Genomic DNA, 112,819 nt, shown 5'->3' on the forward strand with positions numbered 1-112,819 from the left:
GGGAGCCCGGGTTGTCAGGGCGGTGGCGGTGAACCGCCCTGACACGTTCACAAGTGTGGTAGCGACAGAGAAGCAAGGAACGTGAGGTGAACGGAATGACCACAACAGCCGTATGTTCCCCTCACCCCAGCCCTCTCCCCAAAGAGGAGAGGGAGTTAGTACTTAGCGTCCCGCCTTCAGCTTCTGATAATACTCTTCATAAATCCGGCTCGCGTCGCCGACGTCGTTCTGCCATTCGCCTTTATTGATAGTTTCCGCGTCAGGGTAGAGCGATTTATCGTTCGCGACGTCCGGGCTTAACAGCTTACGCGCCGCCAGGTTTGGCGTCGGATAACCGATGGTTTCCGCAACCTGTTTTGCCACGTCCGGGCGCAGCAGGAAGTTAATCAGCTTCAGCGCACCCTCTTTGTTTTTAGCGTTTGCCGGAATCGACAGGCTGTCCATCCAGAAGATCCCGCCCTCTTTAGGCCAGACGACTTCAAGCGGCGTACCGGCCTGACGCGCGACCCAGGCGGAGCCGTTCCACACCATGCCCAGATTCACTTCCCCTTCCATGTACGGGTTGGCCGGGTTATCCGAGTTAAACGCCGCCACGTTTGGCATCAGCTTTTTCAGCTCGTTATAGGCAGCTTCAATCTCTTTCGGATCGGTGGTGTTGCCGGAATACCCCAGCTTGCGCAGCGCCATCTGGAACACTTCACGTGCGTCGTCGGTCAGCAGCAGGCTGCCTTTGTACTCCGGCTTCCACAGGTCGGCCCAGCTGGTGACGGTTTTCGGATCGATGGCGTCACTATTGACGCCGATGGCCGTCGCGCCCCAGATGTACGGAATGGAGTAATCGTTGTTCGGATCGAACGGCTTGTTGAGCATCTGCGGATCGAGGTTTGAAAAATTGGTCAGCTTCGTTTTATCGATCTTTTGGATCATTCCCTCTTTGCGCATTTTGTCGACAAAGTAGGTCGACGGCACCACCAGATCGTAGGCCCCGTCTTTGTAGGTCTTGAGCTTGGCGTACATGGTTTCATTCGATTCATAGGTCGAATAAATCACCTTGATGCCGGTCTCTTTGGTGAACTGCTCCAGCAGGCCTGGCGGCACGTACTCGGTCCAGTTGTAGAAGTAGAGCGTTTTGCTGTCATCAGCGTGCGCGGCACCCATCGTGAGCGCCAGCGCCGCAGCGGCGAACATCTTTTTCATTTCATTGTCCCCTGAGATTTTGTTTTATCACGAGCAATAACCTGGCTGGCAATCACCAGAACCAGCGAAAGCAGCAGCAGAATGGTTGCCAGCGCGTTCACCTCTGGCGACACGCCGACTTTAACCATCGAATAGATCTTCAACGGCAGAATTTCATAGCTCGGCCCGGTGACGAACGACGACACGACCACATCGTCCATCGACAGGGTAAAGCTCAGCAGCCACCCGGCCGCGACGGCGGGCATCGCCAGCGGCAGGATGATTTTGCGCAGAATGGTTAACTCGCTGGCACCCAAATCTTTCGCCGCCTCCAGCATCCGCACGTCAAAGCCCTTCAGACGGGAGTAGACGGTGACGACCACAAACGGCAGGCAGAAGGTGATGTGCGAGAACAGCAGCGACCAGAAGCCCAGCTGAACGCCCAGCAGCATAAACAGCACCAGCAGCGAAATCGCCATTACGATGTCCGGCGACATCATCACCACAAACAGCATGCCGCTGACGAAGGGTTTACCGCGAAAACGATAGCGGTAAAGCGCCACGGCGGTGAGCGAGCCGATCAGCGTGGCGAAGGTGGCGGAGAATATCGCCATCGTCAGCGAGTGCTGTGCGGCCTGAAGCAGGCTGTCGTTGTTCATCAGCAGGCTATACCATTTGGTGGTAAAGCCCTGCCAGCTGATCCCGAAGCGCGAGCTGTTAAACGAGTTCACGATCAAAATGATAATCGGGATATAGAGATACGCGTAGATGGCGGTCATAAAACCGCCGCGAAGCAGTCGACCGATCATTCGAGTTCCACCCTTTTATTCAGCAAACGCGACGCGCGCCAGTAGACCAGCAGCATCAGCCCCATCACCACCGTCAGGGTAATGCTGGTCGCCGAGCCAAACGGCCAGTCGCGGATATTCAGGAACTGGCTCTTGATGACGTTACCAATCAGCAGGTTCTTCGCTCCGCCCATCAGGTCAGACACGTAGAACAGCCCCATCGCGGGCAGCATCACCAGCAGACAGCCCGCCACAATGCCCGGCATGGTCAGCGGAATAATAATGCGGATAAAGGTTTGCAGCTTGCTGGCGCCCAGATCGCGCGCGGCTTCCAGCACGGGTTTGTCGAGCTTCTCAATGCTGGAGTAGAGCGGCATGACCATAAACGGCAGCAGGATATACACCAGGCCGATAATCACCGCGCCCGGCGTAAACATGATGCGTATCGGCGTGTCGATGATGCCCAGCCACAGCAGAAACTCGTTCAGATAGCCCTTAGTGCTGAGGAAAATCTTAAGCCCGTAGATACGGATTAACGAGTTGGTCCAGAAGGGAACTATCAGCAAAAACAGCAGCAGAGGGCGCACCTTCTGCGGCAGACGCGCCAGAAACCACGCAAACGGGTAGCCCAGCACCAGGCAGGCAACGGTGGCGATCAGCGCCATATTGAGCGAGTGCAGCAGCACGTCAAAATAGAGCGGATCGAGCAGGCGCGAGTAGTTTTCCAGCGTAAAGACCAGCTTGACGAAATTCGTGTCGTCGCGGGTCAAAAAGCTGGTAACGATGATCATCAGGTTGGGTAAAAAGACAAACAACACAAGCCAACCGACGATCGTGGCAATCACCACATTCTGGAATTTACTTGTGTTCTTCATCAGCCAGCACAACCTCCCAGCTTTCTACCCAGTTGATAACCATTTTCTGATCGAGGGAGTGGTCAAAGTCCGGGTCGTCCTCGTTAAAGAACTCGCTGACCATCACCATCTTGCCGTTTTCGAGCTCCACGACCGACTCCAGGGTCATCCCCTTGTAGTTTCGCTCGCGGATATAGCCGATAAGCCCTTCGGCGTCGGTCTGATCGTGAACCTCATCGACGCGCAGATCTTCCGGGCGCAGCAGAACGTTAAGCTTTTGCCCCGGCTGAACCGGGAAAGTGACGGTGAGATTGCACTCGTGGCCTTCAACGCTGGCGCGAACGCGCCGATCGTCCAGAGGCTCAATCACCGTGGCATCGAAGATATTGATTTCACCAATGAAGCTCGCCACAAACAGGTTTTTCGGCTCTTCGTAGATCTCGCGCGGGGTGCCGTCCTGCTCGATTTTGCCGTCGCGCATCACCACGATACGGTCGGACATGGTGAGCGCCTCTTCCTGATCGTGGGTCACGAACACGAAGGTGATGCCTAGCTTGCGCTGGAGCGCCTTCAGCTCGTTTTGCATCTGCTTGCGCAGCTTGTAGTCCAGCGCGGACAGGGACTCATCCAGCAGGAGCAGACGCGGTTTATTCACTACTGCACGGGCGATAGCCACGCGCTGCTGCTGGCCGCCGGAAAGCTGATGCGGCTTGCGCTGGGCGAACTCTTCCAGCTGCACCATCTTCAGGGCGTCGGTCACGCGGGGAGGAATGTCGCTGGCCGGGGTTTTTTGCATCCGCAGGCCAAACGCCACGTTCTCGAACACGGTCATGTGCGGGAAGAGGGCGTAACTTTGAAAGACGGTATTGACGTGTCGGTCTTCGGCGGGAACCTGAGTGATGTCATGGTTCTCAAGATGGATGTGGCCGTTATCGACGTTTTCCAGCCCGGCGATAAGGCGCAGTACGGTTGTCTTGCCGCAGCCGGAAGGGCCAAGCAGCGTCAGAAACTCACCGTCGTTGATAGTCAGGTTGAGGTCGGAAATCACCTCTTTGCCATCAAAGCTTTTACGAATTCGTTCCAGTTGCACCAGCGGCATAAGGGAACGGGGTTGTGTATTCAATTTTTGCGCTGTCCCGTATAGACGCTTCGACGGGCTTATCGAAGCGGGGTTTGTGTGTAACCACCTTGGTGACTCTTAAAGAGGGCGGCCATTCTACGGCAATCCCCGGCAATCGCCAATCCTTGTCACTGATTCATAAGCTACATTTATAGACGCTGTGCAACATAAACGTAAAATATTCTCGTTTGCGGGATAAAAGTGACCTGACGCAATATTTGCGTTTTGATGCTTATTGATAATGTTGTCACAAAAAGTGAGGGTGGCTGCATGGATAAATTACTTGAGCGTTTTTTACAGTACGTATCGCTGGATACCCAATCTAAAGCGGGTGTTCGACAGGTGCCGAGCACCGAAGGCCAGTGGAAGTTATTAAACCTGCTGAAATCACAACTGGAAGAGTTGGGGCTGGTTAACGTCACGCTGAGCGAGAAAGGCACTGTGATGGGAACGCTGCCTGCCAACGTCGAGGGTGATATTCCGGCGATTGGCTTTATCTCCCATGTTGATACCTCACCGGATTTTAGCGGCAAGCACGTCAACCCGCAGATTGTCGAAAACTACCGCGGCGGTGATATTGCGCTGGGCATCGGCGACGAGGTGCTGTCGCCGGTTATGTTCCCGGTGCTGCATCAGCTGCTGGGCCAGACGCTGATCACCACCGACGGCAAAACCCTGCTGGGCGCGGACGATAAGGCCGGCATCGCAGAAATCATGACCGCGCTGGCGGTGCTGAAAGGCAAAAACGTGCCGCACGGTGATATCCGCGTGGCGTTTACCCCGGACGAAGAGGTGGGCAAAGGGGCGAAACATTTTGACGTCGAGGCGTTTGACGCGAAGTGGGCCTACACCGTAGACGGCGGTGGCGTGGGCGAGCTGGAGTTTGAAAACTTCAACGCCGCGTCGGTCACCATCAAAATTGTCGGTAACAACGTCCATCCCGGTTCGGCGAAAGGGGTGATGGTCAACGCGCTGTCGCTGGCGTCGCGCATTCACGCGGAAGTGCCGGCAGACGAAAGCCCGGAACAGACCGAAGGCTACGAAGGTTTCTACCATCTCACCAGCATTAAAGGCACGGTGGATAGCGCGCAGATGCACTACATCGTCCGCGATTTCGACCGCAAAACCTTTGAGGCGCGCAAGCGTAAGATGATGGAGATCGCCAAGAAGGTGGGCAAGGGTTTGCACCCGGACTGCTATATCGAGCTGATTATTGAAGACAGCTACTACAACATGCGCGACAAGGTGATGGAGCATCCGCATATTCTGGACATTGCCCAGCAGGCGATGCGCGACTGCGATATCGAGCCTCAGCTGAAACCGATTCGCGGCGGCACCGACGGTTCGCAGCTCTCCTTTATGGGGCTGCCGTGCCCGAACCTGTTTACCGGCGGCTATAACTACCACGGCAAGCACGAGTTCGTGACCCTCGAAGGGATGGAGAAAGCGGTGAGCGTGATCGTGCGGATAGCGGAGTTAACGGCGAAACGTTAAAAGATTGCCCGGTGGCGCTGCGCTTACCGGGCCTACGATCGGAACGTAGGCCGGGTAAGGCGTAGCCGCCACCCGGCCACAGACGCTACTCAGTCCTCAAAGAACCAATACCCGCTGTTCACTAGCGCGGCGAGCATGGCGAGGAATGACGGGTCTTCCAGCGCATCACCGAATAGCTTTGCGGTTAAGGTAATATGACCCGCAATCGCATCCAGCGCCGGGCGATGCGGAGAATCGAGCTTCTCGCCGTTCACAAACACATCTTCACCGATGCGCAGCACGCGCAGCCCGCCCAGACGCACCAGCTTATCGCCCTGTTGCAGCGCATCATAAATCTCGTCGGCCTGATACGGCGGCTCCGGTGGCGCAACATCCAGCTCGTGGCGTGACTGGCTGACAAACTCACCGAACCACTGTTTGAAATGCTCCGGTTCGTTGATCAGATCCAGCATCATTCCGCGCAGCTTATCCAGCTCCTGCGGCAGAATATCGGCCGGGTGCTCGCGCGCCGGAACGTCCGGATCGCTGTAGCGGTGGCTGCCCAGCTCGCGCTGAAGAACATAGTCCGCAAAACCGCTGATCATCTCGCGGCCGCTTGGCGCGCGGAAACCGACCGAGTAGTTCAGGGAGTTTTCCAGCGAATAGCCCTCGTGCGGGAATCCCGGCGGGATATAGAGGATGTCGCCCGGCTCCAGCTCCTCGTCGATGATCCCTTCAAACGGATCGACCTGGAGCAGGTCAGGGTGCGGGCAGTGCTGTTTCATTGGCACTTTCTCGCCCACGCGCCAGCGGCGGCGACCGGTACCCTGAATGATGAACACGTCATACTGATCCAGGTGCGGGCCAACGCCGCCGCCCGGCACGGAGAAGGAGATCATCAGATCGTCCATGCGCCAGTCTGGCAGGGCGCGGAACGGGCGCATTAAGGCTGCGGTCGGTTCATGCCAGTGGTTGACCGCCTGTACCAGTAAAGACCAGTTGTTTTCACCGAGGTGATCGTAGCTTTCGAAGGGGCCGTGGCTGACCTGCCATTTGCCGTCCTGATGACTGACCAGACGGCTGTCGACTTCGCTTTCCATGGCCAGGCCGGCCAGTTCGTCAGGGGAGATAGGGTCGACAAAATTCGCAATCCCGCGCTTGAGAACGACCGGGCGTTTCTGCCAGTAGCGTTCAATAAAGTCGGGCCAGTTAAGTGTTAAGTGGTATTCCATATTTTTTTATTCCGCAGGCTCTTACTGAAACGGATTATAACGGAACCAGCAGAGCCTGGGTGCGAGATCCTCGCATTTTTCACATAACGGCTTAACTATCGCTCGATATCAGCTGCTGGCGGGCAAAAATGACTTCCATACGCGCGCCGCCCAGTAAACTCTCGCCGGTTTCGATCTTGCCGTCGTACTGATCGACAATCTCCAGCGCCACGGATAGCCCCACGCCCTGACCCGGACGCAGCGTGTCGACGCGCTGGCCGCGATCGAACACCACGTCGCGTTTGTTGTGCGGAATGCCCGGGCCGTCGTCTTCAACGATGATATGCAGCTCGTTTTCCGTCTGTCGCGCGGAGACTTCAACAAACTCCAGGCAGTATTTGCAGGCGTTGTCGAGGAGGTTGCCCATCACCTCCATAAAGTCGTTTTTTTCGCCAACGAAGCTGATTTCCGGCGAAATATCGAGGCTGATATTGACCCCTTTACGCTGGTAAACCTTATTCAGCGCGGAGGTCAGATTGTCCAGCAGGGGCGCAACCGGATGCAGCTCGCGGCTGAGCAGGGCGCTGCCGGAACGCATACTGGCGCGGTGCAGATAATAGCCAATCTGCTGCGAAATACGGCTGATCTGCTCCAGCATCACCGGCTCGGCGTCGTCGACGCTTAGCTTCGAGCTGCGCATCGAGCGCAGGGTGCTTTGCATCACCGCCAGCGGCGTTTTCAGGCTGTGGGTCAAATCGGTGAGGGTGGTGCGGTATTTATCGTAACGCTCGCGTTCGCTTTTCAGCAGGCGGTTGAGGTTACGCACCAGGCTCGTCAGCTCGCGGGTGGTTTCCGGGTTGAGCTTCTCGCGGTGGTGCTCCTCCAGCTCGCGCACCTCTTTCGCCAGCGACTCGATAGGGCGCAGGCTCCACCAGGCGGCTACCCACAGCAGCGGGATCACCAGCAGCAGGTTGGCGGCCAGAACGTAAACGAACCAGCTCCAGACCATATAGGAGCGTTTAAGCTCAACCGGAATGGTGTCGATCACCACGATGGTGAGCTGCGGCATTTGCGCCGTGGCGGGGTAAAGGTTGATGGCAACGGAGTGCGTCATCTCCGTTTCGTCGTCATCGGCGCGGATCTCATCGAGCTTCTGCTGCAACGAGCGATCGTTGCGGATCAGGGTGCTGGAGGCGTTCAGATCGGCCTCTATCTCGTGAAAACCGTTAGTCTTGAGCCATTCAGGTCGGATGCTTTTAACCAGCCAGGGCACGTCGCGCTGTGCCCAGAGCAGGTGGCCTTTTTCATCGTAAATCAGCGCCATCGTCGGGCTTTGCTGATTCAGATTTTCCGGCATATCCACGCTGATGCGGTTATTTTCCCACTTCGCGAGGGTGTAAAAGAGGTTACTTTCCCCGCGCAGCAGGCGGAACGTGGTCTTATCAAAACTGACGCTATAGCCGACCAGCGCCACCATCCCGTAAGAGAGGGACAGCACCAGCACCACGGCGGCCGTTGCCAGCAGAAAACGAACCCGCAGAGAGAGGGGGAGAATATGACGCAGTAATCTCTTCATTTAGCGTAATTCGAACAGATAACCCTGACCACGCACGGTGGTGATCACATCCTGCGGATACTGCGCCTGGATTTTTTTACGCAAACGCCCCATCAGCACGTCAATGGTATGGCTCTCGCGCAGTTCGGCGTCCGGGTAAAGCTGGAGCATTAAGGAATCTTTGCTCACCACTTTGCCGCTGTTGCGGATCAGCGTTTCCATAATGGTGTATTCAAACGCGGTCAGCTTGATCACTTCATCGTTAATGGAAAATTCACGGCGGGAGAGATCGACCTGGAACGGAGGAATCGAGATCACCTGCGAGGCTAAACCGCTGTTGCGGCGCAGCAGGGCCTGCATTCGCGCGGCGACTTCTTCGATGTGAAACGGCTTGGTGACGTAGTCATCGGCGCCCGCGCTAAGCACTTCGACCTTGTCCTGCCACCCTTCACGGGCGGTAAGCACCAGCACCGGGAGAGAGACATCGTGGCTACGCCAGCGGCGGATCAGCGACAGGCCGTCCTCATCGGGCAACCCTAAATCGACGATGGCGATATCCGGCAGGTGTTCATTGAGATAATAATCGGCTTCTTTTGCATCTTCGGCATCGTCCACCTGATGGCCCATCTCCTGAAGCTGTACTTTCAGGTGATGTCGTAGCAATGCGTTATCCTCAACAACCAATACGCGCATCATCTTTTCTCCCAGAAATAATTGTATGAATAGTTTAACGCCGATTATGTTGCCGTGGGGATAAACATTTAGTAAACCGGGGAAAAGCAGCCCCCTTTCCGGGCGGAAAGGGGGAAGGGAGATTACTTCAGCTCGTCGACCATGGTGGTGGCACGACCGATGTAGTTGGCAGGGGTCATCGCTTTCAGACGCGTTTTTTCGTCTTCCGGCAGCGCAAGGCCGTCGATGAACTGCTTCATGCCTTCGGCGTCTACGCGTTTGCCGCGGGTCAGCTCTTTCAGCTTCTCGTACGGCTTCTCGATGCCGTAACGGCGCATTACCGTCTGAATCGGCTCGGCCAGCACTTCCCAGTTGTGATCCAGCTCGTCCAGCAGTCGGTCGCCGTTCAGCTCCAGCTTGCTTACGCCCTTCAGGGTGGACTGATAGGCGATCAGCGCGTAGCCGATACCCACGCCGAGGTTACGCAGCACTGTGGAGTCGGTCAGGTCACGCTGCCAGCGGGACACGGGCAGTTTGCTCGCCATGTGTTGCAGCATCGCGTTCGCCAGGCCCAGGTTGCCTTCGGAGTTTTCGAAGTCAATCGGGTTCACCTTGTGCGGCATGGTGGAGGAGCCAATTTCACCGGCGATGGTTTTCTGCTTGAAGTGGTTCAGCGCGATATAGCCCCACACGTCGCGATCGAAGTCGATCAGGATGGTGTTGAAGCGCGCGATGCAGTCAAACAGCTCGGCGATGTAGTCGTGCGGCTCGATCTGGGTGGTGTACGGGTTCCACTGAATGCCCAGAGAGGTCACAAACTCTTCGCTGAACTGGTGCCAGTCCACTTCCGGGTAGGCGGCGATGTGGGCGTTATAGTTACCGACCGCGCCGTTGATTTTCCCGAGGATCTCAACCTGCTCAAGCTGGCGGAACTGGCGCTCCATGCGGTACGCCACGTTCGCCATCTCTTTGCCCATGGTGGATGGGGTCGCTGGCTGGCCGTGGGTACGGGAGAGCAGAGGCACATCGCGGTACTCGTGCGCCAGCGCTTTCACCGCGTCGATGATTTTACGCCAGTAAGGCAGCACCACGTCTTTGCGCGCGGCAGAGAGCATCAGCGCGTGGGACAGGTTGTTAATATCTTCCGACGTACAGGCGAAGTGAATGAACTCTGAAACCGCGTGCAGGGCAGGCACCGCAGCCACTTTCTCTTTCAGGAAGTACTCAACCGCCTTCACGTCGTGGTTGGTGGTGCGCTCGATGGTTTTGATACGCGCCGCGTCTTCTACGTTGAAGTCAGCAACGATTTTATCAAGGTAATCGTTTGCCTGGGCGTCAAAAGCAGGAACTTCCTTGATTGCTGCCTGAGTGGCCAGCTTTTGCAGCCAGCGGACTTCAACCTGTACACGAAACTTCAGCAAACCGTATTCGCTGAAGATCTCGCGCAGCGCGCTGACTTTGTCGCCGTAGCGTCCGTCGACGGGGGAAACGGCGGTCAGTGAGGATAATTCCATAATTCGCAACTCCGGGAGGTTAACAATGAGCAAGAATTTGTTTTGCCTGAGTCGTCAGGCGATTACGAGAAAACATTAGTTGCAGGCGGCCACCGCCAACCTGATGCCACAGCACGGCGGCACGAATGCCGGCCAGCAGGGAAGCGCGAACCTTCGCCTGTACCTGTGGGCTTTGCAGAACGGCAGGAGAACCGGTTACCTGAATACGGGGCCCCAGAGGGCTGATGACGTCAACATAAATGCCCGCCATCGCGCTCAGAAGGGTTTCCGATTGCAGATCGAAATGGTCGAGCTGGCGCTGTAAACCGGCGATGCGATCGCCCAGCGTGTCCATCGCGCCTTTGGCACCGCTCAGCTTGCGCTCCAGCACCATCAGGCTCAGCGTGTAGCGCGTCAGCTCTGCATTCAAACCCTGACGGTTGCTGGCGTTGAGCACGCCGAGCAGGGTCTCAAGACCGAGGCGAAGATTGGTTTCGCTGCCACCGAATACGCCCAGCGTAGAGCCGGGGTTCAGATCGATAACGCTGTTCAGCGAAACGTGCAGGGCGTCAGCGTCGCAATGACCCTGATGCGCGAGCTGCTGCACCAGACGGGCAGACTGGCAAATTCCCGCCAGCGCCAGGGTGATGTCGTAATAATTCTTCGCCACACGTTCTCCTTTATGTGTGCAATCGGTTTAAACAGCAGGCAGCGGCAGGCGCTGTTCAATAATGCCGCCACCAAGACAGATTTCACCGTTGTAAAACACGGCAGACTGACCCGGCGTAACGGCAGCGACTGGCTCGTCGAAACGCACTTCAATGCGCTCGTCGTCAATCGCCGTAATGGTGCAGGGAATATCGGTCTGGCGATAGCGCGTTTTCACGGTGCAGCGCAGGGTGCCCGTGACCGGCTCGCGATCGACCCAGTGCAGCTGCTGGGCGATAAGCCCGACGGACATCAGACGCGGATGGTCGTGACCCTGAGCCACAACCAGAATGTTGTTCTCAACGTCTTTGTCGACCACGTACCACGGATCTTCGCTGCCTTCTTTTGTACCGCCAATGCCCAGCCCTTTACGCTGGCCGAGGGTGTGGTACATCAGGCCCTGATGCTGGCCGATTTCGTCGCCGTCGACGGTGACAATTTTACCCGGCTGGGCAGGGAGGTAGCGACCGAGGAACTCGCGGAACTTGCGCTCGCCGATAAAACAGATACCGGTGGAGTCTTTTTTCTTTGCGGTGATCAGATCAAGCTCTTCGGCGATTTTACGCACTTCTGGTTTCTCCAGCTCGCCGACCGGGAACAGGCTTTGGGCAATCTGCTCGTGGCTCAGCGTATACAGGAAGTAGCTCTGATCTTTGTTGCTGTCCAGACCGCGCAGCAGCTGGCTTTTGCCATTTACGTCTGCGCGACGCACGTAGTGACCGGTCGCAATAAAGTCTGCGCCCAAATCTTCAGCGGCGAATTCAAGGAAGGCTTTAAATTTGATCTCTTTGTTACACAGAATATCCGGGTTCGGGGTGCGGCCCGCTTTGTACTCTTCGAGGAAGAGTTCGAACACGTTGTCCCAGTATTCTGCGGCAAAGTTTACGGTGTGCAGTTCGATGCCGAGCTTATCGCACACGGCCTGCGCATCGGCGAGATCCGCGGCGGCCGTACAGTATTCCTCGCCATCGTCTTCTTCCCAGTTCTTCATGAACAGGCCCTCCACCTTATAGCCCTGCTGTTGCAACAGGTAGGCGGAAACGGAGGAATCGACACCGCCGGACATGCCGACGATCACTTTTTTCTGGCTGTTATCTGACATGGAATACTCACGACATTGAACTTCAAGGCGGCGTATTCTATCACGCGCCCCCACCGTTGACACCCTCTGTAAACGGCCAGTTAAATTCCCCGACGATCTCAAGCGGCAGCCGCTGCCCGCTCAGGTAACAGCGAATGCTCTCGGCAACCAGCGGCGAGCGCAGGTTCGGCGCGTTGAGGATCTCCTCAGCGCTGACCCACAGGCAGCGGTCGATATCGTCATCGTGCGGCTCGGTGGCGCACGTTTCGTTAAGCTCGATGGCAAACAGAAAGCGCAAAAACGGCGTGCGGTCCGGGGCAATCCACTGGTGCATACGCACAAGATGCTGCGGCTTGGCGTGAATACCGGTCTCTTCCCACAGCTCGCGCTTTGCGGCCTGAACCAGGGTTTCATCCGCTTCGAGATGCCCGGCAGGCTGATTCCACAGCGCTTTGCCGTTGATGGTCTCTTCTACTACCAGGAATTTACCCGCTGCGTGAACCACGCAGGCGACCGTCACATGAGGTTTAAACATCGTTTCTCCTTAAAGGGGGACGTCCCGCCATTCACCGTTTGCCAGCGTATCCAGCGTATAGTCGCCCATCGCGTAGCGGATCAGGCGCAGAGTCGGGTAACCCACGTGAGCCGTCATGCGGCGCACCTGGCGGTTACGGCCCTCATACAGGGTGATTTTGAGCCAGCTTGTGGGAATGGATTTCCGCTCGCGGATCGGCGGATTACGCGGCCAGAGCCACTCAGGCTCGCTGACGCGCTCAACGCCTGCGGGCAGCGTCGGGCCGTCATTCAGCGTCACGCCCGCGCGCAGCTGCGCGAGCTTTTCGTCGTCCGGCTCACCTTCAACCTGCACGAAATAAATTTTTCCGGTGCGTTTGCCCGGCTGGGTCAGACGCGCCTGAAGCGCACCGTCGTTGGTTAAGACCAGCAGCCCTTCGCTATCCCGGTCCAGACGGCCTGCGGCGTAGACTCCCTGTACGGGAATAAAATCTTTCAGCGTGCTGCGCCCGGCTTCGTCGGTGAACTGCGGCAACACATCGTAGGGTTTATTGAACAAAATGACCCGCTTCGGCTGGTTTCCTTGCGGTCTTCTGGTGGCTTGTCGTGAGCTGAATCGCTCAACCTGGTGATTTCTAAAAGAAGTTTTCTTCATGGTGTTTTCAGACTTTATCAATTGCCGCATTATAGCCTAATAACGAAGACCTTTCATGGCGCGGGACATTCAGGTACTATCGAAAGGCTCATTACAATTTATTAACATAAGATCAGTAACAACCAGAAGCGCTCGAAGGAGAGGTTAATGGAAAGCAAAGTAGTTGTTCCGGCGGAAGGTAAAAAGATCACCCTGCAAAACGGCAAAATTAACGTTCCAAACAATCCGGTTATCCCGTTCATCGAAGGCGACGGTATCGGTGTAGACGTTACTCCTGCAATGCTGAAAGTGGTTGATGCCGCTGTTGAGAAAGCCTACAAAGGCGAGCGTAAAATTTCCTGGATGGAAATTTACACCGGTGAAAAATCAACTCAAGTTTATGGCCAGGACGTCTGGCTGCCAGCAGAAACGCTGGACCTGATCCGCGACTACCGCGTTGCTATCAAAGGCCCACTGACCACCCCGGTCGGCGGCGGTATTCGTTCCCTGAACGTTGCGCTGCGTCAGGAGCTGGATCTGTACGTGTGTCTGCGTCCGGTACGTTACTACCAGGGCACCCCAAGCCCGGTTAAGCACCCTGAACTGACCGACATGGTCATCTTCCGCGAAAACTCAGAAGACATCTACGCAGGTATCGAATGGAAAGCGGACTCTGCTGATGCAGAAAAAGTGATCAAATTCCTGCGCGAAGAGATGGGCGTGAAGAAAATTCGCTTCCCTGAACATTGCGGTATCGGCATTAAACCTTGCTCCGAAGAAGGGACCAAGCGTCTGGTGCGTGCCGCCATTGAATACGCTATCACCAACGATCGCGACTCTGTGACCCTGGTTCACAAAGGCAACATCATGAAGTTCACCGAAGGCGCGTTCAAAGACTGGGGCTACCAGCTGGCGACCGAAGAGTTCGGCGGCGAGCTGATTGACGGCGGCCCGTGGCAGAAGATCAAGAACCCAAATACCGGCAAAGAGATCATTATCAAAGATGTGATCGCCGATGCGTTCCTGCAACAGATCCTGCTGCGTCCAGCGGAATACGACGTGATCGCCTGTATGAACCTGAACGGCGACTACATTTCTGATGCGCTGGCAGCACAGGTTGGCGGTATCGGCATCGCGCCGGGCGCAAACATCGGTGACGAATGCGCGCTGTTCGAAGCGACCCACGGTACTGCTCCGAAATACGCTGGCCAGGACAAAGTCAACCCAGGCTCTATCATCCTGTCCGCAGAAATGATGCTGCGCCACATGGAATGGTTCGAAGCCGCAGACCTGATCGTTAAGGGCATGGAAGGCGCGATTAACGCCAAAACCGTGACTTACGATTTCGAACGTCTGATGGAAGGCGCTAAGCTGCTGAAATGCTCAGAGTTTGGCGACGCGATTATCGCGAACATGTAATCCACTCGCTGGGTTATACAAGAACGGGAGCCGAAGGGTTCCCGTTTTTTATTGTGCTGTCAGAAGCCGCCATTACCCCTTACTATGCACACTACAATCAGCACATCCCAACCGGAGACATGACCATGAACCACGACATTCCGCTGAAATACTATGACATCGTTGACGAGTACGCCTCGGAAACCGCCGCCCCGGTGAGCGACGCAGAGCGCGATCCGCTGGCGCACTATTTCCAGCTGCTGCTGGAGCGCTTATCGAATAACGAAGAGATCAGCGAAGAGGCGCAGCAGGAGATGGCGGTTGAGGCCGGGATTAAGGCGCAGCGCATCGATGACGTTGCCAACTTCCTGAACCAGTGGGGCAATGAATAACGCCGTTTGAAGGACGAACTCATGCAAGACGCTGAACTCGACGCGCTCTACCAGGTAACCAGTGCGGAAACCCTTGCGCTGTGGCGTGAGGAGGAGGGCACGGGTCGCCCGGTGAAGGGCTATTACGATACCCGTAAACTGGCGCTGGCGACGGGATTTCAGCCGCCGGTTTCAGAAGAGATTGCCGGGCTGTTCAGCGAGCTTCAGTCCCTTACCGCCGGGGACGAGCGGGTGGATCTTCAGCCTCTTAACGGTTTTCACTTCACGTTTGTCCCGCTGACGCTGCCGATGTTTGGTGAAAACCAGCCGCTTCCGGCGAAAACGCGTCAGCTTCTCGACGCGTGGTCATCCTTTGAAAACCAGTCCGTCAGGATAGAAGGGCTCAGGCTGGTGGCGCTTGCGGGTCAGCTGCTGCTTGCCGGCATTCCGTTACCGCCCGCAAGCGCGCTGCGCCAGGCGTTTTGCGATGCGATGCTGAAAACCGGCTGGAAGGATGAACTGCTGCTGCGCCACGCCAATACGCCGCTGCCTGCACCGTTCTGGCATACGACGCTGCTGCGCTATCAGGCCGAGCGCTTGCCGGACTCTCTGCGAACGTATTTCCAGGAACGCCAGGCGCAGCGCTACGGAGAGGTTTCAGGAACGCTCAAACTGGTTCGTATCAACTACAACTGGACGCAGTGCTCGCCCGTTGATGCATTACCGCTTGAGTATTAATGCCAGCTCGTCGCGGCTCAGGGATTTGTAGAAATACCATCCCTGAATCAGCGCGTCGGGATAGCGTTCAGAGATAAAAGCGTACTGCGTTTCTGTTTCCACCCCTTCAAAGACCAGCGTTTTATTCAGCTTTAACAGCGCGTCGCAGAAAATCACAAAAATCGCCTGCTTATAGCTTTCGCTAATTCCGTCCACCAGCGACTTGTCGACCTTAATTTCGTCATAGTCCAGATTCGCCAGCCGGGCGATATTCGAATTTTGCACGCCAAAATCATCGATAGATATTTTCACACCGATCGACTTTAAGGCGTTACAAAACTCACCGAGCGTGCCTTCGTGCGCGACGGCTTTTTCCGAGAGTTCGATTTTTATCAGCGATAGCGGAATATTATTAAGCAGGCATTCACGGCGTAGCCGCTGGCAGAAACGGCCGTCCTCAATCTCCGTTCGCCCGACGTTTAGGGATATTAACAGCTGATGTTCTACGGCGAGGGGGGCGATTTCGGCCAGGGATTTTTTAAGCATATTGCTGTAATAAAGATCGTACAGCCCGACCTTCTCGATTAAGGGGATAAACAGCTCCGGTGAAACGTCCGCATCGTTCTGATCCTGCCAGCGGGAAAGCACCTCTACCCCCACGATTTTTTTATCACAGGCGCGAATAACTGGCTGGTAATGCACGCCGATGGTATTGGCTTTTACCGCTTTTACCAGCGTTCTCTCAAGCGACAGGCGGTCTTCATACAGCCGGATGACAAAAAGCGTGAGGGCTGTCCAGATAAAATAGAGAACGATGCCGAGCAGGATAAAGATCGCCGGCGAGAGCGACGCCAGGCCCGCGTCGTTGTGCTTGACGATTACGCATAAATCCCACCGCGTGCTGCACTGGGTCATGGTTATGGTAAACAGCCTGGAGTGTATCCAGCTCTGCTTTTCATTTTGCGAATTGGCGGTAAAAAAGGTTCTGCCGAAATCTTTTGTCGTCGAGCGTAAGGTATAGCTGGCGGTCACCGGGGTAAATTTGTCGTAGGCATAGCGGGAGGTGAAGATAATAAGATTGTTATAAATAGCCGCATTGCCGATGAAAAAATCTTTTTGCGAAAACTGGGCAAGGAGAAAGCCGCTGGGGGTTTCGTGTAATGTGGCGGGGAGGGGAACGGGGTCGATTATATTTCCCCAGTTTGCGGTACACGCTATTTTGCCATTTTCAATAAAGCCCACATCACCGAACCAGGGGCTTTCAAGCTTTATTCGTCGGTAGCGATCCAGACTGGGCTTGTCGCACCCCCGCGTGGTAATGCTTTTAAGCGTTTCCGCGACGCTTTGGGTAAGCCCTTCGGAGTAGTTCAGCAGCGTATTGGCGATTTCACGCTGTTTGCTATTCTGCTGCCCGACGATAATGGCGTTGACGGTATAAAAGGAGAGAAGAACCAGCAGGGTTGAAAGGACAAAAACCGCAATGTTCTTTTTCATTTTACAGCATCCCGTCTGCTCCCTGATTTTCACAAATATTAACACAGGTTATTGAAGTCACAAGCCTGTCGCCTTGTGCTTTTCAGTTCGCGCAAATAGCGTAGCTAAGGTTCTTCTGAGTGAGCGGGCGGTGCGCCGCGGCGGGGAAGCAGAAGCAAAAAAAAAGCCCACTTTAACGTGGGCAAGTAATACTGGAAGCAATGTGAGCAATGTCGTACTGAATACCTGAGTGTTTTGCTCAACTATTCAGTGTTGAGAAAGATAATCTTTCTCAACAAAAGATGCAACCCTATGTTTCGTGTGGAACGTCACTTTTTTTGCGGCTCAGAAAGTGTGCAAACGACCAGCGTGATACCCGTCACAAATTTCCTTTCTGAAATCCTGTGCTATCCTTTTCTGTGTCGTTGATTTAATGACAAAAACCATACAGAGAGGAAAGTTATGGGAATTCTATCCTGGATTATCTTTGGGCTGATTGCGGGGATCCTGGCGAAGTGGATTATGCCGGGTAAAGATGGCGGTGGTTTTATCGTAACCGTAATCCTGGGGATCATTGGTGCGGTCGTGGGCGGCTGGATCAGCACCCTCTTCGGTTTCGGTAAAGTCGATGGCTTCAACTTTGGCAGCTTCGCCGTGGCGGTGATTGGTGCGCTGGTTGTTCTGTTTGTCTACAGAAAAATCAAAAGCTAACGCTGAAACGCGATGAAAGATAAAAAAGGCTGCCTGCGGGCGGCCTTTTTACTGCGCGTTACCACCAGCCGAGCTGCGTTCCGGCGACGGCGACAACGGCCACGATCAGCATAATGATGGTTGTTTTTCTCATTTATGCCCCCGGCGCGGCGTAACCGCCCACAAAAAACCAGGCTAAAAACACCACTGCCGTTATAAAAATAACGACCGGAAAGACTATTCCAATTCTCATGCCATCCCCTGTCTCGGTTGAAATTCCGCCGTAGAGTGTACGGGCTTAATCAATGGTGAGAAAGCCCGTTTTGTTTTTTCTCTTTTTATCCTGATACATCGCCTCGTCTGCGGCGCGCAGCGCGCTGTCCGCATCGGTGTTCTCGGGGTCAACCTCCACCACGCCAAGACTGGCGCCCGGATAAAAGATACGCACGTTCCCGAGCCAGTATTCGCCGGCTATGGTGGCGCTGATACGGGTTTTAATCAGGTTCATCTGCTCGCTTTCGTGTTCACCTTTGCTCAGGCAGGCAACTAAAAACTCGTCGCCCCCCAGCCGCCCGATAATATCGTCCTGGCTCTGTTCGTGCGTGAGCCTTTTGCCTACTTCGATAAGGAACCGATCGCCCGCGTCATGGCCGTAGCGGTCGTTAATGAGCTTAAAGTCGTCCAGATCGATAAAGGCGATAATGGCGTTGCGCTTGAGATGCCGCGCGAGGGAAAACAGCGTCGTCAGGTTCTCGAAGATCGCCCGGCGATTCGGCAGGCCGGTCAGGGCATCGGTATAGGAGTGGGCGATAAGCGCGGCGTTGGCCTCGCGAAGCTGCGCCAGCAGCGACTCTTTCTGGATGTACTGGGCAATCAGCCCGGCAAACAGCTTCAGCACCTGCTCGCCGCGCTCGCTGAGCTGCTTTTTCGCGGTGCTGGTGGCGCAGAGCGTGCCGTACAGCGAGCCGTCGGCGAGGTGGATCGGAATGCTCATGTAGGTGGTTATGCCCAGCGCTTTCGCCGCCTCGCAGTCAGCCCAGCGCTCTGCGACCTCGTTGCTAAAAAAGGTGTCGCTATCAATCGCCCGTTTGCACAGCGTTTCCCCCCATGGAACGCTGAGTCCTTCCGGGATCTGCATCTGCTTGCTGTTGCGGGCGTACAGGATGTGCTGCAACCGGGCGTTGATATCCACTTTCGTCAGATAGGTCGACTCCATGTCGGTGACGATCTCCAGCATTTCAAGGAGCTGACGTACCAGGCTTTCAAGGGATTGCTCGGTGGCGAGAGTTTCTGAAACGCGGGCGAGAATGATATCGGACATGACGTAGGTTAACTCCAGTACAAACGCCGTCTGCATCTGTACTTATGCTGAAAATGTAGGCTGCGGGCATAGTAAAACACGAATATACATCATTTTATATATCCCGAAGAGGGGGAAGCGCAGGCGGGGCGGGCAAAAAAAAGCCCCGCCGTTGAGAGCGGGGCAAAACATCTTGATTACGGAATGATGTTCTCTGGTCATATCGAGAACCTGCACACTATAAAACCGAAAAGTGCAGCTTTAATGGAGAAATCATGGAGAAAGCGCCGCCGGAGGATTAGGCTTAGGCGTGTTAACTTTCAGAAGGAGTGAAAATGAAATACCTGTTGCTGGCCTTGGCCTTACCCCTTGCGGCCTGTTCCGCGTCAAAAACCAGCGTGCCGGATGCGCCAACACCCCCGCAGATCGGCATGGCTAACCCGGCGTCGGTCTATTGTCTGCAAAAAGGGGGAGAGCAGGTTCCGGTCCAGACCCCGCAGGGCGTGCGCACCGACTGCAAACTGCCGGGTGGCGAGGTGATTGACGAATGGAATCTCTACCGTCGCGATCGTCCGCAACCTTCCAGATGACAGCAAAACGCTGACTGCGATATACTTCTCTTTAGGAATATTCTTAACCACCAGTATTCACGCGAGAGAAGTATGTTTCAGCTAAAACCGGGCAGCCTGGCGATGATCGTTGGCGCACGTACCCCTGCGGGCCGCCGCAATATCGGAAAATCCGTTGAACTCTTTGGCCTGTGCCAGCCAGGGCTGCGTTTTGTGAACCCGGTTAACGGCGTGATGACGCAGCTTCCCGCTACCGCCGACCGCGCCCTGTGGCTGGTCACCGGCGATGTCTTTGCCTTCGATAATCAGCACGGTTTTGCCTTTGTTCGCCCTGAGCATCTGATGCCGCTCCAGCCGGACGCTGCCCCGCAAAGACTGGACGAACTGGCAATTAGCTAACCGTAAGATGGCGCAGCCAGTCGGCTAATACCCGCGCGTGATTTTGCTGCGTATCCTTTGCGCCGTAGAGCAGGGTGAGGGTCTCTTTTTTTGCCAGTGCGGCAAGACGCTGGCCTTCCTCCCTGTGCTGCGCAAGCTCTTCCCTGTACGCCTCGCTGAAGGCGGCAAAATCGATGGTTTCGCCGTGATACGCCTTGCGCAGCTCGCTAGAAGGGGTAAGCGCTTTACACCACTCGTCGAAGGCGAGATCGGTTTTTTTGACCCCGCGCGGCCACAGCCGGTCGACCAGAACCCGATAACCGTCTTCTGAGCTTGCCTGCTCGTACACGCGTTTGCATTGAATCATTATCGCTCTCCGTGATGTTCGTCCTGCACACTATAGCACTCCACTTTTGCCCACCCAATTTAAGGTATTGTGATAACAGCAAAAGATCGGTAGTCTGAGGCTCCTTATGTAATGTGATAATTCTTCGGCATAAGGACCTCCCATGGAACTCTCCCCGGTTAAAACCACGCTGCGCATTGCTTTAGTAGGCGATTACAATCCTGACGTTATTGCACATCAGGCGATCCCGTTAGCCATTGATGACGCCGCCGCCGTCCTTGAACTGACCGCCGATTATGACTGGCTCGCCACGACCGAGCTAACCAGCCCGGAAGATCTGGTGGGTTATGATGCCATCTGGCTGGTTCCGGCAAGTCCCTATAAAAATACCGAGGCGGCGTTTATCGCGGCGCGTTACGCGCGTGAAAACAGCGTGCCGTTTCTTGGCACCTGCGGCGGGTTCCAGCACGCGCTGATTGAGTACGCGCGCAACGTGCTGGGCTGGGCCGATGCCGCACACGCGGAAACCGACACCGAAGGCAGAATGGTGATTGCGCCATTAACCTGTTCGCTGGTGGAAAAAACCGATGCCATTGAGCTTCGCCATAACACCCTCATTGCGAAAGCATACGGCAGAGATGAAATCGTTGAGGGATATCACTGCAACTACGGCGTGTCGGCTGAGTTCGCGCAGGCGCTTGAAAGCGGCGATATGCGCGTAACGGGCTGGGACGAGCAGGGCGAGATTCGCGCGGCAGAGCTGATCATCCATCCTTTCTTTGTGATCACGCTGTTCCAGCACGAACGCGCGGCGCTGGACGGCCGTCCGGTGGTGCTGGCGCAGGCGATGCTTCGCGCGGCGCGCGGATAAAAAAAGGCAGACCGAAAGGTCTGCCTTTTTGCTTAGCGGGTCGCGATCTCCCGGTCGCGTCCGGCAAGCACGCCGCACACGGCCATCACCACCGACGCCAGCGCGCAGGCCATCAGCGGAATGCGCCAGTCCCCCGCCGAATCGTGAATTTTGCCCATCAGCGGCGGGCCGCAGGCTGCCAGCAGATAACCAATCGACTGCGCCATACCCGACAGCGCCGCCGCCTGATGCGCAGAGCTGGCGCGCAGGCCGATAAAGGTCAGGCCTAAAATCATGGTCGCCCCGGAGCCAAAGCCGAAAATCAGCGTCCACAGCACCGCCAGATCCGGCGCAAACCAGTATCCCGCCGCGCTGACGGCGCACATCAGCGCCACGCATCCGGCGATCCCGCGCTGATCTTTCAGCCGATGCAGAACCAGCGGCACCGCCAGCCCTGGAATGGCGGTGGCAAGCTGCAACAGACCGTGCATCGATCCGGCTTCGGCCTCGCTGTAGCCGTGGCTGAGTAAAATGGCGGGCAGCCAGCCGATTATCACGTAGTAAATCAGCGAGTTGATGCCGAGGAATAAAGTCACCTGCCACGCCAGCGCGGAACGCCAGATGGCGCGGTTGTGCAGCGCGCCGGCCCCCGTCACGGTGGCGACCGGAGCCTGCCGCCACTGGGGGAGCCACAGCAGCAGCGCCACCAGCGGAAACACCATCAGCATCAGCAGCGCGCCGTGCCAGCCCGCGCCTGCGGCAAGGGGAACAATCAGGGCCGAGCCCAGCGCCGCCGACGCGCCCATCGTCAGCGAGTAGGCACCGGTCATTCTGGCGACCTGCCCGGAAAAATCACGCTTGATCAGCCCCGGCAGCAGCACGTTGCCGAGCGCAATACCGCAGCCAATCACCGCCGTGCCGATAAACAGCAGCGGCGCCGAGGGCAGGGAGCGCACCCCAATGCCGACGCAGATCAGCAGCAGGGCGATAAACAGGCTGCGCTCGATACCCATGCGACGCGCCACGCCAGCCGCCAGCGGGGAAATCAGCGCAAAGGCCAGCAGCGGCAGGGTGGTTAGCAGCCCCGTTTGCGCGGTGCTTAAACCATAGTCCTGGCGAATGGTGTCGAGCAGCGGTGCCGCACCGGTAAAGGTGACGCGAAGCGTGGTGGCAATCATCAGGATGCCTGCAATCAGCAGCGCGCCCTGTTTCCCTGAGGGACGAAGTGCAGTAGTCATTGTTTTCTCGAACGTTAAAGCGAGCGCACACGATACCGATTTTCACGCCTGTTGAAATCAAGCTAAAATGACAGTTTATCGCTCATATCGGACAACTTAATGATTGGTCTGGGACTTGAAGGCTACGACCCCGACAGCCAGCACGACGCGGCGGTGGCGTTCCGCATCCGCGTGGTGGCAGAAGAACAGCACATTCCCGTGCACCAGCACCGCAAAGGGCAGCTGATCCTCGCGCTGGGCGGGGCCATTACCTGCGAAGTGGAAAATGCGATGCTGATGGTGCCGCCGCAGTACGCGGTGTGGATACCCGGCGGGCTGCCTCACAGCAACAAGGCCACGCCCAGCGCCCAGCTCTGCTTTTTGTTTATTGAACCCGGCGCGCTTGGCCTGCCGGAACGCTGCTGCACCCTGAAAATATCCCCGCTGGTGCGCGAGCTGATCCTGACCCTTGCCGCGAAAACGGCGCAGGAGCGCCAGCTGCCCGCCACCGCGCGGCTGATCGACGTGCTGTTTGACGAACTGCTGCTGCAACCGCAGGAGCACCTGCAACTGCCGGTCTCCGCGCATCCTAAAATCCGTCTGATGAGTGAAAAAATGGCCGAGGAGCCCGCCGGGTGGCAAACCCTCGGGCAGTGGGCGCACCACTTCGCCATGAGCGAGCGCAACCTGGCGCGGCTGGTGGTCAAAGAGACCGGACTGAGCTTTCGGCGCTGGCGGCACCAGTTGCAGCTTATCGTGGCGCTACAGCTGCTGATCCGCGGGCAATCGGTGCAGCAGGTGGCGCAGTCGCTGGGCTATGACTCCACCACCGCGTTTATCACGATGTTCAGAAAGGGGCTAGGGCAGACCCCCGCCCGCTATGTGGCGAATCTGGCTACGACTTCCCGATAAACAGCGACACCAGCCCGGCGGCGATCAGCGGGCCCACCGGCACGCCGCGGAACAGCGCCACGCCCAGCACCGTGCCCACCAGCAGCCCGGCGACCAGCGACGGCTGGCTGCTCATCAGCGTTACGCCTCGCCCGCCGAGCCACGAGACAAAAATACCGACGCCAATGGCTACCAGCGATTTCCAGTTCACAAAAGAGTGCAGAAGCGTTGAGGCGGGCAGCGTGCCGCTGGCGATCGGGGCCATCACGCCGATGGTCAGAATAATGATCCCGACGGTCAGCCCCTGTTTTTCGATCCACGGGAAGAAGGTGTTTAACGGGGTCACGCGCACGATGATCAGCACCAGAATGGAGATCGCCACCGTGGTGTTGTGGCTGATAAAACCGAGCGCGGCCAGAGCCAGAAGTATCATAAGAGTGGGGTCGAACATGACGGGATCCTTGCCAAAAAATAGTAAGCCCGCTTACTTTACGCGCAAACGCGAAAGCAAACAGGCTTTAATCAAAAATAACGCTATTTTTTGGGCACTTGCCTCAGATCAGGCGGTTAGCTGAGCCACCAGCGGGCTGCCGTCGCGCACGAACACAGGGATGGTATCCAGCGCCGCCTGCACCGAAATACGCTCGCCGCCCTTATAGCGTTCACCGTTCAGCGCAACCCAGCTGTCTCCGGCCGGGAGCCACACTTCGCGCTCGCGCTGCCCGGCGTGCATCACCGGGGCCACCAGCAGATCTTCACCAAACAGATACTGATCTTCCGTCTGCCAGCTTTGCGGCTCCTGCGGGTAGTGCCAGAACAGCGGACGCATCAGCGGATCGCCGTGCTGGTGGGCATTTTCATAAAGCGCATCTATGTACGGGCGCAGGGTTTCGCGCACCGACAGCCAGCGCTGCATGATGGCAAAGTTCTCCTCGCCGTAGCTCCACAGCTCGTTCGGGGAGCCGCTGTTGCACTGCGGAATACCGTCGCGATAGCGTTCCGGCGGCTGGATCTGCGGCTCACGGTAGCCGTGCATACGCAGCACCGGGGTAAAGACCGCCCACTGGAACCAGCGGATCAGCAGCTCGTGGAACGCCGGATCGTTCACGTTTCCGCCCTGGAAGCCGCCAATATCGGTGGTCCACCACGGGATCCCCGCCATGCCCATATTCAGCCCGGCGGCAAGCTGGTTGCGAAACGCGTGGAACGAGGAGTGAACGTCCCCCGACCAGGCCAGCACGCCGTAGCGCTGGCTGCCCGCCCAGGCGCAGCGCACCAGGTTCACGATGTCGGTTTCACCGTTGGCCTGCAACCCGTCGTAAAAGCCCTGGGCGAAATCACGCGGATAGCGGTTGCCCACCTCCAGCACCGGCCCGGCGTAATAGCGATAGTTGTCAAAATCGTAGGCGCGATATTCCGGCTCCGCTTCGTCGAGCCAGAACAGCGTAATGCCCAGATCGTAATAATTTTTCTTCACCGTATCCCAGACAAACTCCCGCGCCTGCGGGTGCGTAGCGTCGAAGAAGGTGGTATTGCCCATAAAGTCGAGGTTCACCTGCACGCCGCGCTCGCTGCTCACCAGCCAGCCTTTGGCCTTCATCAGCGGATAGAGCGGGCTGCGCGCCTCGACGGTCGGCCAGACGGACACCATCAGCGCGATGCCCATTTCGCGCAGCTCGTCGACCATCGCTTTCGGATCCGGCCAGTCGATCGGATCAAAGCACCAGGTCCCCTGATTGGGCCAGTGGAAGAAGTCGATCACCATCACCGACAGCGGCAGACTGCGGCGGCGATATTCCCGCGCCACGTCGAGCACCTCCTGCTGGGTGCGGTAGCGCAGCTTGCACTGCCACAGGCCGCTGATAAACGCCGGGGCCTGGGGCGGCGTGCCGGTGGCCTTGACGTACTGACGGGTGATATCGGCCACGCTGTCGCCTGCGGTGATCCAGTAGTCCATCTCGCCCGTGACCCGCGCGCGCCATTCGGTCTGATTTTTGGCAAAGCTCGCTTCGCCAATCGCCGGGTTGTTCCACAGCAGGCCATAGCCCAGGCTCGACTGCATAAAGGGCACGCTGGCCTGAGAGTTACGCTGCGCCAGCTCCAGCGTACAGCCCTTCAGATCCAGCCACGGCTGTTGATACTGGCCCATGCCGTAAATGCGCTCGTCCGGACGCGATTCAAAGCGCACCGTCAGCTGATATTTGCCGCCCGCCAGCGGCTTAAATTCGCGCCCGTCGAGCTTAAGGGCGCTGACGTATTTGTCCTGACTCTTTTCGCTGGCCCCGATCCCCACCGTGGAGCGCTGACGCCACATCTCTTCCAGCAGCAGCTCGCCGCGCTGGTTGTAGAAGGCGAGCTGGCCCTTGAGGTTCAGCGTGGCGGTGATGTTGCCGTTACGCAGGGTCAGGCTTTCGGCCTCCGCCGCGATCGCGGGCGAGCAGGCGGGCGCGGGCAGCAGCGCATGGGGCTCGTCGGTGAAGCCCGGCGCGCAGGTCGCCCTGACGCGGAGGCTGTTTTCCCCCCAGGGTTCGATACGCAGGATCTGACGTTCGAAACGCCACTCGATGCTGTCGGCATGTTGGATCAGCTCACTCATGAATAACGCGTCCTTTTAAGCAGTGTGTTTGGCGAGTTGGATAGATTTCATCGTGCTGTCGTCAAGCTTGTACCAGCGCAGCGTGGCAAAGGCGCAGAGCGACAGGATGCCGGGAATAATGGTGAAGAGGGCGATAATGCAGTACATCGCCGTGGTGGTCTGTTCCGAGGCGTTTGCCACGTAGCCGCTAAAGCCGAGCGTCCAGCCGACGATGGCGCCGCTGATGGCCATTCCCAGCTTAAGCACCGCCAGGAAGGTCGAGAAAATTACCCCGTCCATGCGCTTGCCCTGCTTCCATTCGCCGTAGTCGGCGACGTCCGCCATCATCACCCACATCAGGGTGGTGGTGGCCTGGTAGAGGGTGGAGACGATAAAGGTCATCGGCACCAGAATGAGCACCGATTTCGGGGCAAAGAACAGCGCGATGCTGAGCACGCCGGCCAGCACGGAGCAGTAGCCAAACATCTGCACTTTGCTGTAGTTCTGGGTCAGGCGTTTTGCCAGCGCGCTGCCCGCCGCTTTGCCGAGAATATGCGCGCCAAGCATCCACATAAAATAGCTGGCGCTGCCGAGATAATAGGTGACGAAATACATCATCGCGCCGAGGCGAATAACCCCAAAGCCAATGTTGGTTAATACCAGCACGGCGACAACGCGCCACTGATCGTTACGCAATAAATCACGCAGTTCAGCAAGGTAATTATTATGGGTCGCCGGGGCGTTAATACGCTCGCGGGTATTGGCAAAGCAGAACCAGAACATGACCACCGCCACGGTGGCCATTATTGCCATCGCCCAGCGATAGCCCAGTAATTTATCGTCGCCGCCTAAAAACTCCGCCAGCGGCATCATAAAGAAGGTTGACAGCGCGCCGCCTAACGTGGCGAGGAAAAAGCGATACGATTGCAGGGAAATACGCGCATCGTTATCAGGGGTAATAACCGCGCCCATTGAGCAGTAGGGAATATTAATCGCGGTATACATCAGCATCATCAGCGTATAGCTGACGGTCGCAAATATCATTTTGCCGTGCAGGTCGAGAGACTCCGGCACCGCGTAGGTAAGCAGGCAGCTTGCGCCAAAGGGCAGCGCCAGCCACAGCATCCACGGCCTGAATTTGCCCCAGCGGGTGCGGGTGCGGTCGGCGATGTAGCCCATCGCCGGGTCGATAATGGCGTCGGCGGTGCGCGCCAGCAGGAACATGGTTCCGACAAAGGCCGCCGGGAGTCCCACCACGTCAGTATAGTAAAACGTCAGGAAAATAATGACGTTATCCAGCCCGATATGGCTCGCCATATCCCCTAATCCATAGCTTATTTTTTCTTTGCGGGTAATTGTATCGGTCATGGTGATCGCCTGGCCCGTGTCAGTTTATTTTGAGGATGTTCTGATAAGCAGGATTGTCTATATCCTCCACGTTAACAATTGCGAGATTTGCCAACGGGATTACGTAAACTCCTTTTCGTGATACCGGTAACAAATTAATGAGAGCGATAATGATTTTTCAGCGAAGGCTATTTTTATTTTACGAATCGTTTCAGCGTCGCGTCATGTTTGTTTATAGACGATGTCATGCGGCTGTCATTATTTAGCGGTACAACAGAGAAAAGTTGAAGACGGGAGATGACCATGAACGATCCGGCCTTTATCGATATGCTCTGTATTTCAGGTTCCTTTTTTACCATTGCGCTGGTGCTGGTGGCCTCGGTGCTGATACTTGAGCGGCACGGATAAATCGCTCCGTCACGTATCCGTATTCAGAAATAATTTCAAGCCTCTTCTTTAGCTTATATTCTCTTCGCGCGTCGTTGTTCCGTTCTCTTCGCCCATGCAAAATTTTCAGCCTTAATCCTGTGCCTGTCGATTGCGTGTCGAGGGCATGTCACGCTATTTGCTCGGGCACATGAATGAAAAATAACACATTTACCCCTCATCCACTGGTTCTGTCGCTGCTGGTGGCGCTGTCATGCCCGGTGCTGGCGGCAGACAACCATGCTGCCGTGCAGCCGGACGATGACGACGTGATCACCGTGACCGCGCCGGTGCTCTCTCCGCTGGAGGTGGTCACGTCACCGAAAACCCCGCGCCAGCCGGTGCCTGCCAGCGACGGCTCTGACTATCTGAAAACCATCCCCGGCTTTAGCCAGATCCGCAACGGCGGCAGCAACGGCGACCCGGTGTTTCGCGGCATGTTCGGCTCGCGCCTGCGCCTGTTAACTAACGACAGCGAAATGCTCGGCGCCTGCCCGGCGCGTATGGACGCCCCGAGTTCCTATATCTCCCCGGAAAGCTATGACCTGCTGACGGTCACTAAAGGGCCGGAAACCGTGCTCTGGGGGCCGGGCAACTCTGCCGGGACCGTGCGCTTCGATCGCGAGCCGCCGCGCTTTGATAAAACCGGGATCAAAGGTGACGCCAGCTTCCTCGCGGCCTCTAACGACCGCTTCGATGAGAACGCTGACGTCAGCTTTGGTAATGAAGATGGCTACGTGCGCCTGAACGGCAACAAATCCAAATCCGGCGATTATAAAGACGGTAACGGCGACCGCCTGGCCTCGAAGTGGGACAAGTGGAACACCGACATGGCGATCGGCTGGACGCCGGATGCGGACACGCTGCTGGAGCTGACCGCCGGGCAGGGTAACGGCGACGCGAGCTATGCCGGGCGCGGCATGGACGGCTCCCAGTTCAAGCGCGAAAGCCTGGGGCTGCGCTTCAAGAAAGAGAATATCGGTGAGGTGTTCGACTCGCTGGATATGAGCCTCTACTACAACTACGCCAACCACATCATGGACAACTACTCCATGCGCTCGCCGGGCACCATGTCCTCCGGGTCGATGGGCGGCGGTATGTCGATGGGATCGATGGATATGTCGATGCCGATGGACAAACAGGTGGATCGCCGCACGGTAGGCGGCAGAATGATGGGCACCTGGCTGTGGTCAGATTTCCAGCTGCAAAGCGGCGTTGATATGCAGACCAATACCCACCGCAGCTACGAAGATGACGACAGTGCGGGCTGGCAGGAGGATGCGCGTTTCCACGACTACGGCACCTTCGGGGAGCTGACCTGGAACGCCACCGATCTGAGCAAAGTGATCGGCGGCGCGCGTCTGGACAAAGTCGAGGTGGATAACTTTACCGACGTGGGCAGCAGCAGCCGGGAAGATACCCTGCCAGCGGGCTTTTTACGCGTCGAGCATAACCTCGAGTCGGCCCCGGCGATGGTCTACGCGGGACTGGGCTATACCGAGCGCTTCCCGGACTACTGGGAGCTGTTCTCCCCGACCTACGGGCCGGACGGCACCTCGGACGTCTTCGATAACCTGAAGCCGGAGCAAACCACCCAGCTGGATATCGGCGCGCAGTATAAAGGCGAGAAAACGACGGGATGGATCTCGGCCTACGTCGGGCGCATCAACGACTATATCCTCTTCCTGTACGATCCGAACGACAGCCACGTCAGCCAGGCGGATAACGTGGACGCCACCATTATGGGCGGCGAAATGGGCGCCTCTTATCAGCTGAGCGATGAGTGGAAAACGGACGCGACCCTGAACTACTCCTGGGGTGAGAACACCGAGGACAACCAGCCGCTGCCGCAGATGCCGCCGCTGGAGGCGCGCATGGGGCTAACGTGGGAGAAGGGCGACTGGAGCTCAACCGGGCTGTTACGTATGGTGAGCCCGCAGCACCGCGTCGCGCTGAACGAAGGTAACGTGGTCGGGAAAGATTTTGACCAGAGCGCGGGCTTTGCGATTGTCTCGGCGAACGCCGCCTACAGGGTGAACAAGTTCCTGAAACTCAGCTCAGGCGTCGATAACCTGTTCGATAAAACCTACAGCGAGCATCTGAACCTGGCGGGGAACAGCAGCTTTGGCTACTCCTCCAACACGCCAGTGAATGAACCAGGACGCACCTTCTGGGCGAAGATGAACGTGACGTTCTGATGCCCTCCGGCCTGGGCTACTGGCGGCGAAACGCCACCAGCTCGGGCCGGGCGATACGCAGATAATCGGCGGTGTTCATGATCACCGATTTTTCCAGCAGACCCGCGTTAAAGGCGATTTCGTCAAAACGCTCAAACAGCAGCGGGTCGGCGACCAGCGCCAGATCCGGATGGAAGCTAAAGGGCGGAATAGCGCCAAAGACGCAGGCGGTCAGGGTATCGACCTCCGCCGGGCTAGCCAGCGACGCCTTAAGCCCGCCGAAATGGCTGGCGAGCTGGCTTAAATCCGCCTGCTGGTCGGCGGCCAGAATTGCCAGTACGTGTTTTTTCACCCCGTTGCCTTTCACTTTGCAGACCAGCGCTTTTGCCCCCTGTCCCAGCGCGGTTCCGCGAATTTCACTCACCGCTTCGCATTTTCCTACCGCCTCATGCTCCACGACGCGAAATTGCGCCTGCTGCCGGGTTAATAAATCGATCAGCTGCTGATGGGTCTCTGTGCCTTTTATTTCGTCAGCCATTTCTTCACCTTATTCATACCAGTACGCAGCGTTGTACAGTAGCACAGAATATTTTCCCGATGCGCCTCACAAAGTGTGTGGTTATTAACGTCGCGTGACAAAAACTGAAAAAAGCTCTGCTATTATCGGGATTCGGAATTTTCACAGGAGTGATGACAATATGAACAGGAAGTACAGAGAAATAGATTCCATCGTCCGGGGGCTAAATAACGCAACGGACGCACATTTTAAATGGCTGGTGAAAGTCTTGCGCTTTGTCGCCCGTCGTGACGCCGAACTGCCGGAAATTTCCTGTAATAACGCCTGGCAGCATTGTGAATTTGGCAGCTGGTTAAGGACCCAGCTGACGGGGGAAGGGGGCGATAAAAATTACCTCCTCGATATCGATAAAAAGCATATTGCCGTTCATCAGGCCTGCCGTGAATTGATTATTACGCTGGATAACGACACCCACAGCCCGGCGAATTTCGAGCGTTTTGAAACGGCGCTGCTGGGGTTCACCGATGCCCTGACGCGCTATAAAGTCCATCTTTTGCAACTGCGCACCAGCTACGATGCCCTGACGGGGCAGCCGCTGCGACGCATTCTCGACGAGTCGTTCGACAGCATGAACGATCAGTACAGCGATAACGGCCTGTTCCTGATGCTTATCGACGTGGATCATTTTAAAAAGGTGAACGATACCTACGGCCATCTTGCCGGAGACTGCGTGCTGCGCGCGCTGGCAATCAACCTGGAAGACAACATTCGCCGCGCCGAGTCCGTTTACCGCTACGGCGGCGAGGAGTTTATCGTGCTGCTTCAGGCCGAGAACAGCCGGGCGGCGACCCTGGCGGCAGAGAAAATCCGTCGCGCCATTGCGATGGTTGAAACCGTGGCCGGGGAACACCGTATTCGCGTCACACTGACGGCGGGCTTAACCCGCGTCCATAAGGGGGAACCGCTGCGGGAAGTGCTTGAACGGGCGGATATGGCGCTCTACAAGGGCAAACACGGCGGGCGCAACTGCACGATGCTGATTAATCGCCATCTCGACTGCCTTAACGTCAGCGCATAAAAGAACAGCCAGCGGGGACGCTGGCTGTCGGGTCAGGCATTGCTGGTGGAGGACTGTTTCTGGAACAGCTCCCGGAACACCGGATAGATGTCATCCTGATCGCGGATATGCTGCATCGCAAAGTTATCGAACATCGTTTGCAGATGCTCATATTCGCGCCACAGCGTCTGGTGGGCACGACGCGTAATTTCGATATAGCTGTAATAACGCACCACGGGCAGAATTTTCTTCGCCAGAATGTCATGACACAGCGGCGAGTCGTCTGCCCAGTTATCGCCATCCGACGCCTGCGCGGCGTAAATATTCCACTGCGCGGGGTCGTAGCGCTCCTTCACTACTTCATCCATCAGCTTCAGGGCGCTCGACACGATGGTGCCGCCGGTTTCCTGCGAGTAGAAGAACTCGTGCTCATCCACCTCTTTCGCCTGGGTATGGTGGCGAATATACACCACCTCCACGTTCTTATAGGTTCTGCTCAGGAACAGGTAGAGCAGAATATAAAAGCGCTTCGCCATGTCCTTGGTGGCCTGATCCATCGAGCCTGACACGTCCATTAAGCAGAACATCACCGCCTGGCTGGACGGCTCCGGGCGTTTTTCGTAGTTCTTGTAACGCAGGTCAAAGGTGTCAATAAAGGGAACGCGGTCGATCTTCGCGCGCAGCTCTGCAATCTCTTTACGCAGGCGCTCCTCTTCCAGCAGCTGTGCCGGTTCGGTGTTTTCTACCACCTTCAGGCTGGTTTCCAGCTCGCGCAGCTCGCGGCGTTTCCCCGCCGTCATCGCCGTGCGTCGCGCCAGCGAGTTTTGCAGAGACCGCACCACGCTGATGTTCGCCGGGACGCCGTTGGCGGTGTAGCCCGCACGATGGGTTTTGTACTCGTTAAGCTGGCGATGCTGATTCTTTTTCAGGTTCGGCAGGGCCAGATCCTCGAACAGCAGGTCGAGATACTCATCTTTAGAGATCTGGAAGACGAACTCGTCCTGACCTTCACCGTCCTGGCTCGCCTGTCCCTGACCGCTACCCGAACCGCCGCCGCCCCCCTGCGGGCGCTCGATTCTGTCGTTCTGCACAAAGTGATCGTTACCGGGATGAACGCGGTGGCGTAACCCGCCGCGCCCCTGATGGAACATCGGCTCGCTAATGTCATCCGTCGGGATAGACACGGACTCACCGCTGTCGACGTCGGTCACCGAACGCTTGTTGATGGCTTCGGAGATCGACTGTTTAATTTGCGATTTGTAACGGCGCAAGAAGCGCTGGCGATTCACCGTGCTCTTGTTTTTGCCGTTAAGACGCCGGTCAATAAACCAGGTCATATGCCCCCCGTACTGCATTTGCCAACTTACAGTGTCCTGATATCGCGGACATTTTTTGTAGGCCCGGCACGCGCACGCGCCGGGCACTGGCGTTAAGACGATTTACGCACGCGCAAATACCATTCGCACAGCAGGCGAACCTGTTTGCGGGTATAGCCTTTCTCCATCATGCGGTCGACAAAATCGTCGTGCTTTTTCTGCTCGTCGGTTGAGGTTTTGGCGTTAAACGAAATGACCGGCAGCAGCTCTTCGGTGTTCGAGAACATTTTCTTCTCGATAACCGTGCGCAGCTTCTCGTAGCTGGTCCAGTTTGGATTCCGCCCGTTGTTGTGCGCTCTGGCACGCAGCACGAAGTTAACTATCTCGTTACGGAAGTCTTTCGGGTTGCTGATCCCGGCCGGTTTCTCAATTTTTTCCAGCTCCGCGTTCAGGGATTCACGGTCAAACAGCTGGCCGGTATCCGGGTCGCGGTACTCCTGATCCTGGATCCAGAAGTCGGCGTAGGTCACGTAACGGTCAAAGATGTTCTGACCGTACTCCGAATAGGATTCCAGATAGGCGGTCTGGATCTCTTTGCCGATAAACTCGGCGTATTTCGGGATCAGATAGCCTTTGAGGAACTCCAGGTAACGTTCAGCCTGCTCCTGCGGGAACTGCTCGCGCTCAATCTGCTGCTCCAGCACGTAGAACAGATGCACCGGGTTGGCCGCCACTTCCGCGTGGTCGAAGTTAAAGACGCGGGAGAGGATCTTAAACGCGAAACGCGTGGACAGACCGTTCATCCCTTCGTCGACCCCGGCGTAGTCGCGATACTCCTGATAGGACTTCGCTTTCGGGTCAGTGTCCTTCAGGCTTTCGCCGTCGTAGACGCGCATTTTCGAGTAGATGCTGGAGTTTTCTGGCTCTTTCAGACGCGACAGAATCGAGAAGCGCGACAGGGTTTCCAGGGTGCCAGGGGCGCAGGGCGCGTGGACCAGCTCACTGTGGTTAAGCAGTTTTTCGTAAATTTTGATCTCTTCGGAGATCCGCAGGCAGTAAGGCACTTTGACGATGTAAACACGGTCAAGGAACGCCTCGTTGTTTTTGTTGTTACGGAAGGTCACCCATTCAGATTCGTTCGAGTGGGCGAGGATAATCCCGTTAAACGGCAGGGCGGAGATACCTTCCGTCCCGTTGTAGTTCCCTTCCTGGGTCGCGGTCAGCAGCGGATGCAGCACCTTAATCGGGGCTTTAAACATCTCGACGAATTCCATAATCCCCTGGTTGGCGCGGCACAGCGCACCGGAATAGCCGTAGGCGTCCGGGTCGTTTTGCGCGTGGTGTTCCAGCTTACGGATGTCGACCTTACCGACCAGCGCCGAGATATCCTGATTGTTCTCATCGCCGGGTTCGGTTTTGGCGATGGCAATCTGTTCCAGAATCGACGGCCAGACTTTGACGACGCGGAATTTGGTGATATCGCCGCCAAACTCGTGCAGACGCTTCGCCGCCCACGGCGACATAATGGTGCCGAGGTAGCGGTGCGGGATGCCAAACTCTTTATCCAGAATCTGCGCATCTTCCTGCGGGTTGAACAGGCACAGCGGGTGATCGTTAACCGGGCTGCGTTCGCCGTTGGCGCTCAGCACGTAAATCGGTACGCGCTGCATGAGTGCTTTCAGGCGTTCGGCCAGCGACGATTTACCGCCACCCACAGGCCCCAATAAGTAGAGGATCTGTTTCTTCTCTTCCAGACCCTGAGCGGCGTGTTTCAGATAGGACACGATTTGCTCAATGGCATCTTCCATACCATAGAACTCTTCAAACGCCGGATATCGGGCCACAACCCGATTCGAAAACAGACGGGAAAGCCGGGGTTCAAGGGCAGTATCAACCATGTTTGGCTCGCCGATAGCCATTAATAGCCGTTCTGCCGCATTGGCATAGGCACTGCGATCTTGCCGACAAATGGTAAGAAACTCCTGCAGTGTGAACTCTTCGTCCTTGGCAGCTTCGTAACGCTGGCGATAGTGATCGAATATATTCATGGCATGCCGTCCTTTCGTTTTTAGCACAGGATAAGAGCCGTTCGTATGAGTAGTGGAGGCTCCCGGAAGAGAATGTCTCGCACCTCACTGTCGAAGCAGCAACCCGTGTGCCAGGTCGGACGCTAAGTATCACGAGGTGTTCAGGTATTTCTCCTCTTAAATTAAAGCGTAGATGGCATTTGCAAAACTTGCATGGGACGAAAATTCAATTTCAATGACATATCAATAACTCATCCAAAAATTTCCGCCTTTGATATAAGGCGAAACGGCGTTTTTCATTTTGCTGTCACATAATTGAAAGCTGTCAGTAATCTGAAAAGGGGATAACAGGAGGTTTATTAAACTCATTAGCAGGCAAAAAATTTGGGTTGTTTGACAAGGGCGGTTACACTTCACCCGCTGATTATTTGACTACAGGAAAGAATGGATTGTGACCAAACTCAAACTTCTGGCATTAGGCGTACTTGTCGCCACCTCCGTTAGCACCGCACAAGCGGAAGATCAGTGGACTGTTGGCGCGGGTGTTGGCGTGATTAACAGCCCGTACAAACAGTACGACCGCGATGTGTATCCGGTACCGGTTGTCACCTATGAAGGCGATAACTTCTGGTTCCGCGGGCTTGGTGGCGGCTATTATCTGTGGAACGACACGGCCGATAAGCTCTCTATCATGGCCTACTACGACCCAACGCACTTCAAGCCGGGCGACAGCGACAGCCACGCAATGCGCCAGCTCGACAAGCGTAAAAGCTCCATGATGGCCGGGCTTTCCTACGTGCATAACACCCAGTATGGCTTCCTGCGTACCGCGCTGGCGGGCGACACCCTGGATAACAGCAACGGCTTTATCTGGGATCTGGCCTGGCTCTACCGTTATACCAACGGTGCGCTGACCCTGACGCCGGGTATCGGTGTGCAGTACAACAGTGAAAACTACAACGACTACTATTATGGCGTGTCCAGAAACGAGTCCCGTCGCAGCGGCCTGAAAAGCTATGACGCTGACGACGGCTGGGATCCGTACCTGGAACTCACCGCGAGCTACAACTTCCTCGGCGACTGGAACGTCTACGGCACCGGCCGTTATGTGCGTTTGAGCGACGAAGTGAAAGACAGCCCGATGGTCGACAAGTCCTGGTCCGGGATCTTCTCTGTAGGGGTATCCTACAAATTCTGATTGTGCATTATCACAGTGCAATCTATGCATCATAACGGGGCGCTATGCGCCCCGTTTGTTTTAGGGTGGTGCAATAAAGGAGAGCGAGATGAGTGCAAAAACGGTGATGTTTCCTGATAACCACATCCTCCCGGCAGTCGGGCAGGGCACCTGGTATATGGGCGAAAAGGCGAGCCAGCGTCAAACCGAAGCGGATGCACTGCGTGCGGGCATCGATCTGGGGTTAACGCTGATCGACACCGCCGAGATGTACGCGGAAGGCGGTGCGGAAGAGGTGGTAGGCGAGGCGATTAAAGGCCAGCTCGACAAGGTCTATCTTGTCTCGAAGGTCTACCCGTGGAACGCGGGCGGGCAAAAGGGGATAGCCGCGTGCGAGGCCAGCCTGCGCCGTCTGGGTACTGACTATATTGACCTTTACCTGCTGCACTGGCGGGGAAACTTCGGCCTCGATGAAACCGTCGAGCTGATGAGTACGCTTCAGCAGCAGGGGAAAATTGGCCGCTGGGGCGTGTCGAATCTCGATTATGACGACATGCAGGAGCTCTGGGGAACCGAAGGCGGTACTGAATGCGCTACGAATCAGGTGCTGTATCACCTGGCGTCGCGCGGTATCGAGTTTGATTTATTGCCCTGGTGTCAGCAGCAGGGTATGCCGGTGATGGCCTACTGCCCGCTGGCGCAGGCCGGGCGATTGCGCACCGGGTTGATGAATCATCCTGTGGTAAACGAGATTGCCCGCCATCATCACGCCAGCGCCGCGCAAATTTTGCTGGCGTGGGTGATTAGCCATCGGGGCGTGGTGGCGATCCCGAAAGCGGCGTCCATTGACCATGTGAAGGATAACGCGGCGGCGCTTGAGATTACGCTTTCAGCGCAGGAGCTGCTTGAGCTTGAAAAGGCGTTCCCGGCTCCGGCAGGTAAAACGCCGCTAGACGTGGTATGAGCGTTCATGCCCCTCCGGGAGAGGGGCAACGGGACGATTAGCGTTTAACGATGCTAATGGTCTGGGCCAGGCGAGTCGGGTTCTCGGCGCTGGCTTTTTGCAGTGGCGAAACGCAGGCGGTTTCGACGCACACGAAGGTTTTGTAGCCGTCGTCCGGCACGTCGCCCATGCTGACGGACAGCGCCGGGCCCGGGTTCCAGCCCACCACGTTGCTGTTGTGGCGGTGAACCACTTCAATGCCGCGGTTGAGGGTCGGATCGTGGATCACGCTGCACGCTTCCGGGTGCAGGTACACGCGGTCGGTGCGGTCCGGGAAGGTCTGAATGCCGTCGCTCAGTTTTCCCTCTTTAGCGTTGTCGACTTTGTCGATATAGCTATCGCCCAGGCCGCTGACCTGCACGGTGCTGATGTCGCCGACGTTGAAATAGGTGTGCAGGGCCGACGAAGTTTCGAACTCGCCGTGCGCTTCCAGCTCAATTTCACAGGTTTTACCCAGCTTAAAGCGCGCGTACAGGGTGAAGTCGTGCGGCCAGAGCTTGCGGGTTTCCTCGTTGTTGTGCAGCTCAAAGGTCAGCACCACGCCGTTATCATCTTCGTTGTGCGCTTTCAGCGTCCACTGTTGATTACGGGCAAAGCCGTGCGCGGGCAGGCCTTGTTCCGCCGCCGGGCCAAACCACGGCCAGCAGATCGGTACGCCGCCGCGAATAGCCGCGCCTTTTTTGAAAGAGGTGATGTCGCTGAGCCACAGGCCTTCCACTTCGCCTTCTGGCTTCCAGGAGAGGAGGTGAGCGCCGTTCAGCGCGACGGATGCTTTAACGCGCGGGTGATCCACCACGATAACGTCAGCATCTTCAATTTTGCGGTGGGAGAGCACAGGGGTAAGTTGTTCGACTACCGGAAGTGCAAAAATTTTATTAATCATTACGCAATCCTCTGTCTTTAAAGCAATAAAAAAGGCGACCGAAGTCGCCTTTTAGGATCAGGATCTCATCTCAACTTATTTGGAGATGTGAGCGATCAGGTCCAGTACTTTGTTAGAGTAGCCGGTTTCGTTGTCGTACCAGGATACCAGTTTAACGAAGTTGTCGTTCAGTGCGATACCTGCTTTAGCATCGAACACAGAAGTGCACACTTCGCCGTTGAAATCGGTAGAAACAACGTCGTCTTCGGTGTAACCCAGAACGCCTTTCATGTCGCCTTCGGAAGCAGCTTTGATTGCTTTCTTAATTTCTTCGTAAGAAGCAGCTTTTTCCAGACGAACGGTCAGGTCAACAACGGAAACGTTAGGAGTTGGAACGCGGAACGCCATACCAGTCAGTTTGCCATTCAGTTCTGGCAGTACTTTACCTACTGCTTTAGCAGCACCGGTAGAGGATGGGATGATGTTCTGAGCCGCGCCACGGCCGCCGCGCCAGTCTTTGTGAGACGGGCCATCAACGGTTTTCTGAGTAGCGGTAGTTGCGTGAACGGTGGTCATCAGGCCTTCAACGATACCGAAGTTGTCGTTGATAACTTTAGCCAGTGGTGCCAGGCAGTTGGTGGTGCAGGATGCGTTAGAAACGATGTCCTGGCCAGCGTAAGTTTCGAAGTTTGCACCACGAACGAACATTGGGGTGTTGTCTTTGGATGGACCAGTCAGAACAACTTTTTTCGCACCAGCGGTAATGTGTTTACGCGCGGTTTCGTCGGTCAGGAAGATACCGGTAGCTTCAGCTACAACGTCAACACCGATTTCGTTCCACTTCAGGTTAGCTGGATCTTTTTCAGCAGTAACGCGGATGGTTTTGCCGTTAACAACCAGGTGGCCGTCTTTCACTTCAACGGTGCCGTTGAAACGACCGTGAGTTGAGTCGTACTTCAGCATGTACGCCATGTATTCAGCGTCCAACAGATCGTTGATACCAACGATTTCGATGTCAGAACGTTCCTGAGCAGCACGGAAAACAATACGGCCGATACGGCCAAAACCGTTGATACCTACTTTGATAGTCATATATTCCACCAGCTATTTGTTAGTGAATAAAAGGTTGCCTGTAAAATTACAAAAACCTTACGCAGCGTCAAGCGGAATCGTGTCAATCATTGCGACAAATCAATCCTGTGACTAACGTTTGTGCGACTGACTCGCCTCACTTTCCCTTTGAGCTAGCAACCACATGGGGGCTGCGCCCGGAATTTTAAAGGGCTGTCAGGATAAAAATGTGAATGCGATCACAATTGCCTGTGCGCCTTTTCGCGACTAATAAGTTTAGAACAAAAGTCCACGCGCTGGTGTTAATGTTTTGTTAGAATCCGGGGCAAAAGATGTCTGTTTCTACAGAGAGATGTAAGCATATGTCGAATCAAAATAACCCTGAAGATCTGAAAAAAAACCTGACCGAAATGCAGTTCTACGTCACGCAAAATCACGGCACAGAACCGCCGTTTACCGGGCGTTTGCTGCACAACAAGCGTGACGGCGTCTACCACTGCCTGGTGTGCGATGCTCCGCTGTTTAACTCGCAAACCAAATATGACTCCGGCTGCGGCTGGCCGAGCTTTTTTGAGCCGGTCAGCGATGACGCGATCCGCTACCTGGAAGACACCTCGCACGGCATGAAGCGCGTTGAGATCCGCTGTGGGAAATGCGACGCGCATCTGGGCCACGTCTTCCCGGACGGCCCTCAGCCGACGGGCGAGCGTTTTTGCGTGAATTCAGCCTCGCTGAGCTTCACCGATGATGAAAACGGCGACCGGACAAAAGGTTGAAAAAACGATTCAGCAAATTATTCCTTTGAAAGGGGCGCATCATGAATATTGATGACATGGTTAACAGCATGACGCCGGAGGTTTACCAGCGTCTGGCGACAGCGGTCGAGCTTGGAAAATGGCCGGATGGCGTCGCGCTGACGCCGGAGCAGAAAGAGAACAGTTTGCAGCTGGTGATGCTGTGGCAGGCGCGCCATAACACAGACGCTCAGCACATGACCATCGACACCAAAGGTCAGATGGTGATGAAGAGCAAGCGTGAGCTGAAAGAAGATTTTGGCATCACGCCAAAACCGATTGCGACGATGAAATTGCAATAACGGTGCAGGTTGATGCCCTCTCCCGGCGGGAGAGGGCTTGATTGTCATGCTACTTGTGCGGGATCCCCAGCGACTCCGCCAGCTGTTTTGCCAGCTGATTGTTGTCGTCCGCGCCATACTCCCAGAACATCGCCCCGGCCAGGCCTTTCTCTTTGATATAGTCCGCTTTGATCGCTACAGAACGCGGGTTCTCATAGGAGATGGCAAACAGCGCGTTGCCGTCTGCGGATTTCACCGACAGCCACGGCACCTTCGCCTGGTCATCCCAGTGCTCGGTAAAACGCTTCTGCGGATCGTTCAGCAGCTTTTTGACGATATCGTTGTACTTCACGTAGGTGTCTTTCGTCAGGTCATAGCCCAGGGATTTAAACAGGCCGATTTCCGCCGGCCCGAAGTAGGGCTGCGTCACCGGGTTTTTCTGCGCGTCCGGTTTTGACCAGTCGATACCCGGCTCGACGGCGCGCTTCGGTACGCGACCGTAGAAACCAATCCCGAGGTTCATCTGCTGCGGCTTCAGCCCGGCGGCAAGGTAGTTATTCACCACAAAGTCCACGCTGTATTTGTCGGCGGCGGCAACGGTCGGCCAGGCGCTGGAGTCATACAGGTTGGCGTTGAAGTACTGCGTCCCGTAGGCCATGTCGTAGGTCATCAGGTTGATGTAGTCGAGCAGCGGGGCGATGGCCTTAATATCCACCCAGCTTTTCGGGCTTTCCGCATTCGCGCCCACCGCAATGGTGACCAGCTTGTTATGCCCAAAGGCGTCGCGCAGCTCTTTGAGCAGCGCGGTGAAGTTATCCCGGTCGGCCGGCTGGCTGGCAACCAGACCCCACGCGCCGTTCACCGGAAACTCCCAGTCGAGATCGATTCCGTCCAGACCGTATTTCGCCACAATTTCCTGCGCGGAGCGGATAAACACCGCGCGCGTCTCTTTGGTCGCCGCCGCGCCCGAGAAGCCGCGCGCGCCCCAGCCGCCAACCGAGAGCAGCACTTTCAAATTCGGATTTTGTTTACGCAGGGTAGGGATCAGCGCGAGGTCGGACGCCACTTTCGGAGACAGCCAGATCTGGTGCAGCTTCGCCGGATCTTTTAAGGCGTCGTTGGTTTCGTCTTTTTCATCGTTATAGACAAGACCGAAAGAGTAGTTGAGGTGGGTGATCTGGCGAACGTCGAGGGTGTGGATATCGCCTCCCGGCCCGGCGGTCACATCGCCGCCCCCGTTAAAATAGCCCACGGACATCAGTGAGCTGGCGGACGCAACCGACGCGCAAAGCAAGGGTAATGCTGCCAGCAATGGCAAACGTTTCATACGTGTTCCTCTTTGACATTCAAAAGTAACCACGCCACGGAAAGGCGTGGCGAAAAAACAGCGAAAAAAGAATAACATCGCCGTTTCGCTTAAGATGCGAGGGAGTTCACTTTATGGAGATTGGGGGGAGGGGGCGTTGCCGGGTGGCGGCTGCGCCTTACTCGACCTACGTTCTTTGGATATGTAGGCCGGGTAAGCGTAGCGCCACCCGGCTAAAGGTTTACGCGTGCGTTTCCAGCCAGTCTTCCAGCGTATACAGCGTTGCACCGGCGGTGGACATCTCCATAAACGCCAGCGCGCTGTCCTGCGGCTGAATATTCACGCCGCGACAGCCGTCGGTAATCACGTTTATCCGGTAGCCCAGTTGCAGCGCATCCAGCACGGTGAACTTCACACAGTAGTCCGTCGCCAGCCCCAGAACGATAAGCTCGGTGATCTCATGATGGCGCAACCACTCGTCCAGCGCCGTTTTCTGACGATGCCCGTTGTCAAAAAACGCGCTATAGCTGTCGATAGCGGGGTTCTCGCCCTTGTGGAACACGGCGTCGATGGCTTTTTGATCCAGCAGCGGATGCAGCGCTGCACCTTCTGTCTGCTGCACGCAGTGATCCGGCCAGAAGGTCTGCGCCAGTCCGTCGAGCTGCCCCTGGGTAAAGGGTTCAACGTTGTGCTGGCTGGCAAAGCTACCGTGGTTGGCGGGATGCCAGTCCTGGCTTGCCACCACCGCGTCACCGCGCGCTTTACACCAGGCGATCAGCGCGTTTGCCACGTCAACGGTGCTGTCGCCTTCCGCCACGGCCAGCGCGCCGCCCGCGCAGAAATCATTTTGCAGATCGACCAATAACAGAGCACGTTGCGTCATACAGCCTCCTTATTCGTCCGGGGTCAGCTCGCCGCGCAGGTTTTGCATCATCGCGCTGCGAATGGACTGCACGTCCAGATCCTGGCTCAGTAAATAGTGAAGTTTAGTCAGGGTCGCCTCAACGGTCATATCAAAGCCGCTGATCACCCCCGCGTGCGCCAGCGCGTTGCCGGTGGCGTACCCGCCCATGTTGACCTTGCCGGACATACACTGCGTCAGGTTCACCACCACGATCCCGCGATCGCTCGCTTCGTGCAGCTCCTTCAGGAACTCGCCGTTCTGCGGCGCGTTACCCACCCCGTAGGAGCGCAGGATCAGCGCTTTCACCGGCTGGCGCAGAAAGTTACGCACCACGTCTGCGGAAATCCCCGGGTAGATCGTCACCACGCCAATCGGCTGCGGGGTGATCGGATGCACAATCAGCTCTCCGGCGGTATGCGGCGCAGGCGGCGTACCCAGACGGCGAATGTGGATCCCGGCTTCCAGCAGCGGTTGCAGGTTCGGTGAGGCGAAGGCGTTAAACCCGTCGGCGTGCGCCTTAGTGGTGCGGTTGCCGCGATACAGACGGTTATTGAAGAACAGCGACACTTCGTTGATCGGGTAGTTGGCCGCCACGTAAAGGGAGTTGAGCAGGTTGATCTGCCCGTCCGAGCGCAGCTCCGCCAGCGGAATTTGCGACCCGGTGACGATAACCGGCTTGCTGAGGTTCTCCAGCATGAAGGAGAGCGCCGAGGCGGTAAACGCCATGGTGTCGGTGCCGTGCAGGATCACGAAGCCGTCGTACTTGTCGTAATTGGCTTTAATGTCATCCGCGATGTGCTGCCAGTCTTCCGGCGTCATATCCGAGGAGTCCATCAGCGGTTCATACTCGTGAATCGTGAAGTCGGGCATCTCCGGGCGATGGAATTCAGGCATCAGCGCCAGCTGGCGTTGCAGATGGCCGGAGACCGGGATATAGCCATTTTCAGAGCGCTGCATACCGATAGTACCGCCGGTATAGGCCACATAAATCGATTTCTTCTGCATGGTTGTCAGTTCTTGTTCTTCAAAGAAAAATCCCCTCTTCGCGGGAAGAGGGGACGGGAGTTAACGGACGTTAGCGCAGGTCAGGCAGAATGCGTAACGGCTTTGCGGATCGTTAAACGCCGCGAGCTTGTCGCTCTCTGCTTTCATGGCTTTCGCCGCCGTGGCGACCGGGGCAGGCAGATACGCCTGAAGCGCCTCCGGCAGCATGGCGCGCACGGAGCCGGACATGCTGTCCATCACCATATCCAGGAACGATGGCTCGTCCTGATAATATTCAACGTGCCACTGTTTCAGTTTTGCCAGCTCGGCCGCTTTCGCGACGGCATCGTCAAAATCACCCAGGCTGTCGACCAGACCGTTGCTTTTCGCATCCTGACCGGTCCAGACGTGGCCCTGAGCAATCTGGTCGATCTGCTCCGGCGTCTTCTTGCGCGAGTCGGCGACCAGCGTGATAAAGCGCTTATAGCCGTTCTCGATGCTGAGCTGCATCATCTCTGATACTTCCGGCGGCAGGGATTTGGTCACGGAGACATCCGCCAGCGGCGACGTGGCGACGCCGTCCGTATGCACGCCAAGGTAATCCAGGCTGTTCTCAACGGTGTTAATCACCCCGAAGATGCCGATGGAGCCGGTCAGGGTGCTTGGGTTCGCCACGATGTAGTTCGCTGGCGTAGAGATCCAGTACCCCCCGGACGCGGCCATACCGCCCATTGAGACCACCACAGGCTTACCGGCGGCGCGCGCGGCGGCCAGTTCAGCGCGGATCACTTCAGAGGCGCTGACGCTGCCGCCAGGGCTGTTGACGCGCAGCACAATCGCTTTCACTTTCGGATCCAGACGCGCATCGCGGATCTGCGACGCGGTGGTATCACCGCCGACGTTACCCGGGGTTTCCTGACCGTCCATGATGGCACCGTTAGCAAACACCACGGCGATGCTATCACCGCTGTCATCCGGTTTTTTCGTCGTGTAGTCGTACATGCTGATCGCGCTGTAGTTTTTATCCTCTTTGCTCCAGCCAAACTGTTTGGTCAGGGATTTTTCAATCTCTGCGCTGGTGCCCAGGGCATCAACCAGTTTGTTATCCAGCGCGTATTTCGCGGTATCGCCGCCGGTCTTGCGCAGACCGTCCAGCACGCCCTGCGCGCCAGGGAAGACCTGCTCAGCGGCGATCTGGCGGTTCGCGGCGATGGTGCCGAGATAGTTCTGCCACAGCTCGCCAATCCAGCGGCTGTCCGCTTCACGGGCGGCAGGAGACATGTCGTCACGGATAAACGGCTCAACGGCTGATTTATAGGTCCCAACGCGGAAGACGTGCGTGGTCACTTTCAGCTTGTCGAGCAGGGATTTGTAGTACAGGCCGTTGGTGGCGAAGCCGTGCAGATCCACGGTGCCCTGCGGGGAGAGCCAGATTTTATTGGCGAAGCTCGCCAGGTAATATTGCCCCTGCGAATAGCTATCGCCCACGGCAATGACCGGTTTCCCGCTGTCGCGGAACTCGCGCAGGGCCTTACCGATGTACTGCATAGACGGCTGATCGGCCCCGGCAAAATCTTTCAGATCCAGGACGATCCCGGTGATGTTGCGGTCGTCTTTGGCCTTACGGATGGTGTCGACGATATCGAACAGGGAGTTTTCCTGTAGGCGATCGGAGGTGGCACCAAACAGCTGGCGGCCAATCACGCCCAGACGGTTGCTGGTGGAGGGTTTGTCAACAATCACCCCGGTGATATCCAGCAGCAGCGCGCCACGGGTGGCGTGTTGCGCCTGGCTGGAGCTGCTGATGTGCATCCAGATGCCAACGCAAACCAGAACCAGGAAGATGAAAAAGATGTTCATCACCAGGTTGCGGACGAAGTTAAGCAGTCGCCACGTCCATTTAAAGAAACCGGCAAAGATTCGCCAAAGGGTTCGCATGTATTCTCCCTAAACCAGAAAATGACTGTATCCGTCGTCGGTGGACGGCAATGTGGAGGTTATCGTAATGACCCAACCGCCACTTGTCAGCAGGAATCGCCCGCCGCGCTGTAACAAATTCTGCTGTCGTGTTAATTTTGTGAGTAAATTTCAAGACAGGAGTTAACCAATGGACGCACTTGAACTGCTTGTTAACCGTCGTAGCGCTTCCCGTCTGGCCGAGCCTGCGCCTGCGGGCGAGCAGCTGGAAAACATTCTGCGCGCCGGACTGCGCGCGCCGGATCACGGCACGCTCCAGCCGTGGCATTTCTTTATTATTGAAAACGATGGCCGCGAGCGCTTCAGCGCGCTGCTGGAGCAGGGCGCGATTGCCGCCGGGCAAGATGAAAAAGGGATCGACAAGGCCCGCAACGCGCCGTTTCGCGCGCCGATGATCATCGCCGTGGTGGCAAAATGCCAGGCCGACCATAAGGTGCCGGTGTGGGAGCAGGAGATGTCCGCAGGCTGCGCGGTGATGGCGATGCAGATGGCCGCCGTCGCGCAGGGCTTCAACGGCATCTGGCGCACCGGGCCGCTCACCGACAGCCCGGCGGTGCGTGAAGGCCTGTCGTGCGGCGAGCACGATAAAATCGTCGGTTTCCTCTATCTCGGCACGCCGCAGCTTAAGGCCTCCAGCACCATCAGCGTGCCGGACACGTCGCCTTTCATCAGCCGTTTATAAGAACGCGCGCTAAACTGTCTGGATTCTGAGCATCCGCCGCAGAATTCAGACAGTCATACTTACCTCTTTATGGAATGAGCGCTACCATAGCGCGATTGTGATATCAGGAGATGTTCATGAGCGAGCAAACCATTCGTTTAACGCAATACAGCCACGGAGCCGGTTGCGGTTGTAAAATTTCCCCGAAAGTGCTGGAAACCATCCTGCACAGCGAACAGGCGAAGTTTGTCGACCCGAACCTGCTTGTCGGTAACGAAACGCGTGACGATGCAGCGGTTTATGACTTAGGTAACGGCACCAGCATTATCAGCACCACCGACTTCTTTATGCCGATTGTCGATAACCCGTTCGACTTCGGTCGTATTGCGGCCACCAACGCCATCAGCGATATTTTCGCGATGGGCGGCAAGCCAATCATGGCGATTGCGATTCTGGGCTGGCCGATCAACACCCTGGCCCCGGAAATCGCCCGCGACGTGATTGAAGGCGGGCGCTTTGCCTGCCAGCAGGCGGGCATTGCCCTCGCAGGCGGCCACTCCATCGATGCCCCTGAGCCTATCTTTGGCCTCGCCGTCACCGGCGTGGTGCCGACCGAGCGCGTGAAGCGCAACAGTACGGCGCAGGCGGGCTGCAAGCTGTATCTCACCAAGCCGCTCGGCATTGGCGTTCTCACCACCGCCGAGAAAAAATCCCTGCTGAAACCGGAACACGTGGGCCTGGCAACGGAAGTGATGTGCCAGATGAACCTCGCGGGCGCGGCGTTTGCCAACATCGACGGCGTGAAGGCGATGACCGACGTCACCGGCTTTGGCCTGCTCGGCCACCTGTCCGAGGTGTGCCAGGGCGCGGGCGTACAGGCGCAGGTCTGCTATGAGGCGATCCCAAAACTGCCGGGCGTTGAAGAGTACATCGCGCAGGGCGCCGTTCCCGGCGGCACGCAGCGCAACTTCGCGAGCTACGGCCACCTGATGGGCGAGATGCCGGAAGCGTGGCGCAACCTGCTGTGCGATCCGCAAACCTCCGGCGGCCTGCTGCTGGCGGTCACCCCTGAGGCGGAAGCCGAGGTTCAGGCGGCGGCCGCTGAGTTTGGTATTACCCTGACGGCCATCGGCGAGCTGGTGACGGCGCGCGGTGGACGTCCGATGATTGAGATCCGTTAATTCGATGCGGTTGTTTATTGCCGAAAAGCCGAGCCTGGCGCGCGCCATTGCCGATGTGCTGCCAAAGCCGCATCGCAAGGGCGACGGCTTTATCGAGTGCGGTAACGGACAGGTGGTGACCTGGTGTATCGGTCACCTGCTCGAGCAGGCGCAGCCGGATGTTTACGACAGCCGCTACGCCCGCTGGAACCTCAACGATTTGCCTATCGTGCCGGAAAAATGGCGGTTGCAGCCGCGTCCGTCGGTCACCAAACAGCTCAACGTCATTAAGCGCTTTCTGCACGAGGCGTCTGAAGTCATTCACGCGGGTGACCCGGACAGAGAGGGGCAGCTGCTGGTGGACGAGGTGCTGGATTATCTCGAACTCGCCCCCGAAAAGCGCCAGCAGGTGCAGCGCTGCCTGATTAACGATCTCAACCCGCAGGCCGTGGAGCGCGCTATTTCCCGCCTTCGCGCCAACAGCGAGTTTATCCCGCTGTGCGTGTCGGCGCTGGCGCGCGCGCGCGCCGACTGGCTTTACGGCATCAACATGACCCGCGCCTACACCATTCTGGGGCGTAACGCGGGCTATCAGGGCGTGTTATCGGTCGGTCGCGTTCAGACCCCGGTGCTGGGGCTGGTGGTGCGTCGCGATGAAGAGATCGAGAACTTCGTCGCTAAAGACTTCTTTGAGGTGAAAGCGCATATCGTCACGCCAAAAGACGAGCGTTTTACCGCCACCTGGCAGCCCAGCGACGCCTGCGAATCGTATCAGGATGAAGAGGGAAGGCTGCTGCACCGCCCGCTGGCGGAGCATGTGGTCAACCGCATTACCGGCCAGCCTGCGATTGTCACCAGCTATAACGATAAACGGGAATCAGAACCCGCGCCGCTGCCGTTTTCCCTCTCCACCTTGCAGATTGAGGCCGCCAAACGCTTCGGCCTGAGCGCGCAGAACGTGCTGGATATCTGCCAGAAGCTTTATGAAACCCACAAGCTCATTACCTATCCGCGTTCCGACAGCCGCTATCTGCCGGAAGAGCACTTTGCCGGACGCCACTCGGTGATGAACGCTATCGGCGTTCACGCCCCGGATCTGCTCCCGCAGCCGGCGGTGAATCCGGACACCCATAACCGCTGCTGGGATGATAAAAAGGTGGATGCCCACCATGCGATCATCCCGACCGCCCGCGCCAGCAAGGTCAACCTGACGGAAAACGAATCGAAGGTGTACAACCTCGTGGCGCGTCAGTACCTGATGCAGTTCTGCCCGGACGCGGTGTTCCGTAAATGCGTCATCGAGCTTGAAATTGCCAAAGGCAAGTTTGTCGCCAAAGCGCGTTTCCTCGCCGAGGCGGGCTGGCGCACGCTGCTCGGCAACAAAGAGCGCGACGAAGAGAACGACGGCACGCCGCTGCCGGTGGTGGCAAAAGACGACGAGCTGCTGTGCGAAAAGGGCGAGGTGATTGAGCGTCAAACCCAGCCGCCGCGCCATTTCACCGACGCCACGCTGCTGTCGGCCATGACCGGGATTGCGCGGTTTGTGCAGGATAAAGATCTGAAGAAGATCCTGCGCGCTACCGACGGCCTCGGCACCGAAGCAACCCGCGCGGGGATCATCGAACTGCTGTTCAAGCGTGGATTCCTGGAGAAAAAAGGGCGCTATATTCACTCGACTGAGCCGGGACGCGCATTGATTCATTCGCTGCCTGAGCTGGCCGCCCGACCGGACATGACGGCGCACTGGGAATCGGTGCTGACGCAAATCAGCGAAAAGCAGTGCCGCTATCAGGACTTTATGCAGCCGCTGGTGGGAACGCTCTACCAGCTGATCGATCAGGCGCGCAGCACGCCGGTGAAGCAGTTCAGAGGAATGGTGGCACCGGGCGGCGCGAAGAAACCGTTCAAAAAGAAAAAGCGCGTTGCCGCGTCATAAATCATAAATTCATGCCTGAAAAATGCCCGGTGGCGCTAACGCTTACCGGGCCTACATTGGCGGGTTTTCTCCCTCTCCCCGTGGGAGAGGGCACCTGACCGCACAATAAAACTTAAATCACACCCTGACCAATCATCGCATCCGCCACCTTCACGAACCCGGCGATATTCGCGCCGCGCACGTAGTTGGTCTGCTGCGCGTCGCCGCCGTACTCCACGCAGGCGTGGTGGATATCCAGCATGATGTGGTGCAGACGCGCGTCCACTTTCTCTGCTTTCCAGCCCAGACGCGCGGCGTTTTGCGCCATCTCAAGCCCGGAGGTTGCCACGCCGCCGGCGTTGGCCGCTTTACCCGGTGCAAACAGCACGCCCGCCTCCAGGAACAGATCCGTCGCTTCGATGGTGGTTGGCATGTTCGCCCCTTCGGCTACCGCCTTCACGCCGTTGGAAATCAGCGTGCGCGCGGCCTCTGCGTCCAGCTCGTTCTGGGTGGCGCACGGCAGGGCGATATCCACCGGCACGCCCCACGGCTGCTTGCCTTCCAGGTAGGTCAGACCAAACTCGCGGGCGTAATCCGCCACGCGGCCGTCGCGGCTGGCTTTGATTTCGCACAGGCGCGCCAGTTTTTCGGCGGTGAAGCCGGCTTCGTCCACCACGGTGCCGCTGGAGTCAGAGGCGGTCACCACGCGGGCGCCGAACTGCATTGCTTTTTCAATCGCGTACTGCGCCACGTTGCCGGAGCCGGAAATCGCCACGCGCATTCCTTCAAAGCTCAGGCCGTGACGCTTGAGCATCGCCTCGGTGAAATAGACCAGACCGTAGCCGGTCGCTTCCGGGCGGATCAGGCTTCCGCCAAACGAAAGACCCTTACCGGTGAACACGCAGGCGCTGTTGTTGGAAAGCTTTTTCATCATCCCGGCCATAAAGCCCACTTCGCGACCGCCCACGCCGATATCGCCTGCCGGAACGTCGGTGTCCGGACCAAGATGGCGATACAGCTCGGTCATCAGCGCCTGGCAGAAGCGCATCACTTCGCCTTCGCTTTTGCCCTTCGGATCGAAGTCGCTGCCGCCTTTACCGCCGCCCATTGGCAGGGTGGTGAGCGCGTTTTTAAAGGTCTGCTCAAAGCCGAGGAATTTCAGAATCGATAAATTCACGGACGGGTGGAAGCGCATACCGCCCTTAAACGGCCCAATCGCCGAGTTGAACTGCACGCGCCAGGCGCGGTTAACCTGCACCTGATTGCGGTCGTCGACCCAGGTCACGCGGAACTGGATCACGCGCTCTGGCTCCACCAGTCGCTCAAGCAGCGACATCTGACGATAGCGCGGGTTTTCTTCTAGGAATGGCCACAGGGTAGTCATGACCTCGCGCACCGCCTGAGCAAACTCGCTCTGGTGCGGGTCGCGCTGTTGAACGTGGGCAAGGAAAGTTTCCAGAGAGCGTGTCTGATCCATAGATATAAGAACCTCTTATGTTTTTTATGTGTGTTGCGTAGTCGATTTATGCTGTTTTTTCGACTATATCACCCGCACTACTTTGTGAAGCAAGCGGAAATTTCGCCCTAAAGTGAAATTCATCATAACGCCCGGGTCATAACGAAAAACGATGACGCGAGAAATTTAAGTTCCTGGCAGGATTACCGTTATAGTCATTATCAGAAGACGACAAAAAGAGAACGCTATGAACCGTTATGTGACGATCGCACTACTTGCCCTGGTCTCCGCAGGGGCCCAGGCCGACCGCATTCGCCCGGATGTCGAGGTGAATGTCCCGCCAGAGGTATTCAGCACCGGCGGGCAGCGTTCGCAGCCCTGCAATCAGTGCTGTATTTATCAGGATCAGAACTATTCAGAAGGGGCGGTGGTAAAAGCCGACGGCGTGCTGTTGCAGTGTCAGCGGGATGAGAAAACCATCAGTACGAATCCGCTGGTCTGGCGTCGCGTAAGAGGATAAAGGCGTTCAGCAGGGGGATATCCGCAGGCGCTAATGCGTAAGTTAGCGCCTCTTGCGGCGAGCACCACACCAGCGCGCTGTGGTAATGCGCCGTGACCTCGCCGCGAAATTCCGGCACGTGCCAGGCGTGAAGATGAATCAGCCGCTGCGACACTTCCCGCTGATGGCTGGCGACGTAGCGCCCGGGGCTGGCATCTATGCCTAACTCTTCGCGCAGCTCGCGGATTAGCGCCTGCGGCTGGGTCTCTCCGGCTTCGACTTTCCCGCCCGCAAATTCCCACAGCCCGGACTGGTCGGCGTGAGCCGGACGCTGTGCCAGTAAAATTTTGCCATCCCGTTCAATAATGGCGGCCACAACATCGATAGTTTTCAGCATGGTTATCAATACTTGCTCGCAAAAAACGACATATTATCTTGCCCTTTCAAAGAGTCCAGCCATCAGGAGAGTCCGGTGAAAGAGACACCCGCCTGGGTAGCCCCCGTCAAAAGCCTGCCCGCCAGTTTAAAACCTATCGCCGCCATGCAGAAAAAACACTTTGGTGCCGTGCTCAATCCCACCCGCTGGTGGGGGCGAATGCCGCGCCTGTTCTGGCTGGTGGCGCTGTTTGTCGGCTTCCTTGAACGCCGCAGTGCACGCTTAAGTCCAGTAATGCGATCGCTGATAATGACCCGCGTATCGCAGCTCTGCCGCTGCGATTTTTGCATTGATGCCAACAGCCTGCGTCTGGCTGAGCGCAGCGGTGCGCTGGATAAAGTGCAGGCGGTCAGCCGCTGGCAGGAGGCCACGCTTTTCACCGACGAAGAGCGCGTGGCGCTGGCCTATGCCGAGGCCGTCACCGCCACGCCGCCGCAGGTGGACGACGCGTTAAAAGCGGCGTTAAAACGGCACTTTACCGACGACGTGATTACCGAAATGACCGCGCTGATTGCGTTTCAGAACTTATCCGCGCGGTTTAACGCGGCGCTGGATATTCCGGCCCAGGGGCTGTGCGCCACCTTCAAAGAGAAACCGCATGTTTGATAAGCATCTGCATCCGCGCCTGAAACCTGCTTTAAACCAGATCGCGGCGGCGCTGGATAAGCCCTGCATCACCCCCGACGGCCTGACCCTCGCCGGCTTTGCCGTCGGCGTGCTGGCGCTGCCTTTTCTGGCGCTCGGCTGGTATACGGCGGCGCTGGTGGCGATCGTGATTAACCGCCTGCTGGATGGCCTGGACGGGGCGCTGGCGCGTCGGCGCGGGCTGAGCGATGCGGGGGGATTTTTAGATATCGCGCTCGATTTCCTCTTCTACGCGCTGGTGCCGTTCGGCTTTGCGCTCGCAATGCCGGGTGAAAACGCGCTGGCCGCCGCGTGGCTGCTGTTTGCGTTTATCGGCACCGGAAGCAGCTTTCTGGCCTTTGCAGCGCTGGCGGCGAAGCACGATATCGCTAATCCGGGCTACGCCCATAAGTCGTTTTATTACATCGGGGGGCTGACGGAAGGGACGGAAACGATCGTGATGTTCGTGCTGTGCTGCCTCTTCCCGGCGTACTTTGCGTGGTTCGCGTGGGTGTTTGGCGCGTTGTGCTGGCTGACCACCGCAACGCGCATCTGGAGCGGGTATGTGACGCTTAAATATTCCCTCGCCCCAAAGGGGAGAGGGGGTGACATCACTTAACGTGAACTCTCAGGCCCGCGCTCCCCGGTGGAGACCGGGTTCTTCGGATTGCTGCTCCATTCGTACCAGCCGCCGTCGTAGACCGACACGTTGTTCCAGCCCATCGCCCGGGCGTACATAAAGGTTTCGGACGCCCGCCAGCCCGTACCGCAGTAGAACGCTACGTGCTGGTCGGGCAGGATATTCCAGGTCTTCCACATCTCGGCGATGTCGTCCGCGCTGCGCATGGTGCCGTCCGGGTTATGGAAATCTTCCATGTGGGTGGCGTCGCTGCCGGCGTGACCCCAGCGGGCGCCCGCAATTTCACCTTTTGGCTTGATGTAGCTGTAGCCGCTGGTTTCACCGATAAACTCCGGCCACGAGCGGATGCTGACCAGCGACGCGTCCTGACGATGCAACATGCCGCGCGCCTGTTCGGTATCGACCATCAGCTGCGGCTGGCCGGGGATCGGCGCGCCAAAATCAGCAGCGGGTTTGACCTCGGCGGGCATTCCGCGCTCAACCGGCAGCCCGGCGTCAGACCAGCTTTTCCAGCCGCCGTCCAGAATGCGCACATCCTTCACCCCGGCGTAGAGCATGATCTGCGCGACGCGCGCGGCGGCGTAGACGTCACGGCCATACAGGATTACCGTTGTGTCGTGCCGAATACCGTGTTTCGCCAGCATCGCTTTCAGCTTGTCGTCAGACACCTTGTTCCACAGCGGCTCGCTCTCTACCTCGTTGGTGTCCACATAGCCCGCGCCCGGAATATGGCTCAGCAGGAAATACTTCGGCGCGCCCCAGCCCGCTTCCAGCACTTTCCACGTTTTCTCCGGGGCGGCCACCACCGGTTTGTTTTGCTGAAGCTGATGCAGCCACTGCGGATAAACCAGCTGTTCAAAGTGGGCTAAACGTTGCAGTCGGGCAGGGTTTTGCAGCGCATCGCTCAGGGTCGAAACCAGCGGATAGCCCGCTTTTTCCAGCCGCGCTTTTACCGCCTGGTTATCCGCGTCGCTGCCGTAGAGCGCAATCGGGGTGGACGGAGTCAGCTGATGCTGCTTAGCCCAGCCGCGGAGCTGCTCGTCGCTCATCGCGCCAAGCCAGGACGCCGAGAGATTAAGCGCGGCGGGTTCATGTCCGGAGGGGCCGCTCAGCGTCTGCGGCCAGCCGTTGTAGAAGGCGCTAACGCGGGTATCAATCACTTTGCCGCGCTGCTGTTCAAGCTGGGAAAGGGTCATGGAATGGGGCATATCAGCCGCCACGGAGGAGGTTGAAGCGAGGCCGCAGAGCAGGGCCAGCGCGGTCAGTTGAGAAACACGTTTCATCGATAAACCTGACGTCAAAAAAAGAGGCGCTCATTGTCATCTCCCCGAGCTCAGAAAACATTGCGTTAGCACAGCTTGCGGCGTGTTATTGCCAGCGGGAAATCTGAATCACCTCTCCGCCGGGCGGAATATCTTCTTCATCGTGTGTGACCAGCACGACCGGAATATTCCGCGCGCGAAGGGTCTCAAACACCCAGGCGCGAAACGCCGCACGCAGCGTTTTATCCAGCCGACTGAACGGCTCGTCCAGCAGCAGCGCCTGAGGTTCGGCAAGCAGCGCGCGCAGCAGGCTGATCCGGGCGCGCTCGCCGCCGGACAGCGTCGCCGGATCGCTGTTGTAATGCCCGCCCAGCCCGGCGGAGCCCAGCGCCTCCTGCACCGCCGCGTTGCGGGCGCGTCCGGTTATCCGCGCCGGAAGCGCCAGCAGTAAATTTTGCCCGACGCTGAAGCTGTCAAACAGCAGGGCGTCCTGAAATAAAATCCCCAGACCGCGCTGCTCAACGGGCAGCCGATCGCAGCGCCGCTCTCCCAGCCACAGCTCCCCCTGGGCGGTAAAATCCGCAGACAGCGCGCCGATCATCCACGAAAAGAGGGTCGATTTCCCGCTGCCGGATGGGCCCATTAGCGTTACGATCTCCCCCGACGACACGCTGAACGTGACCTCGTGAAAAAGCGGCTTGATGGTGAGATTTTTAACGCTCAGCATTAGCGTAATCCTTGTCGATAGCGGCCTGCGAGCCGGGAGAGAAGCGCCGCGAGGGCGAAGACGCAGCCGGTTAACAGCAATAGCCCCAGCGCGCGGCCAGCGAGGGTCGGAATGCTGCCCCCGCTGCTGAGCGCCACGGCGTCGGTGGTGAGCGTGGTAAAGCGCCCCGCGCCGAGCCACAGCGTGGGCATGTACTGCGCCATGCTGACGGAAAAACCGGTGGCATAAGCTATCAGCGCCGGGCGAACCAGCAGCGGGCATTTGACCAGGCAGAAAATCTTCCCGCGCGACCAGCCGAGCGTTCTGGCAATCAGTATGAGGCGCGGATCGAGCCTGCGCCAGGCGGGCTGAAGCACCAGCAGCGTCCAGGGCAATACCCACAGCAGATGGCTCCACAGCACCGCGCCGTATTGGCCGTCCACCCCGAGCCACAGGGCGAGAGAATATTGCCCGTAGACCAGCGGCAGCGCTGGAAGCGCCAGCGGCAGCCATACCCACCACGCCCCGCGCTGCGGTCCCCATTCGAGCCACGGCATCAGGACGGCGAGCGCCAGCAGGCTCGACAGCAGCCCCAAAGAAAGACTGGTGATGTAAGGGGCAAGCGCGGCATTCCCGTGCCGGGCCAGCAGCACCAGCACCATCGTGCAGAACAGCCCGCAGGCGGGCAACAGCCAGCCGACGGGTAACGATCGATGGCCGACGTGCCGCGCGCCGCTGACGTTCGGCAGGGTGCGCCGCCAGGCTCGCCAGAGGCCGTACCCGATGCTCGCCAGCACCGCCAGCATCAGCAACAGCAGCAGGCATAACAGCGTCCCTTTTGCCTGCTGGTCGGCATCGCCCTGATTCAGCCACTGCCAGGCCAGCACCGCCAGCGTCGGGGGATTGCCCGGCCCGAGCACGATCGCCACATCCACCACCGAGAGCGACCAGGCCAGCACCGCCAGCATCACCGCCCCCAGCGCAGGGGCGATGGCAGGCAGCACCAGCCAGCACAGGCGCTGAATACGCCCGTAGCCAAAGGTGCGCAGCACCACGTTTTGCTGCGCGAGCCGTTTTTCGGGCAGCACCGCGTAGATGGCCCACAGCACGAACGCGCTCTCTTTTATCGCCAGCGTGATGCCAAGACCTATCCCCGCGCTGTCCTGCTGCGCGGAAAGGGCCGGAAACAGCTGATAAAAAACGCCGCCCTCGGCAAACACCAGCAGGGCGCTGGTGGCGAAAGCGACGTGGGGAACGGCGAGCAGCCACGGCAGCCGGGCGCTCAGGCGCTGCCAGCGCTCGCCCGGCCACAGGGCGGACACCAGCAGCAGGGCGATAAACAGCGCGCCCAGCGTGGCGATCAGGGCCGAGACCAGGGTGGCGATAAACGCCTGCGGAAGCTGCGGATCGCTGAGCAACGCCTGCCAGCGGGCGGCCGAAAAGGCGGGCGCGAGCAGCATGGCTCCCGCCGGGATCAGCGGGAGATAAATCACCGCCATCGCCAGCCAGACAAGGCCGCTTAGCGCGTGCCGTAGCGGCGAAGCCATTCCTGCTCCAGCGCGTTAACCCACGCCGCGTGCGGCTCCGGGAGCATCTCCGGCAGTCCGTCGGTGGTGTGGGCGCTCAGTTTTTTCGCGTCGTCCGGGGATAGTTTGTTGCTGTCCAGCACGCTCGGATCGCCCCAGACGGCAGGGTCCGCTTTGCGGATCTGCGCCTGCGGAGAGAGCAGGAAATTCGCCACTACCTTAGCAGCCGCGCTGGCGCTGGCGTTCACCGGAATGGCGACGAAGTGAACGTTGCCGAGCATCCCCTTTTTAAAGCCGAAGCTGTAGCTGTCGGCGGGCAGCTCGCCGCTGGCGACTTTCTGCCGGGCGTGGGCGGGGTTGAAGGTGAGCGACATCGCCAGACTGCCGCTGGCTAACAGGGCGTCCATCCGCGCCGGGGAGGGCGGGAAGTCTTTCCCTTTGCGCCACAGCAGCGGGTGCAGCCTGTCAAGATACTGCCACAGCGGCGCGGTCACCTGCGCAAAGCGGGCATCGGGGGCGGTTTTCAGCGCGTCCGGCTCGGTGGTCAGCGTCAGCAGGAGCTGTTCCAGAAACGCGGTGCCGGTAAAGTCGGGCGGGCGGGGGTAGCTAATTTTACCGGGATGCGCGGCGGCAAACGCCAGCAGCGCCTCGGTATCGTTGAGCGCGGCGGGCAGCGTCGCTTTACGGGCAATGAAGGTGAGCTGCGCGCCGCCCCACGGGGATTCGGCCCCGTCGGTTGGGATGGCAAAATCTTCCGTCACCGGCTTGCGCTTATCCACAAACTGCCAGTTCGGCAGCGTCTGCGCCCAGCCGGTTTGCAGCAGGTTGGCCTCTTTCAGGGTGCGGAAGTTCTCGCCGTTGACCCACAGCAAATCGACCGAACCGTGGGTTTTACGCCCGGCGGCATCTTCGGTCTGAATACGTTTAACCGCATCGGCGGCGTCCGCCAGATGAACGATATTGAGCGTGATGGCGTAGTGGGTTTTCATCTCGCCGCTCACCCAGTCGAGGTACTGGTTAACCGCCGGATCGCCGCCCCAGGCGTTAAACCAGACGGTCTGGCCTTTGGCTTCTTGTTGAATGTGCTGCCAGCCGTCGGCGGCAAAGGTGGAGCCTGCCAGCAGCAGGCCTGTCAGAAACGCGCAAAAACGCACACGGCGCATAATGCCTTCCTTAAAGAGAGGTGTGAGAAAAACGAGAAAACAGCCAGCGGGTCGCCAGCGGCAATAACCCCAGTAGTGTAAAGGCGATAACCGTTCCCGGCGACAGAATATCGTGCAGCGAGGTCAGTTTTCCCAGCTCGCGTCCGGCGTTCAGAAAGATAATCGTCGCGGGCAGCATCGCCAGCTGGCTCACCCACCAGTAGCGGCTAACGCTAAGACGGGTCAGCCCGGCGAGTAAATTGACCATGAAAAAGGGAAACAGCGGCATCAGGCGCAGGGCGAAAAGATAAAAGGCGCTGTCGCGATCCATCCCTTCATTCACGGTTCGCATCTGCCGGGCAAACCGCTGCTGCACCCAGTCGCGCAGCAGGTAGCGGCTCACCAGCATTGCCAGAGTAGCGCCAAGAGTAGAGGCGAACGACACCAGCAGCGTCGCTTCCCACAGGGTAAACAGCGCCCCGCCGAGCAGGGTGAGGATCGCCGCGCCGGGAATCGAGAGGGCCGAAACCAGCACGTACAACGCGAAATAGAGCGCCGCGCTTTGCAGCGGAAAGTGCTGCACCTGCGCAAGCAGCGCCTGATGATGCGCGCGCACCGAGTCCAGCGACAGCGCTCCCGGCGGCAGTAACCAAAAGGCCAGCGCAAAGGCGCCCAGAAGGGCGCACATGAAGAGTAATTTTTTAACGTTCACGCGGAATTAGAGCTTGAATTTCGCCCATACCGGCGCGTGGTCGGACGGCTTATCCATGCTGCGGATGTCGTAATCAATGCCGGTTTCGATGCAGCGTTCCGCCAGCGGCGCGCTGGCCAGCAGCAGGTCGATGCGCAGGCCGCGGTTGTCATCAAACCCTTTCGAACGGTAGTCAAACCACGAGAAGCGATCCTGGGTTTCCGGGTTCGCGGCGCGGAAGGTGTCCACCAGACCCCAGTCCATCAGGCGCTGCATCCACTCGCGCTCTTCCGGCAGGAAGGAGCACTTACCGGTGCGCAGCCAGCGCTTGCGGCTGTCCTCACCGATGCCGATATCCAGATCCGTAGGGCTGATATTCACATCACCCATGATCAGCACCGGGTTCTCTTTTTTCAGCTCGTGGGTCAGGTAGTCCTGAAGGTCCTGATAAAACTTCGCTTTAGCCGGGAATTTGGTCGGGTGGTCGCGGCTTTCGCCCTGCGGGAAGTAGCCGTTAATGACCGTGATATTGCCGAGGGCGGACGGGATTTCCGCCATGATGATGCGGCGCTGCGCCTCTTCGTCATCGCCCGGGAAGCCGCGACGCACCGAAACCGGGGTCTCTTTGGTCAGCAGCGCGACGCCGTAGTGACCTTTCTGTCCGTGATAGAAGACGTTATAACCCAGTTTCGCCACCTCTTCGAGGGGGAACATGTCGTCGTGAACCTTTGTCTCCTGAAGGCCAATCACATCCGGCTGATGCTGTTCAACGATGGCTTCAAGTTGGTGAGGGCGGGCGCGCAGGCCGTTGATATTAAAAGAGACAAATTTCATAGTCGCTGCCAGTGCAAGGTGAATAGTGCATGGATGGTAGCAGAATTTGCCGCGTCTGTTACTGGGTATAACCAATAACTGCGACAGATCGTGCCGACGGTGCAAAATTTGCACCATTCCATTGCGCCTCGCCCTAAAAGGGTGCGTAAACGACCAATAAATTTCGCTGGCGATCACAATTCCAGAATTATATTTGGCCTGTGCATACTCTTTCATGTTTTCGTTCGGCAAACCGCCGCTTGTCATAAAAATATTCACTTTTTATGCACTAACAGTGAATAACTCCATATCGTAACCTGTTGATATTCTGTTGCCTCACCCCGTTTATGCATTTTTATCGCTGGCTGGCACGAAGTGTGCAATCTACATTCACAGTGCAAACACTCAATTATTTAACATCTAAATAACTTTTTATTTACCGGATGAGGTCGCTATGTCTCTGTCAATTACGCGTGAAAATTTCGATGAATGGATGATGCCGGTTTACGCTCCGGCGGCTTTTATTCCGGTTCGTGGGGAAGGCTCGCGCCTGTGGGATCAGCAGGGTAAAGAGTACATCGACTTTGCCGGGGGCATTGCGGTAAACGCGCTGGGCCACGCGCACCCGGCGCTGCGTCAGGCGCTGAACGACCAGGCGGCGAAGTTCTGGCATACCGGGAACGGCTACACCAACGAGCCCGCGCTGCGCCTGGCGAAAAAACTGATCGACGCCACCTTTGCCGAAAAGGTTTTCTTCTGTAATTCGGGGGCGGAAGCCAACGAAGCGGCGCTGAAGCTGGCGCGTAAGTTTGCCCACGATAAATTTGGTGCGCACAAAAGCGGCATCGTCGCCTTCAAGAACGCCTTCCACGGCCGCACGCTGTTTACCGTCAGCGCGGGCGGACAGCCTTCCTACTCGCAGGACTTCGCGCCGCTGCCGCCGAACATTCGCCACGGCCTGTATAACGATCTGGCCTCCGCCCGCGAGCTGATTAACGACAATACCTGCGCGGTGATCGTCGAGCCGATGCAGGGCGAGGGCGGCGTGCTGCCCGCGCAGAAAGATTTCCTCCAGGGCCTGCGCGAGCTGTGCGATCGTCACAACGCGGTGCTGATTTTTGATGAAGTTCAGACCGGGGTCGGGCGCACCGGCGAGCTGTACGCCTACATGCACTACGGCGTCACGCCAGACGTGCTCTCTACTGCCAAAGCGCTGGGGGGCGGCTTCCCGATTGGCGCGATGCTCACCACCGATAAATTTGCCAGCGTAATGACGGTCGGCACCCACGGCACCACCTACGGCGGAAACCCGCTGGCCTCTGCGGTTGCCGGGCAGGTGCTGGATATTATCAATACGCCAGAAGTGCTGAACGGCGTGAAGCAGCGCCACGACTGGTTTGTCGAGCGGCTGAACGCTATTAACGGCAAAACCGGCCTGTTCAAAGAAATCCGCGGTCTGGGGCTGCTGATTGGCTGCGAGCTCACCCCGGAATTTGCCGGAAAAGCGAAGCTTATCTCCCAGGAAGCGGCAAAGCTGGGCGTGATGGTGCTGATTGCCGGCGCCAACGTGGTGCGCTTTGCCCCTGCGCTGGTGGTTAGCGAAGAAGAGATTACCACCGGGCTTGACCGCTTTGCGCTGGCCTGTGAAAAGGTGAAGTCTGAGGTGTCATCATGATGGTCATCCGTCCCGTTGAGCGCGGCGATCTCGCCGGGCTCATGCAGCTTGCCGGTAAGACGGGAGGCGGGCTGACCTCGCTTCCTGCCGATGAAAAAACGCTGTCGGCGCGCATCGAGCGCGCCCTGCAAACCTGGCAGGGGACGTTGCCAAAAAGCGAACAGGGCTTTGTGTTCGTGCTGGAAGATACCGACACGGGCTCCGTGGCGGGGATTTGCGCCATCGAGGTGGCGGTCGGGCTTAACGACCCGTGGTACAACTACCGCGTCGGCACCATGGTTCACGCCTCGAAAGAGCTGAACGTTTACAACGCGCTGCCGACGCTGTTTCTCTGTAATGACCACACCGGGGCCAGCGAGTTGTGTACGCTGTTTCTCGACCCCGCGTGGCGCAAAGAGGGCAACGGCTATCTGCTCTCGAAATCGCGCTTTATGTTTATGGCCGCCTTTCGCGATCGCTTTAACGAAAAGGTGGTGGCCGAGATGCGCGGCGTGATCGACGACACCGGCTACTCGCCGTTCTGGGAAAGCCTGGGCGAGCGCTTCTTCTCGATGGAGTTCAGCCGCGCGGACTATCTGTGCGGCACCGGGCAGAAAGCCTTTATCGCCGAGCTGATGCCTAAACATCCTATCTATACCCATTTCTTAAGCCCGGAAGCGCAGGCGGTCATCGGCGAAGTCCATCCGCAAACCGCGCCGGCCCGCGCGGTGCTGGAGAAAGAGGGCTTCCGCTACCGCAACTACGTGGACATCTTTGACGGCGGGCCGACGCTGGAGTGCGATATCGACCGCGTGCGCGCCATCCGTAAAAGCCGTCTGGTTGAGGTAGCGGAAGGCCAGCCCGCGCCGGGCGAATGGCCTGCGTGCCTGGTGGCGAACGAACAGTATGAAAATTTCCGCGCCATGCTGGTGCGAACCAACCCGAAATGTGAACGTCTGGTGCTGACGCCCGCGCAGCTGGATGCCCTGAAATGTAACGCCGGGGACAGGGTGCGCCTGGTGCGACTCTGCCCTGAGGAGAAAACAGCATGAGCTTATGGATCAACGGTGACTGGATAACGGGCGAAGGTGACGCGCGCGTCAAAACCAACCCGGTGGGAAAAGAGGCGCTCTGGCAGGGGAATGACGCCAGCGCCGCCCAGGTGGAGCAGGCCTGTCAGGCCGCGCGCCGCGCGTTTCCGGCGTGGGCGAAGCAGCCTTTCTCCGCGCGCCAGGCGGTGGTCGAGAAATTTGCCGCGCTGCTGGAGGCGAACAAAGCCGGGCTGACGCGCATTATCGCGTCGGAAACCAGCAAGCCGCGCTGGGAGGCCGCCACGGAAGTCACGGCGATGATCAACAAAATCGCCATTTCGGTGAAGGCCTACCACGCCCGCACCGGCGAACAGCAAACCGACATGCCCGACGGCGCGGCGACGCTGCGCCACCGTCCGCACGGCGTGCTGGCGGTGTTTGGCCCGTACAACTTCCCCGGCCATCTGCCGAACGGCCATATCGTCCCTGCGCTGCTGGCGGGCAATACCGTTATCTTCAAGCCGAGCGAGCTGACGCCGCTCACGGGCGAAGCGGTGGTGAAACTCTGGGAGCAGGCCGGATTACCGCCGGGCGTGCTGAACCTGGTGCAGGGCGGACGCGAAACCGGGCAGGCGCTGAGCGCGCTCGGGGATATCGACGGCCTGCTGTTTACCGGCAGCGCAGGAACGGGCTATCAGCTGCATCGCCAGCTGGCGGGCCAGCCGGAAAAAATTCTGGCGCTCGAAATGGGCGGCAACAATCCGCTGATTGTGGAAGATCCTGACGACATCGACGCCGCCGTGCACCTGACAATCCAGTCTGCCTTTATTACCGCCGGGCAGCGCTGCACCTGCGCGCGCCGTCTGCTGGTCAAGCGGGGCGAGCAGGGGGATGCGTTCCTGACGCGGCTGGTGGAGGTGAGCGCCCGTCTGGTACCCGGGAAATGGGACGCCGAGCCGCAGCCGTTTATCGGCGGGCTGATTTCAGAGCAGGCGGCAGAAAATGTGCTGAATGCCTGGCAAGCGCACGTCGCACGGGGCGCGAAGACCTTACTCGAGCCGAAGCAGGTTCAGCCGGGAACCTCGCTGCTGACGCCGGGGATCCTCGACATGAGCGGCACGACGAACGTGCCGGACGAAGAGGTGTTCGGCCCGCTGCTGTGCGTCTGGCGCTATGACGATTTTGACGGCGCGATTGCGATGGCGAACAACACCCGCTACGGCCTGTCGAGCGGGTTGATTTCCCCGCAGCGTGAAAAATTCGACCAGCTGCTGCTGGAGGCGCGCGCCGGGATCGTCAACTGGAACAAGCCGCTGACCGGAGCGGCGAGTACCGCACCTTTTGGCGGGGTCGGTGCCTCCGGCAACCATCGCGCCAGCGCGTGGTACGCCGCCGATTATTGCGCATGGCCGATGGCGAGCCTTGAAACCGCCGCCCTGACGCTGCCGGACACGCTCAGCCCGGGGCTGGATTTTTCGCAGGGGAACGATCATGAAAGCGCGTGAAGTGAACTTTGACGGCCTGGTGGGGCTGACGCACCACTACGCCGGGCTGTCGTTTGGCAATGAGGCCTCGACGAAGCACCGTTTTCAGGTGTCGAACCCGAAGCTTGCGGCAAAGCAGGGGCTGCTGAAAATGAAAGCGCTGGCCGATGCCGGGTTCCCGCAGGCGGTGATCCCGCCCCAGGAGCGCCCGAACGTGCCGGTTTTGCGCCAGCTTGGGTTTAGCGGCACCGACGAGCAGGTGGTCGAAAAAGCGGGCACGCAGGCGCCGCAGCTGCTCTCCGCCGCCAGCTCGGCCTCGTCGATGTGGGTGGCGAACGCGGCAACCGTCGCGCCCTCTGCCGATACGCTCGACGGTAAGGTGCATCTGACCGTCGCTAACCTGAACAATAAATTCCACCGCGCAACGGAGGCCGAGACCACCGAGCGCGTGCTGAGCGCCATCTTCCGTAACGGGGAGCATTTCAGCGTCCATCAGGCGCTGCCGCAGGTGGCGATGTTTGGTGACGAGGGGGCGGCTAACCATAACCGTCTGGGGGGCGATTACGGCGAGCCGGGACTCCAGCTCTTTATCTACGGGCGGGAAGAGGGCGGCCAGACGGCGCCGACGCGTTATCCTGCGCGTCAGACGCTGGCGGCAAGCCAGGCGGTGGCGCGGCTGAATCAGGTCAATCCGCAGCAGCTAATATTTGCCCAGCAAAACCCGCTGGTAATCGACCAGGGGGTGTTTCACAACGACGTGATTGCCGTGTCGAACCGTCAGGTGCTGTTCTGCCACCAGCAGGCGTTCGCCCATCAGGAAAAACTGCTGGCGACGCTGCACGAGCGCGTGCCGGGCTTTACTCCGATTCAGGTGCCGACCGACGCCGTGAGCGTGCAGGATGCGGTGGAAACCTACCTCTTCAACAGCCAGCTTCTGAGCCGCGACGACGGCAGCATGATGCTGGTGCTGCCGCAGGAGTCGCGCAACCACGCCGGGGTGTGGCGTTATCTGAGCGAGCTGGTGCAGGGCGATAACCCGATTGATGAGCTGCGGGTGTTCGATCTGCGCGAAAGCATGGCTAACGGCGGCGGCCCGGCCTGCCTGCGCCTGCGCGTGGTGCTTACGCCGCGGGAGATGCAGGCGGTGAACCCGGCGGTAATGATGAACGACACGCTTTTCAACACGCTCAACAACTGGGTCGATCGCTACTATCGCGACCGATTAACCCAGGCCGACCTGGTCGACCCGCAGCTGCTGCGCGAAGGGCGCGAGGCGCTGGATGAACTCACCGCCATTCTGCAACTGGGGGCGGTTTACCCGTTCCAGCGCTAAGGAGCCGTTATGGAGAATTTACTGGCGCTGACGCTGGCGGATGAAACGCCGCAGCAGCAGGAGGGGGAAGGCCCGTCGTTTCACTGGCGCTGGCTCGGGCGAGGCGTGCTGGAACTGGCGCCTGCCGACGGCGCGCCGCTGTCGCTTCTGCTGTCAGCTGGCGTTCACGGCAATGAAACCGCTCCGGTGGAAATCGTCGATCTGCTGCTTCATGCCCTGTTTCGCGGGGAGATCGCCCTGAAATACCGCACGCTGGTGGTACTCGGCAACCCTCCGGCGCTGGCGCAGAACAGGCGCTATCTGGAAAGCGATATCAACCGCATGTTCGGTGGCCGCTGGACGCAGTTCCCGGATAGCGACGAAACCGACCGCGCCCGGTGGCTGGAAACGGTGGTGACGGATTTCTTTGCTTCGGCAGAGGGCGCGCGCTGGCATCTCGATCTGCATACGGCGATCCGCGCCTCGTACCACGTACGTTTTGGCGTATTGCCCCAGCGTAATCAGCCGTGGGATGACGATTTCCTCAGCTGGCTGGGGGATGCGGGGCTGGAGGCGCTGGTATTCCATCAGGCGCCTGGCGGCACCTTTACCCATTTCACCTGCGAGAAATTCGGGGCGTTAGCCTGCACGCTGGAGCTGGGCAAAGCGCTGCCGTTCGGGCACAACGATCTGACGCGATTTTCGCCAACGCACCACGCGCTTCGGGCGCTGCTGGGGGGCACCGCGCCAGAACACGCGCCGGATCCGGTGGTGCGCTATCGCGTCGTTCAGCAAATCACCCGGCGCAGCGAGGCGTTCCGGCTGCACATGGCGGCTCACACGTTGAACTTCACGCCGTTTCGTAAAGGGGTATTGCTCGCGGAAGATGGCGACGAGCGCTACGAGGTACACCACACCACCGAATATGTTTTATTCCCGAATCCCTCGGTGGCGTTTGGCCTGCGGGCCGGGCTGATGCTGGAAAAATTATCCTGAACCATTCCCCTCTTCATCATAGAGGGGAAATTATTTTCTTAGCGATAAACGCTTTCGCGTTATTTGCAGATTATTCCTGGATAACTGCTTTATTATTAAACATCACTTCGCTATACTCCTTCACAATCTCTTTAAAATCATCGCGTTGAATATTTTCGTTTCAACTCTCCACGCTTTTTCCTTAATTTCTCCATAATTGTCGATAATCTGTTTTTTACACTTTCATTGTTTTACCGTTGCTCTGACTAATTGACGTTAAACCCCGTAAAGTTAATCTCGTCAACACGGCATAGCGCCGAAGAATAACTGAAAGAAAGGAAATAAATTATGCGTAAATTAACTGCACTGTTTGTTGCTTCTACCCTGGCTCTGGGCGCTACCAGCATGGCGTTCGCCGCAGATACCGCGACCACGACTACCACGGCGGCACCGGCCGAAGGCAAAATGATGATGCATCATAAAGGCAAGCCGGGTATGCATCACGACATGATGTTTAAAGACCTGAACCTGACCGATGCGCAGAAACAGCAGGTGCGCGACATCATGAAAAGCCAGCGTGACCAGATGAAACGTCCTCCGCTGGAAGAGCGCCGCGCGATGCATGACATCATCGCCAGCGACAGCTTCGATAAAGCTAAAGCCGAAGCCCAGATCGACAAAATGGCCGAGCAGCACAAAGCCGGAATGCTGGCCCGCATGGAAACCCAGAACAAGATCTACAACATTCTGACCCCGGAACAGAAAAAGCAGTTTAATGCCAATTTTGAGAAGCGTCTGACAGAACGTCACGCGCCGGAAGGTAAAATGCCTGAATCAGCCGAATAATCGGTTACACCTCTTAAGACCGCCGGAGTCCTGTCCACAAAAGCGCAATCGCTGTGGGCAGGTCCGGCGGTTTTTTTCTTTCATCGCCCTCTAAGGCTTGCCCGCTCTCCTGCCGATAATACGTCTGTGATGACCCAACGATAACAATCAGGCGCGCACGATACCTGTGTCGATGCGCTGGCGCGCTGCGCCTTTCAGGAGTGGTGATGGAGTTCTTTGATATCCGTAAGATGCCGGTCAGTCTCTGGCGTAACGGCGCGGGCGAAACGCGTGAGATTTGCTGCTTTCCCCCCGCCACGCGCGACTTTTTCTGGCGCGCCAGTATTGCCTCTATTGCCAGCAACGGTGAATTTTCTCAGTTTCCCGGCGTCGATCGGGTGATCACCCTGCTCGAGGGCGGCGAAGTGACGCTGGACGCCGGCCACGCCTTTTGCCACACCCTTAAGCATCATCAGCCCTACAGCTTCGTTGGCGACCTGCCGGTTAAGGCGCAGCTGACCGACGGCAGGATGTCGATGGATTTCAACATCATGACCCGCCGCGACCGCTGTAAGGCCAAAGTGCGCGTGGCCGACCGCACCTTCACCACCTTTGCCTCTCGCGGCGGCGTGGTGTTTGTGCTGAGCGGGGCGTGGCAGCTAGGCGACAAACTGCTCACCGCCGATCAGGGCGCCAGCTGGGAAGAGGGGACGCACACGCTGCGCCTGCTCGAAGCCAAAGGCACCCTGCTGTTTAGCGAGATTGTCTGGCTGGCAGGTCACTGAGCGTAATGACCTCATAGCTGCCGGCGAGCAGCGGCTTACAGAGGATTTTGTAGCCGTCGTGATCGAACCCGGCGGGCGTGCGCAGCAGTTCGCTGGCCTCGCTCAGGCTATCTACCGCGCCCAGCCACAGCCAGTTGTGGATGATATGGTAATGCGTCATCCCTTCCCGGGTCTCTTTCAGCGCTACGGCACCGTCCCAGGGCCAGCAGTTGACGCTGATCGAGGTCAGTCCCGCCAGGAATCGCGCCTGATGATCCTCCACGCTTTCTTTGCCGCAGCAGGCTCCCGCGCAGCGTTTCAGGGCAAAGCGGAAACAGGCGCGCCCGCGCGAGGTGGCTTCAAGGCCGAGCAGGCCGTAGCAAAGCTGAAGCTCATCCGCCAGCGTCTGGAGCATTTGCAGCGCCGCGCGTTTGTTGGCAAACAGGCCGTACAGGTTAGGGGCGTGGGAAAAATCCACCTCGCGGGCGTAGACCACCTGCGGCTTGCCGTTGGTGATTTGCAGCGAGCAGAGCTGACGATTGCGTCGCAGGCGCTTGTTGAACAGCGGCTGCTGTTCCTTAATCAGCCGCGCTTCCAGCAGCAGCGCGCCCAGCTCGCCCGCCGTCGGAATAAAGGTGATCCGTCGGGACTGGCGAAGCATCGCGGCTTCGTCCGGGGTACGCAGATGCGACAGCACCCGGCTGCGAATATTGACGCTTTTGCCGATATAGAGCGGCATGGTGTCGCTCTCACCATGAAAGAAATAGACCCCAGGCAGCCTGGGCAGCGCCTCAAGCCACGGGCGAAGATGTTCGGGATATTCGTAGATAGCCGCCGCTTCAAAATCAAGACGCGGGGCGGATTGACGCCTGCTCACATAGGACTCCTGATACTGTTCAGGTATACAGTGTAGCAGGGGTTGAGTGGTTAAAAAAGAGGCGGGTGGTCTGATGCCCTTACCCTGGCGAGGACGTGCGGCCTGATCCCCTCACCCTAACCCTCTCCCACGGGAGAGGGAATGGTTTCGTGCCCTATTTCTTCCAGAAATCATCAAACACCGTAATCGGCGTACGACGCTTGTGCTCGGTTTTCAGATACCAGCCTTCGATAATCTTCGCCGTGCCTTCGTCCAGCGTTTTGCCTTCCAGATAATCGTCGATATTCTCATACGTTACGCCCAGCGCGGCTTCATCCGGCAGGGAAGGGCGATCGTCTTCGAGATCGGCGGTCGGCGCTTTCTTATATAAGTGCTCCGGGCAGCCCAGTTCGGCCAGCAGCTGTTTGCCCTGACGTTTGTTCAGGCGGAACAGCGGGTTGATGTCGGTGCCGCCGTCGCCGTATTTGGTGAAGAAGCCGGTGATGGCTTCCGCCGCATGGTCGGTTCCGACAACGACCCCTTTGGTCATCCCGGCGATGCTGTACTGCGCTTTCATGCGCTCGCGCGCCTTTTCGTTGCCGCGCACAAAATCGCTTAGCTCGATACCCGCTTCGCGCAGCGCCTGCTCGCTCGCCAGCACCGCGCCTTTGATGTTCACGGTAAGCACGCGGTCAGGCTGAATAAAGGCGATGGCGTCCTGACAATCCTGCTCGTCGGCCTGCACGCCGTAAGGCAGGCGCACGGCGATAAATTGCAGGTCAGCGTTGCCCGTTTCGTCACGCAGCTCGTTAATCGCCAGCTGGCAGAGTTTACCGGCAAGGGTGGAGTCCTGGCCGCCGCTGATGCCGAGCACCAGAGACTTCAGGAAAGGGTGCGCCTTTAAATAGGATTTTAGAAAATCGATACTGCGGCGGATCTCTTCGTGTGCATCGACCGCTGGCTTCGCGCCCAGCGCCTGAATAATCTCTTGTTGCAGAGCCATTACGCCCTCCCTCATGCAGACCTAAACAAAAAGTATCTGTTAAAACTAACCTCTCAGGCGGAAAACGACAAGGATCACAGTTTCGAGTGCGGTAATTTGCGACGTTTTAGCAGGTTAAGGTTGTTTTATTAGAATTGTCTGAAACTGATTCGGGCTGAATCTCAAAGTTGAACAATATGAATTTTTGTCCCATGCTTAGATAACACGCTGATAAACAAGAGGACGGAATATGAACAAGAATGTAGCAGGAATTTTAAGCGCAGCGGCGGTTCTGACTATGCTGGCAGGGTGTACGGCTTACGATCGTACCAAAGATCAGTTCACACAGCCTGTAGTAAAAGACGTTAAAAAAGGCATGACGCGCTCCCAGGTTGCGGCGATTGCCGGTAAACCTTCTTCTGAAGTGACCATGATCCACGCACGCGGTACCTGCCAGACCTATATCCTGGGTCAACGTGATGGTAAGGCAGAGACCTACTTCGTCGCGCTGGACGATACCGGGCACGTGATTAATTCCGGTTACCAGACCTGTGCCGAATACGACACCGATCCGCAGGCGCCTAAGGCCCAGTAACCCTGCTCTCCTGAGAATGTAAAAAAGCCGACCGTCAGGTCGGTTTTTTTATGTATTGGTAAATCTTATTTCTTTGCGCGAATTATTTGCCTGGAATGTGAAGACAGTCAACATACCAGGTCAATGAGAGACAATTTGTGTCTGTTCAGAATTATCCCCTCCTTGTACCATTGCGTATACTCACTTCAACGACAAACAACGGTAAGCCATCTACCTGTCAGCAGGAGAGCAAGTCGAGTGAGCACGCGGCGGCAGGTGGTTACAGAAGAGGGAAGTTACTATGGAAAAGAAACACATCTATCTGTTCTGCTCAGCGGGCATGTCAACGTCACTGTTGGTTTCCAAAATGCGCGCACAGGCCGAAAAATATGAAGTCCCTGTAGTTATCGAAGCATTTCCTGAAACGCTGGCTGGTGAAAAAGGTCAGGCAGCGGATGTGGTATTACTGGGGCCACAAATCGCCTATATGCTTCCTGAAATTCAGCGTTTGTTGCCAAATAAACCGGTAGAAGTGATCGACTCTGCGCTGTACGGCAAAATCGATGGTTTGGGTGTATTGAAAGCTGCTGTTGCGGCAATTAAAAAAGCTGCTAATTAATTTTTATATTTTTCCCGTCAAAGAGTAATTTCACACACATTACGCCGTAACCTTTGTTGCGGCTTTTAAGGGTATTTTCCTATGAGTAAAGTCATCGCTTCACTTGAAAAGGTACTCCTTCCTTTTGCTGTTAAAATAGGAAAGCAGCCTCACGTTAACGCCATTAAAAACGGTTTTATTAAATTAATGCCGTTGACGCTGGCCGGGGCAATGTTCGTTTTAATTAACAACGTTTTTCTCAGTTTTGGTGAAGGTTCCTTCTTTTATTCATTAGGAATTAGATTAGACGCATCAACCATTGAAACCCTTAACGGTTTAAAAGCCATTGGCGGCAATGTGTACAACGGTACGCTGGGTATTATGTCGCTAATGGCGCCTTTCTTTATCGGGATGGCGCTGGCGGAAGAGCGTAAGGTCGACCCGCTGGCCGCCGGTTTATTATCGGTTGCCGCCTTTATGACCGTCACCCCGTACAGCGTCGGTGAAGCCTATGCCGTAGGCGCGAACTGGCTGGGCGGGGCGAATATTATTTCCGGTATTGTGATCGGTCTGGTAGTGGCAGAAATGTTCACCTTCATTATTCGCCGCAACTGGGTTATCCGGCTGCCGGATAGCGTACCGGCCTCCGTATCGCGTTCATTTTCCGCGTTGATTCCGGGCTTCATCATTCTCTCCATCATGGGGACTATCGCCTGGGCGCTCTCTCACTGGGGCACAAACTTCCACCAGATCATCATGGACTCTATCTCTACGCCGCTGGCGTCGATGGGTGGCGTGGTCGGTTGGGCGTACGTGATCTTCACCTCTCTGCTGTGGTTCTTCGGCGTGCATGGTTCACTGGCACTGGCGGCGCTGGACAGCGGCATCATGACCCCGTGGGCACTGGAAAACGTGGCGCTTTATCAGCAGTACGGCTCCGTTGACGCGGCGCTGGCGGCTGGTAAAACCTTCCATGTGTGGGCGAAGCCGATGCTTGACTCCTATATCTTCCTGGGGGGTACCGGGGCGACGCTGGGTCTGATCATCGCGGTCTTTATTGTTTCTCGCCGCGCTGACCACCGTCAGGTTGCGAAGCTGGCGCTGCCGTCAGGCATCTTCCAGATTAACGAGCCGATTCTGTTTGGTCTGCCAATCATCATGAACCCGGTCATGTTCATTCCCTTCGTCCTGGTGCAGCCGCTGCTGGCAGCCATCACCCTGACGGCCTATTACCTGGGGATTATCCCGCCGGTGACGAACATTGCACCCTGGACGATGCCGGCCGGTCTGGGCGCGTTCTTCAACACCAACGGTAGCGTAGCCGCCTTCCTGCTGGCGATATTCAACCTCGGGATTGCCACGCTGCTCTACATGCCATTCGTGGCGATAGCGAACAAAGCGGCCACCGTCATTGACGAAGAAGAGAGCGAAGAGGATATCGCCCTCGCACTGAAATTCTAAGTTTGACCTGCGCGGGGCAGCCCGCGCCAGCGAAAAGGAGCACAGAAATGTTAGATTTGGACAGTATCGTTGCAGAAGAAGCGGAAGAGAATGACCTGGAAGAAGTGGTGATGGGTCTTATCATCAACTCCGGACAGGCGCGCAGCCTGGCGTATGCCGCACTCAAACAGGCGAAGCAGGGCGATTTTGCCGCCGCGAAAACCATGATGGACCAGTCCCGCCTCGCGCTCAATGAAGCTCACCTCGTACAGACTAAACTGATTGAAGGTGACCAGGGCGAAGGCAAAATGAAGGTCAGCCTGGTGCTGGTTCATGCCCAGGATCACCTGATGACCTCGATGCTGGCGCGCGAGCTGGTGGCCGAACTCATCGAGCTTCACGAGAAAATGCAGTAGGGCAGCGTTATGCAGCAGGAGGTCAGCACGATGGAAATTAAAACCGCACTTGAGCAGCAGCTGTTTAACGGCAAGAATTTTCACGTGGTTATCTACAACAAAACCGAGAGCGCGAGTGGCCTGCACCAGCACGACTACTACGAGTTCACGATTGTTCTGACCGGGCGTTACTACCAGGAGATCAACGGTAAACGCGTCCTGCTGGAGCGCGGCGATTTTGTCTTCCTGCCGATGGGCTCTTACCACCAGAGCTTTTATGAATTTGGCGCCACGCGCATTCTCAACGTTGGCGTCAGCAGACGCTTCTTTGAGAAACACTATCTGCCGCTGGTGCCGTTCTGCTTTGTGGCGTCGCAGGTCTATCGCGTCAAAAACGAGTTTATGACCTGGATCGAAACGGTGATCGCCTCGCTGAACTTCCGCGACAGTGAGTTCGACGAATTTATTGAAACGGTCACCTTCTACGTGATGAACCGCCTGCGCCACCACCGTGAAGAGCAGCAGGTGATTGACGACATTCCCCAGTGGCTGCGCGGCACCGTTGAGCTGATGCACGATAAGGCGCAGTTCAGCGACAATGCGCTGGAAAATATGGTGGCGCTGTCGGGAAAATCGCAGGAATATTTAACCCGCGCCACGCAGCGTTATTATCGCAAAACGCCGGTGCAGATTATTAATGAAATCCGCATTAACTTTGCAAAAAAACAGCTGGAAATAACCAACTACTCGGTCACCGATATTGCGTATGAATCGGGTTACAGTAGTCCAAGCCTGTTTATTAAAACCTTTAAAAAATTCACCTCATTCACACCGAACAGTTACCGGAAAAGCTTAACGGTAATAAATTAATTATCGGCGGAGTAGCCGCCAGGAATATTGACGTAATTGCTTGCCCAAAATAGCGGGACGAGAACGCTACACTTTGCAGGCGGTTAACCTGATACGTTAAGGGAGATAAAGTATGCAACAGAAATTAAAAGTCGTAACCATTGGCGGCGGCAGCAGTTATACCCCGGAATTACTGGAAGGTTTTCTGAAGCGTTATCATGAACTGCCGGTCAGCGAATTATGGCTGGTGGACGTTGAAGAAGGGCAGGAGAAGCTGAATATTATTTTCGACCTGTGTCAGCGCATGGTGGAAAAAGCGGGCGTCCCGTTAACCGTACATAAAACCCTCGATCGCCGCCTGGCGCTGAAAGATGCCGATTTTGTCACCACCCAGCTGCGCGTGGGCCAGCTGAAGGCGCGTGAGCTGGACGAGCGTATCCCGCTGAGCCACGGCTATCTCGGCCAGGAGACTAACGGCGCGGGCGGCCTGTTTAAAGGACTGCGCACCATTCCGGTGATTTTTGACATCATTAAAGATGTCGAAGAGATTTGCCCGAACGCCTGGGTGATTAACTTTACCAACCCGGCCGGGATGGTGACCGAGGCGGTCTATCGTCACACTGATTTCAAACGCTTTATCGGCGTGTGCAATATTCCGATTGGCATGAAGATGTTTATCCGCGATGTGCTGGCGTTGACCGACAGCGATGAACTCTCCATCGACCTGTTCGGCCTGAACCATATGGTGTTTATCAAAGACGTGATCGTGAACGGCACGTCGCGCTTTGACGAACTGCTGGACGGCGTCGCCTCGGGCCGCCTGACCGCCGCCTCGGTGAAAAACATCTTCGACCTGCCGTTCAGCGAAGGGCTGATCCGCTCCCTGAACCTGCTGCCGTGCTCGTATCTGCTCTACTACTTCAAGCAGAAAGAGATGCTGGCGATCGAAATGGGCGAGTACTATAAGGGCGGCGCGCGCGCGCAGGTGGTGCAGAAGGTTGAAAAACAGCTGTTCGATTTGTACAAAGATCCCAACCTGAACGTCAAACCGAAAGAGCTTGAGCAGCGCGGCGGGGCGTACTATTCCGACGCGGCGTGTGAAGTGATCAACGCCATCTACAACGACAAGCAGGCCGAGCATTACGTCAACGTGCCGCACCACGGCCACGTCGATAACATCCCGGCCGACTGGGCGGTGGAGATGACCTGCATCCTGGGCCGCGACGGGGCGAAACCGCACCCGCGCATCACCCACTTTGATGACAAAGTGATGGGACTTATCCACACCATTAAGGGCTTTGAAGTGGCGGCGAGCAACGCGGCGCTGAGCGGCGAGCTGAACGACGTGCTCCTGGCGCTGAACCTCAGCCCGCTGGTGCACTCCGATCGCGACGCGGAGCAGCTGGCGAGCGAGATGATTCTGGCGCACGAAAAATGGCTGCCAAACTTTGCCGCTACCGTTGAGAAGCTGAAGTTCAAACAGCGCTAAGAGGACGAGCGATGGAAAACCTGCTGATCGTGAATGCCGATGATTTTGGCCTTTCTAAAGGGCAGAACTACGGCATTATTGAGGCCTGTCGTCGGGGCGTGGTGACCTCGACCACGGCGCTGGTGAACGGCGACGCGGTTGAACACGCCGCGGCGCTGGCCCGCGAGGTGCCGGGCCTGGGCGTGGGGATGCACTTTGTGTTGACCCTCGGCATGCCGCTTTCGCCCATGCCGGGGCTAACACGTGACGGACAGCTGGGGAAGTGGATCTGGGAGATGGCAGAGCAGGACGCGCTGCCGCTTGACGAGATCGCCCGCGAGCTGGACTGTCAGTTCAACCGCTTTGTCGATATCTTTGGCCGCGAGCCGACGCATCTCGACAGCCACCATCACGTGCATATGATCCCGGCGATTTTCCCGATTGTCGCGGACTTTGCGCGGCGAAAAGGGGTGGCGATGCGCGTGGATCGTGAGGTGCAGGCGCTGCACGGGCTGTCGTTCTTCTCTGTGCCGACCACCGACGGCTTCAGCAGCGCGTTTTACGGCGAGGCGATTGACGAGGCGTTGTTCCTGAAGGTGCTGGATGATTCCGCCGCGCGGGGCGAAAAGTCGCTTGAGGTGATGGCGCACCCGGCGTTCGTGGATAACACCGTGCGTAAAAGCGCCTACTGCTGGCCGCGCCTGGCGGAGCTGGACGTGCTGACCTCGCCGTCGCTGAAATACGCGATTGCCGAGCGGGGGTATCGGTTAGGGACGTTTGGGGATCTTTAAGAAGTCTTGAGCGGCCTGTTGCCCTCACCCCGTCCCTCTCCCACGGGAGAGGGTGCACGCATAAAAAAACGGTAACCTGGGTTACCGTTTTGCTTTTACCTTGCCGGACTCGGGTATTTTTTTACGCCGGGATCTGATCGATTTTGCTGCTACGCGACCACACGCGGTGCGCCGCCAGCAGATCAAACAGCTTCGTCATAAACGCGTCGTCAACGCCGTCGCCTTCGACAATCCCGTCTTCGCCCTTATCGGCAACCTTCAGCAGCGCTTTGAACTTGCGAGCGTCGCCTGCCAGCGCGATGGGCTTCAGGTGCTTGTAGGCTTCGAGCAGGTAATAGGCCGCGTCGCCGTTGCTGAGCAGGCTGTCGATATCCCCGCACGGCACAATCACCGCATCCACCGTCAACGACGGCTCACCGGCGAAGGTCCCGGCGATAGGCAGTTCGGAGCCATCGCTGGCCTTGACTTTGCCCATACGGGAGTAGAGCAGCTTGGCATGGACGCCCTTGCTCTTCAGCGCCTTCAGGGTGCTCAGCACGTCGCTGGCGCGGGTGCTGTCGTTGAGCAGGATAGCCACCACGCGGCCCTTAATATCGCCGCCGGGGATCGCGTACAGGCTGAGGGACGGATCTTTTTTCAGGCCGTTCACGTCCTGCGGCGGCACCGCGTTGCGCTGCTCATCCGTCAGGGTGATGCCGAGGTTATCGGCCACGCCCTGCGCCAGCGTCAGATCGATGTGCGCCAGCTGATCGACCACCCGCTCGCGGATGTATTCACGCACCACCTTGCTCAGCTCGAAGCTAAACGCACCGATAATATGCTGCTGCTCGATCGGGGTCTGGCTGTTCCAGAACAGGCGAGGGTGGGCATAGTATTCGCCAAACGACGGGCTGCGCTCGCGAACCTTATGGCCTTCAACGCGCTCCTGGTACGACTCAAAACCACCGCGTGTTGGTGCTGGCGGGGTTTCGCGCGGCCAGTTGTCGTTAATCGAGTTCGGCTCGTAGTTGGCCGGGTTGGTGTCGATATCCTGACGATGCATCCCGTCACGCTGGAAGTTGTGGTACGGGCAGGTCGGACGGTTGATCGGGATTTCGTGGAAGTTTGGCCCACCGAGGCGGCTAATCTGGGTATCGGTATACGAGAACAGACGCCCCTGAAGCAGCGGATCGTTGGTGAAGTCCAGGCCCGGAACGATATGGCCCGGGTGGAACGCGGCCTGTTCGTTTTCGGCGAAGAAGTTGTCCGGGTTGCGGTTAAGCACCATTTTGCCCACCAGCTGCACCGGCACCAGCTCTTCCGGGATCAGCTTGGTCGGATCCAGCAGGTCAAAATCAAACTTAAACTCGTCCTCTTCCGGGATCAGCTGGAAGCCCAGCTCGAATTCCGGGAAATCACCCGCTTCGATAGACTGCCACAGCTCGCGGCGGTGGAAGTCCGGGTCGCGCCCGGTCAGCTTCTGGGCTTCATCCCACACCAGCGACGCTTTACCTGCTACCGGCTTCCAGTGGAAGCGCACAAAGGTGGCTTTACCTTCGGCGTTAATCAGGCGGAAGGTGTGAATACCGAAGCCTTCCATGGTGCGCAGGCTGCGCGGAATACCACGGTCGGACATTGCCCACATCACGTTGTGCAGCGTTTCCGGTTGCAGGGAGACATAGTCCCAGAAGGTGTCGTGCGCGCTTTGTCCCTGCGGAATAGCCCAGTGCGGCTCGGGTTTCACCGCATGAACAAAGTCAGGGAATTTGTGCGCGTCCTGAATAAAGAAGATTGGGGTGTTGTTGCCCACCAGGTCGAAAATACCCTCTTCGGTATAGAACTTGGTGGCAAAGCCGCGAATATCACGCACCGTATCGGCGGAGCCTGCGCCGCCCTGGACGGTGGAGAAGCGCACAAAGACCGGGGTCTTCTTGTTCGGATCCGAAAGGAAATCCGCTTTGGTAATGTCTTTCAGGCTTTTATACGGCTGGAAATAGCCGTGCGCCGCAGAGCCACGGGCGTGAACGATACGTTCCGGAATGCGCTCGTGGTCAAAGTGGGTGATTTTCTCGCGCAGAATAAAGTCTTCAAGCAGGGTAGGCCCGCGGCTGCCCGCGCGCAGCGAGTTTTGATCGTCGGCGATACGCACGCCCTGATTGGTAGTGAGCGGGAAGCCTTCACCGCCCTTGCGGGACGCTTCGAGCGCCTTGAGCTTATCGTTAACGTTGTCCGGGGATTTCATGCTGCCGGGTGCAGTAGGTTGTTCGCCAGGTGCGCTAGGGCCTGGAGTAGCGCGGTGCGACCCGTCTTCGGGTGCTAAGGAGTCCATTCCGGGTTTGGCTTCTTGGCTGTTGTGGGGTGTAGGTGAGTTTTTTTTATCATGCTTCGACATTGCGCCTGCCTCCTGATTTCATCACTGAAAAGTCGTCGTAGTTGCTTAAAAGCCTATTAACTATAGGACAATGTGAGGAGATGACCTGAAATCGCACGACTTTAAGAATGATCCCTTGGTGAACGGTGCGCTTTACGCATCAACCAGGCGACGAGCGGGGGCGGGATGGGCTATCATAGGAATTTCCTGTTTCCAGAATTTGCTTTAGTGAACCAGTCGCTTATGAAACCATTTCGCCAACAAAACCGCCCTGTGATTTCCTACGTGCCCCGCGTTGAACCTGCTCCGCCCGAACATGCATTAAAAGTGGACGGTTTTCGCGATGTCTGGCAGCTACGCGGCAAATACGTGGCATTTGTCCTGATGGGTGAACACTTTCGCCGTTCACCCGTGTTTACCGTGCCGGAATCAGCGCAGCGATGGGCACGACAAATCCGTCAGGATGAAGATATTCAGGATTAACGCTCTCTTTCGATACCCGTTGATGCAACCGCGATAAAACGGGTATCGCGCAACAATATATTTTTAAACGATATATTCTTTTTGATTTTTTAAAATTATAGACATTAAGAATAAAACAAAAATTCCCCATTCTTTTTTTGAATAAACCATGTCAAATAATTTCTACTCAAGGTGGTATACGGCAGTGTGATATATATCATGTTGTGTAAATAATTAGCTAAATAACTGATTTCCTCCCTGAAAAAATTCCGCTGAATTTCTGCGAAACCTCTACGCTTTAGGTGTTACGAAACATTAATGTCAGGGCGGAGACATGAATAAAAAATCTTTTCCGGAGGGGAGATATAACCTCTCCCGTCTGGCTATTGCTATTCGAAATGCTATTCCCTTTCTGGTCATTGCGGCGCTTCCTGTCAGCGCGGAAACGACCATACCCTCACAAACATCAACCTATACGCTGACCGGCACCGATCCTTTTGTTATGCCATCACCGAATGATATTACCGTGTCCAGCGGCGCGGCGATCGCGGGTAATACCTCTCAGGACTGGCAGGTGACAATCGATGATGGGGCAACGCTAAACGGCGCATCCTATGGGCTCACGCTGGGGTCAGCATCAGGTGCCACCGTGCTGAATCTGGGTGGCGATGTGACCACGACCGGAGGCGGCTCTAACGGCAGCGCCGCCGGTCTGATACTCACCTCTGGCGGTACGGCAAATATTCTTTCTACCGGCTCGATTGACAGTAATAGCGACGGGATTTTCCTGACCAACGGCGGCACGGTGAATAACAGTGGTTCGATTAGCGGCGCTGATGGCGGTACGTCCGTTTATTTCAGCTCGGGCAATGGGACCTACGCAGGTAATAGCGGTTCGGTTATTGGCGGCGGTTACGGGATCATCGTTGACGTGGGCACCACGGCGGTTTCTAACGAAGGCGCCATTAACGTTCTTCATAATGGCATCTGGTTCCGTGACAGTTCAGCGGGCACGGTGAATAACCTGGCGGGCGGGGTAATTAATTCGTCGAGCACGTCTAATTACGGGATATATATTACTACCTCCGGGACGGTCTCTATTATTAACGCCGGATCAATTACCGGTAATACCGGGGTGGCGATTACCACGGGCGGCAAAACGCTCACCAACAGCGGGGCAATTACCGGTACGGGTGGGACGGCCATTTCGTTAACGGGCACTAATAACACCGTCAGGCTCCAGACGGGAAGCGACATCGACGGCGCCATCACCTCAACGGGCAGCGGAAATGCGCTGATTATTAACGGGCAGGGAACGCTGAACGGCTCGGCGACGGGCGTTGACCACATTACGGCGGCCATCGATCCAGGACAAAGCTGGCTGCTGAACGGCACGACCTACAGCACCACCGGCACAACCGCCAGTGCGCTACAGGTTGAGAGCGGTACGCTGATCCTGAACGGCGCGCTAACCCATACCGGCACCGGGGGCGGAACGACCATCACTACTGATGGCATCCTGCAACTCGGCAATAACGACGCCAGCGGCAGCGTAACGGGGAATATCGCCAATAACGGCCTGCTGCGTTTCTCGCGCACGGACTCGTCCACCTTTGGCGGAACTATCGACGGCGCGGGGAGTATTAATCAGGCGGGTTCCGGTGAAACCATTCTGAGTGCGGCAAATAATTTTACCGGCGGGAGCACGGTGGATGCGGGAACCCTGAACGCAGCACACGTTGGCGCGCTGGGAGATGGCGATGCCACCGTTAACGGCGGCGGGACGCTGGTTCTCTCCTTTATCTCTGAAGAGATGAATAACAACATTATTAATAACGGGCTCTTGAACCTCACCGGGCAGAATATCTCGCTGGAAGGCGTCCTTTCCGGGACCGGCGAGACCCGGATTACCTCGGTTAACAACCGAATAGACGGTGTCAACAGCAGTTATTCAGGCCTGTGGAATATTCTCGATTCAGGCTCCATGTTTGTGGCGTCCAGCGAAAACCTCGGGACAGGGACGGTGCAGCTGGCAGGGATCCTGAATATTGTTCCCGTCACCGGCGGATTTGATTTTGCCAATCTGCTGACCGGCTCGGGCGTCGTGAAGGTTTCAATGACCTCCGGCAATTCGTTTAACTTTACCAGCAGCGTCGGGTCTCAGTTTACCGGTACGCTGGAAATGGGCCCCGGCGCATTGAGTCTGGATGGGGTGAATACCAGCACCCTGACGAACGCAACGCTACAGCTGGATTTAGGCAGTTTAACCACGGTTGGGGCGACGCAGCAGAACATCGGCAACCTGACCTTCAACGGCGGGATCCTGAGCTTCCCGGATCTGCCTGCCGGGTTGGTGAATACGAATCAGCTGAACATGATTTCCGGCTGGGTGCGCGTCGATCCTGCCGCCATCGTGGATCCTACCAATTTACTGAAGGCGGACGACGGCCAGAGCGTGCAGCTGGTCAGCGCCACAAGCAACCTTGGCTCGGCCTCCAGCCTGGGGTTGCAGGACCTGACGGGCAGCCCCATCACTTCCACAGTGGGCAACGTCACGCAAAACGCGAGCACCGTCGCCATCGCCACCTATGACGGTTTTGGCCTTAACGATACCAACGGCTTAGGCGTCGGATACACCTTAAGCCAGCTCGATCTCCAGGCCGGGCAGACCTTAACTCTCTCCGGCGACGCCGCGACGCCGTCAGGCGCGGACGACATGAAGGCGCTGCTGACCGGCAGCGGCAATCTGGCCGTCAACGCCACCAGCGCCATTACCCTCACCAACGGCGCAAACGACTATTCCGGCACCACCACGGTGACGGGCGGTACGCTGCGCGCCGGGGTGGCCAACGCGATCGACGACAGCAGCCTGGTGACGCTCAACGCCGGGACCACCTTCGATCTCAACGGCTTCGATCAGAGCGTGAATAACCTCAACGGCGCGGGCAACGTGACGCTGGGGGCCGGGGATCTGGTGGTGAATACCGCGACGGGGACTACCTCCTACGGGGGCGCCATTACCGGCAGCGGCTCGGTGACCAGTAACGGCCCGGGCACCTGGGTACTGACAGGTGACAATAACTGGACCGGCGGCACGACGATCGGCGGCGGGATCCTTCAGCTTGGCGCAGGCGGCACCACCGGATCGCTTACCGGAAACATCACCAACAACGCCTCGCTGGTATTAAACCGCGCCAATGCGCTGACCCTGGCGGGGGCGATTGACGGTACCGGCAGCGTTACCCAGACCGGAGCGGGGGTGAGCACCCTGAGCGGGGCCAACAGCTACGGCGGCGGGACGGCGGTGAATACCGGCACGCTTAACGCGGCGAACGCCACCGCGCTCGGTACCGGCGCGGCAGCGGTCAACGCGGGGGCAACGCTCGATCTCTCGTTTACCGGCGGTACGATGGGCAACGCCATTGCCAACGCCGGGCTGGTGAACGTGACGGGCGCGAATAACACCCTCAACAGCGTCTTTACCGGGGCGGGGGAAAACCGTATCAGCGCCGACGGCACGGTGTTCGGGGGCAACAACAGCGGCTTTACCGGGAACTGGAATATCGTAGAGGGCGCGTCGGCTGATGTCTCCGCCGCGCAGAATCTTGGCGATGCGCGAATGCGGCTCGACGGCGAGCTGAATATCGCGCAGCCATCCGGTCCTTACACCTTCACCAACCCGCTGGTGGGCACCGGGCTGATGACCGTCGCGCTCGATAACAGTAGCGCATTCGCGTTCGCCAGCGGCGTCGGGAGTGATTTCACCGGGACGCTCGAACTGGGGCAGAGCAACTTTGCGCTGTCGGGTAACAACACCACGACCTTAACCAACGCCACCTTGCAGCTTGATGCCGGGAACACCACTACGGTGGGTGCGGGCACGCAAAACGTCGGCAATCTGACCCTCAACGGCGGTACGCTGAACTTCGGCAACCTGCCGACCGGGACGATCAATACCGGGAACCTGGCCATGACCGCCGGGACGGTGCAGGTCGATCCCACGGCGGTGGCCGATACCGGGGGCAACCTGTTAACCCAGGACGATGGCTCCAGCCTCCAGCTGATTACGGCGACGGGCACCAGCGGCTCGGCGGGCAATCTGACCCTGACGGATCTCTCCGGTGCGGCGCTCAGCAGCTCGCAGGCCAGCATCGACCAGAACGGCGCGACCGTCGCTATCGGCACCTACGGCTACACCCTCAACGGCAACAACGGGCTGGGAGTCGGTTATACCCTCAACCAGCTCGATCTTCAGGCCGCACAGACCCTGACCTTATCCGGCGACAGCACCACGCCAGCCGGGGCGGCAGAGATGAAAGCGCTAATCTCAGGCAGCGGCAACCTGGTGGTGGATGCCACCAACGCCATCATCCTCTCTAACGCCAGCAACAGCTATACCGGCACCACCACGGTGACGGGCGGCACGCTGCGCGCCGGGGCGGTGAACGTTATCGATAATTCAAGCGAGGTGGCGCTCAACGCGGGCACCATGCTTGACCTGAACGGGTTTAACCAGAGCGTAAACAACCTGAGCGGCACGGGCAACGTCACCCTTGGGGCGGGTTCGCTCACCCACAACGCCACCGGCGGCAGCGTGACCTACGGCGGGGCGATTAACGGCGCGGGCGCGGTGACCTCTACCGGCCCTGGCACCTGGATCCTGACCGGCCTCAACGCCTGGACGGGGGGCACCACCATCAGCAGCGGGATCCTGCAACTGGGGGCCGGAGGCACAACCGGATCCCTCGTCGGCAATATCGTCAACAACGCCTCGCTGGTGGTGAATCGTCTTAACGATATGACCCTGGCCGGGACCATCAGCGGCTCAGGCTCGCTCACCCAGAACAGCGCCGGGACGGGCACCACCAGCCTGACGGGTAACAATACCTACACGGGCGCCACCGCGGTTCAGCAGGGCACCTTGCAGCTCGGCGCGGGCGGCACCAGCGGGGCTATCGCCAGCGCGAGCGCGGTCACGGTGGACGGCGGCGCGACGCTGGCCTTCAACCGCAGCAACGCGCTGGCGGTGGATAACACCATTAACGGCGCGGGGGGCGTGGTCCAGCGCGGCAGCGGCACCACCACGGTCAGCGGGGTTAACGGCTACAGCGGCGGCACCACGGTACAGTCCGGCACCCTGAACGCCTCGAACGCCAGCGCGCTGGGTACGGGAGCGGCAGCGGTGAACAGCGGGGCGAACCTGGTGCTCTCCTTCAGCAACGGCACCTTCGCGAACGACGTTGCCAACGCGGGACTGCTGGACGTGACCGGGGTGAATAACACGCTTAACAGCGATATCACCGGGACGGGCACCAACCGCATCAGCGCGCTTAACACCACGATCGGCGGGGACAACAGCCTCTTTACCGGCAGCTGGAACATCGTAAACGGCGGGTCAGCGAAGGTCACGGCCGGGCAAAACCTGGGGGATGCCGCCGTCCAGCTGAACGGTATTCTCAACGTGGCGCCGGCGAGCGGCGGCTATACCTTTACCAATACGCTTACCGGCGCCGGGCTGATGATGGTTGAGATGGCGCCCGGCGGCAGCTTTGCCTTCGACAACACCGTGGGCAGCGCCTATACCGGTACGCTGGAGCTTGACCAGAGCCTGTTTAACCTGTCCGGCGCCAACACCACCGCGCTTACCAACGCCACGCTGCGCCTGAACGCCGGAAACGAAACCACGGTGGGCACCGGAACGCAAACCATCGGCAACCTGACCCTGAGCGGCGGGGCGCTGATCTTTAACGGCGAAGTCCCGCCGGGGCAGGCCGACGGAACGGTTGCGGTGAATAACCTGACGCTTACCAGCGGCGACGTTCGCGTAGAAGCCCCAACGGCGGGCGTGCCTAACCCGTCGCCGTCAGGGCAGAACCTGATGGAAGAGGATGACAAAGAGATCCTCTCGCAGCTGGTCTCAGCGACCACCGTTACGGGCAGCGCCGGGAACGTTAACCTGACCGACCATAACGGGGATGCCATCAGTAATCCGCAGCAGTTCGCGGTGACCGAAGGCAGCACGGCCGTGGCGAACGCCACCTACGACTATTCGCTCACCACCGGAACGGGCAACGACGGGCTGTATATTCAGTACGGCCTGAAGACCCTCGATCTGCTGAGCGGCCAGACGCTGCATTTAACCTCGGATGCGGGTGCTGCGGGCGCGGCGTCGACGCTCTCGGCCCAGGTAACAGGAAGCGGCGCGCTGGACGTGAACGCCAGCGCCGCCGCTGAGCAGACCGTTACGCTCAATAACGGCAGCAACAGCTACACCGGCGCGACCACCGTATCGGGCGGAACGCTGCGTCTTGGCAGCGATAAGGCGCTGGGCAACACCAGCCTGCTTACCGTCAACAGCGGGGCGACGGCCAATATCAACGGCAAAACCCAGACCATTGGTGCGCTGGGGGGCGACGGCGGGCTGGCGGTGAACGGCGGTAATCTCACCATCAGCAACGGCGGCACCTTCGGCGGCGTAGCCAGCGGCGTGCTCGGCAATCTGACCCTCTCCGGCGGGACCTTAACCCTGACCGGGGCCAACACCTTCACCGGCGTCACCACCATTAACAGCGGGGCGACCATGCAGGTGGGCGCAGGCGGCACGACGGGCAGCTATAGCGGGCCGATTGTCGATAACGGCACGCTGACCTTCAACCGCAGCGACGATGTGTCATTAACCCGCGCCGTCACGGGCAGCGGTGAGCTGCATCAGGACGGCGCGGGCACGCTGTTCGTTAACGCTGACGTTAACGTTACCGGGCCCGTCGTGATTAACGCCGGGACGCTGAGCATCGGCGACGGCACCACCGACGGCAGCGTGAGCGCCGATATCGCTAACAGCGGCGCGCTGGCGTTTAACCGCAGCGACTGGACCTACGGCGGAGTGATTAGCGGGACGGGAACCGTCACCCAGGTCAGCGGTAATCAAACCACCCTGACCGGGGCTAACGCGTACAGCGGTGACACCACGGTCAGCGCCGGAACGCTGAATGCGGCCAACGCGGGCGCGCTCGGCACCAGCGCGGCGACGGTGGACGGCGGCGCGACCCTGGCGCTCTCCTTCGCTAACGGCACCTTCGATAACGCAGTGGAAAACAACGGCGTGCTGAACGTGACCGGGGCCGGAAACACGCTGAATACCGACGTGACCGGCACGGGTATCAACCTCATCAGCGGCCTCAATACCACGCTGGCGGGAGACAACAGCGGCTTTACTGGCAGCTGGGATATCACCAGCGGCGGCGAAGCCAGCGCGGCGGCGCAGGACAATCTCGGCGGCTCTGCGGTTCAGCTTAACGGCATTCTGAATATTATCCCTGCCAGCGGCGGCTTTACCTTTATCAACGCCCTGACCGGAAGCGGCGTGCTGTCGGCAACGATGGGCGCGGCAACCGACGCGTTTGATTTTGCCGCCTCGGCGGGCAACGCCTTTAGCGGCACGCTGGCGCTGCGTCAGGGAACGCTGGATCTGGCGGGCGATAACGCGGCTGCATTAACGCAGACTACGCTGCTGCTGGGTGCGAAGGGCATTGCCACGCTTAACAGCGACCAGAGCATCGGCGATCTGACCTTCGGCGGCGGGCTGCTGGACGTCGGAATGAAAACGCCGGACACGGCGGATATTCTGACCGTTAACACCCTCAACGTGGACGCTGGCGTGTCTGAGCCAAACATTGGCGTGGTGAACCTTCAGACCGCCGCGCTGCCGGCGGGCACTAAACCGGACGGCAATTTCCTCGACCAGGATAACTCGGTGGAAAACGGCATTCAGGTGGTGAAAGCAACGACGGTCAGTTCGGAAGGGACGCAGCTGACCCTGCTGCTCGACGGCACCGCGCCGGGAGATGAAACGGACCAGGTCTCTGACGGCTTCGGCCACGATGATGTTCTGGCCACCTACGGCTATACCGCGGTGATGACGGCGGGCGAGAATGCCCCCGGCGGTCCGGGGCTGTACGCGGGGTATATGCTCAAGGTGCTGAACAGCCAGTCGACGGCGGTGATTGACTCCACGGGGGCGACGGACACCACCCTGGGCGCGAAGCTTACCGGCGTCGGTGATTTTGACTTCCGCGCCAACGACGGGGTTATCACGCTTGCTAACACCGCCAACGATTATCAGGGCAAAACCCTGGTCTCCAGCGGCACGGTGCGTCTTGGCGGCAACAACACTCTCGGGCAGACCCGCGAGCTGAATATTGCCTCGGGAGCCACCACCGACATCAACGGCTTTAGCCAGACCATCGGCGCGCTGAACGGTGCGGCGGGCAGCACGCTGGCGCTGAACGGCGGGGCGCTGACCATCACCAGCGGCGGCCAGAGCAGCGGCAGCCTGACCGGGAGCGGCAGCCTGAACCTGACCGGAGGCGAGCTGACCCTCAACAACGCCAACGCGGGGCTGAGCGCCGCGGTGGATGTGGACGGTGGCGCAACGGCGCGGCTTAAAAACGCGGCGGCGCTGGGAAGCGGCGATATCACCCTCGACGGCACGCTGGTGCTGGATACCGTGAACGGCACCTTTGCCAACGCGGTGCAGGGGGCGGGTGCGCTGAACCTGGTAAACGGCAGCGACGTGACGCTCGGCGGCAACAACGCTGACTTCAGCGGAACGGTGGATATCGATTCGGCCAACCGCCTGACGGTGCAGCAGCCTGCCAACCTTGGTACCTCGTCCATCACCAACGACGGCGAGCTGGTGCTGAACGCCAGCAATAATTGGGCATTCAGCAATGCGATGAGCGGCAGCGGTCTGTTGACCAAAGCCGGGGCCGGTATGGTCACGCTCGCCAGCGATTACGCCCTCACGGGCGGCACCCACGTTGAGGCAGGCACGCTGGCGCTGGATAACCGCGCGGCAGCCCTTTCCGGCGGCGGGGCGGTGACGGTTGACGAAGGGGCAACCCTCGGCGGCTACGGCACCATCGTCGGGAACGTCACCAGCAACGGCACCGTTTCTGCGGGGGATGCCATTACGGCTCTCTCCGGCGGGGCGGGCAATCTGACCATTCAGGGGAACCTGGATAACTTCAACACCGTCAATCTGGCGGGGAATACCGTTGGCAACACCCTGACCGTGACCGGGAACTACACCGCGCACAGTACGCTGGTGCTAAATACCGTGCTGGGCGGGGATAATTCGAAAACCGACAAGCTGATTGTGCAGGGCGACACCAGCGGCCATACCGACGTGTACGTGAACAACAAGGGCGGCAGCGGGGCGCAGACCGTCAACGGCATTCGCGTGATTGAGGTGGACGGCGCGTCGAACGGCGACTTTACCCTGGCAAACCGCGTGGTGGCGGGGGCGTATGACTACCAGCTGTTGCAGGGCACGCCAGCCGGCAACGACGGGGACTGGTACTTGCGCGTCCCTGTGAATCAGCCGGTGGTGCCGATCCGTCCTGAAGCCGGGGCTTATCTGGGCAACCAGAGCGCGGCGATGGATATGTTCAGCCACAGCCTGCACGATCGCGTGGGTGAAAGCCTGTTCGTGACCGGCAACGGCCAGCAGCTGGACGTGCCTTCCGCGTGGATCCGCACCTTCGGCAGCCGCACCGACAGCCAGAGCGCCGGGCAGATTGGTCAGGACACCTGGAGCAACGGGGTGCAGCTTGGCTTTGATATCGCCAATAACCTGCAAGTGCAGAACCGCTGGCAGGTTGGGGTGATGGCGGGCTACGGCTCGGCCAGAACCCGTAACCAGAGCGACGGGCAGGGCTATGTGGCGCGCAGCGAAGTGGACGGCTACAGCGTCGGTCTGTACGGCACCTGGTTTGCCGACGGTCGTGCGGAAGGCACCGGGCCGTACATCGATACCTGGACCCAGTACGGCTGGTACAACAACAAGGTGAACGGCGAAGGGCTGCCGGAGCAGAAATACGACAGCACCACCCAGTCGGTTTCCGTCGAGGGCGGCTGGGCCTTCAACGTCTACAACACCTCGCTAATGAGCTTCTTCATTCAGCCGCAGGAGCAGGTGATCTACACCCACTACGACGCGGATGACGTGAAAGAAGACAACGGCACGAAAGTGAAGAGCCAGAACGACGGCGGCTTCAGCAACCGTCTGGGGCTGCGCGTCTACGGCTACTCGGCCGACAAGCAGGGCCGCCAGTGGCAGCCGTTTATCGAAGCCAACTGGCTGTATAACGGCTACACCGACACCATCAAGATGGACAGCACCCGTCTTGAGTCGGATACGCCGAAACACCGCTACGAAGTTAAAGCCGGGGTGGAAGCGAAGCTCAGCAACCAGTGGAGCCTGTGGGGTAACGTGGGCACGCAGCAGGGTGGCAGCGATTACCACAGCATTGAGGGCGGTCTGGGCGTGAAATACAGCTGGTAACTCAGCAGAAACGAAAAAGGCCATCAGATTTCTGATGGCCTTTTTTTATTCCAGCGCGTCGCTATATTGGCCGGGTCAACCCGGCACTCGAGGCGATTAACGGTGCGCCAGCTCGACGTCGTCTTCGCTTTCCAGCACCGCTTTGTCGGTCTGCTTCAGCCACTGACTGGTCAGCGTCCCGGCGGTCATGGAGCCGCTCACGTTCAGCGCGGTACGACCCATGTCGATCAGCGGTTCAACGGAGATCAGCAGCGCGACCAGCGTCACCGGCAGGCCCAGCGCAGGCAGCACGATCAGCGCGGCGAAGGTGGCACCGCCGCCCACGCCCGCAACGCCTGCGGAGCTGATGGTCACAATACCGACCAGGGTTGCGATCCACATCGGATCCAGCGGGTTAATGCCCACGGTTGGCGCAACCATCACCGCCAGCATCGCCGGGTACAGACCCGCACAGCCGTTCTGACCAATGGTGGCACCAAAGGAGGCAGAGAAGCTGGCGATAGATTCCGGCACGCCCAGACGACGGGTTTGCGCTTCAACGTTCAGCGGAATAGAGGCTGCGCTGGAACGGCTGGTAAAGGCGAAGGTCAGCACCGGCCACACTTTACGGAAGTATTTCAGCGGGCTCACGCCGTTCACGCCGAGCAGGATGCCGTGAACCACAAACATAATGCCCAGACCCAGGTAAGAGGCAATCACGAAGCTGCCCAGCTTAATGATGTCCTGCAAGTTAGAACCTGCCACCACTTTGGTCATCAGCGCCAGCACGCCGTACGGGGTCAGCTGCATCACCAGACGAACCAGCTTCATTACCCAGCTTTGCAGGGTATCGATAGCGGTCAGCACGCGTTCACCTTTCGGCGCGTCGTCTTTCAGCAGCTTCAGCGCCGCCACGCCCAGGAAGGCGGCGAAGATCACTACGCTGATGATAGAGGTCGGGTTTGCGCCGGTCAGGTCAGCAAACGGGTTCTTCGGAATGAAGGAGAGCACCATCTGCGGCACGGTCAGGTCAGCGACTTTACCCACGTAGTTAGTCTGGATCGCCGCCAGACGTGCGGATTCCGCAGAGCCCTGTACCAGACCTTCGGCGGTCAGGCCAAACAGGTTGGTCACCAGCACGCCCACCAGCGCCGCAATCAGCGTGGTGAACAGCAGGGTGCCGATGGTCAGGAAGCTGATTTTACCCAGCTGCGTGGCGTTATGCAGACGGGCGACGGCGCTCAGAATAGAGGCAAACACCAGCGGCATCACAATCATTTGCAGCAGCTGCACATAGCCGTTACCGACAATGTTGAACCACTGAATAGAATCTTTCAGTACCGGATTATCGGAACCGTAGATGGCCTGCAATGCCAGACCAAATACCACACCCATACCCAGACCAACCAGTACCTTTTTCGCCAGACTCCACTGTTTGTGGCGCGTCTGGGCCAAAAGCACGAGCAAAACAACGAACACCACGATGTTCGCGATAAGTGGAAAATTCATCCCCGTTCTCCTGATTTATTATGCGGTCGGCGTTACCCGAGCCTGTGGCGCAAGGTTAGCAGAAGTGTGATGTGGCGCTTATATCCAAATGGAATGGTTTATGACAAACGCGATAGTTTTGTCCGTTTAATGTTCAATCTGGTGATGAATAAACCGATTGAACTGAAATTGCAGCGAATTGATCATCTGCGACGACCAGCGGACTGCACCATTTTCGGGCAAGGTCTGCGGCATCCAGATGGCCCAGGCAAACAGCGCCATGCACAAGACGCGCTCCAGCTGGTTGCCTTTTTGCGGGGCGAGAATAGGAAAACGAAAGCGCCAGCGGCAGGGCCACAGCAGCGGCACCCCCGCAGGCGTCAGCATATCCGCCAGGATATGGCTCAAATAGCCAAGCACCATTCCCTGAATGGCATCGCCTGGGACAATCCAGCTTTCGGGCACTTTGAGATAGAAGAGGGTAAGCAGGCCAAACACGGCCAGCAGGCTGTGGGTAAAGCCCCGGTGTCCAAACGCCCGGGCGATGGGTTTGGATATCCACTTAAGCCGCTGGCCTAAAAACGACTTCGGGTGATCGATATCGGGCAGCAGGCAGGTCAGCACCGCGGAAGGGACGATATGCCACCAGTCACCCTGCGCCAGCACGGGCGTAAGCTCAGCGTTCTTAGCAAACACTGCGCACGCAATTGAAAAAAGCAGGTGGCCTTCCGCCGTCATGATAACACCCGTGAAACTGTCAATTCATACAGTATAGGGTTTTTATACAGTGGGCGGAAGAGGTGACGGTGTAACTCTTTGTCACAAACTGCGCTAGCGCGCGAGCCAGCCCCCGTCAACGGCTAAGGTGTGACCGTTCACGTAGTCAGAGGCCGACGACGCCAGAAATACCACCGGGCCTTGCAGGTCGGCGGGTAAGCCCCAGCGTCCGGCAGGAATGCGGTCGAGGATCTCCTGGCTGCGCTGCTCGTCATCACGCAGCTGCTGCGTGTTATTGGTCGCCATATAGCCCGGCGCGATGGCGTTCACGTTAATGCCGTGCGCGGCCCACTCGTTCGCCAGCAGGCGAGTAATGCCGAGCACGCCGCTTTTCGACGCCGTATACGACGGCACGCGGATCCCGCCCTGGAACGACAGCATCGACGCGATGTTGATAATTTTTCCCCCCTGACCCTGACGGATAAACTGTTTCGCCACCGCCTGCGACAGGAAGAAGACCGATTTCAGGTCCAGATTAATCACATCATCCCAGTCCTTTTCGCTGAACGTCAGGGCATCTTCCCGGCGAATGGTCCCCGCGTTATTCACCAGAATATCCACGCGGCCCATCTCTGCGACCGCCTGCGCGACTACGCCAGCGATGTTCTCCTGCACGCCGAGGTCGGTGCGGATCGCCAGGAAGCGCCGGCCCAGCGCGGCGATCTGCGCGGCAGTCTCTTCAGGATTTTTACGGTTCACGCCCACGATATCGCAGCCCGCCTGCGCCAGCGCGACGGCCATGCCTTGCCCCAGACCGGTATCGCATCCGGTGACGATCGCCACTTTGCCCGAAAGAGTGAAGGAGTCCAGTATCATACGTGCCTCAGAAGTAGGGTTATTGTCATTCTGACGCTAAGGATAGGAGTCGCTTTGCAGAAAAGCAAATAAAATGAAACGATGTTTTACTTATGTGATTCAGGCAGCAAATGCTGCCTGAATGCGAAGCGATTAGCCGCGAAGATCCTGCGCGGTCAGGGCTTCAAGAGAGGTGAGCTTAACGTCTGCCAGCGCAAAGCGCGGGTCGTGACGACCCTCTTCGGCAGGCACCACGATAGAGCGCATCCGCGCCGCTTTGGACGCCACCATGCCGTTAACGGAATCTTCCAGCGCCACGCAGTTAATCGGATCCAGCCCCAGCTTCGCCGCGCAGTCCATATACACCTGCGGGTGCGGCTTGCTGTACGGCAGCTTTTCCGCCGAGGCCAGCGCGTCAAAGCCGTCGCGCAAATCAAACATGGTCAGCACTTTCTCCAGCATATGCAGCGGGGAGGCGGAGGCCAGCCCGACCTTCAGACCCTGGGCTTTACACAGGGCGATAGCCTCACGCACGCCCGGCAGCAGAGGCTTGTACTCTTCAACGAGCGAGATGGCCCGGCTGATAATGCGCGCGGTCACCTCTGCGCGGTCTGGCCCCGGCCACGGCTGCTGGGCGTACCAGAGCTCGACCACCATATCAATACGCAGCCCGAGCGTATCGGGCAGCTCGTTGCGGCGGCTGATATCCACGCCCAGGCTGGCAATCACCTCCAGCTCAGCGCGATCCCACAGCGGTTCGGAATCAATCAGTAATCCATCCATGTCAAAAATAGCGGCAAGAATTTGGCGCGGTGTCGACATCACAACTTCTCCTTAATTCAGGGTGTCCGACGAGGTAAGTACTCAGTGCTTTCTGCAATTTAGCATACTGCTTTCAAAGTTCGGGCGAAAATGCGAGTCAGCAGGTAGACTTAGGCACAAATAACGCGTCTTTATGAAGGGGAACTCATGACGTATCAACAAGCTGGACGCATTGCTGTCTTAAAACGTATTGCGGGTTGGGTCATTTTTATTCCGGCCGTCATTTCCACGCTGATCTCCGTACTCAAATTTATGTACGATCACAGCGAAAAACAGGCGGGTATCAATGCGGTAATGCTTGATTTTGCTCATGTCATGATTGAGATGATGCGCTTTAACACGCCTTTCCTGAACCTGTTCTGGTTTAACTCGCCGACGCCGGATTTTCACCAGAGTTTGAACATCGGTTTCTGGGTCATCTTTGCGCTGATTTTTGTCGGCATGGCCTTGCAGGCCTCCGGCGCGCGAATGAGCCGCCAGACCCGTTTCCTGCGTGAAGGGGTAGAAGACCAGATGATCCTGGAGAAGGTGAAAGGGCCGGAGGGCATGAGCCGCGCGCAGATTGAATCGCGCATCGTGGTGCCGCGCCACACCATTTTCCTGCAAATTTTCCCGCTCTACGTCCTGCCGATAATCATCATCGTGGCGGGCTACTTCTTCTTCAAACTGCTCGGCTTCTTATAAACAAAAACGGGTGGCGCAATGCCACCCGTTCGCTTATCAGGCCGCCAGCACCCGCTCCAGCGCTCGCTGGGCGTTCACCAGATGCTCACCCCCAAACAGGATCGCCCGGTTCATTAAGGTGTAAAGCTGGTAGATTGGCTGACGGTCGAGGAAGTCCGACGGTAATGGCGACACCGACTGATAGCCGTCATAGATTTGCGGCGGCTGTTCAGGGTGCAGCGGCAGCATCGCCAGATCGCACTCCCGGTCGCCCCAGTAGCAGGCCGGGTCGTAGATATAAGGCCCGTTCGGCCCCAGCGCGCAGTTGTCTGACCACAAATCCCCGTGCAGAAGCGACGGCTGCGGCTGGTGGGATGACAGGCGCTGCTGAACGTGGTCGACAATGGCATCAATATTGCCAAACTCCAGCCCCTTCTCGGCGGCCAGCTCCAGCTGCCAGCCTATGCGCTGTTCGGCAAAGAAGGTTGACCAGCGCCGCTGCCAGGCGTTCGGCTGCGGCGTGGTGGAGAGATCGTTATCGAAGTCCAGCCCGAACTGCGGCTGGTCGCTCCACTGATGCAGCCGGGCAATCTGTTGCCCGAGAATAAAGGCGTTGTGCGCATCCAGCGGGCGGGCAGGGAGATATTCCATGACCAGGAAACTGTAGTCGCGATCGGTGCCCACGGCCCAGACCTCAGGAACGGTAACGGTTTTGCTGCGAGACAATAGCGCCAGCTGATCGGCTTCGGCGGTGAAGATGGGAAGGAGCTCCCGTTCATCACACTTCACGAACAGATCGCGTCCTGCGTAGCGCAAATGCCACGCGGCGTGGATCTCTCCGCCTGGCAGTTCGTTACGCAGTTCAATTTCACCTTCACCCAGTTGTTCACGTAAAAGATGACTGATAGCCTGCCACATGATTTCTCTCCCATGTTGTCTGCCAGATCATAAAGTTAGCGCAAAACCGCTGTGAAATAATACGAACTAACGCACACCTGAGCCGTTTCGATCGGAGGAAGGCACTTATTGTTCTTTCTTCTTCCAGGTTTCCCAGGTATCTACGTCAATTTCTGCCGACTTATCGGTGGCGCTTTCCACCAGACCGGTTGCCATCGTAGAGACCTCCTCCCGGGAAAAGGCGCTGATCAGCCCAAAGGTCAGCGGGCCCAGCTCATGGACGGTGCCTTCTTCATCCGTCATGGTCAGTAAAAAATTGGCGCGGCTAAAGGCGTTGTTGATTTCGTTCAAATCGGTCAGCGATCCCTCGTGGAAATTAACGGTGACCACGTAGCGCGTAATGTCCCCACTGCTCATTTTTCACCTCGTTGTTATCATGAAAGTTTTCTTAGCATAGTCGATGGCGCGCGTTTGGCGACCTCCCGCGGCGTTTCCCCTCCGGGAAAGAGGGGAGACCGGGTCAGTTTTGCGACAGGTAATCGACGATTTTTTGCGTATCCGCAAGGGAACAGAGCCGCGTACCCTGATTAATGGTGGCCGCGCTACCGGCGGCGACGCCGTAGCGGGTCATTTCCAGCAAAGACGCCCCCTGCGCCAGCTTCAGCGCCATTGCGCCGACCATGCTGTCACCCGCGCCGACGGTGCTCTGGCTTTTCATCGGCGGTGGAACCACCTGCGCAAAACCACTTTCATCCACGGCTAACGCCCCCTGCGGACCCAGCGAAACCACTACGCGCAGCGCTTTACCACTCTTCACCAGCTCCTGCGCGGCGGTGCGCACGTCGTCCGGCTGGGTCAGCTCGCGGTTGACCAGCGCGCTGAGCTCTTTCTGGTTAGGCTTAACCAGTTCAAGCTGGCCGGGTTCCAGAGCAGCCATCAGCGCATCGCCGGAGCTGTCGACGATACAGCGGATCCCGCGCTGCTGAACGGCGCGGATAAGCTGCGTCAGTTTTTCAGTTTTAACGCCGGGCGGCAGGCTGCCGCTGATCACCAGCAGCGCACCACTCTCAATGGCTAACACTTTCTCTTCAAGCTGGCGAAATTCATCTTCGCTGAGCTTCGCGCCGGGCATCACAAAACGGTACTGCTCGCCGCTTGAGCTGACGTGCACGTGCAGGTTCTGGCGGGTCCAGTCCTGCGCGTCAACGGTCGAGACCGCGACCTTCTCATCCGCGAGCAGGGCGACCAGATGCTCACCCGTGGCGCCACCGGCAGGAAAAATCGCCGTCGCCTTTCCGCCGAGATGGGTAATGGCGCGCGCCACGTTGATGCCGCCGCCGCCGGGTTCAAACACCGGCGAGCTACAGCGCAGTTTACCTTCCGGATAGATTTGCGGCGTCTGGGTGGCGGAGTCGAGGGAAGGGGAGAGCGTTAAGGTATAAATAGAAACCATCATTACCTCCATTTAGTATGGGCTTCAGTAAGCCTGGCACTAAATGCCCGTAAGGAAAAGTAAATAACAGTATGATTTTAAATATGAATACTGACAAAAATCAGGTTTTGGTTTTATAAATTAAAAATCGTTTTGGGATCGTTCTTATTCAAAAAATGAAATAAGAAATCATTGCTATGTTATTTGCGGCTTTTTATAATTTGTTACCTTTCTCTGGACGCCTTGTCATTGATCCTCAAGAAAGTTTCCGGGACCGTGATGGTCTCTTTTTTTGTTGTACGGACTCCTTAATAAAATGAAGCTTTTGAAGACAGTACCCGCAGCACTGATGATGGCGGGTGGCGTGTTTGCGTCAATGAATGCATGCGCCGATGATTCCGTTTTTACTGTCATGGACGATCCCACCACGGCGCAAAAACCCTTTGAAGGTAACCTCAACGCAGGGTATCTGGCGCAATCTGGTAACACGAAAAGCTCTTCGCTGACGGCAGACAGCACGCTGACCTGGTACGGTAGCAATACCGCCTGGTCACTGTGGGGTAACGCCAGCAACACCTCCGCTAACGACGAACGTTCTTCCGAGAAATACGCCGTCGGTGGCCGTAGCCGTTACAACATGACCGATTATGACTACCTGTTCGGTCAGGCAAGCTGGTTAACCGACCGCTACAACGGCTATCGCCAGCGCGATGTCTTCACCGCGGGTTATGGTCGTCAGTTCCTGAACGGCCCGGTCCACAGCTTCCGTTTTGAATTCGGTCCGGGCGTACGTTACGACGAGTACACCGATGGCGATACCAAAACGCAGCCGCTGGGTTACGCGTCCGGCACCTATGCCTGGCAGATGACCGACAACACCAAATTTACGCAGGGCGTTTCTGTGTTTGGCGCCGACGACACCACGCTGAACTCTGAAACCGCACTGAACGTTGCCATCAACGAACACTTCGGTTTAAAAGTGGCGTACAACGTGACCTGGAACTCTTCTCCTCCTGATACTGCACCGGATCACACCGATCGCAGAACCACGATTTCTCTGGGCTACAAAATGTAATTTCTCGAGGGCCGAAATAAACTCGGCCCTTTTTTTATTTTCCGTAATTGTGCTATTTTATTTTAAACGGCGTTTTAAAATAATTGGTCTAAAGATATCTCCTTAATTTCTCCATAGTTCATCTCAGCGATACACAATTCTTTTATTTGACACGAATTGATAAATAATTGCTCTGGGCAAAAGTGTGATCTGGATCTACACTCTTATCACAGGCAGCTTATTGCCTTAAGTCGTTCTGCATTAATTAAGTAAGAGAATAATCATTATGAAAAAAATCAAAACCGCTACAGCAGCTGTTGTGCTTTCTGCACTTTCTTTTGGCGTTTTCGCTGCTGATAACGTCGCTACACCTGCCAGTAACGCCACGACTCAAATTGGTATTACCCATGCATCTGACGTTGAGGCTGGCTCTAACATCGCCCCGGGCTCCCAGTCTACCGGCCAGTCAATGAATGACGCCTTCGACGTGCATAAGCTGGTGGCGGGCGAGTGGTCCTGATCGCGTCGCGCCGTTTTGTTATTGCCCTAAACCAATAACCTGACCCGCCGAAAACCGGAGTGTGCTGTACCGGTTTTTCCGGCCTGTATTTCTGTAAAGATAATTCTGGTTCATTCATTATTCGTAGGGCGAATTGACAAAACCTTCACCGAAATGGTTTATTCGGTAAAGGCGTTTATTTATTTTATTTCCGTTACGATTGTCTTAACCCCAGATCATTGCTGCCCAGCGCAACAACAGCATTGCCCCGCAGATAGCAATTAGCACCAGCACCATTTTCCAGTGTTTCACGGCAAATCGTTTCGTTGGCATAACCTAATCCTTGTCAGTTGATAATGTCAGTGTACCAAAGGAAAGGGTGCAATGCGCATTATCCTGGCGATTAGGTTATGCAACGTTTAACTTACTGGGTTAAAACCAGCTGAATCTTTCGGCGAGGATGAGCAATAAACCGGTGGCTGAAAGTATGTTCAATATCACGACGGTTCTACTGGATACGTTCATGTTGTGCCCCTTCAGGTTTAAGACCTGTACAAGAATAGCCCGGCATCGTTGAAATGCGAGCGGTCCGGAGGCGAACCCGTGCAGGCTCATGAAGAAGAACCAGATACTTCTGTCTGCGCCAGAGGGTGCAATCTCCCTTTTGTTAGTGTTAACATTGCAAGGCCTTGCGTAAATCAGGCTTTGTCTGATTTCCCGGGTGCATGATGACGGGCCAATTTGACGATTGTTGGTCAGATGGTTTCGTAATCTATTGTTAAACATCGATTATTTTCTTTGTATATGCTCTTATGTGTGGGGCATCACTGCAAATAAGGATATAAAATGCCTGTAATTACTCTTCCTGATGGCAGCCAACGCCAATACGACCACGCAGTAAGCCCAATGGATGTAGCCCTGGACATCGGTCCTGGCCTCGCAAAAGCGACCATTGCTGGCCGTGTGAATGGCGAACTGGTTGACGCTTCCGACCCGATCGAAAGCGATGCGACGCTGTCTATCATCACAGCGAAAGACGAAGAAGGTCTGGAGATCATTCGTCACTCCTGTGCGCACCTGTTAGGTCATGCAATCAAGCAGCTGTGGCCAAACACCAAAATGGCAATCGGCCCGGTCATCGACAACGGCTTCTACTATGACGTTGACCTTGATCATACCCTGACCCAGGAAGATATCGACGCGCTCGAAAAACGTATGCACGAGCTCGCCGAAACGAACTACGATGTCGTTAAGAAGAAAGTCAGCTGGCACGAAGCGCGTGAAACCTTCGTGAAGCGTGGCGAGAGCTATAAAGTCTCTATTCTTGACGAAAATATCTCTCATGATGACAAGCCTGGCTTGTACCATCACGAAGAATACATCGACATGTGCCGCGGGCCGCACGTGCCGAACATGCGTTTCTGCCATCACTTCAAGCTGATGAAAATCGCGGGCGCTTACTGGCGCGGCGACAGTAACAACAAAATGTTGCAGCGCATTTATGGTACCGCCTGGGCCGATAAAAAAGCCCTGAACGCGTACCTGCAACGCCTGGAAGAAGCGGCGAAGCGTGACCACCGTAAAATCGGTAAACAGCTCGACCTGTATCACATGCAGGAAGAGGCGCCGGGTATGGTGTTCTGGCATAACGACGGCTGGACTATCTTCCGTGAACTGGAAACCTTCGTACGCTCTAAGCTGAAAGAGTACCAGTATCAGGAAGTGAAAGGCCCGTTCATGATGGACCGTGTGCTGTGGGAAAAAACCGGCCACTGGGACAACTACAAAGATGCGATGTTCACCACCTCATCTGAGAACCGTGAATACTGCATCAAGCCAATGAACTGCCCGGGACACGTTCAGATCTTCAACCAGGGTCTGAAATCCTACCGTGACCTGCCGCTGCGTATGGCAGAGTTTGGTAGCTGCCACCGTAACGAGCCATCAGGTGCGCTGCACGGTCTGATGCGCGTTCGTGGCTTTACGCAGGATGATGCACATATCTTCTGTACTGAAGATCAGGTACGTGATGAAGTTAACGCTTGTATCCGTATGGTCTACGATATGTACAGCACCTTTGGCTTCGAGAAAATCGTCGTCAAGCTGTCGACTCGCCCGGAAAAACGTATCGGTAGCGATGAGACCTGGGATCGTGCAGAGGCGGATCTCGCCGTAGCGCTGGAAGAGAACGGTATTCCGTTTGAGTATCAGCTGGGCGAGGGCGCATTCTACGGTCCGAAAATTGAATTTACCCTGTATGACTGCCTCGATCGCGCATGGCAGTGCGGTACTGTACAGCTGGACTTCTCCCTGCCGCAGCGTTTAAGCGCCTCTTATGTTGGCGAAGACAACGAGCGTCAGGTACCGGTTATGATTCACCGTGCGATTCTCGGTTCTCTGGAGCGCTTCATCGGCATCCTGACCGAAGAGTTCGCGGGCTTCTTCCCAACCTGGCTTGCGCCAGTGCAGGTAGTGGTGATGAACATTACCGATTCTCAGGCCGATTACGTTAAAGAATTGACGCAGAAACTACAAAATGCGGGCATTCGCGTAAAAGCGGACTTGAGAAATGAGAAGATTGGCTTTAAAATCCGCGAGCACACTTTACGTCGTGTCCCGTATATGTTGGTCTGTGGTGATAAAGAGGTGGAAGCAGGCAAAGTTGCCGTTCGCACCCGCCGTGGTAAAGACCTGGGGAGCCTGGACGTAAGTGAAGTGATTGAGAAGCTGCAACAAGAGATTCGCAGCCGCAGTCTTCAACAACTGGAGGAATAAGGTATTAAAGGCGGAAAACGAGTTCAAACGGCACGTCCGAATCGTATCAATGGCGAGATTCGCGCCCAGGAAGTTCGCTTAACAGATCTGGAAGGTGAGCCTCTGGGAATTGTGAGTCTGAGAGAAGCGATCGAAAAAGCTGAAGAAGCTGGAGTAGATTTAGTTGAAATCAGCCCTAACGCCGAACCGCCAGTTTGTCGTATCATGGACTACGGCAAGTTCCTTTATGAAAAAAGTAAGTCTTCTAAGGAACAGAAGAAGAAACAAAAAGTTATCCAGGTTAAGGAAATCAAATTCCGTCCTGGTACCGACGATGGCGATTATCAGGTAAAACTCCGCAGCCTGATTCGCTTTCTGGAAGATGGCGATAAGGCCAAGATCACACTGCGTTTCCGCGGTCGTGAGATGGCCCACCAACAGATCGGTATGGAAGTGCTTAACCGCGTCCGTGACGATCTGAGTGAACTGGCAGTAGTCGAATCCTTCCCTACGAAGATCGAAGGCCGCCAGATGATCATGGTGCTCGCTCCTAAGAAGAAACAGTAAGGCCTTCAAGCAGCAAAATCTGTGGAGCCTTCGGGCTTCATAGGTTTTGTTCGCCTATGTTTCGTTTATTTAACAATGCGAAGTGGAAGTTATTAAGATGCCAAAAATTAAGACCGTACGCGGTGCTGCTAAGCGCTTCAAAAAAACCGGTGGTGGTGGATTTAAGCGTAAGCACGCAAACCTGCGTCATATTCTGACCAAAAAATCTACTAAGCGTAAACGTCACCTGCGTCCAAAAGGCCTTGTTTCTAAAGGCGATCTGGGTCTGGTAATCGCGTGCCTGCCGTACGCATAAGCCGTTAACGTTTAATTTTTTTACTAAGAATATAGATACAGGAGAGCACATATGGCTCGCGTAAAACGTGGTGTAATTGCACGTGCACGTCACAAGAAAATTTTGAAACAAGCTAAAGGCTACTACGGTGCGCGTTCACGCGTTTACCGCGTTGCCTTCCAGGCTGTTATCAAAGCAGGTCAGTACGCTTACCGTGACCGTCGTCAGCGTAAGCGTCAGTTCCGTCAACTGTGGATTGCGCGTATCAACGCAGCAGCACGTCAGAACGGTATTTCTTACAGCAAATTCATCAACGGCCTGAAAAAAGCCTCTGTTGAAATCGACCGTAAGATCCTGGCTGACATCGCAGTATTCGACAAAGTAGCGTTCACCGCTCTGGTCGAAAAAGCGAAAGCAGCACTGGCATAAGCCAGTTGAAAGAGGGGGCTTTGCTCCCTCTTTTGTTATACCCGTCATACTTCAAGCCGTACCTGCGTTGGCTGCGTTCGTTCACCCCAGTCACTTACTGATGTAAGCTCCTGAGGATTCTCTTACTTGCCGCCTTGTTACAACTTGAATTATTTAGGGTATACCAGAGCAGAACATTGACATTTACCCGTGCAGGCTTTTCAATACGGTTTTAACGGTTTTACCACACAAGGTAACGCAAGCATGAATGCTGCTATTTTCCGCTTCTTCTTTTACTTTAGCACCTGAACTCAGGAGGCTAGCGCGTGAAAGATGAAACGAAAAACAGCGCCAGATAAGCCTCCCGATGGAGGCTTTTTTTGTGCCTAAATTCGAGAGAATAAGTCCACCAAATCGGTGTCTGCACCGACATAATGAGGAAAACCATGTCACATCTCGCAGAGCTGGTTGCCAGTGCAACGGCCGCCATTAACCAGGCCTCAGATGTTGCCGCGTTAGACAACGTCCGCGTCGAATATCTGGGCAAGAAAGGGCACCTGACCCTTCAAATGACTACCCTGCGTGAACTGCCAGCGGAAGAGCGTCCGGCAGCGGGTGCGGTGATTAACGAAGCGAAAGAGCAGGTTCAGCAGGCGCTGAACGCGCGCAAATCCGCTCTGGAAAGCGCGGCGCTGAATGCGCGTCTGGCTGAAGAGACCATCGACGTTTCTCTGCCTGGCCGTCGTATCGAAAACGGCGGCCTGCATCCGGTCACCCGTACCATCGATCGTATTGAAAGTTTCTTCGGTGAGCTCGGCTTTACCGTGGCGACTGGCCCGGAAATCGAAGATGATTACCACAACTTCGATGCCCTGAACATTCCAGGCCATCATCCGGCACGTGCTGACCACGACACTTTCTGGTTTGACGCAACGCGTCTGCTGCGCACCCAGACCTCTGGCGTGCAGATCCGTACTATGAAAGACCAGGAACCGCCGATCCGCATCATCGCGCCGGGCCGCGTCTATCGTAACGATTACGACCAGACCCACACTCCAATGTTCCACCAGATGGAAGGTCTGATTGTTGATAAAAACATCAGCTTCACCAACCTGAAAGGGACGCTGCACGACTTCCTGAACAACTTCTTTGAAGAAGATTTGCAGGTGCGTTTCCGTCCGTCCTACTTCCCGTTCACGGAACCGTCTGCGGAAGTTGACGTGATGGGCAAAAACGGCAAATGGCTGGAAGTGCTGGGCTGCGGCATGGTGCATCCAAACGTTCTGCGCAACGTGGGGATTGATCCGGAAGTTTACTCCGGCTTCGCATTCGGCATGGGCATGGAGCGTCTGACCATGCTGCGCTACGGCGTAACCGATCTGCGCGCATTCTTCGAAAACGATCTGCGTTTCCTCAAACAGTTTAAATAAGGGCAGGACAGAACAATGAAATTCAGTGAACTGTGGTTACGCGAATGGGTGAACACCTCTCTCGATAGCGACGCGCTGTCGAACCAAATCACCATGGCGGGCCTGGAAGTGGACGGCGTTGAGCCGGTTGCTGGCGCGTTTAACGGCGTGGTCGTGGGCGAAGTGGTTGAGTGCGGCCAGCATCCGAACGCCGACAAACTGCGCGTCACCAAAGTGAACGTGGGCGGCGATCGCCTGCTGGATATCGTCTGCGGCGCACCAAACTGCCGTCAGGGCCTTAAAGTGGCGGTTGCCACCGTCGGTGCCGTGCTGCCGGGTGATTTCAAAATCAAAGCCGCCAAGCTGCGCGGTGAGCCCTCTGAAGGGATGCTGTGCTCGTTCTCCGAGCTGGGTATTTCCGACGACCATAGCGGCATCATTGAGCTGCCGCAGGATGCGCCAATCGGTACCGATATCCGCGAATACCTGAAGCTTGATGACAACACCATCGAAATCAGCGTGACGCCAAACCGTGCGGACTGCCTGGGAATTATCGGCGTGGCGCGCGACGTTGCCGTGCTGAACCAGACCGGGCTGAACGCGCCGGAAATCGCGCCGGTGGCGGCGACCATCAGCGACGTGCTGCCGATTCAGGTTGACGCGCCGGACGCGTGTCCGCGCTACCTGGGCCGCGTGGTTAAGGGCATCAACGTTAAAGCTCCGACCCCGCTGTGGATGAAAGAGAAGCTGCGTCGCTGCGGCATCCGCTCTATCGATGCGGTGGTTGATGTAACCAACTACGTTCTGCTTGAGCTGGGTCAGCCGATGCACGCGTTTGATAAAGATCGTATCGAAGGCGGAATTGTGGTCCGTATGGCGAAAGAGGGCGAAACCCTGGTTCTGCTGGACGGCAGCGAAGCCAAACTGAACGCGGATACCCTGGTGATTGCCGACCACGGCAAAGCGCTGGCCATGGGCGGCATCTTCGGCGGTGAACATTCCGGCGTGAATGACGAAACCCAGAACGTGCTGCTGGAATGTGCATTCTTCAGCCCGCTCTCCATCACCGGTCGCGCGCGTCGTCACGGCCTGCATACCGATGCTTCTCACCGCTACGAGCGCGGCGTGGATCCGGCGTTGCAGTACAAGGCGATGGAACGTGCCACGCGTCTGCTGATCGACATCTGCGGCGGTGAAGCGGGTCCGGTTATCGACGTGACTAATGAAGCTACGCTGCCTAAGCGTGCCACCATTACGCTGCGTCGCAGCAAGCTGGATCGCCTGATTGGTCACCACGTTGCCGATGCGCAGGTCACCGATATTCTGACGCGTCTGGGCTGTGAAGTGACCGAAGGTCAGGACGAGTGGAAAGCCGTTGCGCCGAGCTGGCGTTTCGATATGGAAATCGAAGAAGACCTGGTGGAAGAAGTGGCTCGCGTCTACGGCTACAACAACATTCCGGATGAGCCAGTGCAGGCGGGCCTGGTCATGGGCACTCACCGCGAAGCCGACCTGTCCCTGAAGCGTGTGAAAACCATGCTGAACGACAAAGGCTATCAGGAAGTGATTACCTACAGCTTCGTCGATCCTAAGCTGCAACAGCTGGTCCACCCGGGTGAAGAGGCGCTGATCCTGCCAAGCCCAATCTCTAGCGAAATGTCTGCGATGCGTCTGTCCCTGTGGACGGGGCTGCTGGGCACGGTTGTGTACAACCAGAATCGTCAGCAGAACCGTGTGCGCATTTTCGAAAGCGGTCTGCGCTTTGTGCCGGATACTCAGGCTAATTTGGGCATTCGTCAGGATCTCATGCTGGCAGGTGCGATTAGCGGTAGCCGCTATGAAGAGCACTGGGACCTGGCAAAAGGCACCGTTGATTTCTACGATATGAAGGGCGATCTGGAAGCGGTTCTCGATCTGACCGGTAAATTATCCGAAATTGAATTCCGTGCAGAAGCGATCCCGGCCCTGCATCCTGGTCAAAGTGCTGCTATTTATTTAGAGGGCAAACGCGTTGGTTTCATTGGTGTTGTCCACCCGGAACTGGAACGCAAACTTGACCTGAACGGCCGTACCATCGTGTTCGAGCTGGAGTGGAACCCGGTTGCAGACCGCGTGATTCCTCAGGCTCAGGATGTTTCTCGCTTCCCGGCAAACCGTCGCGATATCGCTGTTGTGGTCGCTGAAAATGTACCGGCAGCAGATATTTTGGCCGAATGTAAGAAAGTTGGCGTAAATCAGGTAGTTGGCGTAAACTTATTTGACGTGTACCGCGGCAAGGGCGTAGCAGAAGGTTTCAAGAGCCTTGCTATTAGCCTTATCCTTCAGGATACCGGCCGTACACTCGAAGAAGAGGAGATTGCCGCTACCGTCGCCAAATGTGTAGAGGCATTAAAAGAGCGATTCCAGGCATCATTGAGGGATTGAACCTATGGCGCTTACAAAAGCTGAAATGTCAGAATATCTGTTTGATAAGCTTGGGCTTAGCAAACGGGATGCTAAAGAGCTGGTAGAGCTGTTTTTCGAAGAGATCCGTCGTGCTCTGGAAAATGGTGAGCAGGTAAAACTCTCCGGCTTTGGCAATTTTGATTTGCGAGACAAAAACCAACGTCCGGGCCGTAACCCGAAGACGGGGGAAGATATTCCCATTACAGCCCGCCGCGTGGTGACCTTCAGACCCGGCCAGAAGTTAAAAAGCCGTGTCGAAAACGCAACGCCCAAAGCAGAGTAATATGAACTAACCAAAAAGGTCGCATTCGCGGCCTTTTTTCTTTGCACGGTTGTAAACCCACCGTAAAATCAAATACATCTGATCCTGATAAAACCATGTCCATGCCTGATTTTGCCCATCGCCAGCGCCAGTCCGACCTCCGCAGCCTGCTTGTGCTCGTGCTGTTGCTCCTGATTGCAACGGTGATAAGCCTGTGCGCGGGCGACCGCTGGATTGGGCCGGAAAGCTGGTTTGGCGCAGACGGACAGCTGTTCGTCTGGCAAATCCGCCTGCCGCGAACGCTGGCGGTGATCCTGGTCGGCGCGTCGTTGGCGCTGTGCGGCACCATTATGCAGGCGCTGTTTGAAAACCCGCTCGCGGAGCCCGGCTTACTGGGCGTTTCCAACGGCGCGGGGGTAGGGCTGATTGCGGCGGTAATGCTGGGCGGCGGCGAGCTCTCCGGCTGGAGTATTAGCCTGAGCGCCATTATCGGGGCGCTGGTGATTACGCTGATACTGCTGCGCTTCGCCAGGCGCCATCTGTCCACCAGCCGCCTGCTGCTGGCCGGGGTAGCGCTGGGGATCATCTGTAGCGCGCTGATGACCTGGGCGGTCTATTTCTCCACCTCCTTTGATTTGCGCCAGCTGATGTACTGGATGATGGGCGGATTTGGCGGCGTTGACTGGCGTCAGGGCTGGCTGATGGTGCTGCTCGTTCCGGTTATCCTCTGGGCCGGTTTTCAGGCGCAGCCGCTGAACATGCTCGCGCTGGGCGAAACCTCTGCGCGTCAGCTGGGCATGTCGATGAGTTTATGGCGCAACGTGCTGGTTATCGCCATCGGCTGGATGGTGGGGGTGAGCGTGGCGCTGGCCGGGGCTATTGGCTTTATTGGTCTGGTCATCCCGCACATGCTGCGTCTTTGCGGCGTAACGGATCATCGCACGTTGCTGCCGTGCGCCGCGATTGCAGGGGCGGCGACGCTGCTGCTGGCGGATATTATCGCCCGGCTTGCGCTGACGGCGGCGGAGCTGCCCATCGGGGTCGTAACCGCGACGCTGGGCGCACCGGTATTTATCTGGCTACTATTAAAGGCCGGACGTTAAATCACCCTATGCAAGACAACCTGAGGGAATGCTATGCAGTCTGATATTTTGAATACCGAAGTGACCACCATTGACGGCGAAAAAACCACGCTGGAAGGCTACAAGGGCAAGGTGCTGCTGATCGTCAACGTGGCGTCTAAATGTGGCCTGACCCCGCAGTACGAACAGCTGGAGAATATTCACAAAGCCTGGGAGAAAGACGGCTTCACCGTGCTGGGCTTCCCGTGCAACCAGTTCCTGGGCCAGGAGCCGGGCAGCGAAGACGAGATCAAAACGTTTTGCAGCACCACCTACGGCGTTACGTTCCCGATGTTCAGCAAAATCGACGTTAACGGCGAAAACCGCCATCCGCTCTATGAAAAACTGGTGACCGCCGCGCCGACCGCCGTTGCGCCAGAAGGCAGTGGTTTCTTCGAGCGTATGGCGAGCAAAGGCCGCGCGCCGCTCTATCCTGACGATATCCTGTGGAACTTCGAAAAATTCCTCATCGGCCGCGACGGCCAGGTGGTTCAGCGTTTTTCACCGGACATGACGCCTGAAGATCCAATCGTTATGGAATCTATCAAGCTGGCGCTGGCGAAATAATGACCCTGCTGATGCAGCTCACGGACGTTGCCGAGAAGGGGCGTCTGGAGCCGATTGCCGCGACCATTAATGCCGGGGAGATCCTGCATCTGGTGGGGCCTAACGGCGCGGGCAAGAGCACGCTGCTGGCCCGTATGGCCGGGCTGACAAGCGGGCAGGGGGAGATCGCGCTGCTGGAGCACAGCCTTGCCGAGTGGTCGCCCGCGGCGCTGGCGCATCGGCGGGCTTATCTGGTGCAACAGCAGGTGCCGCCCTTTGCGATGCCGGTCTGGCACTATCTGACGCTGCATCTGCATGATAAAACCCGCACCGGGCTTCTCACGGAGGTGGCGGCAGCGCTGGGGCTGGAAGATAAACTGTCCCGCCAGGCCAGCCAGCTCTCCGGCGGAGAGTGGCAGCGCGTGCGCCTGGCCGCGGTGATCTTGCAGATCCACCCGGCGGGCAACCCGCAGGGGCGGTTACTGCTGCTGGACGAGCCAATGAGCGGGCTGGACGTGGCGCAGCAGGCGGCGCTGGACCGTCAGCTGAGCGCGTTGTCCGAAGCGGGCGTTGCGGTCGTCATGAGCAGTCACGACCTGAACCATACGCTGCGCCACGCGCACCGCGTCTGGCTGCTCTCTAAGGGCAAACTGATCGCCAGCGGCGCGCGCGACAGCGTCTTGACGCCACGAAATCTGGCGGCGGCCTATAATATGGCGTTTCGACGGCTGGATATCGAGGGGCACAAGATGCTGATCTCCACGGCGTCCGGCTAACCGTTTCTTGCGCGGTTACACGGTTGCACGCTAAATTACGGAAAGAAAAAATAAAAGCAGAGGATTCGTCTGAAATGCGATTCTGGTTTCTCTTTGCAGCGGCGCTCTTTCTTGCGGGATGCAGTAGCCATCGCGCGCCTCCACCGAACGCGCGGCTGTCGGACTCCATCACGGTGATTGCCAGCCTGAACGATCAGCTCAGCAACTGGCGCGGTACGCCCTATCGTTACGGCGGGATGAGTCGTGGCGGGGTGGATTGCTCCGGGTTTGTGCTGATGACCTTCCGCGATAAATTCGATCTTCAGCTGCCGCGCGAAACGCGCAAGCAGGCTGAAATCGGCACGAAAATCGATAAAGAAGAATTACTGCCCGGCGACCTGGTGTTTTTCAAAACCGGCTCCGGGGAAAGCGGTCTGCATGTAGGGATTTATGATACGGATAACCAGTTCATACATGCCTCCACCAGCCGCGGCGTGATGCGTTCATCTCTGGATAATGTCTACTGGCGTAAAAACTTCTGGCAGGCCAGACGTATTTAACCCGCATTCTTCCACGCGTTTTGTTCGGGCACCTTCGCAAAAAAAGGTGGCCCGGATTTCAGTTATTCAGTGATTAAAGTTAAATTTATTCAGAATTAAATATTTCTGTATGTGTCTGTTTTATCTAAAACTGGCTATTAAGCTTTAACCAGGATAAAATTATTTTAGATTCAGGGATAAATCTGAAAATTAATACGGAACGAATGAAACCAATCTTATTAAAATCAATGCAGTGGAATTGTGTCAGCAATTGCTCCAGGATGTACACTCTCATCTATAACGCAGGCCGAGCACAATGATTATCACGTTAGATAATGCTTACCAGTCCGAGTTTTTACTCTGTCCGGCGCGTAATAGCGCAGGAGAGCTTAAAGCGCTTGAGATTATGGTTAACTTTGTCGGCGTGGGCTCAGACGTCCGTTTCCCCACTGAACTGGCGCTCCCGCATCTTTCTAAAGAAGATGAGCTGGTGCTGTTTCATGAAAAACTGCAACTGCTCGATACCTGCAAACTGTTTTTTATTCAGCATCAGTTAATTGCTTGGATCAATATTACACCTGCAATTGTTGAGTTTTTATTAACAAACGAAAACGCTGTTTCAATAATGGATCGCTACCCGTTCCTGGAGTTTACCGTTAATGAGAATTATCCAGGTTTAAATAACGGAAAGGACGATCTCGATCTGGCAAGGATGGCGATCCGATATCCGTTGGTGCTGGCTAATTTCGGTGCCGGGGCGGCCTCCCTTAAGGCGGTTTATGACGGCCTGTTTAAACGCGTCATTCTGGATAAAAACTTTATTCAACAGCGCATATCGCAACTCTCCTTCGAACCTTTTATGCGCGCGATCCTCTGGCAAATAACCCCGCACTGCCAGTCGGTGATTGTGGCCGGGATCGACGACCACGGAAGTTTGCAGCGCGTCCTGTCATTTGAATTTGGCGCGATGCAGGGCACTCTCTGGCCTGCCGTGACGGCGGAGTCCGTGACCACGCTCGTGCAGTGATAACCCTTGTTTTCGCCCGTGTTTAACCTCCGCTAAACCCTCTACACTTAAGGCAGGAGGACCTATGACCCTGTCTTTTACCGCACACTGGCACGACGAACTGCCCGGCTTTTATACCGCGCTGAATCCCACACCGTTACAGAATGCTCGCCTTGTCTGGCACAACGCACCGCTGGCCGATGCGCTTGGCGTTCCGCCTGACTTATTCCAGCCTGCGAATGGCGCGGGCGTCTGGGGCGGCGAAGCGCTGCTTCCCGGCATGATCCCTCTGGCGCAGGTCTACAGCGGGCACCAGTTTGGCGTCTGGGCGGGTCAGCTGGGGGACGGCAGGGGGATCTTGCTTGGCGAACAGCAGCTTCCCGACGGAGATACCGTCGACTGGCACCTCAAAGGGGCGGGTCTGACGCCGTATTCGCGTATGGGCGACGGGCGCGCGGTGCTGCGCTCCACCATTCGTGAAAGCCTGGCGTCCGAAGCGATGCACGCGCTGGGGATCCCCACCTCCCGGGCGCTTTCCATTGTGACCAGCGATACGCCCGTCGCGCGTGAAACGATGGAGCAGGGGGCGATGCTGATGCGCATCGCGCAAAGCCACCTGCGCTTTGGCCATTTCGAGCATTTCTATTATCGCCGCGAGCCGGACAAGGTGCGCCAGCTTGCCGACTTCGCCATTCGCCACCACTGGCCCGCGCTTCAGGATGAGGCCGATAAATATCGCCTCTGGTTCCGCGACGTGGTCGCCCGCACCGCGTCGATGATTGCCCGCTGGCAGAGCGTTGGCTTTGCCCACGGCGTGATGAACACCGATAACATGTCGATTCTGGGGCTGACCTTCGACTACGGCCCGTTTGGTTTCCTGGACGATTACCAGCCGGGCTATATCTGCAACCACTCTGACTATCAGGGGCGCTACAGCTTTGACAACCAGCCGGCCGTCGGGCTGTGGAATCTTCAGCGTCTGGCACAAACCCTGTCACCGTTTGTCGACGTGGATGCCCTCAACGACGCGCTGGACAGCTACCAGGAGGTTCTGCTGCGCGAATACGGCACCCTGATGCGCGGTAAGCTCGGGCTGTTAACCCAGGAGAAGGGCGATAACGACATTCTTAACGGCCTGTTTGCGCTGATGGCGCGCGAGGGCAGCGATTATACCCGCACCTTCCGCATGCTGGGCCAGACGGAGCAGCACAGCAGCGCTTCCCCGCTGCGCGACGAGTTTATCGACCGTCAGGCCTTTGACGACTGGTTCCAGGGCTACCGCGAGCGGTTACAGCGCGAGGGCGTGGCGGATGACGAACGTCAGGCGCAGATGAATGCGGCAAACCCGGCAATGGTGCTGCGTAACTGGCTGGCACAGCGGGCGATTGAGCAGGCCGAGAAGGGCGAATACGACGAGCTGCACCGCCTGCATACCGCGCTGCGCACGCCGTTTGCCGACCGGGACGATGATTACGTCAGCCGCCCGCCGGACTGGGGCAAGCGGCTGGAGGTCAGCTGCTCGAGCTAGGGGGCGAGAAACACCTGCGGGGCGGCGTGGAGCGGATGCTGGCCGACGTGAACCTGCGCGCCGTACCAGCGCGCCAGCGCGTCGGCCTGCAACACCTGCTCCGGCGCGCCGTGGGATACAATCCGACCGTCGTGCAGCAGCAGGATGCGATCCGCCCACAGCGCGGCGAGATTCAGATCGTGCAGCACCACGCAGACGTGCAGGTTCCCTTCTCGCGTCAGGCTTTTCAGCAGGCGCAGCAGATGTTGCTGGTGGTAGAGATCCAGCGCCGAGGTCGGTTCATCGAGAAACAGCCAGCCGCCCGGCGCACCCTCGCGCCACAGCTGCGCCAGCGCGCGGGCCAGCTGTACCCGCTGCTGCTCGCCGCCGGACAGGGCGGCAAACCGTCGTCCGGCCAGCGGTAAACAGCCGGTGATCTGCATGACTTCGTGTATCACCGCGCTTTCGGGGCGCGCTGCCCACGGGGCGCGACCCATCCCGATCACCGCCTCCACCGGCCAGTCAAACCCCAGCTGCGTGTGCTGGCGCATCACCGCCCGGCGTCGGGAAAGCTGTTCCGGGTGCCACTCGCCTAAGGGTTTATCCGCCAGCAGGCAGGTGCCGCTTGTCGGCTTGAGATAGCCCGTCAGCAGGCGCAGCAGGGTGGATTTTCCGGCCCCGTTCGGGCCAATCAGCGCCACCAGTTCGCCCGACGAGAGCGAAAGGGACACGTCGTTGATAAGGGTGCGCTGCCCCACCCGGCAGGTGAGGCGTTCTGCGCGGTAGCCTTCAGCCATGCTGGCCTCCACGACGAAAAATAAGCCACAGGAACCAGGGCGCGCCCAGAATGCTGGTCAGCAGACCCACGGGCATCTCCGCCGGGGCAACCAGCGTGCGCGCCACGGTGTCCGCGACCAGCAGCAGGGCGGCACCGGCGAGGACCGACCCGGGCACCACCGCCCGGTGATCGGCCCCGAGCCACATGCGCATCAGGTGCGGCACCACCAGCCCGATAAAGCCAATCACGCCGCTGACGGCAACGGCCGCCGCCACCAGCAGCGCGCTGCACAGCAGCAATATCCGCTGCACGCCCTTCACATCAACGCCGAGATAGTGCGCCTCCTCTTCGCCGAGCTGGAGCAGGTTGAGCGCTGTCGCCAGCCGCCATATCACCCAGACGGTGGGCACCATCAGCGAGGTCACCGCCAGCAGCGTCGACCACTGCGCCTGCCCGAGGCTGCCCATGCCCCAAAGTGAAAGCTGGCGAAGCTGGGCGTCGTTGCTGAGCCACGAGAGCACGCCAACCGCTGCGCCGCACAGGGCGTTAATGGCAATCCCTACCAGCAGCAGGCGCGAGAGCGAGCTGCCGCGCTGCTGGCTGAGCAGGAAGATCGCCACGGTTGCCGCCAGCGCGCCGAGAAACGCCGCCAGCATCGGGGCGTAAAGCATCGCCAGCGCGGGCAGCGTAAGCGGCAGCACCACCCACAGTGCCACCGCCAGCGCCGCGCCGCTGCTGATCCCAAGCAGTCCCGGATCGGCGAGCGGGTTGCGAAACAGCCCCTGCATCACGCAGCCCGCCAGCGCCAGCGATCCGCCAATCACCAGCGCCAGCAGCACGCGGGGCAGGCGAATCGTGAACCAGATCTGGCGCAGCGCGTCATCGGCGTGGCTCCACAGCAGGCTTACCGGAAGACGCATGGCGCCAAAGCCGGTTGCCAGCAGGGTCATCACCAGCAGCGCGGCGGACAAAACGCCGAGCGACAGGGCAATTCTGCGGGACATCAGGGCAGCTGCTCCGCTTTGGCGCGCAGCTGCAAAATCGCCTGCGGGGTACGCACGCTAAAGCCGAGCAGCGCCATATCGTCAACGGCAAGCACCTGCCTGCTGCGTCCCGCCGGGGTTTGCGCAAGCCCCGGCAGCGACCAGAGGTTATTCTCACCGCCGAGGGCCTTTATGCCGTCCTGGGAGATCACCACCAGATCCGGCTGGCTGGCAATCACCCCTTCCTGCGAAAGCGGCTGATAGCGGGTGAACCCCTGCATCGCATTCTGCAAGCCCGCCGCCCGGATCGCCGCGTCGGCCCCGGTCTGCTGCCCGGCGGCCATCGCGGTCATCCCGCCGTGATTGAGGATAAACAGCACCCGTTTGTTGAGCGCAGTCGACGGCAGGGCATTCAGTTCCTTGCGCAAGGACTGGCGCAGTTTGTCGCCCTCGGCCTGCTGGTGCAGCGCGTCGGCAATGACCCTGACCTTCTCGTCAATCACGCTGAGATCGTTACTGCCCGGCACGGTCACCACCTTTACCCTGCTTTGCTCAACCTGCTTTAAGGCGAGGGACGGCTGCGCCTGGGCGCTCGCCAGCACCAGCGTCGGGCGAACGGAGAGAATGCCCTCGGCGTTAAGCTGGCGCAGATAGCCCACGTCCGGCAGGGCGTTCACCGCCTGCGGAGACTGGCTGGTGCTGTCGCGTGCCACCAGAGAGGACTGCGCCTTCAGCGCATAGACAATCTCGGTGACGTCGCCGCCCAGCGTGACGACGCGCTCCGGTGCGGCGGCGAAGGCCGTCAGGGGAAGGGCGCAGAGCAGGGCGAGCCACTTCATGCTGCCAGCCCGTTTGGCGTCAGGGCGTCAATCTGGCTGCGCCACTGGCTCTGTTCAGGTTCGCCTTCGCTGCGCTGGCCGTACAGCTGCACGATCTGCGTGCCGTCGGCGGCAAACAGCTCCAGGCTGGTGACGTGGCCGTCGGCGGTCGGTTTGCGGGTGACCCAGGCTTCAGCGATGCTCTCTTCCAGCAGGTGCAGGGTGAAGCTGGAATTGAAGATATTCAGCCAGCCCTTCATCGGCACCAGTTTTTCG

General features: G+C 57.7%; 109 protein-coding genes and 1 other annotated feature (1 of these 110 cut by a window edge). Of the genes, 55 read left to right on the forward strand and 54 right to left on the reverse strand.

Annotation, left to right across the window (positions count from 1 at the left end; genetic code table 11):
• Positions 1-162 precede the first annotated feature (162 nt).
• The 4 genes from potD to potA are packed head-to-tail and all read right to left on the reverse strand — an operon-like array spanning position 163 to position 3,917.
• On the reverse strand, positions 163-1,197 hold the full coding sequence (potD, locus tag ACSVHP_RS00005) for a spermidine/putrescine ABC transporter substrate-binding protein PotD (protein WP_447550555.1): 1,035 nt from the start codon (positions 1,195-1,197) through the stop codon (positions 163-165).
• The gene (gene potC, locus ACSVHP_RS00010; protein WP_234673580.1) at positions 1,194-1,985 is read right to left on the reverse strand and encodes a spermidine/putrescine ABC transporter permease PotC; all 792 of its coding nucleotides are present in this window, start codon (positions 1,983-1,985) and stop codon (positions 1,194-1,196) included. Before potC ends, potD begins: the two co-directional genes overlap by 4 nt.
• Entirely contained in the window at positions 1,982-2,839 is an 858-nt protein-coding gene (gene potB, locus ACSVHP_RS00015; protein WP_447550557.1) for a spermidine/putrescine ABC transporter permease PotB, read from the reverse strand. The genes potC and potB overlap by 4 nt, the downstream gene beginning before the upstream one ends.
• Positions 2,823-3,917: a spermidine/putrescine ABC transporter ATP-binding protein PotA gene (potA, locus tag ACSVHP_RS00020; RefSeq protein WP_447550860.1), complete on the reverse strand. Its 1,095-nt coding sequence runs from the start codon at positions 3,915-3,917 to the stop codon at positions 2,823-2,825. Before potA ends, potB begins: the two co-directional genes overlap by 17 nt.
• A 291-nt stretch (positions 3,918-4,208) precedes the next feature.
• Here potA and pepT point away from each other — a divergent pair, with 291 nt between their 5' ends.
• On the forward strand, positions 4,209-5,432 hold the full coding sequence (gene pepT, locus ACSVHP_RS00025; RefSeq protein WP_447550558.1) for a peptidase T: 1,224 nt from the start codon (positions 4,209-4,211) through the stop codon (positions 5,430-5,432).
• 89 nt (positions 5,433-5,521) lie between these two features.
• Here pepT and ACSVHP_RS00030 read toward each other — a convergent pair whose 3' ends face one another.
• From ACSVHP_RS00030 to rluE, 8 genes are all read right to left on the reverse strand, one after another.
• Entirely contained in the window at positions 5,522-6,643 is a 1,122-nt protein-coding gene (locus tag ACSVHP_RS00030) for a ribosomal protein uL16 3-hydroxylase (protein WP_447550559.1), read from the reverse strand.
• Between the two features lie 91 nt (positions 6,644-6,734).
• Positions 6,735-8,198, reverse strand: coding sequence for a two-component system sensor histidine kinase PhoQ (gene phoQ, locus ACSVHP_RS00035; RefSeq protein WP_447550561.1), 1,464 nt, complete (start codon positions 8,196-8,198; stop codon positions 6,735-6,737).
• The gene (gene phoP / locus ACSVHP_RS00040; protein WP_152084494.1) at positions 8,199-8,870 is read right to left on the reverse strand and encodes a two-component system response regulator PhoP; all 672 of its coding nucleotides are present in this window, start codon (positions 8,868-8,870) and stop codon (positions 8,199-8,201) included. It abuts the gene before it with no gap.
• Between the two features lie 122 nt (positions 8,871-8,992).
• Positions 8,993-10,363 (reverse strand): adenylosuccinate lyase, encoded by a 1,371-nt coding sequence (gene purB / locus ACSVHP_RS00045; protein WP_234673585.1) that lies wholly within the window; start codon positions 10,361-10,363, stop codon positions 8,993-8,995.
• Between the two features lie 19 nt (positions 10,364-10,382).
• Positions 10,383-11,012, reverse strand: a complete 630-nt coding sequence (gene hflD, locus ACSVHP_RS00050) for a high frequency lysogenization protein HflD (RefSeq protein WP_417315321.1) — start codon at positions 11,010-11,012, stop codon at positions 10,383-10,385.
• A 27-nt stretch (positions 11,013-11,039) separates the two neighbouring features.
• Positions 11,040-12,152 (reverse strand): tRNA 2-thiouridine(34) synthase MnmA, encoded by a 1,113-nt coding sequence (gene mnmA / locus ACSVHP_RS00055; RefSeq protein WP_234673586.1) that lies wholly within the window; start codon positions 12,150-12,152, stop codon positions 11,040-11,042.
• A gap of 40 nt (positions 12,153-12,192) precedes the next feature.
• Positions 12,193-12,666, reverse strand: coding sequence for an NUDIX hydrolase (locus ACSVHP_RS00060; protein ID WP_447550562.1), 474 nt, complete (start codon positions 12,664-12,666; stop codon positions 12,193-12,195).
• A gap of 9 nt (positions 12,667-12,675) precedes the next feature.
• On the reverse strand, positions 12,676-13,329 hold the full coding sequence (gene rluE / locus ACSVHP_RS00065) for a 23S rRNA pseudouridine(2457) synthase RluE (RefSeq protein WP_417313986.1): 654 nt from the start codon (positions 13,327-13,329) through the stop codon (positions 12,676-12,678).
• Positions 13,330-13,446: 117 nt separating this feature from the next.
• Between rluE and icd the strand changes: the two genes are divergently transcribed.
• From icd to ACSVHP_RS00080, 3 genes are all read left to right on the forward strand, one after another.
• Positions 13,447-14,697 carry an NADP-dependent isocitrate dehydrogenase gene (gene icd, locus ACSVHP_RS00070; RefSeq protein WP_014069829.1) on the forward strand — a complete coding sequence of 417 codons (1,251 nt, stop codon included), beginning with the start codon at positions 13,447-13,449 and terminating at the stop codon, positions 14,695-14,697.
• Positions 14,698-14,822: 125 nt separating this feature from the next.
• Positions 14,823-15,068: a YmjA family protein gene (locus ACSVHP_RS00075; RefSeq protein WP_234673627.1), complete on the forward strand. Its 246-nt coding sequence runs from the start codon at positions 14,823-14,825 to the stop codon at positions 15,066-15,068.
• A 21-nt stretch (positions 15,069-15,089) separates the two neighbouring features.
• Positions 15,090-15,785 carry a hypothetical protein gene (locus ACSVHP_RS00080; RefSeq protein ID WP_447550563.1) on the forward strand — a complete coding sequence of 232 codons (696 nt, stop codon included), beginning with the start codon at positions 15,090-15,092 and terminating at the stop codon, positions 15,783-15,785.
• Here the strand turns inward: ACSVHP_RS00080 and ACSVHP_RS00085 are convergent.
• Complete coding sequence (locus ACSVHP_RS00085) at positions 15,768-17,258, reverse strand: EAL domain-containing protein (RefSeq protein WP_447550564.1); 1,491 nt, start codon at positions 17,256-17,258, stop codon at positions 15,768-15,770. The two genes, ACSVHP_RS00080 and ACSVHP_RS00085, sit on opposite strands and share 18 nt — an antisense overlap.
• 441 nt (positions 17,259-17,699) lie before the next feature.
• Between ACSVHP_RS00085 and ACSVHP_RS00090 the strand changes: the two genes are divergently transcribed.
• Entirely contained in the window at positions 17,700-17,948 is a 249-nt protein-coding gene (locus ACSVHP_RS00090) for a GlsB/YeaQ/YmgE family stress response membrane protein (RefSeq protein WP_234673592.1), read from the forward strand.
• 58 nt (positions 17,949-18,006) lie between these two features.
• Here the strand turns inward: ACSVHP_RS00090 and yoaJ are convergent, their stop codons facing one another.
• The 3 genes from yoaJ to ACSVHP_RS00105 are packed head-to-tail and all read right to left on the reverse strand — an operon-like array spanning position 18,007 to position 19,248.
• Complete coding sequence (gene yoaJ, locus ACSVHP_RS00095) at positions 18,007-18,081, reverse strand: protein YoaJ (RefSeq protein ID WP_107704291.1); 75 nt, start codon at positions 18,079-18,081, stop codon at positions 18,007-18,009.
• Positions 18,082-18,180, reverse strand: coding sequence for a YoaK family small membrane protein (locus ACSVHP_RS00100; protein WP_112009395.1), 99 nt, complete (start codon positions 18,178-18,180; stop codon positions 18,082-18,084).
• Positions 18,181-18,225: 45 nt separating this feature from the next.
• Complete coding sequence (locus ACSVHP_RS00105) at positions 18,226-19,248, reverse strand: sensor domain-containing diguanylate cyclase (protein ID WP_447550861.1); 1,023 nt, start codon at positions 19,246-19,248, stop codon at positions 18,226-18,228.
• Between the two features lie 314 nt (positions 19,249-19,562).
• On the opposite strand from ACSVHP_RS00105, the gene ACSVHP_RS00110 reads away from it, so the two are divergent.
• Positions 19,563-19,817, forward strand: a complete 255-nt coding sequence (locus ACSVHP_RS00110; protein WP_447550566.1) for a putative hemolysin — start codon at positions 19,563-19,565, stop codon at positions 19,815-19,817.
• Between the two features lie 72 nt (positions 19,818-19,889).
• Positions 19,890-20,195: a hypothetical protein gene (locus ACSVHP_RS00115; RefSeq protein ID WP_447550568.1), complete on the forward strand. Its 306-nt coding sequence runs from the start codon at positions 19,890-19,892 to the stop codon at positions 20,193-20,195.
• Here ACSVHP_RS00115 and ACSVHP_RS00120 read toward each other — a convergent pair.
• A complete protein-coding gene (locus ACSVHP_RS00120; RefSeq protein ID WP_447550569.1) occupies positions 20,188-20,541 on the reverse strand; it encodes a DUF488 domain-containing protein in 354 nt (117 codons plus the stop codon). The two genes, ACSVHP_RS00115 and ACSVHP_RS00120, sit on opposite strands and share 8 nt — an antisense overlap.
• 142 nt (positions 20,542-20,683) lie before the next feature.
• On the opposite strand from ACSVHP_RS00120, the gene ACSVHP_RS00125 reads away from it, so the two are divergent.
• On the forward strand, positions 20,684-21,391 hold the full coding sequence (locus ACSVHP_RS00125) for a CTP synthase C-terminal region-related (seleno)protein (RefSeq protein WP_447550570.1): 708 nt from the start codon (positions 20,684-20,686) through the stop codon (positions 21,389-21,391).
• 32 nt (positions 21,392-21,423) lie between these two features.
• Here the strand turns inward: ACSVHP_RS00125 and ACSVHP_RS00130 are convergent, their stop codons facing one another.
• Positions 21,424-22,608, reverse strand: a complete 1,185-nt coding sequence (locus ACSVHP_RS00130) for a CynX/NimT family MFS transporter (RefSeq protein WP_417314131.1) — start codon at positions 22,606-22,608, stop codon at positions 21,424-21,426.
• A gap of 99 nt (positions 22,609-22,707) precedes the next feature.
• On the opposite strand from ACSVHP_RS00130, the gene ACSVHP_RS00135 reads away from it, so the two are divergent.
• On the forward strand, positions 22,708-23,499 hold the full coding sequence (locus ACSVHP_RS00135; protein ID WP_447550571.1) for an AraC family transcriptional regulator: 792 nt from the start codon (positions 22,708-22,710) through the stop codon (positions 23,497-23,499).
• On the opposite strand, the gene ACSVHP_RS00140 is transcribed toward ACSVHP_RS00135, so the two are convergent.
• The 3 genes from ACSVHP_RS00140 to ACSVHP_RS00150 form a co-directional block, all read right to left on the reverse strand.
• Positions 23,483-23,929, reverse strand: a complete 447-nt coding sequence (locus tag ACSVHP_RS00140) for a DUF441 domain-containing protein (protein ID WP_234673599.1) — start codon at positions 23,927-23,929, stop codon at positions 23,483-23,485. The genes ACSVHP_RS00135 and ACSVHP_RS00140 overlap by 17 nt on opposite strands.
• 108 nt (positions 23,930-24,037) lie before the next feature.
• Entirely contained in the window at positions 24,038-26,074 is a 2,037-nt protein-coding gene (locus ACSVHP_RS00145) for a glycoside hydrolase family 31 protein (protein WP_447550572.1), read from the reverse strand.
• 15 nt (positions 26,075-26,089) lie between these two features.
• On the reverse strand, positions 26,090-27,421 hold the full coding sequence (locus tag ACSVHP_RS00150) for a glycoside-pentoside-hexuronide (GPH):cation symporter (protein WP_447550574.1): 1,332 nt from the start codon (positions 27,419-27,421) through the stop codon (positions 26,090-26,092).
• Between the two features lie 282 nt (positions 27,422-27,703).
• Between ACSVHP_RS00150 and yoaI the strand changes: the two genes are divergently transcribed.
• The gene (yoaI, locus tag ACSVHP_RS00155) at positions 27,704-27,808 is read left to right on the forward strand and encodes a small membrane protein YoaI (protein ID WP_279642081.1); all 105 of its coding nucleotides are present in this window, start codon (positions 27,704-27,706) and stop codon (positions 27,806-27,808) included.
• A gap of 173 nt (positions 27,809-27,981) precedes the next feature.
• The gene (locus ACSVHP_RS00160) at positions 27,982-30,024 is read left to right on the forward strand and encodes a TonB-dependent copper receptor (RefSeq protein WP_447550575.1); all 2,043 of its coding nucleotides are present in this window, start codon (positions 27,982-27,984) and stop codon (positions 30,022-30,024) included.
• A 16-nt stretch (positions 30,025-30,040) separates the two neighbouring features.
• On the opposite strand, the gene ACSVHP_RS00165 is transcribed toward ACSVHP_RS00160, so the two are convergent.
• A complete protein-coding gene (locus tag ACSVHP_RS00165; RefSeq protein ID WP_447550576.1) occupies positions 30,041-30,541 on the reverse strand; it encodes a YbaK/prolyl-tRNA synthetase associated domain-containing protein in 501 nt (166 codons plus the stop codon).
• Positions 30,542-30,701: 160 nt separating this feature from the next.
• On the opposite strand from ACSVHP_RS00165, the gene ACSVHP_RS00170 reads away from it, so the two are divergent.
• Positions 30,702-31,598 carry a diguanylate cyclase gene (locus tag ACSVHP_RS00170; protein ID WP_447550577.1) on the forward strand — a complete coding sequence of 299 codons (897 nt, stop codon included), beginning with the start codon at positions 30,702-30,704 and terminating at the stop codon, positions 31,596-31,598.
• A gap of 32 nt (positions 31,599-31,630) precedes the next feature.
• On the opposite strand, the gene ACSVHP_RS00175 is transcribed toward ACSVHP_RS00170, so the two are convergent.
• Entirely contained in the window at positions 31,631-32,914 is a 1,284-nt protein-coding gene (locus ACSVHP_RS00175; RefSeq protein WP_234673605.1) for a YeaH/YhbH family protein, read from the reverse strand.
• Positions 32,915-33,006: 92 nt separating this feature from the next.
• On the reverse strand, positions 33,007-34,941 hold the full coding sequence (gene yeaG, locus ACSVHP_RS00180; protein WP_042717518.1) for a protein kinase YeaG: 1,935 nt from the start codon (positions 34,939-34,941) through the stop codon (positions 33,007-33,009).
• Between the two features lie 430 nt (positions 34,942-35,371).
• Here yeaG and ACSVHP_RS00185 point away from each other — a divergent pair, with 430 nt between their 5' ends.
• Together ACSVHP_RS00185 and ACSVHP_RS00190 are read left to right on the forward strand one after the other, a co-directional pair.
• Positions 35,372-36,118 (forward strand): MipA/OmpV family protein, encoded by a 747-nt coding sequence (locus tag ACSVHP_RS00185; RefSeq protein WP_234673606.1) that lies wholly within the window; start codon positions 35,372-35,374, stop codon positions 36,116-36,118.
• An 88-nt stretch (positions 36,119-36,206) separates the two neighbouring features.
• Positions 36,207-37,061 carry an aldo/keto reductase gene (locus tag ACSVHP_RS00190; protein ID WP_447550578.1) on the forward strand — a complete coding sequence of 285 codons (855 nt, stop codon included), beginning with the start codon at positions 36,207-36,209 and terminating at the stop codon, positions 37,059-37,061.
• A 37-nt stretch (positions 37,062-37,098) separates the two neighbouring features.
• Here ACSVHP_RS00190 and ACSVHP_RS00195 read toward each other — a convergent pair whose 3' ends face one another.
• Complete coding sequence (locus ACSVHP_RS00195) at positions 37,099-37,983, reverse strand: D-hexose-6-phosphate mutarotase (RefSeq protein WP_417316573.1); 885 nt, start codon at positions 37,981-37,983, stop codon at positions 37,099-37,101.
• 75 nt (positions 37,984-38,058) lie between these two features.
• The gene (gene gapA, locus ACSVHP_RS00200) at positions 38,059-39,054 is read right to left on the reverse strand and encodes a glyceraldehyde-3-phosphate dehydrogenase (protein ID WP_234673609.1); all 996 of its coding nucleotides are present in this window, start codon (positions 39,052-39,054) and stop codon (positions 38,059-38,061) included.
• Positions 39,055-39,395: 341 nt separating this feature from the next.
• Between gapA and msrB the strand changes: the two genes are divergently transcribed.
• Complete coding sequence (gene msrB, locus ACSVHP_RS00205) at positions 39,396-39,809, forward strand: peptide-methionine (R)-S-oxide reductase MsrB (RefSeq protein ID WP_417316574.1); 414 nt, start codon at positions 39,396-39,398, stop codon at positions 39,807-39,809.
• A gap of 41 nt (positions 39,810-39,850) precedes the next feature.
• On the forward strand, positions 39,851-40,129 hold the full coding sequence (locus ACSVHP_RS00210; RefSeq protein ID WP_234673611.1) for a YeaC family protein: 279 nt from the start codon (positions 39,851-39,853) through the stop codon (positions 40,127-40,129).
• Positions 40,130-40,178: 49 nt separating this feature from the next.
• Here the strand turns inward: ACSVHP_RS00210 and ACSVHP_RS00215 are convergent, their stop codons facing one another.
• The 4 genes from ACSVHP_RS00215 to sppA all read right to left on the reverse strand — a co-directional run bounded on the left by ACSVHP_RS00215 (position 40,179) and on the right by sppA (position 45,240).
• Positions 40,179-41,435, reverse strand: coding sequence for a glycoside hydrolase family 18 protein (locus ACSVHP_RS00215; protein WP_447550579.1), 1,257 nt, complete (start codon positions 41,433-41,435; stop codon positions 40,179-40,181).
• Positions 41,436-41,655: 220 nt separating this feature from the next.
• Positions 41,656-42,297 (reverse strand): bifunctional nicotinamidase/pyrazinamidase, encoded by a 642-nt coding sequence (gene pncA, locus ACSVHP_RS00220; protein WP_447550580.1) that lies wholly within the window; start codon positions 42,295-42,297, stop codon positions 41,656-41,658.
• Between the two features lie 9 nt (positions 42,298-42,306).
• Positions 42,307-43,323 (reverse strand): asparaginase, encoded by a 1,017-nt coding sequence (gene ansA / locus ACSVHP_RS00225; protein ID WP_234673614.1) that lies wholly within the window; start codon positions 43,321-43,323, stop codon positions 42,307-42,309.
• Positions 43,324-43,383: 60 nt separating this feature from the next.
• On the reverse strand, positions 43,384-45,240 hold the full coding sequence (sppA, locus tag ACSVHP_RS00230; RefSeq protein ID WP_447550581.1) for a signal peptide peptidase SppA: 1,857 nt from the start codon (positions 45,238-45,240) through the stop codon (positions 43,384-43,386).
• Positions 45,241-45,409: 169 nt separating this feature from the next.
• Here sppA and ACSVHP_RS00235 point away from each other — a divergent pair, with 169 nt between their 5' ends.
• The 3 genes from ACSVHP_RS00235 to ACSVHP_RS00245 all read left to right on the forward strand — a co-directional run bounded on the left by ACSVHP_RS00235 (position 45,410) and on the right by ACSVHP_RS00245 (position 49,036).
• Positions 45,410-45,961 carry an NAD(P)H nitroreductase gene (locus ACSVHP_RS00235; protein WP_234673616.1) on the forward strand — a complete coding sequence of 184 codons (552 nt, stop codon included), beginning with the start codon at positions 45,410-45,412 and terminating at the stop codon, positions 45,959-45,961.
• Positions 45,962-46,077: 116 nt separating this feature from the next.
• Positions 46,078-47,121, forward strand: coding sequence for a selenide, water dikinase SelD (selD, locus tag ACSVHP_RS00240; protein WP_447550582.1), 1,044 nt, complete (start codon positions 46,078-46,080; stop codon positions 47,119-47,121).
• A 4-nt stretch (positions 47,122-47,125) separates the two neighbouring features.
• The gene (locus tag ACSVHP_RS00245) at positions 47,126-49,036 is read left to right on the forward strand and encodes a DNA topoisomerase III (protein ID WP_447550583.1); all 1,911 of its coding nucleotides are present in this window, start codon (positions 47,126-47,128) and stop codon (positions 49,034-49,036) included.
• A gap of 112 nt (positions 49,037-49,148) precedes the next feature.
• Here ACSVHP_RS00245 and gdhA read toward each other — a convergent pair whose 3' ends face one another.
• Positions 49,149-50,492 carry an NADP-specific glutamate dehydrogenase gene (gene gdhA / locus ACSVHP_RS00250; protein WP_447550584.1) on the reverse strand — a complete coding sequence of 448 codons (1,344 nt, stop codon included), beginning with the start codon at positions 50,490-50,492 and terminating at the stop codon, positions 49,149-49,151.
• A gap of 226 nt (positions 50,493-50,718) precedes the next feature.
• Between gdhA and ACSVHP_RS00255 the strand changes: the two genes are divergently transcribed.
• On the forward strand, positions 50,719-50,991 hold the full coding sequence (locus ACSVHP_RS00255) for a YnjH family protein (RefSeq protein WP_234673620.1): 273 nt from the start codon (positions 50,719-50,721) through the stop codon (positions 50,989-50,991).
• Here the strand turns inward: ACSVHP_RS00255 and ACSVHP_RS00260 are convergent.
• Entirely contained in the window at positions 50,951-51,367 is a 417-nt protein-coding gene (locus ACSVHP_RS00260) for a pyrimidine (deoxy)nucleoside triphosphate diphosphatase (protein WP_447550586.1), read from the reverse strand. The genes ACSVHP_RS00255 and ACSVHP_RS00260 overlap by 41 nt on opposite strands.
• A gap of 75 nt (positions 51,368-51,442) precedes the next feature.
• On the opposite strand from ACSVHP_RS00260, the gene ACSVHP_RS00265 reads away from it, so the two are divergent.
• Together ACSVHP_RS00265 and ACSVHP_RS00270 are read left to right on the forward strand one after the other, a co-directional pair.
• Positions 51,443-52,012, forward strand: coding sequence for a carboxymuconolactone decarboxylase family protein (locus tag ACSVHP_RS00265; protein WP_447550587.1), 570 nt, complete (start codon positions 51,443-51,445; stop codon positions 52,010-52,012).
• On the forward strand, positions 52,005-52,649 hold the full coding sequence (locus ACSVHP_RS00270) for a CDP-alcohol phosphatidyltransferase family protein (protein WP_447550588.1): 645 nt from the start codon (positions 52,005-52,007) through the stop codon (positions 52,647-52,649). The genes ACSVHP_RS00265 and ACSVHP_RS00270 overlap by 8 nt, the downstream gene beginning before the upstream one ends.
• Here the strand turns inward: ACSVHP_RS00270 and ACSVHP_RS00275 are convergent.
• From ACSVHP_RS00275 to xthA, 6 genes are all read right to left on the reverse strand, one after another.
• Positions 52,646-53,953, reverse strand: coding sequence for a sulfurtransferase (locus ACSVHP_RS00275; protein ID WP_447550589.1), 1,308 nt, complete (start codon positions 53,951-53,953; stop codon positions 52,646-52,648). The genes ACSVHP_RS00270 and ACSVHP_RS00275 overlap by 4 nt on opposite strands.
• An 85-nt stretch (positions 53,954-54,038) precedes the next feature.
• Positions 54,039-54,659, reverse strand: a complete 621-nt coding sequence (locus tag ACSVHP_RS00280) for an ATP-binding cassette domain-containing protein (protein WP_447550591.1) — start codon at positions 54,657-54,659, stop codon at positions 54,039-54,041.
• On the reverse strand, positions 54,659-56,185 hold the full coding sequence (locus ACSVHP_RS00285; RefSeq protein WP_447550592.1) for a thiamine ABC transporter permease: 1,527 nt from the start codon (positions 56,183-56,185) through the stop codon (positions 54,659-54,661). The genes ACSVHP_RS00280 and ACSVHP_RS00285 overlap by 1 nt, the downstream gene beginning before the upstream one ends.
• The gene (locus ACSVHP_RS00290; protein WP_447550862.1) at positions 56,158-57,318 is read right to left on the reverse strand and encodes an ABC transporter substrate-binding protein; all 1,161 of its coding nucleotides are present in this window, start codon (positions 57,316-57,318) and stop codon (positions 56,158-56,160) included. Before ACSVHP_RS00290 ends, ACSVHP_RS00285 begins: the two co-directional genes overlap by 28 nt.
• A gap of 19 nt (positions 57,319-57,337) precedes the next feature.
• The gene (locus tag ACSVHP_RS00295; RefSeq protein WP_447550594.1) at positions 57,338-57,994 is read right to left on the reverse strand and encodes a TVP38/TMEM64 family protein; all 657 of its coding nucleotides are present in this window, start codon (positions 57,992-57,994) and stop codon (positions 57,338-57,340) included.
• A 30-nt stretch (positions 57,995-58,024) separates the two neighbouring features.
• Entirely contained in the window at positions 58,025-58,831 is an 807-nt protein-coding gene (xthA, locus tag ACSVHP_RS00300) for an exodeoxyribonuclease III (protein ID WP_234676575.1), read from the reverse strand.
• Between the two features lie 433 nt (positions 58,832-59,264).
• Here xthA and astC point away from each other — a divergent pair, with 433 nt between their 5' ends.
• The 7 genes from astC to ves all read left to right on the forward strand — a co-directional run bounded on the left by astC (position 59,265) and on the right by ves (position 66,876).
• On the forward strand, positions 59,265-60,485 hold the full coding sequence (astC, locus tag ACSVHP_RS00305; protein WP_447550596.1) for a succinylornithine/acetylornithine transaminase: 1,221 nt from the start codon (positions 59,265-59,267) through the stop codon (positions 60,483-60,485).
• Complete coding sequence (gene astA, locus ACSVHP_RS00310) at positions 60,482-61,516, forward strand: arginine N-succinyltransferase (protein WP_234676579.1); 1,035 nt, start codon at positions 60,482-60,484, stop codon at positions 61,514-61,516. The genes astC and astA overlap by 4 nt, the downstream gene beginning before the upstream one ends.
• A complete protein-coding gene (gene astD / locus ACSVHP_RS00315; protein WP_447550597.1) occupies positions 61,513-63,000 on the forward strand; it encodes a succinylglutamate-semialdehyde dehydrogenase in 1,488 nt (495 codons plus the stop codon). The genes astA and astD overlap by 4 nt, the downstream gene beginning before the upstream one ends.
• Positions 62,987-64,312, forward strand: a complete 1,326-nt coding sequence (gene astB, locus ACSVHP_RS00320) for an N-succinylarginine dihydrolase (protein ID WP_447550598.1) — start codon at positions 62,987-62,989, stop codon at positions 64,310-64,312. The genes astD and astB overlap by 14 nt, the downstream gene beginning before the upstream one ends.
• Positions 64,313-64,321: 9 nt before the next feature.
• Positions 64,322-65,287: a succinylglutamate desuccinylase gene (gene astE, locus ACSVHP_RS00325; protein WP_447550599.1), complete on the forward strand. Its 966-nt coding sequence runs from the start codon at positions 64,322-64,324 to the stop codon at positions 65,285-65,287.
• Between the two features lie 327 nt (positions 65,288-65,614).
• Entirely contained in the window at positions 65,615-66,112 is a 498-nt protein-coding gene (gene spy / locus ACSVHP_RS00330) for an ATP-independent periplasmic protein-refolding chaperone Spy (RefSeq protein ID WP_447550600.1), read from the forward strand.
• A 206-nt stretch (positions 66,113-66,318) separates the two neighbouring features.
• On the forward strand, positions 66,319-66,876 hold the full coding sequence (ves, locus tag ACSVHP_RS00335) for an environmental stress-induced protein Ves (protein ID WP_447550602.1): 558 nt from the start codon (positions 66,319-66,321) through the stop codon (positions 66,874-66,876).
• Here ves and cho read toward each other — a convergent pair.
• A complete protein-coding gene (cho, locus tag ACSVHP_RS00340) occupies positions 66,845-67,732 on the reverse strand; it encodes an excinuclease Cho (RefSeq protein WP_447550603.1) in 888 nt (295 codons plus the stop codon). The two genes, ves and cho, sit on opposite strands and share 32 nt — an antisense overlap.
• A gap of 154 nt (positions 67,733-67,886) precedes the next feature.
• A complete protein-coding gene (gene nadE, locus ACSVHP_RS00345; protein ID WP_447550604.1) occupies positions 67,887-68,714 on the reverse strand; it encodes an ammonia-dependent NAD(+) synthetase in 828 nt (275 codons plus the stop codon).
• 229 nt (positions 68,715-68,943) lie between these two features.
• Between nadE and osmE the strand changes: the two genes are divergently transcribed.
• From osmE to chbG, 7 genes are all read left to right on the forward strand, one after another.
• On the forward strand, positions 68,944-69,288 hold the full coding sequence (osmE, locus tag ACSVHP_RS00350; RefSeq protein ID WP_003857836.1) for an osmotically-inducible lipoprotein OsmE: 345 nt from the start codon (positions 68,944-68,946) through the stop codon (positions 69,286-69,288).
• A 280-nt stretch (positions 69,289-69,568) separates the two neighbouring features.
• Positions 69,569-69,886 (forward strand): PTS N,N'-diacetylchitobiose transporter subunit IIB, encoded by a 318-nt coding sequence (chbB, locus tag ACSVHP_RS00355; RefSeq protein WP_234673693.1) that lies wholly within the window; start codon positions 69,569-69,571, stop codon positions 69,884-69,886.
• A gap of 81 nt (positions 69,887-69,967) precedes the next feature.
• Positions 69,968-71,326 carry a PTS N,N'-diacetylchitobiose transporter subunit IIC gene (gene chbC, locus ACSVHP_RS00360; protein WP_234673692.1) on the forward strand — a complete coding sequence of 453 codons (1,359 nt, stop codon included), beginning with the start codon at positions 69,968-69,970 and terminating at the stop codon, positions 71,324-71,326.
• Between the two features lie 47 nt (positions 71,327-71,373).
• On the forward strand, positions 71,374-71,721 hold the full coding sequence (gene chbA / locus ACSVHP_RS00365) for a PTS N,N'-diacetylchitobiose transporter subunit IIA (RefSeq protein WP_234673691.1): 348 nt from the start codon (positions 71,374-71,376) through the stop codon (positions 71,719-71,721).
• Positions 71,722-71,730: 9 nt separating this feature from the next.
• Positions 71,731-72,570 (forward strand): transcriptional regulator ChbR, encoded by an 840-nt coding sequence (gene chbR / locus ACSVHP_RS00370; RefSeq protein WP_234673690.1) that lies wholly within the window; start codon positions 71,731-71,733, stop codon positions 72,568-72,570.
• 112 nt (positions 72,571-72,682) lie between these two features.
• On the forward strand, positions 72,683-74,038 hold the full coding sequence (locus ACSVHP_RS00375) for a 6-phospho-beta-glucosidase (protein WP_447550605.1): 1,356 nt from the start codon (positions 72,683-72,685) through the stop codon (positions 74,036-74,038).
• A gap of 11 nt (positions 74,039-74,049) precedes the next feature.
• Positions 74,050-74,808: a chitin disaccharide deacetylase gene (chbG, locus tag ACSVHP_RS00380; RefSeq protein ID WP_447550606.1), complete on the forward strand. Its 759-nt coding sequence runs from the start codon at positions 74,050-74,052 to the stop codon at positions 74,806-74,808.
• A 121-nt stretch (positions 74,809-74,929) separates the two neighbouring features.
• On the opposite strand, the gene katE is transcribed toward chbG, so the two are convergent.
• Complete coding sequence (gene katE, locus ACSVHP_RS00385) at positions 74,930-77,179, reverse strand: catalase HPII (protein WP_447550607.1); 2,250 nt, start codon at positions 77,177-77,179, stop codon at positions 74,930-74,932.
• A gap of 165 nt (positions 77,180-77,344) precedes the next feature.
• On the opposite strand from katE, the gene cedA reads away from it, so the two are divergent.
• Positions 77,345-77,641 (forward strand): cell division activator CedA, encoded by a 297-nt coding sequence (gene cedA / locus ACSVHP_RS00390; RefSeq protein ID WP_265178128.1) that lies wholly within the window; start codon positions 77,345-77,347, stop codon positions 77,639-77,641.
• Positions 77,642-77,954: 313 nt separating this feature from the next.
• Entirely contained in the window at positions 77,955-87,965 is a 10,011-nt protein-coding gene (locus ACSVHP_RS00395) for an autotransporter outer membrane beta-barrel domain-containing protein (protein ID WP_447550608.1), read from the forward strand.
• Positions 87,966-88,061: 96 nt separating this feature from the next.
• On the opposite strand, the gene ACSVHP_RS00400 is transcribed toward ACSVHP_RS00395, so the two are convergent.
• The 4 genes from ACSVHP_RS00400 to hxpB form a co-directional block, all read right to left on the reverse strand.
• Positions 88,062-89,453: an L-cystine transporter gene (locus ACSVHP_RS00400; protein WP_234673684.1), complete on the reverse strand. Its 1,392-nt coding sequence runs from the start codon at positions 89,451-89,453 to the stop codon at positions 88,062-88,064.
• A 126-nt stretch (positions 89,454-89,579) separates the two neighbouring features.
• Complete coding sequence (locus ACSVHP_RS00405) at positions 89,580-90,170, reverse strand: metal-dependent hydrolase (RefSeq protein ID WP_447550609.1); 591 nt, start codon at positions 90,168-90,170, stop codon at positions 89,580-89,582.
• Positions 90,171-90,263: 93 nt separating this feature from the next.
• Positions 90,264-91,025 (reverse strand): 2-dehydro-3-deoxy-D-gluconate 5-dehydrogenase KduD, encoded by a 762-nt coding sequence (gene kduD / locus ACSVHP_RS00410; RefSeq protein ID WP_447550610.1) that lies wholly within the window; start codon positions 91,023-91,025, stop codon positions 90,264-90,266.
• A 132-nt stretch (positions 91,026-91,157) separates the two neighbouring features.
• On the reverse strand, positions 91,158-91,826 hold the full coding sequence (hxpB, locus tag ACSVHP_RS00415) for a hexitol phosphatase HxpB (protein ID WP_234673681.1): 669 nt from the start codon (positions 91,824-91,826) through the stop codon (positions 91,158-91,160).
• Positions 91,827-91,973: 147 nt separating this feature from the next.
• Between hxpB and ACSVHP_RS00420 the strand changes: the two genes are divergently transcribed.
• Positions 91,974-92,510: a YniB family protein gene (locus tag ACSVHP_RS00420; protein WP_447550611.1), complete on the forward strand. Its 537-nt coding sequence runs from the start codon at positions 91,974-91,976 to the stop codon at positions 92,508-92,510.
• 36 nt (positions 92,511-92,546) lie between these two features.
• On the opposite strand, the gene ACSVHP_RS00425 is transcribed toward ACSVHP_RS00420, so the two are convergent.
• The 3 genes from ACSVHP_RS00425 to pfkB form a co-directional block, all read right to left on the reverse strand.
• Complete coding sequence (locus ACSVHP_RS00425) at positions 92,547-93,407, reverse strand: fructosamine kinase family protein (protein WP_447550612.1); 861 nt, start codon at positions 93,405-93,407, stop codon at positions 92,547-92,549.
• Positions 93,408-93,512: 105 nt separating this feature from the next.
• On the reverse strand, positions 93,513-93,803 hold the full coding sequence (gene ghoS / locus ACSVHP_RS00430) for a type V toxin-antitoxin system endoribonuclease antitoxin GhoS (protein ID WP_234673678.1): 291 nt from the start codon (positions 93,801-93,803) through the stop codon (positions 93,513-93,515).
• A 103-nt stretch (positions 93,804-93,906) separates the two neighbouring features.
• Complete coding sequence (pfkB, locus tag ACSVHP_RS00435; protein WP_447550863.1) at positions 93,907-94,839, reverse strand: 6-phosphofructokinase II; 933 nt, start codon at positions 94,837-94,839, stop codon at positions 93,907-93,909.
• A gap of 295 nt (positions 94,840-95,134) precedes the next feature.
• Here pfkB and ACSVHP_RS00440 point away from each other — a divergent pair, with 295 nt between their 5' ends.
• The gene (locus tag ACSVHP_RS00440) at positions 95,135-95,893 is read left to right on the forward strand and encodes a DUF481 domain-containing protein (RefSeq protein WP_234673677.1); all 759 of its coding nucleotides are present in this window, start codon (positions 95,135-95,137) and stop codon (positions 95,891-95,893) included.
• 265 nt (positions 95,894-96,158) lie between these two features.
• Positions 96,159-96,392, forward strand: a complete 234-nt coding sequence (locus tag ACSVHP_RS00445; RefSeq protein WP_234673676.1) for a hypothetical protein — start codon at positions 96,159-96,161, stop codon at positions 96,390-96,392.
• Between the two features lie 204 nt (positions 96,393-96,596).
• Here the strand turns inward: ACSVHP_RS00445 and yniD are convergent, their stop codons facing one another.
• Together yniD and yncL are read right to left on the reverse strand one after the other, a co-directional pair.
• On the reverse strand, positions 96,597-96,704 hold the full coding sequence (gene yniD / locus ACSVHP_RS00450) for a small membrane protein YniD (RefSeq protein ID WP_008500658.1): 108 nt from the start codon (positions 96,702-96,704) through the stop codon (positions 96,597-96,599).
• Between the two features lie 99 nt (positions 96,705-96,803).
• Positions 96,804-97,157 (reverse strand): stress response membrane protein YncL, encoded by a 354-nt coding sequence (gene yncL, locus ACSVHP_RS00455; protein WP_447550613.1) that lies wholly within the window; start codon positions 97,155-97,157, stop codon positions 96,804-96,806.
• A gap of 60 nt (positions 97,158-97,217) precedes the next feature.
• Between yncL and thrS the strand changes: the two genes are divergently transcribed.
• The 14 genes from thrS (at position 97,218) to selO (ending at position 109,985) form a co-directional block, all read left to right on the forward strand.
• A complete protein-coding gene (thrS, locus tag ACSVHP_RS00460; protein WP_234673674.1) occupies positions 97,218-99,146 on the forward strand; it encodes a threonine--tRNA ligase in 1,929 nt (642 codons plus the stop codon).
• 3 nt (positions 99,147-99,149) lie between these two features.
• A complete protein-coding gene (gene infC, locus ACSVHP_RS00465; RefSeq protein ID WP_014069901.1) occupies positions 99,150-99,692 on the forward strand; it encodes a translation initiation factor IF-3 in 543 nt (180 codons plus the stop codon).
• Between the two features lie 97 nt (positions 99,693-99,789).
• Positions 99,790-99,987, forward strand: a complete 198-nt coding sequence (gene rpmI / locus ACSVHP_RS00470; protein WP_003030583.1) for a 50S ribosomal protein L35 — start codon at positions 99,790-99,792, stop codon at positions 99,985-99,987.
• Positions 99,988-100,038: 51 nt separating this feature from the next.
• Positions 100,039-100,395, forward strand: coding sequence for a 50S ribosomal protein L20 (rplT, locus tag ACSVHP_RS00475; RefSeq protein WP_000124850.1), 357 nt, complete (start codon positions 100,039-100,041; stop codon positions 100,393-100,395).
• A gap of 238 nt (positions 100,396-100,633) precedes the next feature.
• Positions 100,634-100,758, forward strand: a sequence feature (Phe leader region).
• Positions 100,639-100,683: a pheST operon leader peptide PheM gene (gene pheM / locus ACSVHP_RS00480; RefSeq protein WP_001386830.1), complete on the forward strand. Its 45-nt coding sequence runs from the start codon at positions 100,639-100,641 to the stop codon at positions 100,681-100,683. Its footprint overlaps the feature before it by 45 nt.
• A gap of 62 nt (positions 100,759-100,820) precedes the next feature.
• Positions 100,821-101,804, forward strand: coding sequence for a phenylalanine--tRNA ligase subunit alpha (gene pheS, locus ACSVHP_RS00485; protein ID WP_234673673.1), 984 nt, complete (start codon positions 100,821-100,823; stop codon positions 101,802-101,804).
• 15 nt (positions 101,805-101,819) lie between these two features.
• A complete protein-coding gene (gene pheT, locus ACSVHP_RS00490) occupies positions 101,820-104,207 on the forward strand; it encodes a phenylalanine--tRNA ligase subunit beta (RefSeq protein WP_447550614.1) in 2,388 nt (795 codons plus the stop codon).
• Between the two features lie 4 nt (positions 104,208-104,211).
• Positions 104,212-104,511 carry an integration host factor subunit alpha gene (gene ihfA / locus ACSVHP_RS00495; RefSeq protein WP_003857805.1) on the forward strand — a complete coding sequence of 100 codons (300 nt, stop codon included), beginning with the start codon at positions 104,212-104,214 and terminating at the stop codon, positions 104,509-104,511.
• Positions 104,512-104,612: 101 nt separating this feature from the next.
• Positions 104,613-105,593, forward strand: coding sequence for a vitamin B12 ABC transporter permease BtuC (gene btuC / locus ACSVHP_RS00500; RefSeq protein ID WP_447550864.1), 981 nt, complete (start codon positions 104,613-104,615; stop codon positions 105,591-105,593).
• 33 nt (positions 105,594-105,626) lie between these two features.
• Positions 105,627-106,178 carry a glutathione peroxidase gene (locus tag ACSVHP_RS00505; RefSeq protein ID WP_234673671.1) on the forward strand — a complete coding sequence of 184 codons (552 nt, stop codon included), beginning with the start codon at positions 105,627-105,629 and terminating at the stop codon, positions 106,176-106,178.
• A complete protein-coding gene (btuD, locus tag ACSVHP_RS00510) occupies positions 106,178-106,933 on the forward strand; it encodes a vitamin B12 ABC transporter ATP-binding protein BtuD (RefSeq protein ID WP_447550615.1) in 756 nt (251 codons plus the stop codon). The genes ACSVHP_RS00505 and btuD overlap by 1 nt, the downstream gene beginning before the upstream one ends.
• Before the next feature lie 74 nt (positions 106,934-107,007).
• Complete coding sequence (locus tag ACSVHP_RS00515) at positions 107,008-107,472, forward strand: NlpC/P60 family protein (RefSeq protein ID WP_234673669.1); 465 nt, start codon at positions 107,008-107,010, stop codon at positions 107,470-107,472.
• Between the two features lie 295 nt (positions 107,473-107,767).
• A complete protein-coding gene (locus ACSVHP_RS00520) occupies positions 107,768-108,478 on the forward strand; it encodes an EAL domain-containing protein (protein ID WP_447550616.1) in 711 nt (236 codons plus the stop codon).
• A gap of 64 nt (positions 108,479-108,542) precedes the next feature.
• Positions 108,543-109,985 carry a protein adenylyltransferase SelO gene (gene selO, locus ACSVHP_RS00525; protein ID WP_447550617.1) on the forward strand — a complete coding sequence of 481 codons (1,443 nt, stop codon included), beginning with the start codon at positions 108,543-108,545 and terminating at the stop codon, positions 109,983-109,985.
• Here selO and ACSVHP_RS00530 read toward each other — a convergent pair.
• The 4 genes in view from ACSVHP_RS00530 to ACSVHP_RS00545 are tightly spaced (each overlapping or abutting the next) and all read right to left on the reverse strand, a layout consistent with a single transcriptional unit that may run on beyond the window.
• A complete protein-coding gene (locus ACSVHP_RS00530; RefSeq protein ID WP_447550618.1) occupies positions 109,982-110,761 on the reverse strand; it encodes a heme ABC transporter ATP-binding protein in 780 nt (259 codons plus the stop codon). The two genes, selO and ACSVHP_RS00530, sit on opposite strands and share 4 nt — an antisense overlap.
• Entirely contained in the window at positions 110,754-111,746 is a 993-nt protein-coding gene (locus tag ACSVHP_RS00535; RefSeq protein ID WP_447550619.1) for a FecCD family ABC transporter permease, read from the reverse strand. The genes ACSVHP_RS00530 and ACSVHP_RS00535 overlap by 8 nt, the downstream gene beginning before the upstream one ends.
• Positions 111,746-112,564 carry a heme/hemin ABC transporter substrate-binding protein gene (locus ACSVHP_RS00540; protein ID WP_447550620.1) on the reverse strand — a complete coding sequence of 273 codons (819 nt, stop codon included), beginning with the start codon at positions 112,562-112,564 and terminating at the stop codon, positions 111,746-111,748. Before ACSVHP_RS00540 ends, ACSVHP_RS00535 begins: the two co-directional genes overlap by 1 nt.
• Positions 112,561-112,819: the end of a hemin-degrading factor gene (locus ACSVHP_RS00545; protein WP_447550621.1), read on the reverse strand. 770 nt of this gene lie beyond the right edge of the window; only the last 259 of its 1,029 coding nucleotides appear in the window; its start codon lies beyond the right edge, outside the window; it ends in the stop codon at positions 112,561-112,563. Before ACSVHP_RS00545 ends, ACSVHP_RS00540 begins: the two co-directional genes overlap by 4 nt.

Source organism: Enterobacter sp. 186315, assembly GCF_053290175.1.

Coding starts and splice junctions, on each gene's coding strand:
- potD (WP_447550555.1), bottom strand. CDS start 1,197: ATGAAAAAGATGTTCGCCGCTGCGGCGCTGGCGCTCACGATGGGTGCC.
- potC (WP_234673580.1), bottom strand. CDS start 1,985: ATGATCGGTCGACTGCTTCGCGGCGGTTTTATGACCGCCATCTACGCG.
- potB (WP_447550557.1), bottom strand. CDS start 2,839: ATGAAGAACACAAGTAAATTCCAGAATGTGGTGATTGCCACGATCGTC.
- potA (WP_447550860.1), bottom strand. CDS start 3,917: ATGCCGCTGGTGCAACTGGAACGAATTCGTAAAAGCTTTGATGGCAAA.
- pepT (WP_447550558.1), top strand. CDS start 4,209: ATGGATAAATTACTTGAGCGTTTTTTACAGTACGTATCGCTGGATACC.
- ACSVHP_RS00030 (WP_447550559.1), bottom strand. CDS start 6,643: ATGGAATACCACTTAACACTTAACTGGCCCGACTTTATTGAACGCTAC.
- phoQ (WP_447550561.1), bottom strand. CDS start 8,198: ATGAAGAGATTACTGCGTCATATTCTCCCCCTCTCTCTGCGGGTTCGT.
- phoP (WP_152084494.1), bottom strand. CDS start 8,870: ATGCGCGTATTGGTTGTTGAGGATAACGCATTGCTACGACATCACCTG.
- purB (WP_234673585.1), bottom strand. CDS start 10,363: ATGGAATTATCCTCACTGACCGCCGTTTCCCCCGTCGACGGACGCTAC.
- mnmA (WP_234673586.1), bottom strand. CDS start 12,152: ATGTCAGATAACAGCCAGAAAAAAGTGATCGTCGGCATGTCCGGCGGT.
- ACSVHP_RS00060 (WP_447550562.1), bottom strand. CDS start 12,666: ATGTTTAAACCTCATGTGACGGTCGCCTGCGTGGTTCACGCAGCGGGT.
- rluE (WP_417313986.1), bottom strand. CDS start 13,329: ATGCGGCAATTGATAAAGTCTGAAAACACCATGAAGAAAACTTCTTTT.
- icd (WP_014069829.1), top strand. CDS start 13,447: ATGGAAAGCAAAGTAGTTGTTCCGGCGGAAGGTAAAAAGATCACCCTG.
- ACSVHP_RS00075 (WP_234673627.1), top strand. CDS start 14,823: ATGAACCACGACATTCCGCTGAAATACTATGACATCGTTGACGAGTAC.
- ACSVHP_RS00080 (WP_447550563.1), top strand. CDS start 15,090: ATGCAAGACGCTGAACTCGACGCGCTCTACCAGGTAACCAGTGCGGAA.
- ACSVHP_RS00085 (WP_447550564.1), bottom strand. CDS start 17,258: ATGAAAAAGAACATTGCGGTTTTTGTCCTTTCAACCCTGCTGGTTCTT.
- ACSVHP_RS00090 (WP_234673592.1), top strand. CDS start 17,700: ATGGGAATTCTATCCTGGATTATCTTTGGGCTGATTGCGGGGATCCTG.
- ACSVHP_RS00100 (WP_112009395.1), bottom strand. CDS start 18,180: ATGAGAATTGGAATAGTCTTTCCGGTCGTTATTTTTATAACGGCAGTG.
- ACSVHP_RS00105 (WP_447550861.1), bottom strand. CDS start 19,248: ATGTCCGATATCATTCTCGCCCGCGTTTCAGAAACTCTCGCCACCGAG.
- ACSVHP_RS00110 (WP_447550566.1), top strand. CDS start 19,563: ATGAAATACCTGTTGCTGGCCTTGGCCTTACCCCTTGCGGCCTGTTCC.
- ACSVHP_RS00115 (WP_447550568.1), top strand. CDS start 19,890: ATGTTTCAGCTAAAACCGGGCAGCCTGGCGATGATCGTTGGCGCACGT.
- ACSVHP_RS00120 (WP_447550569.1), bottom strand. CDS start 20,541: ATGATTCAATGCAAACGCGTGTACGAGCAGGCAAGCTCAGAAGACGGT.
- ACSVHP_RS00125 (WP_447550570.1), top strand. CDS start 20,684: ATGGAACTCTCCCCGGTTAAAACCACGCTGCGCATTGCTTTAGTAGGC.
- ACSVHP_RS00130 (WP_417314131.1), bottom strand. CDS start 22,608: ATGACTACTGCACTTCGTCCCTCAGGGAAACAGGGCGCGCTGCTGATT.
- ACSVHP_RS00135 (WP_447550571.1), top strand. CDS start 22,708: ATGATTGGTCTGGGACTTGAAGGCTACGACCCCGACAGCCAGCACGAC.
- ACSVHP_RS00140 (WP_234673599.1), bottom strand. CDS start 23,929: ATGTTCGACCCCACTCTTATGATACTTCTGGCTCTGGCCGCGCTCGGT.
- ACSVHP_RS00145 (WP_447550572.1), bottom strand. CDS start 26,074: ATGAGTGAGCTGATCCAACATGCCGACAGCATCGAGTGGCGTTTCGAA.
- ACSVHP_RS00150 (WP_447550574.1), bottom strand. CDS start 27,421: ATGACCGATACAATTACCCGCAAAGAAAAAATAAGCTATGGATTAGGG.
- yoaI (WP_279642081.1), top strand. CDS start 27,704: ATGAACGATCCGGCCTTTATCGATATGCTCTGTATTTCAGGTTCCTTT.
- ACSVHP_RS00160 (WP_447550575.1), top strand. CDS start 27,982: ATGAAAAATAACACATTTACCCCTCATCCACTGGTTCTGTCGCTGCTG.
- ACSVHP_RS00165 (WP_447550576.1), bottom strand. CDS start 30,541: ATGGCTGACGAAATAAAAGGCACAGAGACCCATCAGCAGCTGATCGAT.
- ACSVHP_RS00170 (WP_447550577.1), top strand. CDS start 30,702: ATGAACAGGAAGTACAGAGAAATAGATTCCATCGTCCGGGGGCTAAAT.
- ACSVHP_RS00175 (WP_234673605.1), bottom strand. CDS start 32,914: ATGACCTGGTTTATTGACCGGCGTCTTAACGGCAAAAACAAGAGCACG.
- yeaG (WP_042717518.1), bottom strand. CDS start 34,941: ATGAATATATTCGATCACTATCGCCAGCGTTACGAAGCTGCCAAGGAC.
- ACSVHP_RS00190 (WP_447550578.1), top strand. CDS start 36,207: ATGAGTGCAAAAACGGTGATGTTTCCTGATAACCACATCCTCCCGGCA.
- ACSVHP_RS00195 (WP_417316573.1), bottom strand. CDS start 37,983: ATGATTAATAAAATTTTTGCACTTCCGGTAGTCGAACAACTTACCCCT.
- gapA (WP_234673609.1), bottom strand. CDS start 39,054: ATGACTATCAAAGTAGGTATCAACGGTTTTGGCCGTATCGGCCGTATT.
- msrB (WP_417316574.1), top strand. CDS start 39,396: ATGTCGAATCAAAATAACCCTGAAGATCTGAAAAAAAACCTGACCGAA.
- ACSVHP_RS00210 (WP_234673611.1), top strand. CDS start 39,851: ATGAATATTGATGACATGGTTAACAGCATGACGCCGGAGGTTTACCAG.
- ACSVHP_RS00215 (WP_447550579.1), bottom strand. CDS start 41,435: ATGAAACGTTTGCCATTGCTGGCAGCATTACCCTTGCTTTGCGCGTCG.
- pncA (WP_447550580.1), bottom strand. CDS start 42,297: ATGACGCAACGTGCTCTGTTATTGGTCGATCTGCAAAATGATTTCTGC.
- ansA (WP_234673614.1), bottom strand. CDS start 43,323: ATGCAGAAGAAATCGATTTATGTGGCCTATACCGGCGGTACTATCGGT.
- sppA (WP_447550581.1), bottom strand. CDS start 45,240: ATGCGAACCCTTTGGCGAATCTTTGCCGGTTTCTTTAAATGGACGTGG.
- ACSVHP_RS00235 (WP_234673616.1), top strand. CDS start 45,410: ATGGACGCACTTGAACTGCTTGTTAACCGTCGTAGCGCTTCCCGTCTG.
- selD (WP_447550582.1), top strand. CDS start 46,078: ATGAGCGAGCAAACCATTCGTTTAACGCAATACAGCCACGGAGCCGGT.
- ACSVHP_RS00245 (WP_447550583.1), top strand. CDS start 47,126: ATGCGGTTGTTTATTGCCGAAAAGCCGAGCCTGGCGCGCGCCATTGCC.
- gdhA (WP_447550584.1), bottom strand. CDS start 50,492: ATGGATCAGACACGCTCTCTGGAAACTTTCCTTGCCCACGTTCAACAG.
- ACSVHP_RS00255 (WP_234673620.1), top strand. CDS start 50,719: ATGAACCGTTATGTGACGATCGCACTACTTGCCCTGGTCTCCGCAGGG.
- ACSVHP_RS00260 (WP_447550586.1), bottom strand. CDS start 51,367: ATGCTGAAAACTATCGATGTTGTGGCCGCCATTATTGAACGGGATGGC.
- ACSVHP_RS00270 (WP_447550588.1), top strand. CDS start 52,005: ATGTTTGATAAGCATCTGCATCCGCGCCTGAAACCTGCTTTAAACCAG.
- ACSVHP_RS00275 (WP_447550589.1), bottom strand. CDS start 53,953: ATGAAACGTGTTTCTCAACTGACCGCGCTGGCCCTGCTCTGCGGCCTC.
- ACSVHP_RS00280 (WP_447550591.1), bottom strand. CDS start 54,659: ATGCTGAGCGTTAAAAATCTCACCATCAAGCCGCTTTTTCACGAGGTC.
- ACSVHP_RS00285 (WP_447550592.1), bottom strand. CDS start 56,185: ATGGCTTCGCCGCTACGGCACGCGCTAAGCGGCCTTGTCTGGCTGGCG.
- ACSVHP_RS00295 (WP_447550594.1), bottom strand. CDS start 57,994: ATGTGCGCCCTTCTGGGCGCCTTTGCGCTGGCCTTTTGGTTACTGCCG.
- xthA (WP_234676575.1), bottom strand. CDS start 58,831: ATGAAATTTGTCTCTTTTAATATCAACGGCCTGCGCGCCCGCCCTCAC.
- astC (WP_447550596.1), top strand. CDS start 59,265: ATGTCTCTGTCAATTACGCGTGAAAATTTCGATGAATGGATGATGCCG.
- astA (WP_234676579.1), top strand. CDS start 60,482: ATGATGGTCATCCGTCCCGTTGAGCGCGGCGATCTCGCCGGGCTCATG.
- astD (WP_447550597.1), top strand. CDS start 61,513: ATGAGCTTATGGATCAACGGTGACTGGATAACGGGCGAAGGTGACGCG.
- astB (WP_447550598.1), top strand. CDS start 62,987: ATGAAAGCGCGTGAAGTGAACTTTGACGGCCTGGTGGGGCTGACGCAC.
- astE (WP_447550599.1), top strand. CDS start 64,322: ATGGAGAATTTACTGGCGCTGACGCTGGCGGATGAAACGCCGCAGCAG.
- spy (WP_447550600.1), top strand. CDS start 65,615: ATGCGTAAATTAACTGCACTGTTTGTTGCTTCTACCCTGGCTCTGGGC.
- ves (WP_447550602.1), top strand. CDS start 66,319: ATGGAGTTCTTTGATATCCGTAAGATGCCGGTCAGTCTCTGGCGTAAC.
- nadE (WP_447550604.1), bottom strand. CDS start 68,714: ATGGCTCTGCAACAAGAGATTATTCAGGCGCTGGGCGCGAAGCCAGCG.
- osmE (WP_003857836.1), top strand. CDS start 68,944: ATGAACAAGAATGTAGCAGGAATTTTAAGCGCAGCGGCGGTTCTGACT.
- chbB (WP_234673693.1), top strand. CDS start 69,569: ATGGAAAAGAAACACATCTATCTGTTCTGCTCAGCGGGCATGTCAACG.
- chbC (WP_234673692.1), top strand. CDS start 69,968: ATGAGTAAAGTCATCGCTTCACTTGAAAAGGTACTCCTTCCTTTTGCT.
- chbA (WP_234673691.1), top strand. CDS start 71,374: ATGTTAGATTTGGACAGTATCGTTGCAGAAGAAGCGGAAGAGAATGAC.
- chbR (WP_234673690.1), top strand. CDS start 71,731: ATGCAGCAGGAGGTCAGCACGATGGAAATTAAAACCGCACTTGAGCAG.
- ACSVHP_RS00375 (WP_447550605.1), top strand. CDS start 72,683: ATGCAACAGAAATTAAAAGTCGTAACCATTGGCGGCGGCAGCAGTTAT.
- chbG (WP_447550606.1), top strand. CDS start 74,050: ATGGAAAACCTGCTGATCGTGAATGCCGATGATTTTGGCCTTTCTAAA.
- katE (WP_447550607.1), bottom strand. CDS start 77,179: ATGTCGAAGCATGATAAAAAAAACTCACCTACACCCCACAACAGCCAA.
- cedA (WP_265178128.1), top strand. CDS start 77,345: ATGGGCTATCATAGGAATTTCCTGTTTCCAGAATTTGCTTTAGTGAAC.
- ACSVHP_RS00395 (WP_447550608.1), top strand. CDS start 77,955: ATGAATAAAAAATCTTTTCCGGAGGGGAGATATAACCTCTCCCGTCTG.
- ACSVHP_RS00400 (WP_234673684.1), bottom strand. CDS start 89,453: ATGAATTTTCCACTTATCGCGAACATCGTGGTGTTCGTTGTTTTGCTC.
- ACSVHP_RS00405 (WP_447550609.1), bottom strand. CDS start 90,170: ATGACGGCGGAAGGCCACCTGCTTTTTTCAATTGCGTGCGCAGTGTTT.
- kduD (WP_447550610.1), bottom strand. CDS start 91,025: ATGATACTGGACTCCTTCACTCTTTCGGGCAAAGTGGCGATCGTCACC.
- hxpB (WP_234673681.1), bottom strand. CDS start 91,826: ATGTCGACACCGCGCCAAATTCTTGCCGCTATTTTTGACATGGATGGA.
- ACSVHP_RS00420 (WP_447550611.1), top strand. CDS start 91,974: ATGACGTATCAACAAGCTGGACGCATTGCTGTCTTAAAACGTATTGCG.
- ACSVHP_RS00425 (WP_447550612.1), bottom strand. CDS start 93,407: ATGTGGCAGGCTATCAGTCATCTTTTACGTGAACAACTGGGTGAAGGT.
- ghoS (WP_234673678.1), bottom strand. CDS start 93,803: ATGAGCAGTGGGGACATTACGCGCTACGTGGTCACCGTTAATTTCCAC.
- pfkB (WP_447550863.1), bottom strand. CDS start 94,839: ATGGTTTCTATTTATACCTTAACGCTCTCCCCTTCCCTCGACTCCGCC.
- ACSVHP_RS00440 (WP_234673677.1), top strand. CDS start 95,135: ATGAAGCTTTTGAAGACAGTACCCGCAGCACTGATGATGGCGGGTGGC.
- ACSVHP_RS00445 (WP_234673676.1), top strand. CDS start 96,159: ATGAAAAAAATCAAAACCGCTACAGCAGCTGTTGTGCTTTCTGCACTT.
- yniD (WP_008500658.1), bottom strand. CDS start 96,704: ATGCCAACGAAACGATTTGCCGTGAAACACTGGAAAATGGTGCTGGTG.
- yncL (WP_447550613.1), bottom strand. CDS start 97,157: ATGTTTAACAATAGATTACGAAACCATCTGACCAACAATCGTCAAATT.
- thrS (WP_234673674.1), top strand. CDS start 97,218: ATGCCTGTAATTACTCTTCCTGATGGCAGCCAACGCCAATACGACCAC.
- rpmI (WP_003030583.1), top strand. CDS start 99,790: ATGCCAAAAATTAAGACCGTACGCGGTGCTGCTAAGCGCTTCAAAAAA.
- rplT (WP_000124850.1), top strand. CDS start 100,039: ATGGCTCGCGTAAAACGTGGTGTAATTGCACGTGCACGTCACAAGAAA.
- pheS (WP_234673673.1), top strand. CDS start 100,821: ATGTCACATCTCGCAGAGCTGGTTGCCAGTGCAACGGCCGCCATTAAC.
- pheT (WP_447550614.1), top strand. CDS start 101,820: ATGAAATTCAGTGAACTGTGGTTACGCGAATGGGTGAACACCTCTCTC.
- ihfA (WP_003857805.1), top strand. CDS start 104,212: ATGGCGCTTACAAAAGCTGAAATGTCAGAATATCTGTTTGATAAGCTT.
- btuC (WP_447550864.1), top strand. CDS start 104,613: ATGCCTGATTTTGCCCATCGCCAGCGCCAGTCCGACCTCCGCAGCCTG.
- ACSVHP_RS00505 (WP_234673671.1), top strand. CDS start 105,627: ATGCAGTCTGATATTTTGAATACCGAAGTGACCACCATTGACGGCGAA.
- btuD (WP_447550615.1), top strand. CDS start 106,178: ATGACCCTGCTGATGCAGCTCACGGACGTTGCCGAGAAGGGGCGTCTG.
- ACSVHP_RS00515 (WP_234673669.1), top strand. CDS start 107,008: ATGCGATTCTGGTTTCTCTTTGCAGCGGCGCTCTTTCTTGCGGGATGC.
- ACSVHP_RS00520 (WP_447550616.1), top strand. CDS start 107,768: ATGATTATCACGTTAGATAATGCTTACCAGTCCGAGTTTTTACTCTGT.
- selO (WP_447550617.1), top strand. CDS start 108,543: ATGACCCTGTCTTTTACCGCACACTGGCACGACGAACTGCCCGGCTTT.
- ACSVHP_RS00530 (WP_447550618.1), bottom strand. CDS start 110,761: ATGGCTGAAGGCTACCGCGCAGAACGCCTCACCTGCCGGGTGGGGCAG.
- ACSVHP_RS00535 (WP_447550619.1), bottom strand. CDS start 111,746: ATGTCCCGCAGAATTGCCCTGTCGCTCGGCGTTTTGTCCGCCGCGCTG.
- ACSVHP_RS00540 (WP_447550620.1), bottom strand. CDS start 112,564: ATGAAGTGGCTCGCCCTGCTCTGCGCCCTTCCCCTGACGGCCTTCGCC.